The organism is Pseudomonas sp. HS6-2, assembly GCF_049325675.2.
Lineage (GTDB): Bacteria > Pseudomonadota > Gammaproteobacteria > Pseudomonadales > Pseudomonadaceae > Aquipseudomonas > Aquipseudomonas putida_N.
Genome location: NZ_CM143906.1, coordinates 3504881 through 3620223, shown reverse-complemented (window position 1 = coordinate 3620223; position 115343 = coordinate 3504881). Strand labels below are relative to the sequence as shown.

Sequence of the window (115343 nt, the reverse complement as noted above, 5' to 3'; positions counted from 1 at the left end):
TCCAGCCTCTACAACGACGCGCCAATGCCTTATATGGAGCGGCTGACCTGGGACGGTATCGCCCTGCACGCGGGCCACCTGCCGGGTTACCCGGCTTCCCATGGTTGCGTGCGCCTGCCGTTGGAGTTTGCCAAGAAGCTGTATGAGGCCACCGGCTTCAGTTCGACCACCGTCATCGTTTCCGATACCCACAGTGCACCGGTGGAGGTCTACCACCCTGGCGTGCTGGCGCCAACGGTCAACGCTGGCAAGGCTCAGGGCCCGCTGGTACTGAGTAACCAGCAGTTCTGGAACGACCCGGGCCCGACGGCTGGGCCGCTGTCGATCCTGGTCAGTCGCGCCGACCTGCGCGCCTACGTGTATCGCGCTGGCCAGCTGATCGGCTCGGCGCCTGCACTCTCGCTTGAAAACAGCAAGCACCACAGTGGCATGGCGGTGTATTCGCTGCTGCAAAAACCCTCCGCCCTGGAGCTCGACGGTGCGCTACCCTTACGCTGGTCGGTGGTGGCCCTGAGCAACCCGGAGTACGGGGATACACCCTATGAACAGCTGGGGCAACTGAACATCAACCCGGAGTTTCGCCAGCACCTGCGCGCGGCGATGGACGTCGGCACGATGCTGGTGATCACCGATTGGGCGTCGACCCGGGATACCCGCAGCGACGGAAAGTTCACGGTGATCAGCACCGACGACGGTAAAGAACACAAGCCATTGGTCAAGAAGTGATCGGCAATCCCGAAGAATTCAAGCAAAGTGGTGGCTTTTGGCCGCAAGCCAGCTGACTTTTTGCTGACAGGCCTTTACCGGGGTAACCATGTCGATGTTCCAACCCTTGCGGGGAGCCATTCGGCTCTCAGTGGCCAGTATCGGCCTGTTTTTCCTCTGCGCCTGGCAAACCGCCCACGCGCAGCCCCTGCCCAGCGCCGCCGAACTGCAGCAACTGGCGCCCAATGCCAGCCTTTCCACCCTGAACCTGGCCCTTACAGCCTATGCGTGTGCCAGCCACAGCGATGGGGACAAGTTGCTGACGGTGATCGATTACTCCAAGGCCTCGCGTGACAAGCGCCTGTGGGTGTTCGACTTGCGTGCGCGCAAACTGTTGTTCGAGGAGTGGGTCGCCCACGGCAAGAACAGCGGCGCCGATGTGCCGACGACGTTCTCCAACGCCCCCAACAGCTACCAATCCTCCCTCGGCCTGTATGAAACCGGCCAGACCTACAGCGGCAAGCACGGCCGCTCGCTGCGCCTGCAGGGGCTGGAGCCGGGGTTCAACGACAACAGCATGTCGCGGGCGATTGTCATGCACGCCGCCGCCTATGCCGACCCCAAGGTCGTTCCCGGTCTCGGTCGCCTGGGGCGCAGCCAGGGCTGCCCGGCCGTTCGGCCGGCAATCGCAGGCAAGCTGATCGACACGCTGCAACGGGGCAGCTATGTGTTTGCTTATTACCCGCAGCAGGACTGGCTGAAGAAGTCGCGTTTTCTCAATGCCCAGAGCTGCCCGCTGGCGAACCAGTCGGTCGCCAGCAAGTAACCCCGCTACAGGTGGCTTATGGATCCATAAATTTCCATAAGCCACTTTTTTATTGACTGATATCCGATTCTTGGTTGTTAATGGATCCACAAAAACAATCAATCGGAGAATCGGATGTTCCCGAAAAACGCCTGGTATGTAGCCTGCACCCCTGACGAGATCACCGAAAAGCCGCTGGGCCGGCAGATCTGCGGGGAAAAGATGGTGTTCTATCGCGGTCAGCAAAACCTGATCTGCGCCGTGGAGGATTTCTGCCCGCACCGCGGGGCACCGTTGTCCTTGGGTTATGTCGAGAACGGCAACCTTGTCTGTGGTTACCATGGCCTGGTCATGGGCGGCGATGGCAAGACCGTCGACATGCCTGGCCAGCGGGTACGGGGGTTCCCGTTCAACAAGGCCTATGCCACGGTCGAGCGCTATGGTTTCGTTTGGGTCTGGCCCGGCGAACAGGCACTGGCCGACCCCGCCAGCCTTTGCCATCTGCCGTGGGCAGAGAGTGACGAGTGGGCTTACGGCGGCGGGTTGTTCCACATCAATTGCGACTATCGCCTGATGATCGACAACCTTATGGACCTGACCCACGAAACCTACGTTCATGCCTCCAGCATCGGCCAGAAGGAAATCGACGAAGCGCCGCCAGTGACCACGGTCCACGGCGACGAGGTGGTCACTGCCCGGCACATGCAAAACATCATGGCGCCGCCGTTCTGGCGCATGGCGCTGCGTGGCAACCAGTTGCCCGACGACCAGCCGGTTGACCGCTGGCAGATCTGCCGTTTCACCCCGCCCAGCCATGTACTGATCGAAGTGGGCGTGGCACTTGCCGGCAAGGGCGGCTACCACGCGGCGGCCCAGGACAAAGCGTCGAGCATCGTCGTCGACTTCATCACCCCAGAGACCGAGACCTCCATCTGGTACTTCTGGGGCATGGCGCGCAACTTCAACCCTCAGGATCAGGCACTGACCGCCAGCATCCGCGAAGGGCAGGGGAAGATCTTCAGCGAAGACCTCGACATGCTTGAACAGCAACAGGCCAACCTGCTGGCGAACCCGCAGCGTCACTTGCTCAAGCTCAATATCGATGCCGGCGGAGTGCAGGCGCGGCGCGTGCTAGAGCGGCTGATCGCCCAAGAGCAGTCCAGCGTCGCTGTACCGCTGATCGCAACCGCGCAGTAACAGTCCCTGTCGATGCCCAGCACGGCTATCCCGGTGGCCGTCCATGCAAGGTGAGCCATGATTGAAGTTGTCGTCACAGCCCGAACCCGTGAAGCCGAAGGTATCTGCAGCTACGAATTGAGCTGCGCCCAAGGCAAGCCGTTACCCGCATTCAGCGCCGGAGCGCACATCGATGTGCACTTGCCCGGCGGCCTGGTGCGCCAGTACTCCTTGTGCAATCACCCGCAGGAGCGCCACCGTTACCTGATCGGCGTGCTTAATGATGCCGCGTCACGCGGCGGCTCCCGCTGCCTGCACGAGCAGGTTGAAGCGGGGCAGCGGCTGCTGATCAGCGAGCCGCGCAATCTCTTCGCCCTGGCACCCGGTGCCAGGCGCAGCCTGCTGTTTGCCGGCGGCATCGGTATCACCCCGATCCTGTGCATGGCGGAGCAACTGTGGCTGCAGGGCGATCACTTCGAGTTGCATTACTGCGCCCGCTCAAGCGAGCGTGCGGCGTTCCTTGAACGCCTGGCGGCGACACCGTTCGCCGGCCGGGTCCATCTGCATTTCGACGCGATCCCGCAGACCCGGCTCGACCTGGCCCAGGTACTGGCAGTGCCCGGCGTGGAGGATCACCTGTACGTCTGCGGACCGAGTGGGTTCATGCAGCATGTGCTGGACAGCGCCCGCAGTCATGGCTGGGAGGACGCCCAGTTGCACCGCGAATACTTCGCCGCCGCGCCGGTCGACACTGCGGATGACGGGGTGTTTTCGGTCAGGCTCGGCAGCACCGGCCAGGTCTTCGAGATCCCGGCGGACAAGACCGTGGTCCAGGTCCTGGAAAGCCATGGCGTGCCGATTGCAGTGTCTTGCGAGCAGGGCGTATGCGGAACCTGCCTGACCCGGGTGCTGGAAGGCGTGCCGGAGCATCGCGACCTGTACCTGACCGAGGATGAGCAGGCCGCCAACGACCAGTTCACCCCGTGCTGCTCACGGGCCAGGACGCCGATGCTGGTGTTGGACCTGTAAAGTGCGCGCCTAGTTGCCCTTGGAAATCACCTGGACGCCACTTGCCGTGCTGGCCGCGCCGAACACTTCGGCATAGCGCAGCGTGGCATTGGCATGTTCGCGCATGATGCTTTCGGCGCGCGCGCCCTGGCCGTTGCGCAGTGCATCGACCAGTGAGTGGTGCTGCATGTGGGCGAAATTGAAGCGCCGGTATTCGCTGGCCATGTCGTCGCGGTCGAAGGCCAGCGCCGATACCGAGGCGAACGGACGATGGTCATTGCGTGCCAGGGCCTCGGCAATTGCCGGGTTGCCACTGCCGGCCACGATCACATGGTGCAAGCGCACGTTGAGGTCGTGGTAGGCCGCCAGGTCCTGTTCGGTGATGTAGCCCTTGGCGAACAGGGCGTCGCCCTCATCCAGGCACTGCGCCAGTGTGGCCATGGCGTGCGCGTCCAGGCCACGTTCGGCGCACAGGCGTGCCGCCAGCCCTTCAAGGACGCCTCGCACCTCCACGGCGCCGGTGAGGTCGTCGACGCTCAGCGTACGCACCTGGAAGCCCTTGCCGCCATGGCGCACCAGCAGGCCTTCCTGTTCCAGGGTGCGGAAGGCCATGCGCACCGGCATGCGAGACACGCCGAAACGTTCCGCGGTAGGGACTTCCATCAGCCGTTCACCGCCGGCCAGCTCGCCGGAAGCGATCATCTTGCGCAGGGCGACCAGGATGGTCTGGCCGTGTTTGCTCATTGCACGCGACCTCAAAGAAGGGGCCGCCATGGTACCGCAAGCGGCACGGACGTTGCACCGCGCAGGTGGAGCTTGCGGTAATCTGTGCGCGGCATGGAACAGGCCCGCTAACAATAAGGTAAAGACGCTTGAAACTGCACCAACTCAAGGCGCTGGTCGCCATCCATAACGCCGGCAGCATCCTCGAAGCTTCCAAACTCATGCACATCACCCAGCCTGCACTGAGCCGTTCGATCAAGGAACTGGAACGCGAGGTCGGTTTCACCCTGTTGCAGCGCTCACCCAAAGGCATGGTCCTGACCGAGGAAGGCAAGCGCGTCATCCGCCATGCCAACCTGGTGGTGGAGAGCATCCGTCGCCTGCAGATCGAAGCCGCCAGCATCCAGGATGCCGCGTTGGGTGCGGTGTCCATCGGGGTTACTTCGCTGACGGCGATGCTGGACGGGGTCGACGACAGCATCCTGGCCTTCCGGCGCAAGTACCCGCGGGTGAAGATCACCATTACCGACCTGCGCCCGAGCCAGATTCTGCAACGGCTGCGCGATGGCAGCCTGGATTTTGCCCTGACCTCGCAGCAACCGCTGAGCCGGCTGAACCTCGACTGGGAGGCGCTTGGCAGCATCAAGGGCCGGGTAATCTGCCATGCGTCGAATCAGCAGAAGTTCGCCAAGTCGCTGCGCACCTTGCAGTACGCCCCGTGGATCAGCCTGGATGAGCTCTCGGACCAGGCGTCACAGTTTCACCAGCTGTTCGAGAGCAACGGCCTGCGCGTCCCGCAGAACACCGTTGAGTGCACATCCGTGATGATGGCGCTCAAGCTGTTGAAGAACACCGAATCGTTGATGACCATCAGTGAGCTGGCGGTGGACCAGGGGTTTACCTTTGGCGTTGATGCCGAATACCTGGCCGTGGCGGTGCAGGAGCTGATTCCGGATTACCCGGTCAACCTGGTCTGCATCGACCGCCACAGCCTTACCGCGCCGGCTCAGGAACTCTTTCACAGCTTGCGTGGGCAGGTGCTCAGGCAAACCCGCCCGGCGCCGTCAGAAGTGATAGTACATGCCTAGGGAGAGGTTGCTGGGGTCGTCGCCAACCTGGTCCAGCGGGGTGCCGGCGTAGGTGACCGAGGACGCAGGCTGGTTGAAGATCTTCCCAACCCGCCCATAGACAGCCCAGCGCGGGTTGATGAAGTGATCGTAGCCGAGCATCACCCCTTGCGCGTTCTTGTCGCTCGCCGTGACCTGGCGCTGCATCACGGCCAGGCGCAGCACGTCCAGTTGGCCAACCGGTGCCATCACGCCGAAGGTATACAGCGTGGTACTGGGTGTGCCGGGCTGGTCCACGTCCTGGTGTTGCCAGGTCAGGCTGGTGGCTAGCGGGCCGAAATCGTAGAACGTCGACAGGCTCTTGTAATGGTTGGCGGTCTGGCGCGAGCGGCTACCGTCGTCCCAAGGGTCGCTGTAATACAGGTTGTACGAGGCCAGCAGCATCAACTCACTGGTGCGGTATTGCAGGCGGGCGCCGCCACCGCGCACGGTACGCCCCTGGCTGGCGGCATCATCGAAGCCGAAGGTCACAGCGGTGCCGAGGGTGAAACCGTTCAGGGTCGGGCTGGTGTATGCCAGGGTGTGTTTCGGGCGCAGGTCGAGGTTGTAGGCACCCTTGCCAGCGGCAGGCAGGGCCAGGAAGGTGTAAGGCGAGCCATAAGTGGCCAGGAACGGGTCGGCGTAGGTCGGGGTGCCCATGCTGTAGGTCTTGCCGAACTCAAGCTTACCCAGGGTTCGCGAGCGCAGGGCCAGCGTTGCCAGGCGCAGGCTACCGATCGTGTCCCAGGTCCCCTCCAAGGCTTTGCCATTGACGTTGAAGCCTTCCTCGACATCGAGTTCCAGAACGGTATCGGTGCCAACCGCCTTCCTGGCATACAGCCCGAGCTTGTTGGTCCATGCGCCGCCACCGGCCAGACGAAAACCCGAATGGTGCTGCGAGTCGTGATAGCTGGTGAAGGCATCCAAGGTGCCGTAGAGCTTGAGCTTGTCATCGAAACCGTTATCGACCCCGTAAAAACCGAAACCTGGCGCAATCCGACCCAAGGTCGGGAAGCCCTCGGCGTGCGCCGGCACGGCAAGGCAAACACATTGAATCATCAACAGCATCGAGGTAGTGCGAGTGTTCATTCACGACTCCAGGCCAACTCACTGATGGGGTGGCCCGTAGCGTCGGTGAACAGATCGTTTCAGTGCGATTGCTTATTCGGCAACCCTATGCCGCGTGGTTAATCAGGCCCTGGCGCTGCGCGCGTCTGGGCGGGAACGCTTGCTGCAGAGCGGCCGTGAACACCCGACACGCCAGCGTTCGGTGTGCGGATCGGTGCGCGCTAGTGGGGCAGCGGGCACCGGCACGGCAAACAGTGCGCCAGCTCAGGGCATATTGGCCGGCACCTGCACGGGGCGCTTAACCCGCGGTTATTTACATGCCCAAACTGCAAGTGTGTTGATTGCCCGATTGGCCGATAGTCGTTGCACGCCGCGATTTGCCATCGGAGAAAACAATGACAACACCGCTACCCGTATCGACCGCCGTGCAGCCGGGCGCGCATTGCGCCGCGCAGGGGGTGCCTTCCTCGCGCAAGACCTTGATCGCCTGTTCGCTGGGCAATGCGCTGGAAATGTACGACTTCACCATCTACAGCTTCTTCGCCGTGCTGATCGGCAAGCATTTCTTCCCTTCCGAATCGGCGACGGCGTCGTTGTTGATGTCGCTGGCCACCTTTGGTGTGGGCTTCCTGATGCGCCCGATCGGGGCGATGGTCATCGGCCGCTACGCCGACCGGCATGGGCGCAAGGCCGCCTTGAGCCTTACCATTGGCCTGATGACCCTGGGTACAGCGTTGATCGCCTTTGCGCCCACCTATTCGCAGATTGGCATTTTCACCACGCTGCTGCTGGTGGTCGGCCGGCTCATTCAGGGCATGTCGGCAGGCGGGGAGGTCGGGACTGCATCGGTGTTCCTCATGGAATCGAGTGCGCTGCGCAACCGTTGCCGGAACGTCAGCTGGCAGGCCGCCAGCCAGGGGTATGCTGCCTTGGTGGGCGCCGGCTTCGGCTTTGCGCTGCACCAGTTGCTCGACCCCGTAGCCCTGGAAAGCTGGGGATGGCGGGTGCCCTTCATAGTCGGGCTGCTGATCGGCCCAGTCGGTTGGTACATTCGCACGCGCCTGCCAGAAACCCACGAGGCGACACCAGTGTCCCACGGTGGCCAAGGGCTCGATGCCGAACTACTCAAGCGCATCGCCCTGGGCATCGGCCTGATGGCCAGTTCGACCATCGGCATGTACCTGTTGGTGTTCTACATGCCCACCTACCTCACCACCACGTTGCAGTATCCGCCTGGCAGCGCCATGGCGATCGCTTGCATCAGCAGCGGCTGCATGGCGGTCATCTGTCCGCTGGCGGGCAAATTTGCCGACAAGTATCAACTGCGCAAGCGCCTGCTGGCGTGGACGGTGGCCACGCCGGTAGTGCTGATCCTGCCAGTGTTCTACCTGCTCGGGCAGGTACGTGACATGGGCCTGGCCATGATGTGCGTCGCCGTGCTGATCCTGCCGACGTGCATCGGCGCGGGCGCGTTCTTCGCACTGATCATGGAGGGCTTCCCGAAAGCCCGGCGGTCCTTTGGTACCTCGGTCAGTTACAGCCTGGGCGTGACGCTCTTCGGCGGCTTCGCGCCGCTGGTGGCTACCTGGCTGATCGCCGCGCTGCAAACCCCGATGGCGCCGGCCTATTTCCTCTTGGGCGGTGGCGTTGTCAGCCTGGTCTGCCTCAACTATTTCCCTGAAAACAAAGGATGCGAATGACATGGGTACGTTCCTGAGCAACCCGCCTCGGTGCGAGGCCGCGGCGCTGGACGAGTTCGTCATGCTGCGCCGACAGATCCACGCCGCGCCGGAACTTGGCGGCGACACCCCCGACACGGCCGCATTGGTGGCCGACAAACTTCAGGCGTGGGGCTACGAAGTGCATCGCAACGTCGGCGGGCATGGTGTGGTCGGCGTGTTGAAGGTGGGCAACAGCCCGCGCAGCATCGGTTTGCGCGCAGACATGGACGCCTTGCCCATGACCGAGAAAAACCCCTTTGCCCATGCCAGCAAGATCCCCGGTCGCATGCATGCCTGTGGCCATGACGGGCATACCGCAATCCTGCTGGCAGCCGCTTCGCAACTGGCGGCCACGCGCAATTTCAATGGCACTTTGAATGTCATCTTCCAGCCGGATGAAGAAGGCCTGGCCGGGGCCAGGGCGATGCTCGACGACGGCCTGTTCGAGCGTTTTCCATGTGATTCGGTATATGCCCTGCACAACATGCCCGGCTTGCCGGTGGGCACCTGCGTGGTGCAGGCCGGGCCAACCATGGCGTCTTCGCAGCGCGTCAGCATTCGGGTCACCGGCAAGGGTGGCCACGGCGCGATGCCGGAGCTTTCGGTCGACCCGGTGATGGCGCTGAACAGCCTGATCAGCGCCGTCCAGACCATCAAGTCGCGCAACCTGAGCGTCGAGGAATACGCGGTCATCAGCATTGGCATGATCCAGGCCGGCACGGTCTACAACATCATCCCCGATGAGGCTTGCATGCTGCTGAGCGTGCGCACCGACACGGCCGAAACCCAGCAGAAAATCAACAGCCGCATTGACGCCCTGGTCAAGGGGCACGCTGAAAGCTTCGGCGTGCAGATCGAAGTGCAGTTTACCCAGTTGGCGCCGGCGCTGTGCAACAGCGACCAGGAGAGCGCGTTGCTGCGTGAAAGCCTGAGGCCGTTGTTCGATGACGGTGCGCTGCTGGACAAGATGCCGAAAAAAGTCATGGGCACCGAAGACTTCGCCTACATGCTGCAGGCACGGCCTGGCTGCTATTTCATGCTGGGTAACGGTATTGGCGAGTTCCATGGCTGCTCGGTGCATAACCCGCACTACGATTTCAACGATGCGCTGGTGAAGATAGGCGCTGAGTGCTGGGTGAAATGGGTCCAGGACTACCTGAGTTGAGTTGCAAAAAAACGCCTATCCGTAGCATCAGGCTGGCGGCTGTTGGAACAACTCGCGGATCACGCCCCTGATCCAGCGATTGCCACCATCCTGATGATACCGCGCGTGCCAATGTTGCTTGACGGTAAACCGCTCCACTGCAAACGGGCAGTCATGCAGCCTCAGCCCGTGCATGTCGGCAAGCGTCTGGCCGATGTGCCGCGGTAGCGTGGCGACCAGGTCGGTGGTGCCGACAATCATCCCCAAGCCGAGAAACCCGGGTAGTTCCAGCATGCTCCTGCGCTCGATCCCGGCCCGTGCCAGGCCTGTTTCGAGCAGCTTCTGCCCGGTCCCGGCACTGATCTGCACGTGCCCCTCGGCACGGTAGCGAGCCACGCTCATGCCAGTGCCCAACCGCGGATGCTGTGCGCTGCTCAGGCAAACCCAGTCCTGTTCGAACAGCACCTGTTGATACATGCCCGCGCCAAGCCCGGGTACGAAGCCGATGGCCAGGTCTGCCTCACCCGATTCCAGCGCGCCCTCGGTATTGCCATCGATCCGCGCCGCTTCCAGGCGAATGCCCGGGGCGTGGCTGCGCAAATGGTTGAGGATGCTGGGCAGCAAGGTGATATGGCTGGCATCGCTGACACACAGGCGAAAGCGCCGCTGTGCCGTGGCCGGCATGAACTGCGGTTCCCAGTCGCTCAGGCGGCGCAGCGATTCCAGCACTTCCCGGCACGGCCCTATCAACTGGTCGGCCCGTGGGGTAGGGGCCATGCCACCCGGCGTGCGCACGAACAGCGGGTCGTGCAACTGCTCGCGCAGGCGCGCCAGCCAAATGCTGATGGTCGGTTGGCTTTGGCCTAGCTGCTCGGCGGCGCGGGTCACGCTACGGCACTGGTAGAGCACCTCGAACAACTGCAACAGCTTGGGTTCCGGCAAGGGCTCCAGCGAGGTCATTATTGCGAATCTCAATAGTACTATTGAGGCCATTATATAGCCCAAATAACCCTCACTGCATAAGGTAGTCGCAAACCACAGGAGGGCTGCGACGTGAAAATCTGCATTCTGGGTGCCGGTGCCCTGGGTTGCGCCATTGGCGCGGCCTTGAGCGAGGCGGGGCATGAAACCTGGTTGTTGAACCGTGGCCGTGCGCATGTCGAGGCCATGAACCTGCACGGGCTGCAGGTGCAGGACGAACGCGGCGAGCGCCACGTGCGGGTGAATGCGGCGATCGACGCCGAAGACGTCGGCGTGGCTGACCTGGTGGTGGTGCTCGTCAAGTCGTTCCACACCGCCGAGGCGATTGCCGGCGCCAGCGCGCTGATCGGGCCGCAGACGCTGGTGTTGTCGTTGCAGAACGGCCTGGGCCACGAGGACATCCTGGCCGAGGCAGTAGGGCGCGAGCGGGTGTTGGCCGGCAAGACCTACGTCGGTGGAGTGCTCCTGGCGCCGGGTTCGATCCGTGCCGGTGTGGCGGGCAAGCAGACCTTCATCGGCGAGTTGGACGGCCAGCTCACACCCCGTGTGCAGGCGATTGCCGCAGCCTTCAACGGCGCCGGGTTGGCCACCACGGTCAGCGACAACATCCTCGGCACCATGTGGGACAAGCTGCTGGTAAACGTCGCCACCGGCGCGCTGAGCGGCATCACCATGCTCAGCTACGGCCAGCTGTACAGCGAGCCGCTGCTGGAAAGCACCGCCAAGGCCGCCGTGGCCGAGGCCATCGCCGTGGCCGAGCGCGCCGGTATTCGCCTGAGCCTGACCAGCCCCGAGGCCGCCTGGACGTTGGCCGCCGAAGGCCTGCCGGCGAGCTTTCGCACCTCGATGCTGCAAAGCCTGGAAAAAGGCTCGATCACCGAAATCGACTTCATCAACGGCTCCGTCGTGCGCTGGGGCCAGCGCCATGGCGTGGCCACACCGGTCAACGCAACCCTGGTGGCCTGCATCAAGGGCATCGAACGCGCCATGGCCGATCACCAGAAGAGGGAAAACCCATGAGCCAGCCAAAAGCCTACCTCGAACATGTCGCGTTCTGGGTGCGGGACATCCAGTGGCATATTCGTTTCTTCAGCGAAGTGTGCGGCATGACCATGCGCGAAGTGCAGGGCGACGTCGAGCGCCCCGCGCAGTACTGGACCCTCGGTGGCCTGCAGTTCATCCACCAGCCGGACTTTGCTGGCCCGGAAGGGCGCATGGCGCACCTGGGCATCATGTGCGAGGACCTCGAAGCCGCATTGGCGGCGGCCCAGCGTTTCGGCGTCAGCGAGATGCCCCAAGGGCGTAACTGGCTGCGCCTGCCCGACGGCCTGGCCGTGGAATTCATCCAGGCGATGCCCGCGAAATGCGTGGTTCAGGCCTTGGCCATCGACCCCCGTGCGCAGGTGCAGGCATGAGCGTGGTGGAAAAATACTGGGACGATGCCCGCGAGGGCGATGAATGCATCAGCCCCACCTACACCGTGACCCGCGAACGCATCCTGGCCTACGCCGACCTGACCGGGGACCACACCCCGGTGCACGTCGACGAGGCGTACGCCAACGCCAGCCATTTCGGCTGCCTGGTCGCCCACGGCCTGTTCGGGTTGTCGATTGCCGACGGCCTGAAGACCCAGTGCGAGTACCGTTTCCTGCCGGGCATGTCGCTGGGCTGGACCTGGGACTTCGTGCTGCCGATCAAGGTCAACGATGTGTTGCACGTGCGCATGCGCGTGGGGGCGATGCGCCCGAGCAACAGTCGGCCGGGCTGGGGCATCGTGGTGCTGCCATCGGAATTGATCAACCAGCACGGCGAAGTCGTGCAGCGCGGCGAGCACCGGCTGATGGTGCCGCGGAGGGCAGCAGCATGAGCCAGGCATTGCCATTGGCGGGTATTCGCGTCATCGACTACAGCCACTTCCTCGCCGGCCCCTATGTCGGGCGCTGCCTGGCAGCATTGGGCGCCGAGGTGATCAAGGTCGAGCGGCCGGGCAGCGGCGATGCCGGCCGCCAGCACGCGTTCACCCTGGATGATCAGCAGAGCGGTTACTTCCTGCAACTGAACATGGGCAAGCAGGGCGTCAGCGTGAACATGAAGGATCCGCGTGGCAAAGCCTTCATGCAGCGCCTGACCGATTCGGCCGACGTGTTCATCGAAAACTACCGCCCCGGCGCTCTGGACAAGCTGGGCCTGGGCTATGCCGAGCTCGCGGCGCGCAACCCGCGCCTGGTGTACTGCTCGATTTCCGCCTACGGCCACACCGGGCCGGACGCCCATCGCGCTGGCTTCGGGCTGATCGCCGAGGCCAAGAGCGGAATCATGCAGATGGTCGGCGTGCCCGGCGAAGCACCGCCGCTGCTGCGCATTTCGCTGGGCGACATGTACACCGGCATCCATGCCGTGGCGGCAATCAATGCGGCGCTGCTGGGCCGGGTCAGCAGCGGCCGTGGGCAGCACATCGACATGGCCCTGTACGACACGCTGGTGTCGATGCATGAGTACGCGGTGCAATGCTACACGTTGTCCGATGGCACCGTGCTGCCCGAGCAGACCGGCCATGACATGCCCACCTCGACCTTGTACGGCGTGTTCCGCGCCGCCGATGGCGACCTGGTGATCGCCGCTCAGGTCGACGATGCCTGGCAACGCTTTGCCGCCATGCTCGAAGCCAATGGCGGCCCGAGCGGGTTTGGCAGCGACCAGCGCTACCACAACCTCAACGGTCGCAATGCCCATCGCCAGGCGATCCTGGCCGTGGTCCGCGACTGGGTCGGCGCCCGCCAGGTGGCCGATATCCTGCACTTGCTGGACGGCATCGACATCCCCAGTGCCAAAGTGCAGCGCATCGACGAGGTGCTCGCCGACCCGCAGATCCAGGCGCGCAACATGGTCATCGAACAGCAGCACCCGCGCTACGGTACCTTGCGCCTGCCCAACCTGCCGTTCCGTTTTTCCGACTGTGACACCACGATCCACCAGGTGGCCCCGGACCTTGGCCAGCACAACGCCGAGGTGGCTGCGGCCCTTGGTTTCAGCCCTGAAGAAATCACCACCATGCAGGCAGACGGTGTGCTGTTCACCCACGGAGATGCACGATGAGCGACCGCTATGCAGTGATCGGCCGGCCGATCAACCACACCAAGTCCCCGCTGATCCATGGCCTGTTCGCCGAGGCCACTGGCCAGGCCTTGGAGTACGGCGCCATCGAAGGCGAGCTTGAAGGCTTCGAGACCCAGGTATTGCAGTTGCGCAGCGAGGGCGGGCTGGGCATGAACATCACCGCGCCGTTCAAGCTGCGCGCCTTCGAGTTGGCCGACCGGCGCAGCGAGCGGGCGCAACTGGCACGGGCGGCCAATGCGCTGAAGTTCGAGGATGGCAGTATCTACGCCGAGAACTTCGATGGCATCGGCCTGCTGCGCGATATCGAGCAGAACCTCGGCGAACCGCTACGCAATCGCCGGGTGCTGTTGCTCGGTGCCGGCGGCGCGGTGCGCGGCGCCTTGCTGCCGTTCCTGCAGGCCGGGCCGCGTGAGCTGGTGATCGCCAACCGCGACATGGCCAAGGCGCTGACCTTGCGCAACGAACTGGATCATCCGCGGCTGCGCATCAGCCGTTATGAGGAACTGGAGGGGCAAGCCTTCGACATCGTGGTCAACGCCACCTCCGCGAGCCTGACCGGTGAGTTGCCGCCGCTGCCCGCGGATGTGCTGGGCGAGGCGCGCCTGGCCTATGAGCTGGCATACGGCAAAGGCCTGACACCGTTCCTGCGCATGGCGCAGGCGCACGGTGTAGCGCGCTTGGCCGATGGCGTCGGCATGCTGGTGGAGCAGGCGGCAGAGGCGTTTGCCTGGTGGCGCGGGGTGCGGCCTGAAACCCGTGCCGTGATCGATCGCCTGACCATCCCCCTGGAGTGAGCTATGGCCGCCAATGTCCTGATGCTGCACGGCATCAACCACAACATGTTCGGCAAGCGCGACCCGCGCCAGTACGGCACAGCCACCCTGGCCGACATCGATCAGGCCCTGCAGGCGCTGGGCGAGGAACTCGGTGCGCGGGTCGAGTGCTTCCAGACCAACTACGAAGGTGCAATGTGCGAGCGCATCCATCGTGCCTATGAGGACGGGGTGGATGCAGTGCTGATCAATGCCGGGGCCTGGACCCATTACAGCTACGGCATTCGTGACGCACTGGCCATTGTCGAGGCGCCGGTGGTTGAAGTGCATATGTCGAACATCCATGCCAGAGAGCCGTTCCGCCATCACTCGGTGTTTGCCGAGGTGGTGCGCGGGCAGATCTGCGGATTTGGCGTCGAGACCTACCTGCTGGCGCTGCGTGCGGCGTTGAAGATGATCTGACAGTCTCGCTGCCGGAGCGGGCAAGCCCGCTCCGGCAATGGAGGCTCGCCACATTCAGGAGGATTTGTCAGCTTGACCACCCCCGCAGTCGCGAACCCCTCTCGGCAAACCACCTTCATCGCCTTGCTGGTGGCCATTACCTTCTTCATGGAAAACCTCGACGCCACCGTCATTGCCACGGCGCTGCCACAGATGGCCAGTGACTTCGCCGAGAACCCGGTCAGCCTGAACATCGGTATCAGCGCCTACCTGCTGGCGGTGGCGGTGTTCATCCCGCTCAGCGGCTGGGTGGCCGACCGCTTTGGTGCCCGGCAGGTGTTCGCCGGGGCCATCGGCCTGTTCACCCTGGCGTCGTGGCTCTGCGGCCTGGCCGCCAACCTGGAGACCTTCATCGCCGCACGGGTGCTGCAAGGCATCGGCGGTGCGCTGATGGTGCCGGTCGGCCGGCTGGTGGTGTTGCGCACCACCGAGAAGCAGGACCTGGTGAAGATGCTCGCGGTGATCACCTGGCCCGGGCTGGTAGCGCCGGTACTGGGGCCGCCCATCGGTGGGCTGATCGTCACCCACCTGTCGTGGCCGTGGATCTTCTACCTGAACATACCGCTTGGCGTGCTGGCCATTGCGGCAGCGTGGTGGCTGATTCCCGCTGGCCGCCCCAGCGAAGCACGCCGCTTCGACCTGCTCGGCTTCGCATTCCTCGCGTCGGCCTGTGCCGCGTGGCTGATCGGCCTGGAAATGCTCGGTTCGCTGGGCGCTGGCAGCCTGCCTGGCGGGGCGGCACTGGTGGCATTGGGCGGGCTGCTGACCTTGCTGGCGATTCGTCATTGCCAGCGCCACCCGGCACCGCTGTTGCCATTGGCGGCCATGAGCATCGCCACGTTCAGGGCCAGCATCGTCGGCGGTACGCTGTTCCGCCTGTCGATCAGCGCCTTGCCGTTCCTGATTCCGCTGTTGCTGCAGGTCGGCGTTGGCCTGTCACCGCTGGATGCCGGCTTGCTGGTGCTGGCGATCTTTGCTGGCAACCTGGCGATGAAGCCGTTCACCACCGGCTTGAATCGCCCCTGGTTTTCTAGACACTCTCCAAGCTCAGGAAATAGCGTTTCTCATACTCTACTGGAGACAGCTGCATAGCACTGCTGTGTCGGCGTTTAGGGTTATAGAACATCTCGATGTAATCGAAAATATCACTTCGGGCTTCTTCACGGGTTGTGTAGATCTTTCGTCGGATTCGCTCTCGCTTCAAAAGCTGGAAAAAGCTCTCGGCTACGGCATTGTCGTGGCAGTTTCCCCGCCGGCTCATGCTGCTGATTACATTGTTGGCCTTCAAAAAGCTTTTCCAATCCGAGCTACTGAACTGACTGCCTTGATCTGAGTGAATCATAACTTGCTGCTGAGGCTTGCGTCGCCAAACAGCCATCAACATCGCGTCGATAGCCAGGTCGCTGCACATCCTTGGCTTCATTGACCAACCAATTACTTGGCGTGAGAACAGATCCAGCACTACCGCGAGGTAGAGCCACCCTTCATAGGTGCGGATGTAAGTGATATCTGTCACCCAGACCTTGTTCGGCTCACTTACCTTGAACTGCCGCGCGAGGTGGTTGGGCGAGGCCACTGTTGGTTTTCCACCATAGAACCCTGGACGCCGCCGATAGCCCGTTTGAGAACGCAGTCCCTCCGCCTGCATCAAGCGCCTGACTCGATTTCGGCCGCATTCCTCTCCCAGCTCACGCAGGTCATCGTGAATTTTGCGGTAGCCGTATACACCTCCGCTTTCCAGCCAAGCGTGTTTGATCAAGCCAAGCAGACGTTGATCTTCTTTTGCTCGGGCAGATTGAGGCTCGGCCAGCCAGGCGTAATAGCCGCTGGGGTGCACCTTGAGGGTTTGGCAAAGGCGCCGCACCGGGTAATCAGTCGAGTGCTTCTTGATGAAGGCGTACTTCAGCCGCACTCCTTGGCAAAGTACGCGGCGGCCTTTTTTAAGATGTCTCGCTCTTCCGTCACGCGCTTGAGTTCAGCGCGTAGCTTGCGCAGTTCGGCCTGCTGATCGTCGTCTTGCTGACGCTGCTCTTGGGGCTTGCTGTAGACCTTGATCCAGGCGTAAAGACTGTGCACGGACATGCCCAGGCGCTGGGCGACATCGGCGACAGGTTTGCCTTTCTCGGTCACTTGCTTGACCGCTTCGATCTTGAATTCTTCGGGGTAACGCTGACGACTCATGGCACCTCCTATTTGGGCCTCATTATGAGGCTTGGAGGTGTCTACGAAACCAGGGGCGATTCACTTGGGCAAGACGCACGATCACGCCGGTTTGAGCGACCGCTTCGACCAGAACGAACAAACCCGCCACCAGTGGCAGGACGGCCCAGGCGACATGGCGCAACACTGGCACCGGGCTGCGCCGCTGGCGCAGGTGAACCAGTGCCGTGGTCGCCACGCCAGCGCAGAAGGTGGGCGGGCCCAGCGCCTGGTCCAGTGCCGATGCGCCCAACAACAAGGCTGCGGTAAAACCGATGCCCACTGCGCTCAGGCGTGCGCCAGCGGTCAGTGGCTGGGTATCTACGGTCAAGGCCAGCGGCTGGCTGATCTGCCGGCGCTGGGCCAGGCGCAGTGCCAGGTAGGTGAGGGCGATTGCCGCCAACGCCGGCACGCTGAACTGCCTCAGCCAGTCCAGCAGCGGTGGCATCTGGCTGCCGAACACCACCAGGTTGGCCGGGTTGGAGATCGGCAACACGAAACTGGCGGCGTTGGCGATGAAGGCACAGATGAACAGGTACGGTAACGGTTCGGCCCGGGCGGCCTTGCACGCGGCATACACCGCCGGGGTCAACACCACTGCCGTGGCGTCGTTGGACAGGAACACGGTAACCAGCGTGCCCACCAGGAACACCAGGTCGAACAGTCGTTGCCCGGAGCCCCGCGCATGGTGCACCGCATAACGGGCCAGCCAGTCGAACAGGCCTTCCTGGCGAGCCAGCTCGGCCAGCACCATCATGCCGATCAGAAACAGGTAGACGTCACTGCCTTTGGCTACGGCGGCCAGCGCGTTGCCAGGGGTGATCAGCCCCATACCGGCCAACAGCAACGCGCCGCCCATGGCCCAGACGTATTCGGGGATGCGCAAGGGGCGCAGGATGACGCCGCAGGTGGCCAAGGCGGCCACCGTCCAGATGATCGATGCGTTGTCGCTCAAAGGCATGCTGGGTCAGTTTCCGGAAGGTGCAGAGGAGGGCGAAGGCGAGGTGCCCGGATTGGTTTCGGGCAGCGCCTGGGCCGAAAACTGCCGTCAACGCGCCAAGGCTGACATTGAAGCGGCCGCTGCCTTCGGTCAAGTCCTTGCCCAAAATCGGGAACAGCTCGCCGAAGAGGCCTGCGCCGATGCCGTCGAGCAGTTGCACCGCGACCAACCAGAACGGGTTGTCGGAGACCACGTAAAGCCGCGTTACGATCTGGCGGTTCTCTTTCAGCCAGCCAAACATGCGCTACCACCTCCGGGCATCACGCCAGCCAATAAAGTTATGGCCCACATCTGAATCTTGTATTTCATCTGCACGCGCACAGCTGATTAGCATCGTCGATGTCTTCCTGTCGACGAGAACAACAACGTGAACCTTGGAACGATCATTACCCGAAGTGCCCGCTACTGGCCGGACCACATCGCCGTGGCGGACAGCCAGACACGCCTCACATACACCCAGCTGGAACGCCGCAGCAACCGCCTGGCCTCTGCGCTGGGGACCCTGGGCGTGGGCGTCGGCGAGCATGTGGCGATTCTCGCCGCCAACCGCGTGGAGCTGGTCGAAGCGGAAGTGGCGCTGTACAAGGCGGCGATGGTCAAGGTGCCGATCAATGCGCGGCTGTCAGTGGATGAAGTGGTGCAGGTGCTGGAAGACTCCTGCAGCGTTGCACTGATCACCGACGCCAGTTTTGCCCAGGCGCTGGCAACGCGACGTACGGAGTTGCCGCTGCTGCGTCAGCTGATCGTGCTGGAAGACGAGGGCGGTGACCTGGGTTATGCCGCGCTGCTCCAGCGCGGCAGTGAGGCACCGCTGGCCCTGGACCCGGCCGACGATGCGCTGGCCGTGCTGCATTACACCTCCGGCAGCTCCGGCGTGCTCAAGGCTGCGATGCTGTCGTTCGGCAACCGCAAGGCGCTTGTGCGCAAGAGCATTGCCAGCCCCACACGGCGCTCCGGGCCGGGCGACGTCATGGCCCACGTGGGGCCCATCACCCATGCCAGCGGCATGCAGATCATGCCGCTGCTAGCGGTGGGCGCATGCAACCTGCTGCTCAACCGTTATGACGACCGTCTGTTGCTGGAGACCATCCAGCGCGAACGGGTGACGCGGCTGTTTCTGGTGCCGGCGATGATCAACCGTCTGGTCAATTACCCCGGCGTCGAACGCTTCGACCTGTCCAGCCTGAAGCTGGTCATGTACGGCGCCGCGCCCATGGCGCCGGCCCTGGTGAAAAAGGCCATCGAACTGTTTGGGCCGATTCTCGCGCAAGGCTATGGCGCCGGTGAAACCTGTTCGCTGGTTACCGTGCTGACTGAGCAGGACCACTTGGTGGAAGACGGCGATTATCAGCGCCTGGCCTCCTGCGGGCGCTGCTACTTCGAGACCGACCTGCGGGTGGTCAACGAGGCGTTCGAGGATGTGGCCCCGGGTGAAGTCGGCGAGATCGTGGTCAAGGGCCCGGACGTGATGCAGGGCTACTGGCGCGCCCCGGCGCTCACCGCCGAAGTGATGCGTGACGGCTACTACCTCACCGGCGACCTGGCGACGGTCGATGCCCAGGGTTACGTGTTCATCGTCGATCGCAAGAAAGAAATGATCATCTCCGGCGGGTTCAACGTGTACCCCAGCGAAGTGGAACAGGTGATCTACGGCTTCCCCGAAGTATTCGAGGCGGCGGTGGTCGGCGTGCCCGACGCGCAGTGGGGCGAAGCGGTGCACGCGGTGGTAGTGCTCAAGCCGGGGGCGCAACTGGAGGCCGCCGAGCTGATCGAGCGCTGCGGCCTTGCGCTGGCCGGTTTCAAGAAGCCGCGCGGCGTCGACTTTGTCAGCGAACTGCCGAAAAACCCCAATGGCAAGGTGGTGCGCCGCCTGGTCCGGGACACCTACTGGCAACACAGCGAACGTCGTATCTGACCAGGGAGCATCACCATGTATCAACCCAGTGCAAAGGCTGCGCAGATTATCGAAGCGATCGAGGGTTTCGTCCGCGATCAGGTACGCCCGCTGGAGCAGCAGGCACAGCTGGACTGGGCGCGCCCGCATCCCCAGTCGGTGTTGCGGCAGGTATGGAAACTTTCCAGTGAGCAGGGCCTGTACACCGTCATGCTGCCCGAAAGCATGGGCGGGGCCGGCCTGAACGTGGCCGACCTGTGCGCGGTCAAGGAGGCCACGGTGCTGACAGGCTCCATGCTCGCGTCGCACGTGTTGGGCGAGCTGTCGGGGCCGCCGCGGGTCGGCCACCTGTTCAAGGTGGCCAGCCCCTACCAGGTCGAGACCTTTCTCAAGCCAGTGTGCCGTGCTGAAAAGGCCGTGTGCTTTGCCCTGACCGAAGCCGAGGCCGGCTCCGATGCCACCGCCATTACCACCCAGGCGCGCCGCGACGGCGACCATTATGTGCTCAGTGGCAGCAAGCGTTACATCTCCGGTGCCACCTACGCCGACCTCGCGGTGCTGCTGGCGGTGACCGGGCCGGGGAAGGGCGCCCAGGGTATTTCGGCGTTCTTCGTCGACCTCAACGCCCCGGGTGTGCGAGTCGACAGCGATTACTCGGTGATGTCCGGTGGCGGTGCCCATGGCGACATCGTGCTCGACCAGGTGCGCGTGCCGGCGGCCAACTTGATCGGTGAAGAGGGGCAGGGGTTCAAACTGGCCATGGGGCGCATCACCCTGAACCGCTTGCTGCATTGCCCGACGCTGCTGGGGATGGCCGGCCTGGCGCTGAACCTGTCGATCGAGCATGCGCGCAGCCGCAAGCAGTTCGGCCAGCCGATTGCCATGTTCCAGGCGGTCAACCACATGATCGCCGACATGGCCACCGAGCTGCACGCTGCGCGCAGCATGGTCTACGCCACAGCCCAGGTGAACGACGCCGGGGGCGATATCCGCACCCAGGCGCCGATGTGCAAGCTGTTCGTCTCCGAGGCTGCCTTCCGCATCGCCGACAAGGCGGTGCAGGTGCACGGCGGCGCCGGGCTGATGCAGGGCAATCCGGTGGAGTGGATTTTCCGCGCCACGCGGATGATGCGTATCCTCACCGGCACCAGCGAGATCCAGCGCAACACCATCGCCAAAGGCGTGCTGATGCCTGCCTGAGTGACGGGCCGCCCTTGCAGCGGCCTTTTTGCTACACCCCACAACAATAACAAGAGTACTCGCCATGACTGCGGATTCTTCTCTGCCTGACTCCCGTACCGCCTGGCTGGTGGCGGCGCTGCTGGCCCTGCTGATGCTGGTCAACTTTCTCGACAAGGTGGTGATCGGGCTGGTAGCGGTACCGATGAGCGCCGAACTGGGCCTGACGGCCACCGAGTTCGGCCTGATCGGCGGCGCCCTGCACTGGTTCTTCGCCATCTCCGCCGTGGTCGGTGGCTTCATGGCCAACCGGCGCCCCACCCGCACCTTGCTGCTGGGCATGGGCTTGTTCTGGGCGCTGATCCAGCTGCCAATGCTGTTTGCCACCTCACTGTGGGCCATCGTCGCCTGCCGGGTGCTGCTGGGCATCGGTGAGGGGCCGGCATCGCCGGTGGCCACCCATGCACTTTACAAGTGGTTCCCCAACGACCGGCGCAACCTGCCGGTGGCCCTGCTGCATGCCGGCAGTGCCATGGGCCTGCTGGTGGCGGGGGCGATGATTCCCTGGGTAAGCCTGCATTACGGCTGGCGCACCAATTTCATCATCCTTGCCCTGATCGGCCTGGTCTGGTGCCTGTTGTGGTGGCGGCTGGGCCAGGAGGGCAGCCTCGAGCGCCTGCGCGCCAGCCAGCTCAAGGCCGATGAATCGGCTATCCCCTATCGCAGGCTGCTGGGCGACCCCAGCGTGCTGGGCAACTACCTGTGCCACTTTGCCGCCAACTGGTCGCTGGCCCTGACCCTGACCTGGGTACCCAGTTACCTGCAGGTGGGCCTGGGTATCGACCCGCTGCTGACCGGGCGCATCTTCATCATGTTCGTGGTCGTGACCACGCCGCTGAGCTTGCTGCTGGCATGGTTCTCCCAGCGCCTGATGCGTCGCGGCGTGCCGTCACGGGCGGCACGCGGCGTGTTCGTTTCGGTGTGCTTGATACTGGGCGGGCTGTTGTCGGCGTCGCTGATGCTGCCTGGCCTGAGCACGGCCGCAAGGGTCGCCGCACTGACTCTCAGTGGTGGCCTGGCGTTGGTCATGTATTCCGTGGGCCCGGCAATGCTTGCCGAGTTCACCCCAGCGGCCCAGCGCGGGGGCATCCTCGCCATGGGCAACGGCATCGCCTCGTTGGCCGGGCTGGCAGCGCCGGTGGTGACCGGCTTGCTGGTACAAGGTGCGGGTAGCGAACACCCGGCGGGGTATGCCCAGGGCTTCCTGGTATGCGGCGCGGTGCTGGTGGTGGCGGGGCTGGTGGGCCTGGCCACCATGAACCCGCAGCGCACCCAGCAGCGCCTGCGCGAGTCGGCTGCCGCTGGCGGGCAGGCGCGCGCTCAGACCGCCAGTTGAACGCCGAGCACGGACTCCAGCGGCTCGGCCTCTTTGCCGATCAGTTCGCCCCGCCAGCGGCCGCTGTTGACCAGGTCGATCAGCACGCTGCGCACCAGGTCGCGCAGACAACCGGCGGCGAACGACAGGGGTTTGTGCTGGGAGTGCGCCAAGGCGATGGTGCGGCTGATGCGCGGTTCGACGATGCGCCGCGCCGCCGTGGGCTCGAGCAATACGCTCAGCGGCGGCCAATTGCTGATGGTCGCCGCCAGGCCGGCGCGCACCAGGCTGGCGATGCCGGGCGCAGATTGTTGCTCGTAGGCGGCGGCCAGCGGTACGGCTGCTTCCATGGCGGCTTGCTCGATGCGTCGGCGCAGGTGCAGCGTTCTGGGCGGCAGCACCAGCCGGGTGGCGGCGGCTTCGGCGAGGGTGATGGTATCGGGGGTGCCAGGGGCTGATGCGCCGACCCAGTACAGCGCCTCGGTGAAGATCGGCTCGGCCTCGACATGCTCGAGTTCCTCGGCATTGGGCACCACACCGAAGTCCACCTTGCCCAGCTCGATGGCCTGGCCGCCTTCGCGGCTGAGGCCATCCCAGACGGTCAAAGTCACGCCGGGGAAGCGCTGTTCGGCGCGCCTGACGATTTCTGGCAGCAGCAGGTCGGCGGCGGTGGCCGGGATTGAAATGGCCACGTGGCCCTTGGGGTCGCCGCGGCTGGATTTCAGCTCATCCTTCACCGAGTCGAGTTTCTGCACCACCTGCCGGGCGACTTCATAGAGCTGGCGCCCGGCATCGGTCAGGGCAATGCCATCGTGCTGGCGGTCGAGCAGCTGCATCGCCAGCTCACTTTCCAGCAGGCTGATCTGCCGGCTCAACGCCGGCTGGGCAATGTAGGCGCGACGTGAAGCCGAAGAGAAGCTGCCGGCTTCGACGATGGCGATCAGGTAGCGGAGCTGTTTCAGGGTCATCGGAGCGGTTCCAAGGGTATGCCGAACTGATATGGCATGTATCCGAACACGTTATTTGTGGGGTTCGAAGCGCGGCTCCTAGTATCACCCCGAAAGGGCGTGCCAAGGCAAGCCCGGACGGGACAACACAACAACAAGAGGCCAAGCCCGATGAAACCATTCGCCCTGCTGCGCAGCTTCCTGTTCGTCAACGCCAGCCTGCTGAGCCTTTACGTGGGGGCCACACCACTGCCTGCAGACCTGACACCGATGGGGGCCGAACGCGGGCCCAGCAGCGACGGTCGCATTCCGGCCTGGACCGGCGGCCTGCAAGCAGGGCAAGTGTCGCTGGCGGTCAACGGCACGCCCCTGGACCCGTACGCCGATGAGCAGCCGCTGTATGTGATCACCGCCAACAACTACACCCAGTACCGGGAGCAACTGACGGCGGGGCAGGTGGCCTTGATGCAGCGTTACCCCAAGTCGTTCCGCCTGCCGGTGTATCCCTCGCACCGCAGTGTCGCGGTGCCGCCAGCCGTGAGCGAGTGGGCCCTGCACAATGCGGCCAATGCCCGGCTGGTCAATGACGGCAACGGCGTGGAGGGCTTTGCCGGCGTAGTGGCGTTCCCCAGGCCCGAGAATGGCCTGCAGGTGCTGTGGAACCACCTCACCCGGCCGCGCAACGGCAGTTACAGCCTGGCCTCGGACAGCGTCACCCCGCGTGGCGATGGCCGCTTCGCGACGATGAGCCTGCAACAGAACTTCGCCCGCCCCGATGTATTGGAAGGTGGCCAGGCGGGCAACGTGCTGTATTACCTGAGTTACCGCATGACCGCGCCGTCGCGCCTGGCGGGCGATGCCGTGGTGCTGCACGAAACCCTCGATCAGGTGGCCCAGCCGCGCCTCTCGTGGTTGTACAGCAGCAGCCAGCGGCGGGTGCGGCGCGCCCCGGCGCTGGCCTACGACAGCATCACCCCCGGTACGGCCGGCCTGCGCACCGCCGACAGCCGCGACATGTTCAACGGCGCACCGGACCTCTACCAGTGGACCCTGGTGGGCAAGAAGGTCCTGCACGTGCCGTATAACAGCTATCGCCTGGCTTCGCCCCTGCTCGGTTATGCCGCGCTGGTCGGGCCGGGCCATGTCAACCCTCAACCCACCCGCTACGAGCTGCACCGGGTGTGGGAAGTGGTGGGGACCCTCAAGCCTGGGGCGAAGCATCTGTATGCCAGCCGGCGCTATTACCTGGACGAGGACAGCTGGGCCATCCTCGAGGCGGACTTCTTCGACCATGAGGGTCAGGTGTGGCGCACCGCCCAAGCCCACAGCTACTACCACGTCACCGGGCAGGCGCTGGTCAACGCCATGGAGACGATCTACGACTTGCGCAGTGGCCGCTACCAGCTGTCTGGTCTGACCAACGAGCAGCCAAGGCCGTACGCCTTCGACGTGCGCACCAGCGCTTCCTTCTTCTCCCCCGGCGCACTGCGCAGCCAAGGGCTGCGTTGACACAGGGCTACCATGAATTCCGATCACCGCCATACCCCTTGGGAACGCTGGTTGATTGGGGCAGGGCAAGGCGCCCGACCCGCGTTTTACCCCGGCCAATGAGCGCACCTTTCTTGTCTGGATCCGCCGCTCTGTGCCTTCGGGGTGGCGGGCCTGGTGCTCAGCGTGTGGTTGCGCCGCTCGCTTCAGGGCGGCGCTGTTGGTGATTCAGGGTGTGACGATATTGAAGCGCCCGTCCGGCTCGTCCAGCCCTGCCATGAAACGCATGAACTTCATGCGCTCGCCACTGATGTCGATATCACCCACGGTCGCTTCCTTGAGAAAGCCGGTCTGCTTCAGGGCGATGCGGTCCAGGGTAGCCTTGCTCATTTTCACCTCGACATCCGCCTGCCCGTGGCGGGTGTGGTCGCGGTGGGTGAGCACACCGTTGCGCAGGGTCAGGGCGTAGTCTTCGTTCAGGTCGGTGAAGCGCCAGTTGATGGTCAGGTCCTGCTCGGCGGCCTTGGCGGCATCCACGCGTACGCCCAGGTAATCGAAGAACAGCGTCGGGGTCAGGGCGCGTACCAGGTCGTCCGCGCTGCCGCCTTTGCTGGCGGCAGGCGCCACACCACTGCGCAGCTCTTGCGCACCCGTCAGGTAGGCGTTGCGCCAGGTGGCGTTCTCGCTCTGATAGCCCAGTTGCTCCAGGGCGTCGGCCTGCAGCTCGCGCGCTGCCCTGTTGTCGGGCTGGGCGAACACCAGGTGCAGGGTGAGCTCGGCAACCCAGCGGTAATCACCGCTGGCGTAGGCCTCACGGGCCAGGGTCAGCACCCGCTCGGCGCCGCCCAGGGCCTTGACGTAATGCGCACCGGCCTCGCTCGGTGGCAAAGGGTTTAGGGTTGCGGGGTTGCCGTCGTAAAAGCCCATGTAGCGCTGATACACCGCCCGCACGTTGTGGCTGAGCGAGCCGTAGTAGTCGCGGCTGTACCATTTGCTGGCCAGCCGTGGCGGCAAGGTGGTCAGCTCGGCGGCGATCTCGGTGGGGCCAAGGCCGCGGTTGATCAGGCGCAGGGTCTGGCTGTCGATGAAGGCGTACATGTCGCGCTGATCGGCCAGGTAGTCGCGGATCGCCGCGCCTCCCCAGGTCGGCCAGTGGTGCTGGGCAAACACCACTTCGGCCTGCTCGCCATAGCGCAACAGCGACTGGTCGAGGTAGTGCGCCCACACTTTGGCATCGCGCACCTGGGCACCGCGCAGGGTCAGCACGTTGTGCTGCACGTGGGAGGCGTTCTCGGCCATGCACAGGGCCTTGAACTGGGGGAACCACAGGTTCATTTCAGCGGGCGCTTCGGTGCCAGGGGTGAGCTGGAACTCGATGTCGACACCGTCGATGCGCAGGGTCTCGAAGGGCTGTTCGATCAGCCGGGTCGGGGCGATCAGGCTGACCGTGGCATTGGCCGGCACACCCTTGCCCAGGCCGGCATCCACCTGGCCGCGTGGCCCGCGTGGCAGTGGCGCGCCGTACATGTACTGAGCCCGGCGCTTCATTGCCGGCCCGGCCAGCACGTTTTCGCTGACGGCATGTTCGAAGAAACCCTGCGGGGCGATGACCTGCACCTTGCCGGCCTTGACGTCGGCCTCGTCGATCACCCCACGCACTCCCCCGAAATGATCGACGTGCGGGTGGGTATAGATCACCGCCACCACCGGCCGCTGCGGGCGATGGCGCAAGTACATGGCCAACCCGGCCCTGGCGGTTTCTACCGACAGCAGCGGGTCCATCACGATCAGGCCGTGCTCGCCTTCGATCAGGGTCATGTTGGCCAGGTCCAGGCCGCGCACCTGGTAGATGCCTTCGCTGACCTTGAACAACCCGGCAAGGGTGTTGAGCTGGGCGACGCGCCACAGGCTCGGGTTGACCGTGGCCGGCGCCTCGCCTTTCAGGAAGGCATAGCGCTGCAGGTCCCAGACGGTTTTGCCGTCGGCATTGACCACGGGCTGGTCGACGGCTTCTAGCAGCCCGCGGCGGGCATTGTCGAAGTCGCTGCGGTCGTCGAAGGGCAGGCGCTGCAACCATTGCTGATTGCTCTGGCGGGTGAGGTCGCTAGCGTCCTTGGCCGGCCCGTCGGCCAGCGCCGCGTAGGGCAGGGCCAAGGCCAGCAGGCAGGGCAGTGTGCGTAGGCGCATGGGGTGGTCCTTGTTGTTCTGAGGGCGAACACTCTAAGGACAGATCTCGCTGGCGAACCAATACCACTCTTGCATGGCTACCCATGCCCAAATGCGATGGCTCAGCTGGCGCCAATCTCCATGATGCGCGCTACCAGCCAGGACAGTGCCGGGTCGTGCTGGCGATGGGCAAGGTACACCAGCTCCAGCTGAAAGGGCTCCAGGGCGAACGGCAGGTCGAGCACCTGCAGCGGCAGCAGTCGGGCGAAATGGCGGGCCAGGGCGGTGGGCAGCACCACGCACAGGTCGGAGCTTGCGGCCAGGTGCGCGGCCTGCAGGTAATTGGGCGTGGTGTAGACGATGCGCCGCGCCAGGCCCTGTTCCCCTAGCCATTGGTCGACCATGCCACGGGTCTGGCCGCCGTGCACCCACAAGTGGCGCAGGGCGAGGAACGCTTGAAGGTCGAGCGTTCCATTCACTTCGGGGTGGCCCTGGCGCACCGCCACGTGCAGGGTTTCGCTGCGCCAGTGGCGCCGCTCGTAGCGCGCGGGCACATCATCGAAGCGCCCCAGCACCAGGTCGATTTCGCCGCGATCGAGCGCTTCGGCGGGCAAATTGGGCGTCAGGTGCAGCACGTCCACGCGCAAGTGCGGCGCCTGGGTTTGCAAGGTAGGCAGCAACTTTGACATGCACAGCTGTTCGGCGAAGTCGGTGAGCGCGAGACGCAGCTGGCGGTGGCTGAGCTGCGGGTCGAAGCTGTCGCCGGCGTCAAGGGTCTGTTCGATCTGTAGCAATGCCGCACGAATCGGGCCTTCCAGGGCCAAGGCGCGTGGGGTGGGGCGCATGCGCCGGCCCACGCGCACCAGCAGCGGGTCGCCCAGCAGGTCGCGCAGGCGCGCCAGCGCATTGCTCACCGTCGGCTGGGTCAGCGCCAGGCGCTCGGCGGCGCGGGACACGTTCTGTTCTCGCAGCAGCATGTCCAGGACGCGCAGCAGGTTGAGGTCGAAGTTGGCTATATTCATGCGAAAAATACATGGGATGGAAAATGAGAATTTCAAAAATAGTAGGCGCCTGACTAGGGTGAGGGCAATGCCTTCACACCTCGAATCAGGAGCGTCACCCGTGAGTACTCCCTACAACGTTCAGCAGGCGGCGGTGATCGGCGCCGGCACCATGGGCCGCGGCATAGTCATCAGCCTGGCCCGTGCTGGCCTTGCGGTGCTGTGGCTGGACAACGACCCCAACGCCACCGAAGCCGGCCTGGCGATGATTGCGCAAACCTGGGCACAGCAGGTGGCCAAGGGCCGTATCGATCAGGCGGAGGCCGATGCTTGCCTGGCGCGGGTGCGCCAGGTGACGGCCTATGACGACCTCGCCGAAGCCGACCTGGTGATCGAAGCGGTGTATGAGAACCTGGTGCTCAAGCAGGCCATCTTCCGTACGCTGGACCGCACGCTGAAGGCCGACGCCATCCTGGCCAGCAACACCTCGGCACTGGACATCGATGCCATCGCTGCCGTGACCCGCCGGCCCGAACAGGTACTCGGGCTGCATTTCTTCAGCCCGGCCCATGTGATGAAGTTGCTGGAAGTGGTGCGCGGGGAGCGCACCTCGCCTGCGGTGCTCGATGTGGCCCAGGCCCTTGGGCAGCGCATGGGCAAGGAAGTGGTGGTGGCCGGCAACTGCCCGGGCTTCATCGGCAACCGCATGCTCGCAAGCTATGTGGCCGAGGCGCGCAAGCTGCTGCTCGAAGGCGCCACGCCGCGGCAGGTGGATGGGGCGCTGCAGTCGTTCGGCATGGCCATGGGCCCGTTTCGCATGTACGACGTGGTCGGCATCGACCTGGAGTGGCGTGCGCGTCAGCTGGCCGGTAAAGACATGGATGCGCCCTTGGTACAAGTTGACAATGCCCTGTGCGCGCTGGGGCGTTTCGGTCAGAAAAGCGGCCAGGGTTACTACCGTTATGCGCCCGGCAGCCGTGAAGCCGTGCACGACCCCGAGGTCGATGCGCTGGTGCTCAAGGTCGCCCAGGACCTTGGCGTGCACCGGCGCGCGATCGACGACGAGGAAATCCGCGAGCGCTGCCTGCTGGCGCTGGTCAATGAAGGCGCAAAAATTCTCGAGGAAACGGTGGCCAGCTGCAGCGCTGACATTGACCGGGTGTACCTGCATGGCTATGGCTTCCCGCACGAGGTCGGCGGGCCGATGCGCTGGGCCGACCAGCAGGGGCTTGGCTTGCTGTTGGCGCGGCTGGAACGCTTGCAGGGCCTGTTCGGCGAGCACTGGCGCCCGAGCGCGTTGTTGATGCGCCTGGTGGCTGAGGGCAAACAGCTGGCCGCCGTCCGCGAGGGTTGCGCATGAACTACCGAGCCCCCCAGCGTGACATGCACTTCGTGCTGCACGAACTGTTCGATGTGACGGCGCACTGTGCTCGTCTGGGCAATGAACTGGACCGCGAAACCATCGATGGCATTCTTGAGCAGGGTGCACGCTTTGCCGGCGAGGTGGTTGCGCCGCTCAACCGCCAGGGCGATGAGCAGGGCTGCCGCCTGGAGCAAGGCAGCGTGCGCACACCGGATGGCTTTCGCCAGGCCTACCGGCAGTATGTGGAGCAGGGCTGGGGTGGCATGACGGGCCCGCTGGAACACGACGGCCAGGGCCTGCCGCAAATGGTTTCTGCCTGCTTTCACGAAATGCTGATGGGCGCGTCGCTGTCGTTTCGGATCTATTCCGGCCTGACCGAGGGCGCCGTGCTGGCCTTGCACAGGCATGGCAGCGCAGCGCTAAAGCGCGATTATCTGGGCAAGCTGGTCAGCGGCGAATGGGCCGGCACCATGTGCCTGACCGAGCCGCAGGCCGGTACCGACCTGGCGCTGCTACGTACCCGTGCCGAGCCGCAGGGCGATGGCAGCTACCGCATCAGCGGCAGCAAGATTTTCATCAGCGGCGGCGACCAGGACCTCACCGACAACATCGTCCACCTGGTGCTGGCGCGCCTGCCGGATGCGCCGGCCGGTGTGCGTGGCATCAGCCTGTTCCTGGTGCCCAAGTTCGAATGCACCGAGGGCGGTGGGCTGGGCCCGCGCAATGCGGTCGAATGCGGCGCGCTCGAGCACAAGATGGGCATCAAGGGCGCGGCGACCTGCGTGATGAATTTCGATGGCGCCCGTGGCTGGCTGGTGGGCGAGGCCAACCAGGGCCTGGCCTGCATGTTCACCATGATGAACGATGCGCGCTTCCAGGTTGGCCTGCAGGGGCTGGGCATCGCCGAGGCGGCCTTCCAGGGTGGCCTGGCCTATGCCCGCGAGCGCTTGCAGTCGCGCAGCCTGGCAGGGCCGGTGGCGCCCGAGCGCAGTGCCGACCCGATCATCTGCCACCCTGACGTGCGGCGTATGCTGCTGACCCAGAAAACCCTCAGCGAAGGCTGCCGCATGCTGGCGGCCTTTGCCGCTCAAGCGCTGGACCTGGAGCACGGCGCCCTGCAGCCTGAAGTGCAGGCGCCCGCCGGGCGCCGGGCGGCGTTGCTGATCCCTATTGTCAAGGCCTTCCTTACCGATGTCGGCCAGGAGACTGCCAGCCTGGGCGTGCAACTGTACGGCGGGCACGGCTACATCCGCGAATGGGGCATGGAGCAACTGATGCGCGACAGCCGCATCACCCAGCTGTACGAGGGCACCAACGGCATTCAGGCGTTGGACCTGATTCGCCGCAAGCTGCTTGGCGACGGCGGCGAGCAGCTGCGCCTGCTGATCGATGAATTGCTTGACGCGACACGCAACTGCCGCGCTGACGCGCTGGCCGGGATGGCCCAGGCGGTCGCTCAGCGCCTGCAGGAATGGCGCAACCTGAGCGCCGAGGTGCTCGATGCCTGCCGCTGCGACCCGCAGGAAATCGGCGCGGTGTCGGTGGATTTTCTCGCCTATTCGGGCTACGTGCTGCTGGCCGCACTGTGGCTTCGAGCTGCCGAAACCGCCAGCGCGGCATTGGCTGCAGGCCCCCAGGACAGCGCCTTCTACCAGGCCAAGTTGCAGGCTGCTGCCTTTTACTGGCGGCGGGTGTTGCCCCGCGCGAGTGCCCACTGCGAGGCCTTGCGCGGCGGCGCACAGTGCCTGATGAGCCTGGATGAAGCGCACTTCGCCTTTTGACCTGGCCCCGCTGTTCACCCACAAGAACAAGAGGAACATGAGCATGCAGCCTTTCAGTTTTGCCACCACCCCCCATCTGCTGTGCGGACCCGGCGCCGCCGGGCGCCTGGCGCAGTTGTGCCAGCAACGCGGCGTGCGCCGCGTGCTGATCGTGACCGACCCGGGCATCGTCAACCTGGGCATGCTCGATGACTTGCTGCCAGGGTTCACCCAGGCCCACTTGAGCGTGGCGATCTTCAGCGAGGTCAGCGCTGACCCCAGCCATGCCTGCGTGCTGTCGGCCGTCGGCCGGGCGCGGCATATCGGTGCCGAGCTGATCGTTGGCTTCGGTGGCGGCAGCTCCATGGATGTCGCCAAGCTGGTGGCGCTGCTGGCTCACCCGGCCTGTGACCAGACCCTGGAAGCGGTCTACGGCATCGACCAGGCCAAAGGCCAGCGCCTGCCGCTGATCCAGGTGCCGACCACCGCCGGGACAGGGTCTGAGGTCACCCCCGTCGCCGTGATCACCACCGGCGAGGCGGCCAAGATGGCGGTGATTTCACCCCTGTTGCTGCCCGATCTGGCGTTGCTCGACGCCGAGCGTACCCTGGGCCTGCCCGCGGCGATCACCGCGGCCACGGGGATCGACGCCATGGTCCATGCCATCGAGGCCACCACCAGCCAGTTCAAGCGCAACCCGCTGTCCAGCCTGTTGGCCCGTGAGGCGCTGGCGCTGTTGGCCGGCAACCTCGACCAGGCGGTGCACAACGGTGGCAACCTGGCGGCGCGCCAGGCCATGCTGCTGGGCGCCTGCCTGGCCGGGCAGGCGTTTGCCAACGCGCCGGTGGCGGCGGTGCATGCGCTGGCCTACCCGTTGGGTGCGCGCTACCACGTGCCGCATGGGCTGGCCAATGCGCTGGTGCTGCCCCACGTGATGCGCTTCAACCGTCGCGAAGCGTTCGCCGATTATGCCGCGCTGGCCCCGGCACTGCTGGGCGATCGGCTGGTGCCGGGCGACCCCCATGAGCTGTGCAACCAGTTCATCGATGAGCTGGAGCAGCTGGCGCCACGCTGCGGCCTGCCCAGCCGGCTGCGAGATGTCGGGGTACCGCGGCACAGCTTGCAATTGCTGGCCGAGGATGCCCTGCAACAGCAACGGTTGCTGGTCAACAACCCGCGCAAGGTCACTCTCGACGACGCATTGGCCCTCTATCAGGCGGCGTTTTGAACATGGCCAGGCAACGCCCGCTGCGCGGCGCCTACCGCCACTTCCAGCCAATCACCACGCGCTGGCATGACAACGACCTGTATGGGCATGTGAACAACGTCGTCTATTACGGCTTTTTCGACAGTGCCGTGAATACCTGGTTGATCGAACACGCCGGCCTCGATATTCACCACGACCCGGTGGTGGCCTACGTGGCCGGGTCCGCCTGCGACTATTTCGCCGCCGTCGCCTTTCCGCAACGCATCGAGGTGGGCATCGCCGTCGAACGGTTGGGCAACAGTTCGGTGCACTACGCCCTGGCCGTGTTCGTCGAGGGCGAGCCCGAGGCCTGCGCGGCTGGCCGTTTCACCCATGTGTTCGTCGATCGCCGCAACAACCGCCCGGTCACTATTCCCACCCAATTGCGCAGCGCCTACGAAAGCCTGCTGCCGGTGTAATTGCCCAAGGAGAGCCGTTTCATGCAAGACGCCGTCATCGTATCCACCGCGCGCACGCCCATCGCCAAGGCCTGGCGCGGTGCGTTCAACGACCTCACCACCCCTAGCATGAGCGCCATTGCCATCCGCGCTCAGCAGATTCGCGGCGAGGGCATGCAGGTGGTAGTCGGGGCCGGGCATGAGCAGATCAGCCTGGTGCAGCAGGCGCACATGCAGGCCGCCAATGCTGCCCAGGACGCCACCGTGCGGCGCCTGTGCGAGCAGAGGCCAGGCTGTTCGCTGATGAAAGCGCGGCAGGCTTGTTCGAAGTGCTCTGAAGCACCGCCATCGAGCTATAACGAACCGGCATGGCATTGATCCGAAGACGCTATTTGTGAGCGTAATCAAACCTACCTGATACTGCTCGTCACCGACACCGCCGGCCTGGGCGGCCGGCGCGTCCGCGCTGAACCCATCATTTCCCTCTCTAATAAAAAAACAAGAGGTTAAGAGTGAGCGCAACCCTTCTATTCTGCCGGCGCCAGGCGCCGCTGGCGGCCCTGTGCTGCCTGCTCGCCACCCCGGTTGCGGGCGTTCAATTCGACGTTGGCTCGCTGCAAGGGCGTTTCGACTCGGCACTGTCATTGAGTACCGCCGTCAGCACTGCCAACCCCGACAAACAGCAGTTGCAGGCTGCCAATGGCAACGACGCGAGGCGCAACTACCGCTCGGGCGATGTGTTTTCGGCGATCTTCAAAGGCACCCACGATCTGGAGCTGCGGCGCGATAACGTGGGAGTGTTCCTGCGTGGCACCTACTGGTACGACACCGCGCAGCGCGACCACAGCCAGCGGGCCGTCGAGATCGACGACCGCAACCGCCAGGTTTCGGCGAAAACCGCTGGGGCGGAGCTGCTCGATGCGTTCGCCTACGGCCTTTACGACATTGGCGGTGAGCCCGGTTCGCTGCGGGTGGGCAAACAGGTGGTCAACTGGGGGGAAAGCCTGTTCATCCAGGGCGGGCTCAACGTGATCAACCCCTTCAACCAGGCTGCGCTGCGTAGGCCAGGCTCGGAAGTGAAAGACGCCCTGGCGCCGGTCAACCTGCTGTATGTCACGCAGAACCTCACCCAGGCGCTGTCTTTCGATGCCTTCTACCAGCTGGACTGGGAGCAGACCCGGCTGGAGAACTGTGCAACGTTCTTTTCCGGCAACGACTTCATGCCGGAAGGCTGCCAGGGGCTGGATGTTGGCGGGCAGATGGTGACCAACCCGGCCGTGTCCCAGGCTCTGGCCCCGTTCGGTGTGACGCTGACGGAGGAGGGCGTGCGCGTGCCTCGGGGCGCCGACCAAGATGCACGCAACGGTGGCCAATGGGGTTTTTCGTTGCACTGGTACGTTGAGCCATTGGATACCGAGTTCGGCCTGTTCGCCGCCAATTACCACAGCCGTTCGCCTTACCTGGGCACGGTCAGCAGCCGCTATTACGCCAATACGGGCTTTGCCCGTGAGCTGTGCGGCAATGTCGGTGTGGCGCTGGCCAACTGCGGCGCTTTTCTGGCGTCGAGCAACGGGCAGACCCTGGCCGGTGCGCTGCGCATGGGCACCTCGCAGTACCGGGCGCAATACCCCGAGGACATCCGCCTGTACGGCCTGACCTTCGCCACCACCCTGCGCAACGGTGCCGCCGTGCAGGGCGAACTGAGTTACCGGCCTAACATGCCGGTGCAGCTCAACGGCAACGATGTGCTGCAGTCATTGCTCAATGCCCCCGGCCGCAGCCCGCTCAACGCCGACGGCCTGCGCCCTGCGACAGACAATACACCCTTCGACGGCTACCGGCGCAAGGAGGTGAGCCAGGCCCAAGTATCGGCCGTACAGACGTTCAGCCAAGTCATGGGCGCCAACCAGCTACTGCTGATGGGCGAGGTGGGCGCCACCTATGTAGGCGGGCTGGAGGGGCGTTTCGGGCCGCGTTATGGCCGCTCCGGTGCCTATGGCAACGGTGAGCTGGCCGACAACAGCCTGTGCCTGGCCATCTCGAAAAGCCCGGGCGACTGTAACGGCGAGGGCTTTGTCACGCCTTTTTCCTGGGGGTACCGCCTGCGTGCGACCTGGAGCTACCCCAACCTGATCCAAGGCCTGGACATCCGCCCAGGCCTGGCCTGGGCCCATGACGTCAAGGGTTACTCTCCGGCGGACAGTTCGGCCTTCAACGAAGGCTCGCGCTCGATCAGCCTGGGCGTGGACGTCAGCCTGGCCAGCCAGTACTGGGCCAGCCTGGCCTATACCGATTACCTCGACGGCGATTACGGCACCCGCGGCGACCGCGATTATGTCGCCTTCAGCGTGGGTGCCAACTTCTAGTGCAACCAAGGAGCAGGACCATGTCCAAACGCAGCATGCAGCCTTCATCCGCCAACCTGACTGGTATCGCCTTGGTGCTGGCCGGTGCCCTGGCCCCAACCCTGGCGGTCGCTGAGCCGACCGGGCAGGGTGTGATGCAGGGGTTCCCTCCAGCGCCGGAGTTGCGGGTCAACCAGGCCAATGCCTTTCAGCCACCGTACTTGCGCTGGTCGATGCGCCACGCCCGCGAGGTGTCGCCCACCCGGAGCATCGGCCGCGCAGCCACACCGCTGAGCTTGACCGAAGGCCGCGCGGTGGCCCTCGACCAACTGGCCTTCAGCGCCGGTGAGCAGCCTTTGACCTTGGCCGGCTACCTGCAGCAAACCAGCACCGATGGGCTGATCGTGATGCACCGAGGCAAGGTGGTGTACGAGCGTTATCTGGACGGCTTCCAACCCGGTCAGCCCCATATCTGGGCGTCGATGACCAAGTCGGTCACCGGCCTGATCGCCGCCCAGCTGATCGCCGAAGGTGCGCTGGACCCACAGCGTACGCTGGCGCATTACGTGCCGGAACTGCGCGGCACGCCGTTTGGCGAGGCGACAGTGCAGGCCAACCTGGACATGCAGGTGGCGGTGCAGTACCCAGCGCAGATGCCGCCGGACCTCGGCCTGTTTGCCGCCACTGGCCTGATACCGCGGGGTGAAGGCATGCCGGGGGATATCTACAGCTTCCTGCGGCAGGTGCAACAGGCGCCGAACCCCGTTGGCCAGGCGCCGTTCTTCTACCAGAACGGCTCGCCGGAAGCGCTGGCCTGGGCGTTGCGGCGCATCACCGGGCTTAACTGGGCGCAGTTGGTCGAACAGCGGTTATGGTCGCGCTTCGCCGAGGAGGATGCCTATGTGCAAGTCGACCCGCTCGGCACCGAAATGGCCAGTGGCGGCATCAGTTGCAACTTGCGCGACACCGCCCGCTTCGCGGAGCTGGTGCGCCGCGAACTGGCCCGCGATGCCAAGGGCGACAGCTTCAATCAAGCGGTGCACAGCACGTTCCAGCCTGCGGACCCAGCAGTGTTCGCCCAAGGCGGTCTCGGCCCTGGCCGCCCTGGCTACGGCTACCGCAATTACTGGTACCAGAAAAACGACGGTGACGGTTCGTTCGAGGCCAGCGGGCGCTTCGGGCAGAAAATCTACATCAATCCCCGCCGTGAACTGGTAATCGTGAAGCTCTCAGCCACCGCCGATCAGGCCCGTCGCGCCACGCGTGCTAACGGCGAGGTGAACGCCCCCGCGCGCGTCGTGGACTCGCCGTCTACGTTCAGCAGCATGGTCGATGCGGTGTTGGCGGCCCTGCCCGGTTGAGGTGTAAAGGGTTGTGTTCAGTAGGCCATGTATGGCCTTGGCGGAAGTGCGACGGCAGTGCTGATAATTACGGGCGAGCGATTTAGGTCACAATCAAGCATCCAGCACCAACCGCAAGCTGCCGCATCCCGAAACGCAGGGGGCGACCCATGCCCCGCTGCTACGCTGGGCATCGCTCAGGCACTCGTCTCTGTGTTCTGGCTCGCCCTCGATCACCCGACTGATGCAGGCGCCGCAGATGCCCATGCCGCAGGACACGGGCAGCGCAACGCCCCCCCGTGCCGCCGCCTGCACCAGGCTTTCCCCAGGCTGTACCTGCACTTCTACACCGCTGCGCTGCAACACCAGCGAGCAGTTGCTGTTGCTTTGCGTCGTGGGCGCCGTGGCCTGGAAGTGCTCGCGGTGCAGGGCGCTGTGGGGCCAGCCGCAGGCCAGCGCGGTGCGCTCCACACAGTCCATGAAGCCCGCCGGGCCACAGCAGTACAGGCTGGCCTCGGCGGCCCAAGCCGGCAATTGCCTGGCCAGGTGAGCAGCGATCTGTCGCGCGCGCAGGCCTGCATGTAGCTCGATGTGTTCGTCGAGCCGCTGCAGGAAGGGCGCCTGTCGGGCATCGCGAGTGAAATACAGTAGCCGCACCGGTCGGCCCTGGGCCTGGCACTGGCGATACATCGGCAGCAACGGGGTGATGCCGATCCCGGCTGCCACCAGGATCACAGGCCCTGTGCCCGGTTGCAGGGCGAATAGGTTGCGGGGTTCTCCCACCTGCAGCTGGGCACCTAGGCGCAGGTGCTCGTGCAGCCAGCGCGAGCCGCCGCGCGAGGCGTTTTCACGCTTGATGCCCAGATACAGATGGCCTTCCTCGGGCCGGCTGATCACCGAGTACTGGCGTACCACGCCGTTGCCCAGGCGCAGGTCCACATGGGCGCCGGGGGCCCAATCGAAGGGCAGGGGCGCTGCGCTCGGAGGGGCCAGTTCGACGCCCAGCACGTCTTCGCTTTCAAGGCGTAAGGCGCGCACTTGCAGTGTTATCCAGGTCATGCGCGTACCCCCGCGGCGCGTTGCAGGCTCAGCACCGCTTCGCGGGCCTGGCTGCGCAGTTGGGCCAGGTCAACCCCGGGCAGTTGGTCGTTCTCTACGCTCAGTCGGCCGCCCACCAGCAGCGCGTGCAGGGTTGGCCGGCCGCCGCCCACTACCGGCGCGATGCCTAGGTCGTGCAGGCCGAAGTAGCGCGGTTGGTCCAGGCGGTAGATCGCCAGGTCTGCCGACATGCCCACCTGCAGTGTGCCGACGTCGCCCAGCCCCAGCACCTGCGCGCCGCCAGCGCTGCCCCAGCGCACCACGTCTTCCACGCAGGCCACATGGGCGCCGCCCTCGAAGTGGCCGCCGGCATGCCGGGGCAGGGCGCGCTCGCCAGCCTTGGCTCGCTGCATCAACCAGGCTGCGTGGGTTTCGCTGATCATGTCGCAGGCTTCGTTGGACGCTGCACCATCCACACCGATCGACACCGTCATTCCCGCAGCCTCCATGGCGACGATATCGGCAATGCCGCTGCCCAGTCGGGCATTGCTCTGAGGGCAATGGGCGACGCCGGTGCCGGTGGCGCCGAGCAGGCGGATCTCCTCGGCGCTGAGTTTCACCAAGTGGGCGAACCACACGTCTGGGCCCAGCCATTCGTGCTCGGCGCAGAACGCCACCGGCGACAGGCCATGGTGCGTGCGCACCTCGTCCTGGTACTCGACCGTTTCGCTCAGGTGGCTGTGCAGGCGGATCCCCAGGCTGCGCGCCACTCGCGCGGTCTCGCGCAGGTGTTCGGGTGGCATCGAATAAGGCGGGCTGGTGGGCGCCATGACCACTCGGCGCCAGGCATCGGCGGCCGGTTCGTGGTACTGGCGCACTAGGCGCTGTACATCGTCCAAGTACTGTTCGAGGGTTTCCGGCCCGGCGCCGCGCGTGCCTTCGGCCTGGCGGACCTGGGTGGCGCCGCCGCGGCACAGGACGAAACGCAGGCCCAGGCGTTCGGCCTCCTCGAACAGTATTTGCGCGCTGTCGAAGGCCATGCCCGGCAGATACAGGTAGTGGTGGTCGGCAACCGTGCTGCAGCCAGAGCGGGCCAGTTCCACGAGGCCAACGCGTGCCGCGATGCGAAAGCTGTGCTCATCGAACAGCCCGCGGTAGCGGTAGGGCACTGCGCCCAGCCAGGCACCGAGGCTCTGGTCGATACCGGCGGGGATGCCCTTGAGCAGAGACTGGAACAGATGATGGTGGGTGTTCACCCAGCTTGGGTATATCACGCAATCGGTGGCATCGAGCACTCGTTCGCCCGGCAGTGCCTGCAAGGCACCCAGCGCGGCGATGCGTCCGTCGGTGATGCGGATGTCCGGCCCGGCGTGGCGCGCGGCGCCTGCGCGAAGGCCGGTGAGAATAGCGCTGGCATTGCGGATCAGCCAATTGTCGGCATGCTTCATGTCTGGCTCCTTCAAAGGTCAGCCCAATTCGCTTTCGTGCCAGTGGCGCAGGCTCAGGTGAGCCAGCAAGGCCATCAGGCTGAACAGCGCGATGCCGGTCAGGGCAATCAGCACCAGGGCGGCGAATAGGCGCGGAATGTTGAGTTGAAAGCCGGCTTGCAGAATCTGGTAGGCAAGGCCTGCACCAGTGCCGCCGGTACCAGCGACGAACTCGGCCACCACCGCGCCGATCAGCGCCAGGCCGCTGGCGATGCGCAGCCCAGCGAAGAAGCACGGTAACGCGCTGGGGATGCGCAGGCGCAACAGCACCTGCCAGCGGCTGGCGCGGTTCAGGCGGAACAGGTTGAGCAGGCCCGGGTTGACGCTGCGCAGGCCCAGCACGGTGTTGGCGATGATCGGGAAGATCGCCACCAGGGTTGCGCAGATCACCAGCGCCAGGGTGGTGTCGCTGCACCAGATGATGATCAGCGGCGCGATGGCCACCACCGGGGTGACCTGCAGCAGGATCGCATAGGGAAACAGGCTGGCCTCGAGCACGCGGCTCTGCACGAACACAAAGGCCGCCAGGGTCCCGATGAACACCGCCAGGGAGAACGAGAGGAAGGTGATCTTCAGCGTCATCCACAGGGCGCCCAGTAACGTCGGGCCATCGGCGATCAGCGTGCGGCCGATGTCGGCCGGCGACGGCACCAGGTAGGCCGGGACTTTCCAGGCGACGCAGGCCAGTTGCCAGAGGCCCAGCAGCACCAGGCCGACCAGCAGCGGTGAGGCGATGCGCAGCAGTAGGGGGGGACGCGACGATTGGCTCATGGTAATGCCCTCAGCAATGATCACTGTTGGCCTGGGCCAACAGCTGGGACAGGTGTGCGCATTGTGCGATGAACGCCGGCGAGGTGCGGTAGGCCTCGTCACGCTCGGGTGGGCCGTCGATGGCTACATCGGCGATCACCCGGCCGGGGCGGGCCCCCATCACCACCACCCGCGACGACAGGTACACCGCCTCGAAGATGCTGTGGGTGACGAACACCACCGTCAGGTCGCGCTCGGCCCACAACTGGCGCAGGTCGCTGTCGAGCTTGTTACGGGTGAACTCGTCCAGCGCACCGAACGGTTCGTCCATCAGCAGCAGGTTGGGCTCGGTGGCCAGCGCCCTGGCGATGGAGGCACGCATCTGCATGCCTCCGGAAAGCTCGCGTGGGTACACACCGCCGAATGCCCCCAGGCCTACCAGTTCCAGGGCAGCCTGCACCCGTGGCTGGCTTTGCGCCTTGGGCACGCCGGCAAGGTCCAGGGGCAGGCGCACGTTGTCCTGCACTTTGGCCCAGGGCATCAAGGTGGCCTCCTGAAACACCATGGCAAGGCCTGCCCCCGGCGCTTCCTTGCCCCACCAGCGTACATGGCCAGCGCTGGGTCGTTCGAGGCCTGCGAACATTTTCAGCAGGGTACTTTTGCCGCACCCCGAAGGGCCCAGCAGCGAGACGAATTCGCCTCGGGCGATCGCCAGTTTCACGCGGCTCAAGGCATGGGTGCCGTTGCCGTAGGTTTTTTCCACCTGGTTGGCGAACAGCGGCGTGTCCACCCCGATGAGGGGCGAAAGGGCTTGCGGTTGGGCCGTCGCGGTAGGAAGGGTGTGCATCAACATAGCGCTCTCCCCGTAGGTCATGAGCAGTTGAAAATGCCCCGGCGCAGCGGGGCGCTGTGCAGGTCAGTGGCTGAGGAACACTTCGCTCTCGCCATGGGCTTCGAGCAAGCCCAGCAACTGGCGGCGAATCACCAGCCCGGGCTTGTCCGAAGGCATGTGCAGCTCGACTCGCCGACGGGTGTCGACGCAGGCGTCGGGGTCGGTGGCCTCGAGGATGTCGCGGTCCTCGGCGGTGATCGCCGCATCCCAGTCGATCAGCTCCTGGGTGGAGCACTGCGCTTCGCTGTCGTTGCGGTACAGCCACTGCACCAGCATCAACCGGCCGTCATCGATGGGCGTGGCGCAGTTGTAGATGATGTGGTGGATACCGCTGTTCGGGTACATGCAGCCGAAGCGCCGTGAAAATGGCAGGTAGTAGCGGTTGACCAAGTGGCGCTCGGTGATTGGCGCGGTGGTGCCGGTGATACGAAAGCTCGCCTCGGGGTTGCGGATAGGCACGCGGGTTTCGGCCTCGAAACCATAGTCGGTTTCGCGGAACTCATAGCTGGCCGGTTGCGGCTGGTCGAACAGGCCGAAGTTGGCCTTGTGCACGAATGAAAAATGGGAGTTGTCGAAGGAGTTCTCCATTACCCGCAACGGGCTGGTTTTCCATTCTTCGTAGAACTGGAAGATGCGCCGGTAACCGGGGGCGCCGTCTTCGGGGAACTCGGGGATCGGCTGCAGCGGGTCGTCCAGCGCGACCCAGGCATAGCCGTATTTCGCCTGGCAGTGATAGGCCTTGACCGCAGCACCCGGGGGGATGGCGCCGCAGGGGTTCTGCGGGATTTTCACGCAGGCACCGCCGGCGTCGTATTCCCAGCCGTGGTAGCCGCAGGCGATGTTGCCGTCTTCGCTGACGAAGCCTTTGGAAAGCTTGGCAGTGCGGTGGCAGCAGCGATCACGCATCGCCACCGGGGTGCCGTCGGGGCGCTTCCACAGCACCAGCGCTTCACCCAGCAGAGTGAACGGTTTAGGGCCATCGTCCAAGGCGCTCAGAGGTAGCAGGGCATACCAGAAGCGGCGCAGTACAGGTTGTTGGGTAACCAGCATGATCGGGTTTCCTCACGGCATTCGAGTTTTTATGGGGTTCAGCGGCTGGCTGCCTGGTCGGCAACGGGCATCACGTGCAGGCCTTGCACGAAACGGGTGGTATAGGCCTTTTGCCACGGCGCCTCGGCACCGAGCAGGCCAGCCTGCACCATGAAGTCGCGGGTGGCGTGCCAGCGCGCGTCGTTCATGGTGCCGATGCCTTGGCTTGCAGCGTCGCCACCGGTAACCAGGCGGTATTGCTTGAGGGTGCTCACGCCCCAGGCCAGCAGTTCGTCGCTCATGTTGGGGTTGTCACGCTTGATCAGCGCATTGCCGGCTGCAGGGTTGTCGAGGTAGCGCTTCCAGCCCTCCATTGAGGCGCGCACGAAACGCTCGACCCGCTCCGGGTGCTGTTCGATGACGTCCTGGCGGGTCGCCACGGTGGAGCCGTAGGGCGGGTACCCGGCATCGGCGAACAGGAAGAAGTTGGGCTGCTGGCCGGCCTTCCTGGCCTGGAACAGCTCGGAGCTGGCGTAGGCCTGCTGGGTGGTGTCGGGGTTGGCCAGGAACGGCTGCAGGTTGAAGGTGTACGGCCGCGCCTGGTTGTCCGCCAGCTGGTACTTGGCCTTGAGCCACGGCCACCAGGTTTGCTGGCCCGAAGTGGAGACCAGCACCTGTTTGCCCGCCAGGGCATCCAGGCCGGTGACATCGGCGTGGGTCATCAGGCCCTGGGGGTCACCCTGGAATGGCGCTGCCACTGCGACCACCGGCAAGCCTTGCTCGACGCTCTTGAGGATCTGCAGGTCATAGTTGACGATGAAATCGGCCTGCTTGCTGACCAGCAACTGCATGCCGTTGACCTGCGGGCCGCCCATGCGAATGGTCACATCCAGGCCTTCATTTGCATACAATCCATCGGCCAGGGCTTGATAGAAACCGCCCTGTTCGGCCTGGGCGTACCAAGAGGTGAGCAGCACCACGCGGTCATTGGCGCTGGCATGGGGCGCCAGTGCCACGGCGGCGGGCAGCAGCGCGGCCAGCAACCGCGAGCGAAGCGGGTGACCCAAGGCAAAGCGAGTGTTCATGTTGTGTTCTCCACCTCGATTGGGAAATCGCCGTGCGCCGTTGGGCACGCCAGCGAGTGCGCCGGGCGGTGGGAACTTGGGAAAGGGAGAGGGTACACGGGTGACGCTGCTCTCTTGCCCGTGGCCGTTCAGGCCGCGTTCAACCATCCGCTCGGATGTACGCCCGGTACAGGGCGCAAGAGCAATGTCCCATGCCGCTTTCGGCACTGACCGCTTCTACTCGCAAGAGTCTGAAGCCAGAAGCGTGCCAGCTTGCACATGCTGCCAAAATCCGGGGAGGTGCGGCGAAGGGCCGCGTCGCCAGTGAATCGAGAAGGTGCAGGGCTCGATGCCGAAGCGCCATTAAAGTGCGCAATGCAGCCTTGATAGGTACTCAATAAGGTTATTGATTGGCCACAATCCTTTGTATGGCTTGTATCCTATGAATTGGCACGCCCTCTGCTTGGGGTCACCCGAGTAGAAGCGGTCAGTGCCGAAAGCGGCATGGGACATTGCTCTGGCGGCCTTGCGCCGCCCACCCGGCATGGGTGGTGCCTCGGTGCGAACCGGGGCCAGGGGAGAGGTCGTCCACTGCTACGCCCTTGCCGGTCAATCACAATAATTCTGACCCAAGGGATGCACATGAAACCGAACCGTATTTCCTGGCTGCGCCATGGCCTGTTGCCACTTTGTGCCATGCTCGGCTCCACCGCCCAGGCTGGCCCACTGCTGTGGAACGACAACAGCCTGAGCTACCTGTATGGGCACAACTACAAGGTCGATGGCACCGGCAACGACATCCAGCAAACGGTCACCTTCGAGCATGCCAGCGGTTGGACCTGGGGCGATGTGTTTCTGTTTGTCGACAACAAGTGGTCCAACGGGCTATCGGGCAGTGATGGCTACACCTACTACGGTGAATTCTCTCCGCGCTTATCGCTAGGCAAGGTCAGCGGCCACAATCTGCGCTACGGCATCGTCAAGGATGTGCTGATCGCTGCCACCTACGAGCGCGGCGAAGGGCGCATTCGCAGGTACCTGCTGGGGCCTGCGGTCGACCTTGACCTGCCCGGCTTCGATCGCTTTTCGCTCAACACCTATTACCGCAAGCCTGATGGCATCACGGGCAAGGCATCCGGGCAGTGGCAGATCAACCCAACCTGGGCGTTAACCCTGCCGCTGGGGCGTTCGGACATCTTGTTCGACGGGTACCTGGAGTGGTACGTCAACGACGTGGGCACCAAGGGTACCGCCAACTATGTGGCCAAGAGCTTTCACTTCAACCCGCAGATCAAGTACGACGTGGGCAAGGCCCTTGGGCAGGCGCCGAAGCGTTTTTATGCGGGGATCGAGTGGGACTACTGGTCGGACAAGTATGGGATCGAGGACAGTCACGGCTTCCCGACAGACCAGAACGCGGTGAGTGCACTGGTGAAGGTGCACTTCTAAACGGGTCTTCATGGCGCTGGGAGTGGGCTTGCCCGCGAAGCCCTGATTCACCGCGCGGACCTGAGCCTTCGCCATAACGTGGTCCGGCTGATTCCCAACTGCCGCGCCGCTTCGTCGAGATTGCCCTGGCAATTTTCCAGCGTTTCCTGCACATGGCGCAGTTGAGCGGCTTTGCCGACGCTGTTCAGGTCCGATGCACGGAGTGTCCGGGGCCGGCCGGTCGGCGGCACACTGTCAGACAACTCGGGCAGTACCCGCGCCAGGTACTGTTCGTCCACGCCGTGCTCCCCCAGCAGTTCGCGCGCCGAGAGCATCGCTCGCTCGATCACGTTCTCCAGCTCACGCACATTGCCTGGCCACCCATAACGTGTCAGGTAAGGCAACAGGGCGCTTGGCACCTGTGCCGCGCCGGGCGGCTGGCCCTGGACCAGCAGGCGCTGGCTGATACCCCGGCAGATCAAGGCGATATCCTCGGGGCGCTCGCGCAAGGGGGTGGTTTGCAGGCGCAAAATGTTGAGCCGGTAAAATAGGTCGGTACGAAAATGGCCATCTTCCATCGCGGCGCGCAGGTCCTGGTGAGTGGCGGCGATGATGCGTACATCGATGGCAATCGGCTCGGTGCCGCCCAGGCGCAGCACTTCGCGTTCTTGCAGTACCCGCAACAGGCGCGTCTGCAGCGACACAGGCATGTCACCGATCTCGTCGAGGAACAGCGTGCCACGGTGTGCCACTTCGAACAGGCCGGGCTTGCCACCCTTGCGCGAGCCGCTGAAGGCGCCTTCCTCATAGCCGAACAGTTCGCTTTCCAACAGCGATTCCGGGAACGCTGCGCAGTTGATGGCGACGAAGGGGCCTTGCCGACGCGGGCTCTCGTTATGAATGCCCTGGGCCAGCAACTCCTTGCCGGTACCGCTTTCACCGGTGATCAGCACGGTTGACTGGCTGGCGGCGAAACGTCTGGCCAGCTGCAGCATTTCGCGGTTGGCCCGGCTGTTGCCGTCGAGCTGCTCAAGCCGATAGCGGGCGGTGAAGGCGCCGGGGCGGCGGGTGGAGCGGATGCGTTGGTCCGCGCGCTGCACGGCGATGGTGTCCTGGCAGGTCAGGACCAGGCCGGTGCGCTGGCCGTTCTCGAGGATCGGCAGCAGGTTGCTGACCACTGCATGTGAGCCGAGCCGGATCACCCGGTTTTCCTCGCCACCCTCTGCAAACGCCTGCTGCAGGTCCAGTTCCGGGCACAGCTGCTGCAGCGGACGGCCCAGCGCCGCGCTCAGTGGCAAATCCAGCAGGTGGGCCAGGGCCGGATTGAGCGACTGCACCACGCCCTGGTTGTCGACTGCCGCCACGCCGGTGGGGATGTGTTGCAGCACGGCGTTCAAGTGCCGCCGCTTGGCCATCTCGATACGTTGGCTGTCGAGAATGCCCAAGGCCTCTTCGAGGGCCTTGCGCACGGTGTCTTCGCTCAGCGAAAGCACGCCGTGCAGGCCTGCCTGTTCTGCCAGTTCCACCACCGTCGAAGAACCGATGATGCTGCGACATCCCAGTCGGGCTGCCTGTTCGACCTCTTGGCGAGCTTCTTCAAGGGAGGTATAGGCGGCCTGGTGGACCTGCACCGTGAACAACGCGGCCATGGCCCGCAGGCCTTGGTCGATACGGTGGTAACTGAGCAAGGCCACTTGCGAGGCATGTTCGCGCGCCTGCCCCAGCGCACGCAGCAGGTCATCGCCGCCCACGCGCATGGTCAGTACCGGGCGCGCCAGGTGTTTGCGCAGGTAGGCGGCAGTGGCCCCGGCACAGATGAACACGTCGGCCTCGCCCCGCAACTCCAGTTCGCGGGCGACTTGCAGCGCCTCGGTCACCGACGTGTCGAGTACTTCGATGTGGGTGTCGGGATAGTCCGACGCGAGCGCGGCCACCATATGGGCGAGGCGGCTGCGTTGCCGTGGGCGCTGCAGGTGGCTGATCAGCACGACGACCTGAGCGGTGGGGGAGTGCATGATTGTGGCCTTTCAGAAATGAAGTGTTTCCATATTGAATCAAGTTGTTTCATCTATGCAATACGGTGCGTGATCAGGATTTCCTGGGAATCGCTGCAAGCCATGTTTGGCAAGGCCTGCAGGTGATCCTGGCGAAGTTGGCCCGGGCGTTGCTCTAGCGGACCTGCCCATTTGAAACCGATGGCAGGGACCCTAGATTCATGAGCATTTCCTCTACGACGTGTCCGGCAAGCGATGCGCTCGCGGCCGTGACCGACGAGCAGCGCCTTGTCGACTTTATCCGTGAACAGGCAACGGCAACGCATGTTGACATTCAAACCCGCAAGCGCCTGAGCGGCGGTGCCATCCAGGAAAACTGGCTGCTCGAACTGCTGATCGAGGGCGGCCCCTGGGCCGGTGCACGGCGCTGGGTGTTGCGCAGCGACGCGCTGTCGGCGCTGCCGGCCAGCCTCGACCGTGCGCAGGAGTTCGCCGTGTTGCAGGTGGCCCACCAGGCCGGGGTGAAAGTACCGCGGCCGCTCTGGCTGTGCCGCGATACGCAGGTCTATGGGCGGGTGTTCTTCCTGATGGAGCATGTGTCGGGTGTCGCTGCCGGGCGTTTGCTCAGCGCAGGGGCCGGAGCCCAGGGCCAGGCGCGGCTGGCGGAACAGCTCGGCGCCAACCTGGCGCGCCTGCATCAGGTCCGCCCACCGAGCGTGGCCCTGGACTTCCTGCCGGTACCGCAGCGCTCGCCAGCCCTGGCCAGCGTCGATGCTTATCGCCGTTACCTCGACACCCTCGTCGATGCCTATCCGGCACTGGAGTGGGGCCTGCGCTGGTGCGAGCTGCATGCACCGCGCGACAGCCGTCTGTGCCTGCTGCATCGCGATTACCGTACGGGCAATTACCTGGCCAGCGAGCAGGGGTTGGAGGCGGTGCTGGATTGGGAGTTCACCGGTTGGGGCGACCCCTGCGAGGACCTTGGCTGGTTCACTGCCCCCTGCTGGCGCTTCACGCGCCCTGACCTGGAGGCCGGCGGCATCGGCCAGCTGGCGGATTTCCTGCGTGGCTACCACCAGGTATCGCCACTGTGGATCGAACCCGACCAGCTGCACTACTGGCAGGTGCTGGCGACTCTGCGCTGGGCGGTGATCGCACTGCAGCAGGGGCAGCGCCACCTGTCCGGCGAAGAGCCTTCCCTGGAGCTGGCGCTGACTGCGCGCCTGTTGCCGGAGCTTGAACTCGACATCCTGAACATGACCGGAGCCGATGCCCCATGACCCAGCCGTACGCCCATGAGTTGCTCGAAATCGCCCGCCAGACCCTGCTGGAGCAGGTATTACCGGCGCTGTCCGGCGAGCTTCGCTATCCGGCGTTGATGATCGCCAACGCCATGGCCATCGCCGCCCGGGAAATCCGTCTGGATGCCGCCGCCAGCCTTCAGGAGCAGGCGCATCTGACCGCGCTGATCGATGCGCCCGCCCCGTCGTTGCAGGAAGCCCGACGCCAGCTGGCGCAAGCGATTCGCCATGGTCGCCACGACACCCCGCACAGCGCTCGTAGCCTCGTCGAGACGCTGCGCCGGGTGACGCTCGACCGGCTGGCGATCAGTAACCCCAAGGCCGTGCGCTGAGCGCGGCAAGCCCCTGTTTCAAAACCGACAAGTACGAAGAGGGAAACCCATTGAATTTCGCGCTCTCAGACGAACTGCTTGAACTGCAAGCCAGAACCCGTGCATTCATTACCGAGCAAATCATCCCGTTGGAAAACGACCCACGCCAGGACGCTCATGGCCCCAGCGACGCGCTGCGTAGGGACCTGCAGGCCCGCGCCCAGGCAGCGGGCCTGATGACGCCACACGCCAGCCGTGAAATGGGTGGGCAGGGCCTGAGCCATGCGGCCAAGGCCATTGTCTTCGAAGAGGCCGGCTACTCGCCCCTGGGGCCGGTGGCGCTGAATATCCATGCCCCGGACGAAGGTAATATCCACCTGATGGACGTGGTGGCCACCGAAGCACAGAAGGACCGTTGGTTGCGGCCTCTGGTCCAGGGGCACGTGCGTTCGTGCTTTGCCATGACCGAACCGGCGCCGGGCTCGGGCTCCGATCCGTCGATGTTGCGCACGACCGCCACCCGCGATGGCGACGACTACCTGATCAACGGCCGCAAATGGTTGATCACCGGGGCCGATGGCGCTGGCTTCGCCATCATCATGGCGCGTATGGAGGATGGCTCGGCGACCATGTTCCTCACCGACATGCAGCGCGACGGGATCATCCACGAACGTCAGCTGGATACCTTGGACAGCTGCTTCACCGGCGGCCACGGGCAGCTGCGCTTCGACAACCTGCGGGTGCCGGCCAGCGATGTGCTGGGCGAGATCGGCAAGGGCTTCCGCTATGCCCAGGTGCGCTTGGCGCCTGCGCGCCTGACCCACTGCATGCGCTGGCTCGGGGCCGCACGACGGGCCCATGACATCGCCTGCGACTATGCGCGCACCCGCGATGCGTTCGGCAAGCCGCTGGGCGAGCACCAGGGCGTGGGCTTCATGCTGGCCGACAATATGATGGACCTGCATGTGGTGCGCCTGGCGGTCTGGCACTGCGCCTGGGTGCTCGACCAGGGCCAGCGCGCCAATGTCGATTCGAGCATGGCCAAGGTGATCAGCGCCGAGGCGCTGTGGCGGGTGGTCGATCGCTGCGTGCAGGTGCTGGGCGGGCGCGGGGTGACCGGGGAAACCGTGGTGGAGCGGATCTTCCGCGACATTCGCCCGTTCCGCATCTATGACGGCCCGAGCGAAGTGCATCGCATGAGCCTGGCGAAGAAACTCCTCGACCAGCATCCGGGAGGCCACTGATGCAGCCGACTCTTGCCCGACTGTTCGCCCTCGATGGGCGGCGCGCCCTGGTGACCGGTGCCTCCAGCGGCCTCGGCCGACACTTCGCCATGACCCTGGCGGCGGCAGGTGCCGAGGTGGTGGTGACCGCCAGGCGCCTGGCGCCGCTGCAGAGCCTGGTCGAGGCGATCGAACTGGCCGGTGGTCGCGCCCAGGCCTTGGCCCTCGATGTGACCTGCCGCGATGACGTATGCCGGGTGCTCGACGCCGCGGGCCCGCTGAATGTGCTGGTCAACAACGCTGGGGTGAGCGACAGCCAGCCATTGCTGGCCTGCGACGACCAGAGCTGGGACCGGGTGCTCGACACCAACCTCAAGGGCGCCTGGACCGTGGCCCAGGAGTGCGCCAGGCGGATGGTCGCCGCAGAGCAGGGCGGCAGCCTGATCAACGTGACCTCGATCCTCGCCAGCCGCGTGGCCGGTGCGGTCGGCCCTTATCTGGCGGCCAAGGCCGGGCTTGCTCACCTGACCCGCGCCATGGCCCTGGAGCTGGCGCGCCATGGCATCCGGGTAAACGCCCTGGCGCCGGGCTACGTGATGACCGAGCTCAACGATGCGTTCCTGGCAGGTGAGGCCGGGGAGAAGCTGCGCGCACGCATTCCCAGCCGCCGCTTCAGCCAGCCGCAGGACCTCGACGGCGCCTTGCTGCTGCTCGCCAGCGATGCCGGGCGGGCCATGAGTGGCGCCGAGATCGTGGTCGACGGCGGGCATCTGTGCAGCAGCCTGTGACCTGGGGCGGATCAGCGCCTGGCGCAAGAACAACAATAAGCAGGAGACCTGTATGTACCTTCAATGCCTGGATAACGTGTCAACGGGGTGCCCGTCATGATTCACCCAACCTTCGAGCATGAACTCGCCCCCAACGAAGCCAACCATGTGCCGCTTTCACCCTTGTCGTTCCTCAAGCGCGCCGCCCAGGTTTACCCGCAGCGCGACGCCGTGGTGTATGGCGAGCGGCGTTACAGCTACCAGCAGTTGCACCAGCGCAGCCGCGCCCTGGCCAGTGCGCTGGAGCGAGTCGGCGTACAGCCAGGCGAGCGGGTGGCGATACTGGCGCCGAACATCCCCGAGATGCTCGAGGCACACTACGGCGTACCTGGCGCGGGCGCCGTGCTGGTGTGCATCAACATTCGCCTGGAGGCGCGCAGCATCGCCTTCATCCTGCGCCACTGCGCGGCCAAGGTGCTGATCTGCGACCGCGAGTTCGCTGCGCTGGTGCAGCAGGCTCTGGCCATGCTCGACACACCGCCACTGCTGGTGGGCATCGAGGATGACGCGGCCGAGCAGGACGAGCTGGCCGACGACCTGGACTACGAGGCGTTCCTGGCCCAGGGTGATCCGGCAAGGCCACTGAGCGCGCCGCAGAACGAGTGGCAGTCGATTGCCATCAACTACACCTCTGGCACCACCGGCGATCCCAAGGGGGTGGTCCTGCATCACCGCGGCGCCTACCTCAACGCCTGCGCCGGGGCGCTGGTTTTTCAGCTGGGCCCGCGCAGCGTTTACCTGTGGACTTTGCCGATGTTCCATTGCAATGGCTGGAGCCACACCTGGGCAGTGACCTTGTCCGGTGGCACCCATGTGTGCCTGCGCAAGGTCCAGCCTGAAGCGATCCACGCGGCGATTGCCGTGCATGGTGTGACCCACTTGAGCGCCGCGCCAGTGGTGATGTCGATGCTGATCCACGCCGAACATGCCGGCGCGCCTGGCGGGCCGGTCTCGGTGATCACTGGCGGCGCCGCGCCGCCCAGTGCGGTGATCGCCGCCATGGAGGCCCGCGGGTTCAGCATCACCCATGCCTACGGCATGACCGAGAGTTACGGCCCCAGCACTCTGTGCCTGTGGCAGCCGGGCGTCGACGAACTGCCCCTGGAGGCCCGCGCCCGATTCATGAGCCGCCAGGGCGTTGCCCACCCGATGCTTGAAGAGGCCACGGTGCTGGATCTCGACAGCGGCCACCCGGTGCCGGCCGACGGCCAGACGCTGGGCGAGCTGGTGGTGCGTGGCAACACGGTGATGAAAGGCTACCTGGACAACCCCGAGGCCACCCGTGCCGCATTGGCCAATGGCTGGCTGCACACAGGCGACCTGGCCGTGCTGCACCCGGACGGCTACGTGGAAATCAAGGACCGGGCCAAGGACATCATCATTTCCGGCGGCGAGAACATCAGCTCGCTGGAAATCGAGGAGGTGCTCTACCAGCACCCCGAGGTGGTCGAGGCCGCGGTGGTGGCGCGCCCGGATTCGCGCTGGGGCGAGACACCCCATGCGTTCGTCACCCTGCGCGCCGATGCGCTGGCCACTGTCAGCGAAGGCGACCTGATCCGCTGGTGCCGTGAGCGCCTGGCACATTTCAAGGCGCCGCGACATGTGTCGCTCACGGAGCTGCCCAAGACCGCCACCGGCAAGATCCAGAAGTTCGTCCTGCGCGAGTGGGCCCGGCAACAGGAGGCGCAGACCGCCGACGCCGAGCACTGATCGAGCTGCAACACCTGCACACCCCATAACAACAAGTACATTGATCGAGGTGTCCCATGTCCAGCCTGTTATACGCGCATGTTCGCGCCAGCGCCCGGTTCCAGCAACTGGTGACGCGCAGAAACCGTTTTACCCTCAGCCTGTTCGTGCTGATCCTGGCCACATTCTATGGCTACATCGCGTTGGTATCGTTCTGGCCCGAGCTGATCGCCACGCGCCTTGCCGAGGGGTCGAACATGACCTTCGGCGTCGCGGCCGGCGCTTTCCTGTTCGTGTTCTTCTGTGCGCTGTCGGCGTTCTATGTGTACCGGGCCAATGGCGAGTTCGACCGCTTGACGCAGGCGCTGGTTGCCGGGCTGGAAGAGGAGCAGGGCGCATGAAGAAAATACTGCTTCTGGCTTTGTTGCTGCACTCCGGCCTGCTGTTGGCATCGCCTGCGCTCGAGGCGGGCCAGCGTCAGCCGCTCAACCTGCATGCGATAGGCATGTTCATGGTGTTCGTGCTCTTCACCTTGTGCATCACCTGGTGGGCAGCGCGGCGCACCCGCTCGACGGCGGATTTCTACAGCGCCGGTGGCGGCATCCTGGGCTGGCAGAACGGCCTGGCGCTGGCCGGTGACTACATGTCCGCCTCGACGCTGCTGGGGATTACGGCGCTCATCTACACCTCCGGCATGGATGGCTACATCTACCTCATCGCCTTCTTCGCGGGCTGGCCGGTGTTGCTGCTGTTGATGACCGAGCGGTTGCGCAACCTGGGCCGCTTCACCTTCGCCGACATCACCTCGTACCGCCTCGACCAGGGCAAGGTGCGCACCATGGCCGCCATCGGCTCGCTGACCGTGGTGTGTTTCTACCTGGTGGCGCAGATGGTCGGGGCCGGGCAGCTGATCAGGCTGCTGTTTGGCCTGGACTACCACATCGCCCTGGTGATCGTCGGCGTGCTGATGATGCTGTATGTCACCTTCGGCGGCATGGTGGCGACCACCTGGGTGCAGATCATCAAGGCGTTCCTGCTGCTGGTCGGCGGCTCGCTGGTGCTGTTCCTGGCGATGCGCCAGTTCGACTTCAGCTATGACACGCTGGTCACCCAGGCCATGGACACCCATGCCCTGGGCGAGCGCCTGCTGGCGCCCGGCAGCCTGCTGGCCGACCCATTGACCGCGCTGTCGCTGAGCCTGGGGCTGGTGTTCGGCACCGCCGGGCTGCCGCATATCCTGATGCGTTTTTTCACCGTCAGCGATGCCCGCGAGGCGCGCAAGTCGGTGCTCTATGCCACCGGGTTCATCGGCTATTTCTTCAATGTCATTTTCCTGCTGGGCCTGGCGTCGATCGTGATCGTCAGCCAGCAGCCGCGGTTCTTTGAAGGCGGGCAGGTGGGTGGCAAGCTGCTGGGCGGGGGCAACATGGTGGTCATGCACCTGGCTCAGGCGGTGGGCGGCAACTTGCTGCTGGGTTTTTTGTCTGCCGTGACCTTCGCTAGCATCCTGGCCGTGGTGTCAGGCCTGGCGCTTGCGGGAGCTTCCGCCATCGCCCATGACCTGTATGCGCGGGTGATCATGAAGGGCGCGGCCAGCGAGGCGCAGGAGCTGCGGGTGACCAAGCTGGCCACCCTGGGGCTTGGGTTGGTGGCGATAGCTCTGGGCATCGTGTTTGAAAACATCAACGTGGCCTTCATGGTCGCGCTGGCGTTCGGCATCGCCGCGTCGGCCAACTTTCCGGTGCTGTTCCTGTCGATGTTCTGGTCGGGGTTGACCACGCGCGGCGCGTTGGCTGGTGGCTACGCGGGGTTGGTCAGCGCCATGGGCTTCGTGGTGTTTTCCAGGCTGGTGTGGGTGGATGTGTTGCACTTTGCCGAGCCGCTGTTCCCCTATACTCAGCCTGCGCTGTTCTCCATGCCGCTGGCGTTTGCAGTGGCGTATGGCGTTTCCCGGCTGGACCGGTCTGCGCGAGCCAAGGCGGAAAGGGCGGCGTTCGCCGACCAGTTCGTAAGGGGGCAGACCGGCCTTGGCGCCAGCGGTGCGGTCGATCATTGATCACCTGCGGCCGCTGGCGGATGCGTGCCAGCGGCCAGGTGATACCTCGTTAATCGATAAAGGCCGCACGGCAGGCCCGTGCAGTTACTGGCTCAGCGCTGCCGCGACCGATTCGCCGAAGGCTTGCAGGCCTTCTTCGAGCTGGTCGGTCGGGGTGTTCACCGGTGGCATCAGCTTGATGATTTCGCCGTTCGGGCCGCAGCGGTCGACCAGCACGCCGGCCTGCAGCACGCGCTGCTGGGCATCCTTGGCGAACGCGACGTTGCCGCGGCCGAAGTCGATGCCAGCGATCATGCCGCGACAGCGGGCGGATGCGACGCCAGGCGTTTCAGCGAAACCGGCGACTGCGCGTTCCATGGCCGCGCAGTTGGTGGCCAGCAACTTCAGGAACGACTCATCGCGCCAATAGCCGAGCGCGACCTGGGCCGTCAGGAACGCCAGTTGGTTGCCGCGGAAGGTGCCGATGTGATCGCCAGGTTGCCACACATCCAGCCTGGCGCGAATCAATACGATCGCCATCGGCAGGCCGAAGCCGCCGATCGATTTGGCGCAGGTGATCAGGTCTGGCACCACCCCGGAACGCTCGAACCCGAAGAAGTCGCCGGTGCGGCCGCAACCGGCCTGGATCTCGTCGCAGATGAGCAGCACGCCGTGATCGGTGGTCCACTTGCGCAAGCGTTGCAGCCATTCGTTGGAAGCCGGGTAGACGCCGGCCTGGATCTGCACGGATTCGACGATCACCGCCGCCGGCAGCTCCGAGCCGCTGCCCTGGTCGTTGGCCAGGCGCTCGAGAAAGCCAATGCTGTCGAATTCGCCGTAGGGGCTGTCCTCGTACGGCACGAACACTACATCGGTGGAAAGCCCAGGGCCGCGGCGGGTGCGGTTACCAGTGACGGCTAGGGCGCCGGCGGTCATGCCATGGTAAGCCCCGTAGAACGAGACGACCTTGGTACGCCCGGTCGCCTTGCGCGCCAGCTTCAACGCCGCTTCGACGGCGTCGGCACCGGTCGGGCCGGTGAACTGCACCTTGTAGTCCCAGCCGCGTGGCTTGAACAGGTCGCGCTCGATCGCCTCGAGGAACTGGCGTTTGGTGGTGGTGTGCAGGTCGAGGGCGTGGGTCACGCCGTTGGACGACAGGTATGCGATCAAGGCATCGCGCATGCGGGGGTCGTTGTGGCCATAGTTCAGGGCACCCGCGCCAGCGAAGAAGTCCAGGTACTCGCGGCCGTCTTCACCTCGGATCTTGCTGCCTTGGGCGGTATCGAACACCAGTGGCAAGTCACGGCAGTACATCCGCACATTGGACTCGAGCCTTTCGAATGTCTCGATGTTGTTCATGCAAACCTCTTGAGAAAAATGATCTGGGCTATCGGGGGCGTGGGCGGTCAGTGCTTGAACATCACGTGGCGAACCACGGTGTAGTCTTCCAGCCCGTACATGGACAGGTCCTTGCCGTAGCCGGACAGCTTCACCCCGCCATGGGGCATTTCGCTCACCAGCATGAAGTGGGTGTTGACCCAGGTGCAGCCATACTGCAGGCGAGCGGCCAGGCGATGGGCGCGACCGACATCGGCGGTCCACACCGATGAAGCCAGGCCGTAGTCCGATTCGTTGGCCCATGCCAGTGCCTGGGCTTCGTCTTCGAATTGCGAAACCGTCACCACCGGGCCGAAGATTTCCCGGCACACCACCTCGTCCTCCTGCGTGGTGCCGGCCAGGACCGTCGGCTCGAAGAAGAAACCGCCACCCGCAGCGCGCTTGCCGCCGGTGACCACCTCGATATGAGGCAGCTCCTTGGCACGGTTCACGAAGCCCTCCACGCGTTCCAGGTGCTCCTGGGTGATCAGCGGGCCCATCTCGGTCGCCGGGTCATCCTGTAGCCCGCACTTGATGCTGGATACGGCTTCACCGAGCTTGCGCACGAATTCCGGGTACACCGCCTTCTGCACATAGAGGCGGCACGCGGCGGTGCAGTCCTGGCCGGCGTTGTAGAAGCCGAAGGCGCGGATGCCTTCGACGGCTGCATCGATGTCGGCATCGTCGAAGATCAACACCGGCGCCTTGCCACCGAGCTCCATGTGCATGCGTTTGACGCTGTCGGCGGTGCCTTCGATGATGCGGCTGCCGGTGCGCACGGAGCCGGTCAGCGACACCATGCGCACTTGGGCGTGGCTGGTCAGCGGTTCACCCACCGAGGCGCCGCGGCCGTGGACGATGTTGACCACGCCGGCGGGGAAGATGTCGGCGAGCAGCTCGCCCAGTTTCAAGGTGCTCATCGGCGTGTGTTCCGACGGCTTGAGCACGACGGTGTTGCCGCCGGCCAAGGCCGGGCCCAGTTTCCAGGCCGCCATCAGCAGGGGGTAGTTCCACGGGGCGATGGAGGCGACCACGCCCACCGGGTCGCGGCGGATCATCGAGGTGTGGCCCGGGATGTACTCGCCCGCCGCCGAGCCCTGAAGGCAGCGCACGGCGCCGGCAAAGAAGCGGAATACGTCGGATACGGCAGGCAGTTCGTCCTGCAGCGCGGCGGTGAACGGCTTGCCGCAGTTGTCCGCCTCCAGGCGGGCGAACACCGGCGCCTGGGCGTCGATGCTGTCAGCGAGCTTGAGCAGCAGTGCCGCGCGGTCCTTGGGCGGCGTTTGCGACCAGGCGTCGAAGGCCGCATCGGCGCTTTGCACCGCGGCGTGGACCTGGGCGCGGCTGGCTTCGGTGGTCTGTACCAGGACGCTGCCAAGGGACGGGTTGTACACGTCGAGGTTTTCGCCTTCGCCGGCCACCAGGGCACCGTTGATCAGGAGTTTGGTTTGCATGTCGATTCTCGCCATTGAACTGCAAGGCCGGGGCCTTGCCTTGTGGTTGTTGTCAGGACATTCGATTGGCAGGTGGCCGCTACGCCAGCGCGTCAGGCACCGGGTTGCGGAAGAAACTGGTCCGGCAGGCGAGGTAAACCGCGCCCAGGGCGAGCCAGATACAGCCCATGATCAGTGCGTCTTTATCCAGGCTGGCCAGCATCCAGCCGGCCGTGACCAGGCCGATGAGTGGGAAGAGCACGCCGCGCAGCAGGCCGGCCCCGTCCTTGACGCGTGCATCGAAGGTGAGCCGCAGCGCGCAGAGGTTGACGGCGGTAAAGGCTAGAAAAGCGCCGAAATTGACCAGGGACGTCGCGGTGGCGATCGTCAGGCCAAAACCCGCGGTGCCGAAAATGCCACAGAGCAGGATGTTGAAGGTCGGCGTCCTGTAGCGAGGGTGCAATGCACCGAACAGCTTGCGCGGCAGTTGGTTGTCCCGGCCGAGGGCGTACAGCAGCCGGCCCACGCTGGCCTGGAACGACATGCCCGCGGCGAAGTGGGCGATGATGATCCCCGCCAGGACCACGGCGAAGAACAGGTCGCCACCGATCATGCGGGCAATCTCGAAGGCAGCGCCGTCCACCAGCTCGAACGTGGGGGAGGGGTGCGCCAGGTACATGAAGTACGAGGAGCCGACATAGACCGAACCGCCGATCAGCGCGACCATCAGGATCGCGCGGGGCAGCGTGCGGCCTGGGTCACGGGTTTCCTCGCTGAGCGTGGACAGTGCGTCGAAGCCCAGGAACGAGTAAGCAGCAATGGCGGCGCCGGCCATGCTGGTGGCAAAGGGCACATCCTGGTTGAAGAACGGCTTGGCCGACAGCAGTCCTCCAGGGCCGTTGGCAGCCACGATGTAATGCACGCACAGGCCGATAAACACCACGATGATCGCCAGTTGCGCGCCCATCAACAGCAGGTTGAAGCGGTTGGCGACCTGGATGCCCAGCACATTCAGCAGCGAGGTAGAGACGATGAAACCGGTAATCCACACCCACTGCGGCACATCTGGAAAGGCCATGTTGAGATAGCTGGCGCCAAGCAGCCAGATCAGCATCGGAATGAAGAAGTAATCGAGCAGGGCGGCCCAGCCCACCATGAAGCCGAGGTTGGCGCTGAGCATCTTGCGGGTATAGGTGTAGGCCGAACCGGCCACCGGGAACACCCTGACCAGCCGGCCATAGCTCAACGCCGTGAACACCACGCCGGTCGCCGCGATCAGGTAGGCCATCGCCGTGGTGTTGCCACTGGCCTGCGAGATCACGCCATAGGTGCCGAAGACGATCAACGGGGCGAGGAACGCCAGGCCGAACAGCAGGACCGAAAACGGGCCCAAGGTGCGCTTCAGCGAAGCGCTGGGGGTTGATTCGCTCATGACTGACAGCCCTCACGCTACGAAGTGGTAAGCAGTGGCGACGATTTCACGGTAGGTTTCCACGGTCATCTCCTTCGCATTGCTGCCATCGGAGAAGTTCTTCTTCGATTTTTCAGCGATGCTCAGGAAGTCTTCCTCGCGCACGCCTTTCACCTCGGCGAAGCGGGGGATGCCCAGGTCCTTGCTCATCTGGAACAGGTAGCCGACGGCGGCCTCGGCGGCCTCGGCCGGCGAGAGGTTGGGGTCGATGCCCAGTGCGTAGGCGACCTGCGCGTGGCGAATGATGTCGGCGTCGCGGTTATGGCCGAACACGAAGGGCAAGAAGATCGCGTTGCCCACGCCGTGTGGCGTGTCGTACATGCCACCAATGGCTTCGGAAATGCAGTGCACGCTGCCGACGTCTGCATTACCGAAGGCCATGCCGGCGATCAGGCTGGCCACCAGCATCTGCTCGCGGGCGTGCAGGTTGCCGGGTTCCAGCACGGCGGGCTTGAGGTGTTGGCTGATCAGGCGGATGGCATGCAGCGCCAGGCCGTCGCTGATGGGGTTCGACACGCGGCCGGTGTAGGCTTCGATGGCGTGGGTCAGGGCATCCATGCCGGTTGCGGCGGCAATCGACGCGGGCAGCGTGTCGAGGATATGAGAGTCAAGCAATGCCAGCACTGGCCCGAGCCGGTAATCGTGCACGCTCATCTTGTAATGACGGGCGGTATCGGTGATCACCGAGAAGCAGGTTACTTCGCTGCCGGTGCCAGCCGTGGTCGGAATGGCAACGATAGGCGGGATGGCATGGGTGAGCGTGAACGAACCTTCGTAGTCCTCGATCCGACCCTCATGGCTGAGCAGCAGGCTGATGGCCTTGGCTGCATCCATGGCACTGCCCCCGCCTACGGCTAGCAAGCCATCGATACCTTTGCCGCGATATCGCTGCGCGATCTGATTGACGTCCTCGCTGCGCGGATTGGCCTTGATGTCCGACACTTCCTCGAAGGCGATGCCTGCCTTCTCCAGGCTGGCGTAGACGCTGTCCAGCAGGCCCGCCGCCTTGACCCCAGGATCGGTCACGACGAGCACGCGGGCCAGGCCAAGTGAGTGCAGGTGTTCGCCGGTGCGCTCGCGCAGACCAGGTTCCATCACGACTTTGCTGGGGAGTAAAAACTTGAAGTCCATACGTACCTCTTGCTCAATTGTTGTCATTGTTGAAAGGGCAGTAGAGGAGCACTTGCGCCAGGCCGTGGATAACAGCTCAAGCGGATGATGTGTGGCCTGGCGTTTCGCACAAGCCAGCATTTTGTTGTTCTGGGTTTTGCTTGAACCTGTCGTCAAAGGCCTCCTTGGGGGGTAAAAAGAGGGGCGGCCAAGCTGCACGCCCCTGAAAGGGTGATCGCGCTACAGCATGTGTCCTGCCAGCAAGGACAGCAGCGTGCCGGACAGGCAAGGCGGGAAGTCGTGCCCCATCCCGGGCAGCAGCACCAAACTGGAACCACGGATAGCTGCGGCCGTGGCGTACCCGCCGCTGGTCGCGACCATGAGATCTTCATCGCCATGGATGACCAGGGTGCGGCAACGAATCCGTTGCAGTTCCTGGGTGCGATCGCCGGAATTGATGATCGCGCCGATCTGCCTGGCCGTACCGACGTTGCCGGCCTCGCCACCGCCTCGCTCCCAGGCCGACAGGGCATAGTCACGGAAGGCGGGTTCATTCCACTCCAGGGTCGAGCCGATCAGGCGCATGATGTCCAGGTAGTCGCGAACGCTTTCCTGCTCGCTGCGCGGTGGGCGGCGCAGCAGCTGCCGAATGGATTTCAACGCCGGCTGGCCGACGCGCAGCGATCCGGTGGTCGAGAAGATCGAGGTGAGCGACCTGATACGCTCGGGGTAACGGGCAGCGAGGGTCTGGGCGATCATGCCGCCCATCGACATGCCCACCACGTGCGCCGTTGCCAGGTTCAGGCCGTTCATGAGCCCGATCACGTCGTTGGCCATGTCACCCAGGTCATAGCCGGGGGTGCGCTTGCGCAAGAACTGCTGCATGGCCGTGGGAGGGACTACGTCGGTGAAGAACGACCGGCCCGAGTCGCGGTTGTCCAGCGTGATGACGCGAAACCCCCGCTCGACCAGGCCGGCGATGATCGGTTGCGGCCAGTAGGTCAATTGCAGCCCCAGGCCGACGATGAGTATGACCGCTGGCGCCGTTTCGGACCCGTGGCTGCGATAGCAAAGAGGGCGCTCGCCGGGCAGTTCGCAGAAGCGATCGGGGCTCATCCGCGGCTACCCTGTTGCTGCAGCTCGACGTTCGCACGCAAGGGTGCGCTGGGTACGGAGGAGAACGCGAGGCACTTGTCAGCTACAGCACCTCGGCGCAGGAGTTTGGTATCGCGGAAGTAATCCATCGACATCACCCAGGGCTCGCTCGGCCCCTGGCGCGGTATGCTGTCCAAGGCGCGCTGCACATAGCCGGCACCAAAATCCAGCAGAGGGCGGGTCTCGATCCCATCTGGCGCCTGGGGTTCGCAGACGTTGTAGCCGTGGTTGTCCATGAAACCCAGCAAGCGACAGAAGTGATCGCACAGCAGGCACACTTTCAGGGTCCAGGAGGAGTTGGTGTAGCCCACCGCGAACGCGAAGTTGGGTACACCGGAGAGCATGGTTCCTTTGTAGGCGAGAGTGTCGCTCAGCACCACTGGCTTATCGTCCTTGTACAGACTGACCCCCCCGAACATCTGCACATTCAGCCCGGTGGCGGTAATTACGATGTCAGCTTCCAACGCCTTGCCGGATTTCAGCAACAGGCCGGATTCGGTGAACCGCTCGATATGGTCGGTGACGATGTCGGCCTTGCCCGCGCTGATCGCCTTGAACAGGTCGCCTTCAGGTACCGTGCACAAGCGCTGGTCCCAAGGGTTGTAGGGCGGATTGAAATGGACGTCGACCGGGTAGCCTTTCGGCAGCTCCTTGCGCGTCAGCCATAGCAGCAGTTTGCGGGAAAGCTTGGGGAAGCGCTGGCAGAAGGCCCAGAAGGCCAGGGTGATCCTGGCGTTCTTGTAGCGTGTCAGAGAGTAAGCGGTTTGCTCGGGCAGGACCTTGCGCAGAAACGCCGCAACCGCATCATTGGCTGGTTGGTTGATGATGTAGGAGGGCGTACGCTGCAGCATGGTGATGCTGGCGACTTTGTCCGCCATCGCTGGAATCAGGGTCACTGCCGTCGCGCCGCTGCCGATCACTACAACACGTTTGCCCGTGTAATCCAGGTTCTCTGGCCAGTGTTGCGGATGAACGATCTGCCCCTTGAACTGTTCGGCTCCCTCGAAGCGGGGGCTGAATCCTTGGTCGTACCTGTAGTAGCCGCCTGCGCTGAACAGCCAGCGACATTCGATTGTGCGGGCCTGCCCCAGGTAACCGTCCTCCACCCGCACCGCCCACAAGCCCTTGTCCGTTTGCCAGTTCGCCGAGATGACTTTCTGCTTGTACTGGATCAAGGACTCCAGCTCATGCTCGTCGATCGCTTCACGCAGGTACTCGAGAATGTCTGCGGCGTCCGCCAGGGATTTCGCCTTGGTCCAGGGCTTGAAGTCGAAGCCGAAGGTGTACAGGTCGGAGTCCGAGCGGATGCCGGGATAGCGGAACAGGTCCCAGGTGCCGCCCATTCGCTCACGAGACTCGAGAATCGTGAAGGTCTTGTGAGGCTGATGGCGCCGCAGATAGGCGGCCGCACCGATGCCAGACACACCGGCTCCCATGATCAATATATCGAGTGGCTCAACCGGAAGAGCAGTGTGCGAGGACATAGGGCTTCCTATTATTGTGTTATAGAGGCTGATCTTTTGACTTGATCATTTGACCATGATGGGGCGACAGATTCCCCGGGGCAAGGTGCAAAATGCATCGCGAAGGCATTTTTTTGGGACGATTTGAACCTGGTGGGATTGGATAAGGGGGGATTGCGCGTCGGGCGACTGCAGATTTTGGCGTCGTTATGACGGGGCGATATGTGGGTTTGTGTGGCAAGAGGCGACAGTCCGTTTGTCTGTCAGACCCTATGGATACCGGATTGCCGTGTCACACCGGACCACGGCAATCTGAATGACATCTTAGTAGCTGGCGACCAGCAGCTTAACTGCCTGGCAGGCCGTTTCTGTCTCAGCCTCCAGGCGTTCGAGGTTGCCGTGGGCGGTCCAGGAGAGAAGCAAACCATCGAAAAGGTTGATGAGCAGCCGACTGACTGTGGTGAGTGCGGCCTGATCCAGCGCATCGCCGGTCGCCTTCTGGATGGCCTGTTGGGTTGCTTCGATGGAAACGGTATAGATCTTCGCTGCCATTTCCGGGTCATTGCGCAGGTTCCAGAAGAACAGCTCGAACTGGGTTATGGCCCGTTCGGGGTGTGCGATGAACCACTTGACCAACTGGCGCAGCATTTCCCCTACCGATTCGGCGGGGAGAGTGTTTGCCGGAGCCTGCAGCGATTGCTGCGGCATGTTGATCAAGGACTCGTAGACCGCATAGAACAAGTCTTCCTTGGTGTGAAAAACGTAATGCAGCGAGGCCAGTGGCGAATCTGCCGCTGCCGCGATGCGCCGCGTCGTGGCGTTGGCTATGCCGTGTTCTGCGATCACCTTGATGGTCGCTTCAATGAAATCCTGTCTGCGTTCTTCCGCGCCTATCCGAGCCATTCAGCGTTCTCCCCTTTTGGCCTTGCGCCAACCGCCGGGTCCGGCGTCGGCGGTGACGAATGCTATCGCAAAGTCATGGCCCAATCCATGAGATGGTCGATGCACCCCTTTGCGTCTGCGGTCTTGCTATCGGTATGTGGCCATTACCCAGAGGCAGATGCTGAGTGCCTATCTCACCGAGACCGAGGCGAGGCGCTAAAAAACCAGATCAAATGACTTGATCAAATGACTATATTCGATAATCATGGCAACGCCGAACAGATAATTACGGGCTTCGGCAGCGGCATAAGAGGTTGCTGTGGTGGTTGCGCCGGTGGGACGAGGCGGTTGCCCGAGCTCGCTGGGTAGAACAATAAACAACCGGACAGGTAGAAGGCAGATGGATACACGAAAACTCTCGACGGTCAGCAGTGATGCGCCGGTCGAACAGGTGGTGGAAATCATTCGGCGTGACGGCGGGGTCATCATTGCCGACTTCGTCTCGCCAGAGACGCTCAAGTGCCTCACCGAAGAGCTGGACACCTACTTGAATGTCACGCCCTGCGGAGAAGACCCCTATTTCGCAGGCACGCAGACCCGTCGTATCGGTCGCATCATCGGGCGAAGCGATACGGCGGTGGAGGTGGCACTAAACCCGTTGTTCATCGGGGCGGCCAGGCAGATCCTGCAGACACCGACCCATGTCTGGGTGGGCAGCGACCGCATCGAGATGGCGCCTGACATTCAACTCAGCATTACCCAGGCCATTCAGATCGGCCCGGGCCAAGGCCTCCAACCCCTGCACCGCGACGATGCCACCTCGTTGTGGCGACATCCCCAGTTCGGGCGCGAGGCCCGCCTGCAGATCATGCTGGCCATCTCGGACTTCACCGAAGAGAACGGTGCCACGCGTGTTATTCCGGGCAGTCATCAATGGGATGACGAGCGCGGGCCGACTCAGGAAGAAACCATCGCCGCCGAGATGAAAGCAGGCTCTGCGCTGTTGTGGCTGGGGTCGCTCTATCACGGCGGTGGCGCCAATACCACCGCGTCTCCTCGTACTGGTCTGACCATGGCCTACGACTTGGCTATCCTGCGCCTCGAAGAAAATCACTTCCTTTCCATTCCCGTTGAACGGGTTCGCCAGCTCCCCGCAGAAATGCAACGCCTGCTGGGCTGGAGTGTGAGCTCCACGCTGCTGGGCTGGGTGGAAATTGATGGCCAGATGCGTGACCCACAAGAGCTCTTGGGCATGCCTGCTTTTTCCGAGCCTGGAAAAGGCTTCTGAGATTCTGAGTTCGCACAGCCTGCTGCGTATTGAATTTCTGCCCTTTGGGGCGCAACCAAGGAGATAACACCATGGCGTTCTCAATCGACTCGAAAGTTGGCGAGCTGCTGGATAACAGCACTACGAGCCAGATCCTTGAAAAGCACCTGCCCGGTATCGGTAAACACCCACAAATTGGCATGGCCCGTGGCTTTGCCTTAGTGACGGCGGCGAAATATTCTGGTGGGTTTATTTCTCAGGAAACGCTGAATAAAATCGACAGCGACCTGAGGGCCCTGGTCAACTAATCGCGGCCATGACCTGCTCGGATAACTTTAGTTACCGGTGCAGGTCAAATAATTCAGTCCGTATTTCCCCGCTGATCGGGTTTGCAATAGCCGTCTGATTGGCTGCCGATTTCGACGTGCAGTGTGATGTCGATCCTCAGATTGAGAGAGGCTGTTCTCGTGGAACTTATAGAAGTGAGTATCCTGGGCTCATGTATATTGCTGATCATCTGTGGTCTGTATTATGGAGCGGCATTCATCGGGCGAAGAAATTATCTGCTCGGCGGAGAATTTTTGATTGTCGGGATATCCGCGACGAATTTCGCGATCTTCATCGTTACGGGCTGGCTGGCAAATTATAACGTTGCCATATTCCTCGATGCTTTTTCCCGGGGCGTTGGAATTCCTGTTATTGCAACGCTTGGCTTGATGGCGGTAACGCACGACTACAAGCCGTCCCCGCTGAATGACATTGTGTTGTTCCTGGCTGGCTTTGCGCTTGCAGCCAATTACTTCATGTCGAGTTCATTCAAGCTATTCCTGCCTTATTTTTATATAGTGATGTGGCTGGCTTACACAGCGTACCTGGCCTATTTCATCTGGCGGCTGGTTCGTGCCAGAGAGCTTCTGCATGCGCTGGCTACCACCTTGGGCGGTGTGGCGGGGCTAACGATAGCATTCCGGTATGACTTCTTTCCGATTCCGGGTGACGATTCAAAGATGGTATTCATGACCTTTGCTTTCTTGACTTGGTCGTACTCGATTGTGCAATCGTTTTATGCCTATGGTGCACTTCAGCGTTCTAGAAGTGTTGAGGCGTTACTCAATGTTCGTTAAATTGAGCGGCGCAGGTGCGCTGTTGTGCCGCCAATCCCCTGATTCGAAGTAACTCCATGTCGGGCCATCGGCCCGCTTCTTTACCGCCTTCAGGGGCGGTTTTTTTATGGCTAAATTATTAATTTCCATGCTTGGGTTGTGAATGGAAAGATTAAGGCTGATGCAATAAAGATGGCGGCTTGTGACGGGTGAGTATAACTACGCAGTGCATCATGATTGGGCATGCACTGGTAACACATGTTTCTTTACTTCCCATTAAGGTGCAGGCATCTGATGAACATAGATCGCCACTTACGACTAAATACCTGATTTATTTAACTTAATCATACCAAGAGACTTCTGGCATGTGGATTGCTTTCTGATCATTTGACATGGTCAATTGATCATGTCAAATGATCAGCTTGCGATAGGTGCCCATTTCCATGTGGATGGTCGGGTAGCCGGTCCAGGCCCTTTGTTCGAGGAGCCTCCAATGAAAGAAGTATCTATAGGGCAGAAAGACGACATGTCCGCCCGCTGTATTTTCAGGCAGCTGCTAGTTACCCTCGCGGTATCGACCGCGATTTGCTCGGTACAGGCCGCACCCCAGGGGGCCGGGGAGCTGGGTTCGAAGCTCACGCCACTGGGCGGTGAGGTGGCAGCAAGTTCAAGCGGGGATATTCCGGCCTGGACTGCCCCGGGGCCGCAAGGGGGGGGCTGGAGCTATGGCCAGGTGCGGGGGGACCACTGGAAGTTCAAGGATGACAAACCCCTCTACAGCATCGACTCGAACAGCGTGGCGCAGTATGCGAGCAAGCTTTCCCCCGGCCAGCTCGAACTGTTCAAGCAGATTCCAGGCTACCGCATGGAGGTCTATCCGACCCGCCGCACCTGTGGAGTGCCGGACTTCGTGGCGGATAACACGCGGCAGAACATTGGATTCGCCAAGCTCGACTCCACCGGCGTTGCCCTCGAGGACGCCCATGTGCCGGGCATCCCGTTCCCTCTGCCCAGTACCGGCGCAGAGGTGATGTGGAACATGAAGATGCGCTATCGCGGCCTTGGTGTCGAAATTCCCAAAAGCATTTCAGGCATTTCGCCGCGCAAGGGCGGGGAGTGGTTACGTCAGTCATCGGACACCTTTTTCTATACGCCTTGGGGAAAGAAAGGCAGTGCGCTTTTTTCGTCCATTGGCCGCTTGGAAAACGCCACGTTCTCCAGTTACCGGGAGCCAGCGGCGCTGGCCGGCCAGGCTGGGGTGCAGACAACTATCGCCGGCGAGCAGGCCAGTACCTTTTACTATTTCCCCGGCCAGCGTCGGGTCAGGCGCATGCCGTCGTATTCCTATGACGCTCCGCAGATCGGGCTGGACAACCAGTACACCGTCGATGAGGCGAACGTGTTCTTCGGGGCCATGGACCGTTTCGATTGGAAACTGATCGGCAAGCAGGAACTCCTGGTGCCGTACAACGCCTTTGGCGCCTATGACACCGCAGCCAAGGTGGAAAGCTTCGCCGGCGACGATTCCATCGCGCCGCAGTCGCGCCGCTACGAACTGCATCGTGTCTGGGTCGTCGAGGCCAATGTTCGTCAGGGCATGCGCCACCAGGCGCCCAAGCGCCTGTTCTACATCGACGAGGACAGTTGGAACCCGTTGCTGGCCGTTGACTATGACAAGCAGGGACAGATCTGGAAGGTGCGTGAAGGGTTCTCGATCCCCGTCTACGAGACCGGCGCGTGCGACGTGCAGGCCCAGGTCCAGTACAACCTGGCCGATCATCGTTACCTGTTCGACATGACCTCGATCGGCGCGGGCAAGAACGATATTCGCTGGCTCACCGAAGACAGCGGCAACCCTCGCCTGAAACGCGACTTCTTCACCTCCGACAATCTGCGAGCCATCAGCGAGCGCTAAACCGACGCCAGATCGAGAGCCCACATGAAAAAAATAATTACGAAAGCGTCAGGCCTTGTGATCGTGTGCGCAACCCCACTGGCAGTGGGGTTCACATTTGAAACCGAAACCCTCAATGGCTCCTTCGACTCCACGATCACCGCAGGCATGGGCCTGCGTACCGAGTCGCGGGCCTGCAACCTGATCAACCAGGGGCCGACCGGGCACAACGTGCCCTCCGGCTGCCTGGCGCAGAGCTCCGGCGTGGCGGACCAGGGCGACCTGAACTACGACCGCGGCGACATGTTCACCAACTACCTCAAGGGCACCCATGAGCTGTTGCTGAAGATGCCCGAGGACTTCACCTTCATGGCGCGCGGGACCTGGATCCGCGACTTCGCTGCCACCGATACCACCGGCACGCTGTCGTTCAACACCCCAGAGAGCGTCGGCAGCAACGGGCTGAGTGACGACGCCCGCGACGATCTCGCCTTCAAGGCCCGCCTGCTGGACCTGTGGGTGAGCAAAGGCTTCGACATGGGCGGGCAGCGGGTCCGCGCGCGCCTGGGCAACCAGGTGATCAACTGGGGCGAAAGCCTGTTCGTGGCCGGTGGCATCAACAACACCAACGCCTACGACTACCAGGCCTTGGCGCGCCCCGGCGTGCAGCTCAAGGAGGCCGTGCTGCCGGCGCCGATGCTCAGTGTCGCCTCGGGCCTGGGGTCGGGCGTGAATGTCGAGGCCTACTATCAGTTCCGCTGGAACAAGAGCGAGTTGCCGCCGGTGGGCAGCTACTGGTCCACCAACAACGCGCTGGGTGAGGGCAGGGGGGACTACGGGTTCTCCGAGAAGGACGCCCGCGACAGCGGCCAGTGGGGCCTTTCGCTGCGCTGGCAACCGGAGGACAGCGACATCAACTACGGCTTCTACGTGATGCGTTATCACGACAAGTTGCCGTCGTTGCGTGTTGCCATTCTTGACCCCGACACCTTCGCCGCTGCCCCCACCTGGGAATACCAAGAAGACCGAATGATGTATGGCATCAGTGCCAACATGCCGATCGGTGACTGGGCCGTCGGTACGGAGCTGTCGTACCGGCCTAAGGATTCGGTCATGCTCAACCCGGTCATCGACCTGTGCTCCAGCAATGGCGGCAAATGCTGGAAGGACGAGAAGAAATTGCAGTGGCACCTCACCGGGCTTTACAGCTTCACGCCTTCCAACTCCCCGACGCTGCTCGACTTCACCGGGGCCAGCACGGGCACCTTGCTGTCCGAGCTGGTGGTCATCAAATACCCAGGGCTGCATGACGAGGTCAATGGCGAGCCACTCGCTGCGGGGCTCAATACCTGGCAGCTGGACCCTGCGACAGCGCCCAAGCCCCGTGGCGACAAGACGTCCTCTGGCATCAACCTGGACTTCAGCCTGACCTATGACGGCACCTTGCTGCCGGGCTGGCAGGTCACGCCAGGTGTCTTCTATTCGCGATCGCTGGGGGGCAGGACGCCGAACCTGAGTGCGACCTTCACCGAAGACGCGAGCAGCATGAACCTGTATCTGAACTTCGTGCGAAACCCGGCCAGTTGGCAGATCTCCCTCAACTACGCGAAGTTCATGGGCGGCGACACGCCCTACGACCAGCTTTATCGTGACCGCGACTATGTCGGCATCGCGATTTCCCGCACCTTGTGAGGCCCGCCGTGAACGGTTCTGTAAAGTTATCCGAAGCTCCGGCACCTGGCCTGCTGTCACGTGTCGAGGGTGTGTTGTTCAGGCATCGTCGCCTGGTGCTGGCGAGCCTGGCGGTGTTCACGCTGATCATGGGCTGGTTCGCCGTGCAACTGCGCATGGATGCAGGCTTTGAAAAGCAATTGCCGGTAGGCCACGAATACATCAAGACATTCGAGGCCTACCGCAACGACCTGCTGGGAGCGAACCGGCTGACCCTCGTGGTCAAGGCCCGACAGGGCGATATCTGGAGCGCCCCAGGCCTGAAACGGCTGTATGACGTCACCCAGGCGGTGACCTTCCTCCCGGGTGTTTCGCGCAGCAGCGTGCGTTCGTTGTGGACGCCCAATGCCTTCGTCAACGAAATCACCGAAGAAGGTTTTCGCGCTGACCCACTGGTACCAGGAACGGTTTCGCCCGAGCACCTGGATGACCAGGTCATCGCGACGATCGCCAGCTCCACCGCCCAGGGTGGTTTCATCGGCACGCTGGTTTCCCGGGATCAGAGCAGTGCGATGATCACGGTGGAACTCAACGAATACGACACCAATGGCGCGCACCTTGACTATGTGGCGTTCAACCACAGGCTGGAGAAAGAGATCCGCCAGCAATTCGAGGATGGCGATTTCGAAATCCAGATCATCGGTTTCGCCAAGCAGATCGGTGATATTGCTGACGGGGCTTCAGCCGTGCTGGAGTTCTGTCTGCTGGCGTTGCTGCTGACGGCGGGGGCGGTGTACTGGTATTGCCACTCGCTGCGCTTCACGCTGCTGGCGCTGGTCTGTTCGTTGGCCTCTCTGGTGTGGCAGTTCGGCAGCCTGCGCCTGTTGGGGTACGGGCTCGACCCGTTGGCGGTGCTGGTGCCCTTCCTGGTATTCGCCATCGGGGTGTCCCATGGCGTGCAGCAAATCAACTTCATCGTCCGCGAGATCGCCATCGGCAAGAGCGCCGAAGCGGCGGCGCGTTCGAGCTTCACGGGGTTGCTGATTCCCGGGACGCTGGCGCTGGTGACCGCGCTGGTTTCCTTCGTGACGCTGCTGTTGATCCCCATTCCGATGGTGCGGGAGCTGGCGATCACGGCCTCGCTTGGCGTGGCCTACAAGATCATCACCAACCTGGTGATGTTGCCGTTGATGGCGTCGTTATTGAGTGTCGATGACAAGTACGCGGCCGCCCAGGAAGCCTCCCGGCAGCGCCGGACCCGCTGGCTGCGTGGCATGGCCCGGCTCGCCGAGCCGCGCAGGGCACAATGGGTGCTCGGCGTTGCCTTGGTGGTATTCCTGGTGGCGATCTGGCAAAGCCATGACCGTGTCGTTGGCACGCTGCAGGCGGGCGCGCCGGAGTTGCGCGAGGACGCCCGCTTCAATCGCGATGCGGTCTCCATCGCCGGCAACTACGACATTGGCCTGGACTGGCTCAGCATAGTGTTCGAAGTCAACAAGGACCCCTCTGGCGAAGACAGTCAGGTGGCCTGCGAGGATGTTGCCCTGGGCCAGTATCAGGATCGCTTCGTGTGGGCCATGCAGGGGGTGCCTGGCGTCCTTTCGGTCGCGTCGTTCTCCAGCAACATGCGCCAGTTCAATGAGGGCTACAACGAAGGCAACCCGAAGATGGCGGCAGTGCCCATTGACCCGATGAACTACGCCGCCCTGGCTACCGAGGTTGCGCGCACGCCCGGGCTCATGCGCACCGACTGCAGCATGTCCGCAGTGCACCTGTACCTGGCCGATCACAAAGCCACCACGATCAACCGGGTAGTGGATGCCGCCAAGGCATTGCGCAGCGAATACCCCCTGCCAGGCATCTCGGTGCGCCTCGCTTCGGGCAACGCCGGGGTGCTGGCAGCCATCAACGAAGAAGTGGAAAAAAGCGAAACACCCATGCTGCTTTATGTCTATGCCGCCATCGCATTGCTGGTGTTCGTGGTGTATCGCGACTTGCGGGCAGTCCTGGTGTGTTGCCTTCCGCTGACCATCGGCACCTTCATTGGCTACTGGTTCATGAAGGAGCTGCAGATCGGACTGACCATCGCCACCTTGCCGGTGATGGTGCTGGCGGTGGGCATTGGCGTCGATTACGCCTTCTACATCTACAACCGTCTGCAACTGCACCTGGCCCATGGGCAGTCGATCACCAGAGCCGTGGAATACGCGCTGCTCGAAGTGGGTGTCGCGACTATTTTCACCGCCATCACCCTGGCCGTGGGCGTGGCCACCTGGGCCTTCTCGGAACTCAAGTTCCAGGCCGACATGGGCAAGCTGCTGGCCTTCATGTTCATCGTCAACATGGTCATGGCCATGACTGTGCTGCCGGCCTTCGCCGTGTGGCTGGAGCGGGTATTCCCACGTAAGCGCCCCGTGCGCATGATCGGCGCGCTGGTGCACTGAGGAGAGAAGCATGAAGTTCAGGGTTTCATTCACCGCAGCCTTGCTCGCAGCAGCAGTGCCGCTGATGTCTCTTCAGGCCGCGCCGTTGCACGCCGTGCCGGCCGTACAGGCGAGCAATGCCACGCAGGCCACCATGCTGGCCGCCGGTTGGGCGGGGGCGCGCATGGTGGCCGTGGGCGACCACGGTGTCGTGCTATTGTCCGACGATCAGGGCATGCAGTGGCGCCAGGCGAGGTTGGTACCGCTGTCCACGCCATTGACGGGCGTGTCTTTCGTGGATGCCAAACGCGGCTGGGCGGTTGGCCACTGGGGCGCGATCCTGGCCACTACCGATGGCGGGGAGTCCTGGCAGGTCCAGCGCCTGGCCACCGAAGAAGACCGGCCACTGTTCGCGGTGCACTTCTTCAATGCCCGGCAGGGTGTGGCAGTAGGGCTCTGGTCGTTGGTGCTGACTACCGAGGATGGGGGCCAGACGTGGACCGAGCAGGCGGTACAAGCGCCGCCTGGGGCCAAGCGGGCCGACCTCAACCTTATGGGGCTGTTTGCCGACAGCCGCGGCACGCTGTACGCCACGGCCGAGCATGGGCAGGTGCTGCATTCCGAAGACCAGGGGAAGAACTGGCGTTACCTGGATACCGGCTACGAAGGCACCCTGTGGTCTGGCGCGGTACTGGCCGATGGGCGTCTGCTGCTGGGTGGCCAGCGCGGCACCCTGTTGCAGGGTTCAGCGGACGGCAAGGGCTTTCGCAGAGTGCCAACGCAAAGCAAGGGCTCTGTCACTTGCGTAGCGGTAGCGGGCTCTCGTGTGTTGGCGGTCGGGCTGGATGGGCTGAGCGTGCAGAGCAGCGATGCCGGGCGCAGTTTTCAGGAAACGCAGACCGCTGATGGCCTTTCACTGACGGCGGCCTTGTTCAACGCCGAGGGCGTACCTGTCTTGTTTTCACGCAGAGGGGTAATGCCCTACCAGGAGTGAAGGGCCGGCCACTCGCTCAGAGGCCAGGCATCGCAAACCGACGCCTGGCCTGTTTCCTTGCCTGGGCGTTTGGGTGGTCGTGGCACCCTCAGGCCCAGCCAAGTCAAAGCTGGACGCTAGAGCTGAAGGTAATCCGCCAGGTCTGCGTAGTTATGCTGCCAAAGGCCAGGGCTGCCATTGGGGTATTGGGAGCGGAAACCGAGGATCTTCTGAACCCGTGGAGAAAGCGTGCGCACCAGCTCGAGCGGCACGATCAACGGGTAGGCTTCTTCAGGCGTGATGATCGAAGCCTGCATCGGGATGGTCAGCCCGCGACGGTAATAGTCGGTGGTCAGGTTGGCCCCGCCACCGTGAACGACTTTACCGCCGAACAGCATGGCATCCCCGGCTTTCAGCAGGGCGGGGATCGTCATTTCCGGAGTGCCGACATCGTAGAAGTCATCCCAGTCCTGGCTCCCGGGGATCAAGCGCGTGGCGCCGTTTTCCTCGGTGAAATCGGTCAGCGCCAGCATCAGGTTGGTGATGGCGCGTGGCGCATGTTTGTTCATGGCCACGAACGGTTGGTACTGCATCATGTCACGGTGCAGCATTTGCGCTTTGTTGCCTGGGCCGATCTCGATCAACTGGGCCGTGGTCAGCCACCAGTCACCGCACTCCGGAGCGTAAAGCACGTTCCCCAGTTCGTGAAAGAGGTCGTCATCGAGGATTTCATCACGAAAGGTCTTGCTGTGAGTGACGAGGTTGGTAAGCCGTTTGGTCTGATGGCCATGGAACTCGGCGATCAGCGCGTGCTCGTGCCTGGAGCCGGCATCGAGCGCGGCCAGGGGGGCGTCGAGTTCGCTGTTGATTCGTACGACTTGTTCAGGGGTCATGAAGTTGCGGATGATTACGGCACCTGCCTGGTCGCTCAGCAGCGCAATTTCTTGCGCGGATGTCGAGCGGGTTACAACTGGCAGGCTTGGCGCGGAGTCGCGAGAGGTTGACATTGAGAACACTCCAGACTGAAAGGAAAGGTTGCGCAGGCGGGTTGACGTTTGATCAACGGGCATCAGGAAACAGGCCTGCTTGCTACTGCGCTAAACCCAAAAAAAGGGACATGGAGCGCCACGGTGCCTCCTTGTTCTTTTTGTTCAGGCAGTGAGTTCATGCTAGGTTTGCACTGGCCCTTCGCCAAGGTACGAACTGCACCATTTTCCAGCCGATTTTTGAGTGATTTGCACCGCCCATGACCAGCACGCCATCGCCCTGGCCACGCCCCTCGGAAGCCGTTCGCGAGCTTATGCGCAAAGGCGCCGAACGCGCTCAGGCGCTGCCCCCTGAGTGGGTCGAGCGCCTGAACCAGTCACTGTTCTCTTCACCCGAAGATGCCAGGTTGCTGGAAGACCCGGTCATCCTCGCGGCGTGCCGGCGCGCCAACCGGGCAGAGTTGCTGCATTGGGCCAATGCCAACCTGCAGCGCCCTGGTGAGCCGGTGGAGCCCTACGTGTCCGCTGACATGGTGGACACGGCCAGGGAGCTCGCCCGCAGGGGGCTATCCGAGCTGCTGATGAATGTTGCAAGGTCGACACAGAACGCAGCCTGGGACCTGTGGATGAAGATGGCCTTCAGCCTGACGCAGGATCCCGCTGTACTCGAGGAATTCCTGGAGGTCTCGTCGCGCTCGATCTCGGAATTCATCGACAGCAACATGCGTGTGGTGACGCGGATCATCCTCGAAGAAAAAAACGCCCAGGCCCATGACGACCCTATCGATAAACGCAGCCTGGTCAGCCGGCTGCTCGATGGCAGGGATGTGGACGCGGAGCAGTTCCGCAGGCGACTGGGTTATAGCCTGGCTCAGAGGCACCATGCCTGCCTCGTCTGGAGCGAAACCCCGGACGCCGAGATTCGCCCCTTGGAGGATATGGCGCGTGCCCTGGCGCAGCTCACGGGCACGGTAGCGCCTTTGATCGTGTTCGCGGGCCCCGCGACCCTGTGGGCCTGGAGCAATGTGGCAAAGCCGCTGGACCTGAACCTGCTGCAGGGCGTCGCCCGGCAATTTCCGAAAATACGCGCGGCAATCGGTTCGGCGGGCGCGGGGATGAATGGCTTCCGGCGCTCGCACCTGGAAGCCTTGACCACCCAGCGGTTGATGGGCCGTTTGGCAGGTTCACCCGCCGTTGCCACGATCGATCAGGTGCGGATGGTGTCGCTGATGACCCAGGATGCCCGCGCGGCCAGGCAGTTCGTCTTGAGCACCCTGGGGCGCTTGGCGGCCGAGGCCACGGTGCTTCAGCATTCGTTGCACGCCTTCCTGGCCAATGGCTGCAATATCACCCAGACCGCCGAGGTGCTGGGTACCCATCGCAATACCTTGCTGCGCCGGTTGGAGCGCGCCCAGGACCTGCTGCCTATCCCGTTTGGCGACCATCGCATCCAGATCGCTGCCGCACTCGAACTGGTGATCTGGAATACCCCATTTGCAGACGACGAGAAATAGTTGTCAAAACATATGCAGAGTCAACGATACGTAATGAGCCCTGTCAAAATTAACTCAATCGAAAGTTTACAACACCACCCGCATTGATCTGGGGCCAAGGTTTCTCAGGACTGCGGGCCAGGAACCAGCATTCGATATACTTAGTGATTTGCCATGAGCTTGCGTCAACTGGCTCTGCTCGAATGCGCCCACGTTGCAGTTCTTACATGTTTTCGTCGCTGCCAAAGAACATCTGTATCCTCGACCTCAGCCACCGCTCCGCCGGGTCATTGTCCTGCGCCCCGCGCCAGGCCATGTGTAACTCGAACGTGCGCACTTCCAATGGCAAGTCTTCAGCGCGCAGCCCGCCGGCTGCAGTCAAGGCATCGGCCGTGTAGTCCGGTACCGTGGCGACGATATCGGTGCCCGCGAGCAAGCTCCCCAAACCGTTGAACTGCGGCACGGCTAACACCACATGGCGCTTGCGGCCGATCTCTTCCAACGCCTCGTCGATGAAACCCGACAGGTCACCGGCAAACGACACCAGCGCATGTGGCCGTGCGCAAAAGTCGTCAAGGGTGATGCTGCCTGGCACGCTGTCGGCGCGCAGCAGCTTGGGCTTGCTGCGCCGCAGCACCTTGCGCTTGGCGTTGGCCGGCAGTTCGCTGGTGTAGCTGACGCCAACGGAAATCTCACCCGAGGCCAGCAGGGTCGGCATCAGCAGGTAGTTGACCCGGCGCACCACCAGGACGATGCCGGGGGCTTCGGCGCGGATGCGCTTGAGCAGCTGTGGCAGCAGGGCGAACTCGGCGTCGTCCGACAGGCCGATGCGGAACACCGCGTTGCTGGTCGCCGGGTCGAACTCGGCGGCGCGGCTGACCGCGGTAGAGATCGAGTCCAGTGCCGGCGACAGCAGGGCAAAGATTTCATGGGCGCGTGCCGACGGTTCCATGCTGCGGCCGGTACGCACGAACAGCGGGTCGTCGAACAAGTTGCGCAGGCGCGACAGGGCCGCGCTGATCGCCGGCTGGCCGAGGAACAGCTTCTCGGCGGCGCGGGTCACGCTACGCTCATGCATGAGGGTTTCGAACACGATCAACAGGTTGAGGTCTACGCGACGCAGGTCGTTTCGATTCATCGGTGCGCTTCGCCTGAAGTGGAGCAGGGGTGAATCTTAAGGCCAAAGGCTGTTACCCTGCACGGATTTCCGGGGGCCAATGCACAGGAAAGTCAGGTGCCCAATCGATGACAGGCATGTCGACTATTAATAGCCACTGATGGTCTAACGGCAAAAGCCCGGATAAAGTCCGTGGTAATACGAGATTCACACAGGCGAGGTATGCGATGTCCCGCATGATCCGTTTCCACAAGTTCGGTGCTGCCGATGTGCTCCGTTGCGAGGAGCAGGCCGAACCGTCACCTGCCGTCGGCGAGGTGCAGATCCGCGTCGAGGCGATCGGCGTGAGCTGGTATGACGTGCTTTGGCGGCAAAACCTGGCGCCATCCCAGGCCCGTCTGCCCGCGGGGATCGGCCACGAGATGGCCGGTGTGGTGACGGCGGTCGGCGAAGGCGTCGATGACATTGCGGTGGGCGACCGGGTCGCCAGTTTCCCGGCCACCAGTGCCAACGATCACCCGGTGTATGGCGACGTTATCGTCCTGCCGCGCACCGCTATCACCCGCTACCCGGACCTTCTCACGCCGATCGAGGCCAGTGTGCATTACACGCCGCTGCTGATCGCCTATTTCGCCTACGTCGACCTGGCACGCGCCAAGGCCGGGCAGACCGCGCTGGTCACTGATGCCAGCCATTGTGCCGGGCCAGCCTTCGTGCAACTGGGCAAGGCGCTCGGCCTCAAGGTGTTCGCCGCCACCAAGGAGCCTGAGCAGCGTGAGTACCTGCTGGGCCTAGGCGCCGACAAGGTGATTGTCACCGAAGAGCAGGACCTGCTCATGCAGGTTGGCAAGTACACCGATGGCCGTGGCGTGGACATGGTCCTCGATGGCATGGGCGGGCCGCAGATGTCGTTGCTCGGCGATGTGCTGGCGCCACGTGGCAGCCTGGTGCTGTACGGCCTGCAGGGAGGCAACCAGACGCCATTCCCGGCCTGCGCGGCGTTCCAGAAGAACATCCAGTTCTACGTGCATTGCATCGGTAATTTCACCGGCAAGCCGGAACTGGGTATCAGCCAAGACCAGGTGGCGCTGCAACGGGCCTTGCGCGATATCAATCAGTTCACCGCCGATCAGTTGCTGACGCCGCAGATCATCAAGGTGTATCCGTTCTCTGATGTGGTCGAGGCCCATCGCTACATGGACGAATGCCCCTGTGGTGGGCGAGTGGTGCTCGACATGGCGTCGACCTGACAGCATGTCTGGAAACGAAAAACCGGGCTGATGCCCGGTTTTTTGCATGTTGGGCGGCTATCTTGAACAGGTTGAAGGTGCGGGCTTTGTAATTGAATGTTGCCATCAAGTAATGGTTCATCTCTTTAAGCGTCCTTTTCTATAAGGCACTTTCCTGTTGTCTGCATATTGTGTGTTTTCTGATTTCTGAATGGTTTTTTAGTCGGCATCTGTATCTTTTAATCCTTTTTCAAGGCTCGATAATTGCGCAATGATATTTGGCGCAAGGAGCGTGCGATGGAAAAGGGTCCCTATTTTTCAATGGCATGGCGACAGATTTTCGCAACTTCAAAGTTTCCCGTTTTGCTGTAGGAAATTTCTTAAAGTTTAATTCGCTGCACCCTTTCATAGGCTACCCGTTTGTGCGGCGGATGAAGTTGTGAGGTAACGCCGTGAGTATTGTTCACGACCAGGCTATGCACTTTATCTACCAACAGGTGCTCGAGCGCCTGTTGAGCCATATGTCCAAGGAACAACGTGTTTCGTTGCAACTGTTGATCCAGCGTTTGCTGGTGGCCGCCGGTGGGCCGGAATACATCGGTACGTTCAGGTTGCTGGTGGTGCAGGGGAGCGATCGCCGTGGCGCCCGGCTGTTGGCGGTCTTGCGTGCAGCCCAGCTGAGTATCGCCTTACGGGCCCCCGTGACGTTCAAGTTACGCGTGCTGGTGAGCTGTTTGCCGGCAACCAGCAGTGCGCAACTGGAGCAGCACGAGCGCCACTTCAGCGCCTTGTTCATGCATGACGACCCGCGCGTGCAACTGGAAATGGTCGATGGCGCTGCGGTGATGCCTTTCTGCCGTCAGGCCGACGCCACGGACCGAGATAGGCCGTTGGCACGTGAAGCCCTGCTCCTGTTCGGCCACCTCGTCGATGCGCGCCCGGACGCACTGCTGGGCAGTCGCACGCACCTGGAGCTGGCCGGTGCCCTTCGTCTGGCGCTGGTCACCTACCCGAGCGCCGATGCGCTGGTCACCGCCATGCCTGCCGGCCAACGGCGGCGGTTTGCCGCCTGGGCCCGGCGGAGCCTGCGCCAGGCAGGTGTAGACGCCCCGGACGCGCTACATCAATGTGTTGAAAACATGGCCAACTGCCTTGGCCAATTGCATGCCGCCGCCGGCTCCCCGGGTGGCACGCTCGCCACGCCGTACAGCGCACCGTCGAGAGCATTGCCGCTGCGGGTCATCGTGATTGACGATCTGCTTGCGCAGCTGCTCGGTGAGGGGGAACTGGATCAGGTGCTGGGAGGGTGTTTCGAGCCGGCGCAGCACGCCACGCCCCTGTCGGCGTTTGTCGATCCCCTGGCACTGTCGCAGTTGCATGAACTGGCCGCTCGCTGCAAGGCGCCTGTTGCACCCAGGCAAGCATTGCGCCTGCTTAGCCCGAATGCTGCGGCGCAGCCACAGCAGGCTCGCCTGGCCAAGGCATATGGCCTCGAACAGACTCAGCTCGCCTGCATGCTGTACCGGCCGTTTGCCGATCAGGGGGCAGGGCTGGAGCATTTTCTGCAATCCCTGCATGCCGACATGCTGGTCGCATTGCCTTATCTGCATCGCGCCCTGCAAGGCAAAAGCTGCCCTGATGCGGTCAAGGATTGGATAGTGAACACCAGCGGCCTGACGCTTGCGCAGCTGCGCGTGGTTTACAAAGGGCGACTGGGGCCTGGTATGCGGCACTTGCTGGCCAACCTGGCGCGACGGGATGTGCAACTGCGCTTGCTGGACCGTGAGGCAGCCCCGTGCACGTCGGCGCACAAGGCATCACTCTGATGGGGCGTGAGTTCGCCTATCACGTGGTGTATCGCTACCTTGTTGCGTTGATCGACGAAGCGGAGCGGGGCGGGCAGCCACGCTTGCCCTCGTTGAGGGCTTTGTCCAGGCGCCTGCGTGTTTCGTTGGCCACGGTACAGGCCGCCTACAACCTGCTCGAACACGAAGGGCGTGTGCGGTCGGTGCCAAAGTCCGGCTACTTCGCCCAAGCCGGTATCCAGGCAGGCCAAGTCGACGCTGCCCATGCGCTGCCGGTGCAGCCGCAGTTGGAGCGCGCACTGTGCGCCCATGAGCGGCGCCTGGGGCGGCTGCGTGGGCGGCCAACGCGTGTGCTGGGCGGGCCACGCCTACGTGATGCCCTGGCGGAGCGCTACACCCGGTCTTCCCGTCAGTTCTGGCGGCCGGAAGATGTGCACCTGGGCCCGGATGTACAGGCCGTGCTGGAAACCCTGCTGCTGGCGCTGGCGCTGCGAGGCGCTACCGTGCTGGTTGCTTCGCCGTGCTGCTGGCGGATCTTGCGCACGCTGCAACGCTGCGACATGCGGGTCATCGAAGTACCGCTGGATAGCTGCGGCAGCCTGGATATCGACAGTCTGGCAAGGTTGCTGGGATGTGAACCGGTGCGCATGGTGATCATGCCATCGTGCCTAGGGATGCCTGTTGGGCGCCTGATGCCCCACCGAGTTCAGCAGCAACTCGGTGATCTGCTGGCGCTGCATCCTGTCTGGTTGCTGGAGAACGATCTGGACAGCGAGTTGTGCTTTGCCATGCCAACGAGGCGCTTGCGCGATTGCGTTGACCCGCGCTGGTTGCTGGTGCTGGGCTCGCTGGAGTCGTCGGTGGGGGGCGAGGCACCTTATGCCTACGTGCTGGGGGGCGACCCGGCCTTGCCGGAAGCGTTTGCCCTGCGCGCCTTCCAGTTGGCGCCAATGCGGCAGCAGGCGCTGGCGCAGATGATCGCGACCGGCGAAATCGATGAGCAGCTAGGCCGGATACGCTTGGCGCTGCAGGGGCGCATGGAGCAACTTGGCCAGCACTTGCGTACGGTTTTGGGCAACCAGGTGGACTTTGACACGCCGGATGGCGGCTGCGCCCTGTGGGTGCGTCTGTCACTGCCGATGGCGGGCGCACACGCCATGGCGGCGACAGCAGGCTCGGAATTGCAGGTGCTGCCAGGTGAGCAATTCGGTTTGTACGGGCGTTACCGGCAACACCTGGCGCTGACGTGGCTGGGTGAACAGCCCGAGGCACTGGTTGAGGCGTTGGAAAACCTGGCAGGGGGCCTGGCGTTCGGCACCATTCGTCGGTAGGGCGGCGGAATGAACCCTGGTGCTTGCCTGGGTGCTGTATCTGTATGTATAAACAGTGTTCACTCTTTTTGCCCGACCCCGTCCTGTGATCGCCCACTCCGTCGATGACCCGCTATATTACCTGCACAACTTCCGCCAGGTGCTGGTGTGGGTCGAGTCACGTTACGCCGACCTGCTCGATGAGCAGGAGCTGGCCTTTCTCCATGCCTTTGCCGAGCTGGCGCAGCCGACCCAGGCGCTGATGGTGCGCATGGTGATGCGCAAAGGTGAGCTGTTCCGCTGTGACCGCCTGGACTATTCCGAAATCGGTGACAGCATGGCGGCCCTGCAACCGCTGTTGGCATTGGGTTGGGTGCGCGAACCTGAGGCGCTTAGCCTTGATCAGCTGTTCGCGTTGTTGCGCAAGGATGAACTCGCCCTCGGGTTTGCTGGGCAATTGAGCCGTCCGCGGGCGGCCAAGGGCGACCTGCTGGAACAACTGCGGCCCCTGGCGCTGGCTCCCAGGCCCTTGCGCGAGTGGTTCGCCCAGGCCCCGGTGGCTATCGTGCAATGGTGCTTGCAGCCGCTGTGCGATCGCATGCGCTTGTTGTTTTTCGGCAACCTGTACCAGGACTGGTCGGACTTCGTGCTGGCAGACCTGGGCCTGCTGCGTTTCGAGCAGGTACCGTTCAGCCCCGACTCACGTGCCCTGCAGCAGCGCAGCGAGGTCGACCAGGCCATGACGCTGCACCAGTGTGCCGAGCGCCTGGAACTGGGCGAGGACCCCGCGTCTATCCTGGCGACACTGGCCGGTCTGCGTATCGACAACCCATGGTTGGCCCGGCGCCATGGGCGGCTGCTGTTCGCCGTGGGCCAGCAGTGCGAGCGCCTGGGGGACTGGGACCAGGCCCTGGCGGTGTATGCCCGTAGCTGCCATGCGCAAGCGCGTATCCGCCAGGTGCGCGTATACGAGCGTAGCGAGCGTTGGCCGCAGGCACACGCATTGGCTCTGGAGCTGGCGGCCGCACCGGCCAACGCCCTGGAAGTGCAAGCCCTGGAGCGCATGTTGCCGCGGCTGGCACGCAAGCTCGGCGGGCCTGTACAGCGCCGCCGGCGCACTCCCGTCCTGGAGCTGATCGAACTGGAGTTGCCGCGCGAGCAGGCAGCGCTGGGTGTCGAGGAGGCCGTGCGCCAATACCTGGCGCAAGCGGGAGGGCCGGCGCATTACGTGGAAAACACCCTGTTCAACAGCCTGTTCGGCCTGCTGTGCTGGGAAGCGGTCTTCGCCCCGGTTCAAGGTGCCTTCTTCAACCCGTTCCAGGCGGCGCCCCAGGACTTGCATGACAGCGATTTCCAGCAACGGCGTGCGGCACCGTTCGCGGCCTGCCTGGGTCGCCTGGACGAGGGGACCCATCGTCAGGCCATCCTCGACTGCTACACGGCCAAGCAAGGCCTGCAATCGCCGTTCGTGTTCTGGCCCATGCTCAGCGAAGCGTTGCTCGATCAGGCGCTGGCGTGCCTGCCCGCCGAGCACTTGAAACAGTGCTTCCTGCGCCTGTTGCAGGATATCCGCAACAACCGCGCCGGCATGCCGGACCTGATCCAGTTCTGGCCGGAGCAGCAGCGCTACCGGATGGTCGAGGTCAAGGGCCCGGGTGACCGCCTGCAGGACAACCAGCTGCGCTGGCTGGAATTCTGCGCCGAGCATGGCTTGCCGGTGGCGGTCTGCCATGTGCGCTGGAGCGAGGCATCGTGAGCTATCGTGTGGCGGTGCGGGCGTTGTGCGAGTTCAGCGCCAAGGTCGGTGACCTGGACTTGCGCTTCACCCCGTCACCCACGGCGCAGGAAGGTATCGAAGGGCACCGTCGGGTGGTCGCCCGGCGCGCCGCAGGCTATGAAGCGGAAGTCGCCCTCGAAGGCGAGTATCAGGGCTTGCTGGTGCGCGGGCGCGCTGATGGCTATGACCCGGCCGCCAATCGCCTGGAAGAGATCAAGACCTACCGCGGCGATCTGGCACGCCAGCCGGCCAATCACCGCCAGCTGCATTGGGCCCAGGCCAGGGTCTATGCCTGGCTAATGTGCCAGGCGCGGCAGTTGCCGGCCATCGAGGTGGCGTTGGTTTATCTGGATGTCGACAACGACAGCCAGACGTTGATCAGCGAACCCTATCGCGCCGATGAATTGCAGGGCTTTTTTGAAACGCAGTGCCAGCGATTTCTCGCCTGGGCCCAGGCCCAGCAACAGCGTTTTGCCGAGCGCGACCAGGGGTTGCAGGCTCTAAGCTTTCCTTACCCGCAGTTTCGCCAGGGCCAGCGGCAACTGGCCGAAACCTTGTACAAGGCGGTCAGTACCGGGCGCTGCCTGATGGCCCAGGCCAGCACCGGCATCGGCAAGACCCTCGGCACCTTGTTCCCGCTGCTCAAGGCCATGGTCCCGCAGCGACTGGACAAAGTGTTTTTCCTCACGGCCAAGACGCCGGGCCGGGCGCTGGCACTGGATGCCTTGGGCCAGATCAGCGCGGGCACGCCGCAGCCGGCCTTGCGCACCCTTGAGCTGATAGCGCGCGACAAGGCCTGTGAATACCCGGACAAAGCCTGCCACGGCGAGTCCTGCCCGTTGGCCCGGGGTTTCTACGACCGCTTGCCCGCTGCACGGGAGGCAGCGGCCTCACGGCCCATGCTCGACCGCGCCAGCTTGCGCGAGGTGGCGCTGGCGCACCAGGTCTGCCCGTACTACCTCGGCCAGGAAATGGCCCGCTGGGTGGACGTGCTGGTGGCCGACTACAACTACTATTTCGACGCCCACGCCATGCTGTTCAGCCTGACCCAGCTCAACCAGTGGCGGGTCGCGGTGCTGGTGGACGAGGCGCACAACCTGGTCGAGCGCGGACGCGGCATGTACAGCGCCAGCCTCGACCAGGGCCAGTTGCTTGCCTTGCGCCAGAGCAAGCCGCATGGGCTCGGCAGTGCCCTGGACCGGCTGAATCGGCAGTGGAACGCGCTGTTCAAGGAGCAGCACGCGCCATATCAGGCGAGCGATCAGTTGCCGGAGGCCTTCTTGCGTGCCCTGCAGCAATGCATCGGATTGATCCAGGAGCGCATGAATGAAACGCCCGCCGAGGTCGATGCCCAGGTGCTGCAGTTCTTCTACCAGGCGCTGCAGTTCAGTCGGGTGGCCGAACTGTTCGACGAGCATTTTCTGTTCGACGTCAGCCTGCGCGAAGGCCCCCGCAAACGGCGCCTGGCCAGCCTGTGCCTGCGCAATGTCACCCCGGCCCGGCTGCTCGCCCCGCGCATGCAGGCCGCGCGCAGTGTGACGCTGTTTTCCGCCACCTTGAGCCCGAGGCCTTTTTACACCAACCTGCTTGGCATGCCGGCTGATACCGCTTGGCTGGAAGTGGCGGCACCGTTCCGTGCCGAGCAGCTCGAGGTGCGCATCGCCAGCCAGGTCTCGACCCGCTATCACCAACGCCAGGCTTCACTGGCGCCCATCACCGCGCTGATTGCCGAGCAATATCAGCGCCAGCCGGGCAACTACCTCGCGTTCTTCAGCAGCTTCGAATACCTGCAGCAGGTGGCCAGCCTGCTCGCCGAGCAGCATCCTGGCATCCCGCTGTGGGCCCAGGCACCGGGCATGGACGAAAGCGCGCGCCAGACCTTTCTCGATCGCTTCGTGGCAGACGGGCAGGGGGTGGGCTTTGCCGTGCTCGGCGGGGCGTTCGGCGAAGGGGTCGACTTGCCTGGCACGCGCCTGATCGGGGCTTTCGTCGCCACCCTCGGCCTGCCCCAGGTCAACCCGGTCAACGAACAGTTCAAGCAGCGCCTGGGCCGGCAGTTTGGCGCTGGCTTCGACTATGCCTACCTGTACCCCGGTGTGCGCAAGGTCATCCAGGCCGCCGGGCGGGTCATTCGTGGCGACCACGATCGCGGCGTGCTGGTGCTGATCGACGAACGTTTCGCCGAGCAGCGGGTTCAGCAGATGTTCCCCGCATGGTGGCAGGTGGCCGTTAAATAATCCTCGGTGGCCCCATCGCACGGCATTGCAACTCCCAGTACACTGCGTGTTCCAACACCAACATCCGTTGAACTCGAGGTTTTTGCATGACGCTCAGTCCTTTGGCAGGCAAGCCGGCTCCGGCCAGCGTGCTGGTCGATATCCCCCGCCTGCTCACTGCCTACTACACCGGCCGCCCCGACGCCGCCGTGGCGGCCCAGCGCGTGGCCTTCGGCACCTCGGGGCACCGGGGCAGCTCGTTCGACCTGAGCTTCAACGAGCACCATGTGCTGGCGATCACCCAGGCTATCTGCCTGTACCGCCAGGAAAAAGGCATCGACGGCCCGCTGTTCATCGGTGCCGATACCCACGCGCTGTCTGCGCCGGCTGCGGCCAGTGCGCTGGAAGTGCTGGCCGCCAATGGTGTGCAGGTGATGCTGTCCAAGGACGATGAATACACCCCGACGCCGGCGGTGTCACATGCCATCCTCTGCTACAACCGTGGCCGCAGCCAGGGCCTGGCGGATGGCATCGTCATTACCCCGTCGCACAACCCGCCACAGAGCGGTGGTTTCAAATACAACCCGCCCAACGGCGGCCCGGCCGACAGCGATGTGACCAAGTGGATCGAGGCCAAGGCCAACGAACTGCTGGCTGCGAACCTTGCCGGGGTCAAGCGCATGGAGCATGCCCAGGCGTTGCAAGCCGCCACCACTCAGCGCCATGACTACGTGGCCAACTATGTGGCTGACCTGGAAAACGTCATCGACTTCGACGTCATTCGTGGCGCCAACCTGCGCCTGGGCGTCGATCCGCTGGGCGGGGCAGGGGTACGCTACTGGTCGGCGATTGCCGAGCGCTACCAGCTGAACCTGGAAGTGGTGAACACCGAGGTCGACCCGACCTTCCGCTTCATGTGCGTGGACTGGGACGGCCAGATCCGCATGGACCCATCCTCGCCCTACGCCATGCAAGGCCTGATCGGCCTGCGCGAGCGCTTCGACGTAGCCTTCGCCTGTGACCCGGACCATGACCGCCACGGCATCGTCACCGCCGATGGCCTGCTGCAGCCGAACAACTACCTGGCCGTGGCCATCGACTACCTCTACCGCAACCGTCCGCAATGGCGCGACGACGCCGCAGTGGGCAAGACCGTGGTGTCCAGCGGCCTGATCGACCGCGTCACCAAGCGCCTGGGCCGTGAGCTGTACGAAGTGCCGGTGGGCTTCAAGTTCTTTGCCCAGGGCCTGTTCGATGGCTCTCTCGGCTTTGGTGGCGAGGAGAGTGCCGGTGCTTCGTTCCTGCGTAAAGACGGCACGGTCTGGGCGACTGACAAGGACGGCCTGATTCCAGCGCTGCTGGCGGCCGAGATGACTGCCCGTACCGGGCGCAACCCGAGCCAGGCCTATAACGACCTGACTGCGGCGCTGGGCAAACCGTTCGCCACCCGCGTCGAGGCCAAGGCCGACGCCCGGCAGAAGGCCGCCCTGAGCAAGCTGGCACCGGAGCAGGTGAAGTCTACCGAGCTGGCCGGTGAGCCAATCGTGCAAATCCTCAGCCAGGCGCCGGGCAATGGCCAGGCGATTGGTGGCTTGAAGGTGATGACGGCCAATGGCTGGTTTGCCGCGCGGCCTTCGGGGACGGAAGACATCTACAAGATCTACGCCGAGAGCTTCGTCGACGAGGCGCACCTCAAGCGCCTGGTGGAAGAGGCGCAGGTGCTGGTGGATGCGGCGATTGCCTGATTGAACTGAGTGGGGCCGCAGCGCGGCCCCCTTCGTTCAAGCAACATCGACCAGGACGATTTCGCTGTCCTCGATCGCGGTCACCCGCAGCACTTCCTCTTCCTCGATCGCCACGCCATCCCGGCCCTTGGCGCGCAGTCCATTGACCTCCACCAGCCCCTTGGCCGGCACCAGGTAACCCCGGCGTCCGGCATCGAAGCGGTATTCGGCGGTTTCGCCAGACCGCAGCGTCGCGGCCACCAGCCGTGCATTGGTACGGATCTGCAGGCTGTCCTCATCACCGGCACGGCCACTGGCCAGGGTCACGAAGCCTTCGCCGCGCTCACCTTTCGGGAACGGGCGGGTCCCCCACGACGGTGCATCGCCAACCTTCTCCGGCACGATCCAGATCTGGAAGATGCGGGTATCGACTTCTTCCAGGTTGTACTCGCTGTGCACGATGCCGCTACCGGCACTCATCACCTGCACGTCGCCAGCCTCGGTACGGCCTTTGTTGCCCAGGCTGTCCTGGTGGGTAATGGCGCCTTCACGCACATAGGTGATGATTTCCATGTCGCGGTGCGGGTGCGGCGGGAAACCGCTGCCGGCGGCGATCAGGTCGTCGTTCCAGACCCGCAGGTTGCCCCAGTGCATGCGTGCCGGGTCGTAGTACTCGGCAAACGAAAAGTGGTGGTGGGCATCGAGCCAGCCGTGGTTGGCGTGGCCGAGGCCTTCGAACGGTCGCAGTTGCAGCATGGTCGTGCTCCTTGAATCGGTGGAATGAAGCCATGATGCGTCAAAAAAAGATCGAAAATAAGCGTAAATATCGGCTGATTATTATCTGTTTTGTAGATTGATAGTAGCGATGTGGATTATGCGATTCATCGCCTAATCCACTGATCTGCAAGCATTCGCTGGCGATTTTTGGCAGATGCGGCGAACATGGCCCGCTGATCTGATTTTCAACGGAGTGACCGTGGCTCACGAGCAACCCCAGGCCCCCGCCGAACTGACCCCGCCCGCCCAGTTGCCCTGGTTGCGCCGCCTGGCTGCCCGCCTGCTGGGCCGTGGCCTGAGCCGCCTGCAGGCACAACACCGTGACTCCTGGTTCCTTGGCTATGTTACCGGGCAGCGCAGCGGCCATGCCGATGGCCTGCGTGAAGGGTTCGAGCGTGGCCGGGTGGAAGGCTATGAGGCCGGTCGCCAGGTGCTGGTGATTCGCGACACGCGCCCTGACACCGCCGCCGTGCCCGGGCACGACGACAACCTGTTCGACGATTGGCGCCTGCCGTTGAGCGCGGAACTGAAAAAGCGTTTCAAGGCCGACGTTGCCCAGCGCTTGCCCGCCGAGGCCCAGCCCAGCGCGGCGCAGTGGAAGCTGATCTTCAGCGACACACCGTCCACCTGCGTGGTGGCCGGCGCCGGGGCGGGCAAGTCGACCTCGCTGGTGCTGCGCATCCTGCTGCTGCGTCACTACCTGGGCTACGAGCTGGACGCGATGACCGTGGTCACGTTCACCCGCGAGTCGCGCAAGGACTTCATCAAGCGCCTGGTACAGGTGTTCGGCCTCTGGCAGCTCGACCTGCAACCGGCCAAGGCCCGCGAACTGGTGCGTACCTTCCATTCGCGGATCCTGCCGCTGGTGCGCAGCCTGCCGGGCTTCAGCCAGGTGCGCGCGTTCGAGACCCTGGGCAACGAGATGCCGGCTGGCCGTGAGGCAGAAGCCGAGAGCAACCCGTTCGACCTGCGCCTGAACGATGCCCAGCGCCAACAGCTCAACCAGTGTTACAGCCAGTTGCTCGGCGACAGCCCACGCTTCGCCGAGATCGTCGCCACCTTGCGCCGCGAGGCCTTGCAACTCAAGCCACTGGATCCGGACCACCCGGATGTACAAAAGCGGGTGCAGGTCACCCAGCTGGCCGCCCAGCGTGACGAAGAACTGTGCGACGTGATCGAGGACCTGTGGTTTGCCGCTGGCGCCTGGCCGATCAAGGGGATCGAGCCCTGCCGCGAAACGGTCGAGATCCATGGCAGCCGCTTCCATGTGCATGGCCGCCTGGAAGGCCTCGATGCTTGGGTGGTGCTGGGCTTCGACCCGGCGGAAAGCGGCCAGTACCAACGCCCCGGCGCCAAGCTGGCGGTGCGTGCCGAGTGGGCGGTCAAGCGCACCTTGTTGCAGGCGTTCTGCGACAAGCCGCTGATCTGGCTCGACAACTACGCCATGGCCCGGCGCCTGGCCGCATCGCTGGCCGGCGATGCCGTGGCCGGGCCCGGTTTCGAGTACAAGGTCAAGGGCGAACTGGCTCCGGCGCCGCTGCTCGACGCCTTCGTCGGCGCCGCCAACTTCATCGAGAACCTGGGCCTTGAGGTGAACCCGGCCGTGGCAGCCATGAGCTTCCCGTCCGGCGATCCCGACGCGCTGTTCTTTGAAGCGTTGGCCCTGTACTGGAAAGCCCTGGAAGCGCACCTGCTCGACCAGTCGCCACCAGTGATGAGCTACAACCGCATGTTCGCTCTGTTCGGCGAGAACAACCCGGAGAACCTGCAGCTGCTGCCCGACCCGCTGCTGCGGCCATTGGCGCACCTGATGATCGACGAGTTCCAGGACGTCTCGCCGCAGATCGTCAGCTGGCTGCGCGCCAGCCTCGCGGAAATCCGCCGCCGAGGCCCGGCCATGCATACCGGGCGCAATGCCCAGCATTCTTCGCTGATGTGCGTGGGCGACGACTGGCAGTCAATCTATGGCTGGCGCGGCAGTTCGCCGAAGTACTTCATGGAGTTCACCAAGGCCTTCCCGTCGCCGGCCAACACTCGGGTGATGCTGGTGGACAACTACCGTTGCCAGCAGCAGGTAATCGACGCCGCCGAACACCTGGTCAAAGGCACCCCGGCCATTGCCGGCAAGAAGGCTCGCGCCAGCGGGCCGGCCGCCGAGCTGCCGGGCGCCCCGGTGCGGGTATTCGACCGTGATGAGGCGGCGCTGGGCGAGACATTGATCGAGCATTACCAGCGCGGTGAGTCGGTGATGATGCTGTACCGCAAAGGCAGCGACAAAGCCCTGATGAACGAGCACCTGCAAAGCGTCCTGCACGCCGAAGCGCTGTTGCCCGCCGAGCAGCGGCGCCTGCGCCAGCTGACCTACCACAGTGCCAAAGGGTTGCAGGCCGATGCGGTGTTCATGCTCGGCGATTGCCAGTACCTGACCAGCTCGCCGTACAAGAACCAGGTTTACCGCCAGGCTGGCCTGGGCAAGGCCGGCGATGCCCAGCCGTTCGACACGGCACAGAAGGAAGAGGTGCAGCGCCTGGCCTATGTGGCGGTGACACGCGCCGTCAGGCACTGTTACTGGCATGTCGAGAGCGCCAACGGCGAGGTGGCGGGCGCACCTCGCGCATCGGCGCAGGTCGATGGGCGCCAGGCCTTTTTCGACGACCTGCGCGGGCAGTAGGCTGGGGTCAGTTCGGGTCGGCCTCGGCGGTCAGCTGTTCGTTCAAGGCCGCTTGCTCCTGCTGCAACCTGGCGGGGATCAGGTTGCTGGCCTCCAGGTACTGGCCCTCATTCAGGGTCACAGGGAGCAACTGCCCGTTGGCATCGACGGGGGTGGTGGCTAGCACCTGGCCAAGCAGGTCGATTACCCCGGCGAGCACTTCGCTGGGCAGTCCGTGGTCTGCTCTTGCCGCTGCGTGTTGCAGGCCTTCCAGATAGGTAATGACTCCCACCCAGCGCTCGTTCAGGGCCTCGAAGCGTTCGGCAAAGTGGGTGCGCAAATAGATTTGCCAGTCGGGGTGCTGGGCGATCCAGGTGCGCCGCGCAATGGCATCCGCTTCCAGGCTGAAGACCCGCTGCTCGACGTTGTAGATCGTGGCTCCTGACAGTGGGGCCACTGTGTAGAACCATTGTAAAGGGCCAGGCTCGGGGAAACCGAGAAGATCGGCCAGCTCTTCACGAAGCCTCAGGCGTATTTCTTCCAGGTCGGAATCGTCACCGAGAACCTGGTCGGATGGCAATTCGTCCAGTGGGTCAAGCCACGGCAACTGCAGTTGCGCAACGTTCAGGTTTGGATCCTGATCCAGGGCCTGCCGCAGTTGTGCCCGGGTGGTTACCCGCCCCTGATGGATGATGCGGGCACACCCGTTCACGCTTTCGCGGGCATACAAGCCGCGCATCGTATTGAACATTCTTCCCGGGTGAGGCGGTGTCGTTACCACCTCCGAGAGGATGCTCACCTCCACCTGCAGCGTGCTCAAGGCATCGGCCAGGGCGTTGCTTTCAGCGTTTGCGAATTCCAGGGCCACCCGCTCCAGGCGTTGGGTCAGGTGGGGAAGCAGATCCGGGTGGTGCAAAGCGATTGCTCTGCTGCGGACATCGCTTATCAATTCAAGCAGAGGCCAGACGTCAACGTCGATATCCATGGCGCGCACTTCGGCCAAGCGCTCGACGATGTCTTGCAACTCAGGATGGGCGTTTTCAACGAACAGTTGATCCCAGATGCTGCGGCGTGCGTCGCTGGCATCGAGCAGCCACAAATTGAACTCTACCTGCACCCGCCGATTGGCGAGTTGCAAGCTGGGCTCCGATGCCAGCGGGTTTCGCAGAATACTCCAGCGGGCCGGGTTGTCAGCGCGCTCGAGCGCCGCCACGAAGGGGCTTGCGAGTACACGGGCCAGCTCTGGTACTTCGGTGATAGCGTTGCCGCTCAAGTCCAGGTTGTGCAGTGCAGCGTGCGGGTTTTCCATCAGTGCTGTCAGCCCATCTGGCCAGGCGTACAGCTGGCAGTCACTCAGGTTGAGCCGCTCCAGTCGAGTGAAACGCTCCAGGCCGGACAGCTGCTGCAACGGGTTGTCATGCAGGTCAAGGGCTCGCAGTGCCGGGAGAGAGGCAAGTGTTTCGCGTTCGTTGAACGTCAGCTCCGTGATCCCGCAGTCGATGAGGCTCAGGCCGCCCAGCTCATGGGCGTCAGGCAGTGCCCTGAACAGCGAACTGGTCCGCAGCAACGAATTGTTGCGAATGCTGAGCTGTTGCAGCCTTGGGAAACTGCGCAGGAAATCTTCAGGTATTTCCTGCAGGCCAATCGCATCGATGTCCAGGCGAATGATGTGGTCCAGGCGCACGGGAAGAGAAGGCAGGGCCGGGATGTGCATGTGCTCCAGGGTAAAACGCTCGACATAGTCCCGGCGCCACACACGATTGAGGACTTCGCGCAGCTGGTTGCGCGACGGCTGCTCTTCAGGCGTTGCTTGCGCCACCCAGGCACGCAAGTGGTCATCCAGAATCTGCTGCTGCCTTTCCAGTGCAGTGATCTGCTCGCCGACATTGCCATGCCTGCGCAGGTCATCCAGCATGTTGCGTCGCTCAATGGGGTCAAGGGCTGGATACAGGCGTTGAAGCCGCCGCTCCTCGATGCCCATGCCCCTGCCACTCAGGTGGTAACCCAGACCACCACCTGCCAGATGCGACGGCGACACAAAGCGAGGCTTGATCGGTCGTTGGCCTAGCAGCATGGCGGCGCGGGCACGGTCACTGACAGCAATATCGAACAGTTGCGCAAGGCTTGCTGCAGGGTACTCGGCCCGTAACGCGGCCTCGAGTGTCAGACTGTCGGCAGTGCTCAGGCTTTTGCGATAGAGCCCCAGCAAGGCACGATCCAGGCGCGCCCGTGCCTGCTCTATTCGCGCCTGCTCGCCGATACGCAGGGGCACCCGTTTCATCGCCAGGTGTTGTTGCTCCTGCGGGTTGGTCGCTGCCAGAAGATCCTGCAGCACTGCGTCCGGCAAACCTGGGAATTGCCGACCCAGCGTTTGCGCATGAACGGACTGAGGTACGCGCCTGCTCGCGCGAAGGCTGTCGAAGATAGCGTGGTGCTTACCTTGCAACTGGTCGCCGAGCAGGTTGGCCAGTTTCGAAGACTGTTCGGATACGGGTATATCACCCATCAAGGCGTGCACGACGCCACTGTCCAGCTGATCGACGATGACTTGGCAAAGCTCACCGTTTTCCAGATCGCTCAGGGTGATCTCGATCTCCACCTGGCCGGGTCTCCAGTCGCCACCCAGGCGCGTGTGCGCGCCGAATGGCTCTGCGCCCTCGTACACCTTGAGCACGTGATCTTCCGGCCAACCCTTGAGCTGCAGGAGCTCAGGTAAGGCGTAGTTCTTGTAGGCCGCCAGAGGCTTATGTTGACGAACCCGATGGATGATATCGAGCGTTTCGTCGTCGACTGCCAGTCGCTGTATCAGCTCTACCAACTGAGCAGGAGGACGTTCGTTGCCCAGGTGCACCTGGCGCAGAATGCGCGCGTCGATGCCACTGCTGCGCCTGGCAGCATCCAGATCGGCATCGGCCAGATTGTCGTTGGGGGTGAGTCGCCGCATCAGTTGGCTATCGTCCCAGTGCAGGGGTTGTTCATGAGCCAGTCGCCAGCCACCCCGGCCGTTGTGATGCAATCTTGGCGAATAGGCGTTTACTGCGTTGGGGTGACGAACTCGCCATTGGCCTTGGCTGTCTTCGAACACTTCATGGAGCCGGCCCTCCAGGCGCAGGTAGGTGCCGGTCGGGGTACGGTAGAGCCCTTGAGGGTCGGGTTGCAGTTGCTCGGGCAGCGTCTTAGTGCTGGCGTAGCCGCGCATGTCGGCATGCCAGAGCACCTGCCTGTCACCATGCCAAACGCTCTCCAGGGCATCGACGAACCCGGAGGCCTTCAGCGCCTTGGCTCCGACAGCGAAGCCGGCAAGCACGGCGACATTGATCGCCAGTGATTGCAGTTGGCCCAAGGCTTCGTGGGTATCTCCGTCCTCCCAGGCGGCGAAACCGGTGAACACGGAATCCATGATGTCGTAGGCAAATACCGCCAGCATCACCGCATCCAGCCCCGGTATGAAGAATGCGGCTACATTGAGCGCATTCATGCCTGCATCGAGCCAGTGCTGTAGTTGCTCGGCGCGGGCCTTCGCATCGGCATCGGCAGTGGGGACGGCAATTGTTCGGGCATCCTGCTTGAGGCGCTTGGTGTGGCTTTGGTACAGCACTGGCCAGGGATCTGACGCCAGTGGCGTTTTGACCCAGTGGATGTTGCTGGCTTCGCGTGGTTTGCGGATACCCGTGTCGGTAACCGTGAACAGCGCGCTTTCCAGCCTGCGGCTGAGTTCGGGCTGCTGGCGCTTGTGAGCGAAGCCGATCAATTGTTGACGGAAACTGCTGTGCAGCACCCGTTGCCGAAGGTGTGCCCCCATTGCCTGCAAGGATGGATATTCCCTTACCGGGTGCTCGGTATCGTTGGGAATGAAGAGGATGCAGGGGTTGTTCTGGTCAGCCTGGTCGGGCCCGATCAGAAGCACGTCATGTATCGGGATGCCGAACAGGCTGAAGCGCCAGCAGTGCAGTGACGCTTCGCCGTAGTGCGGAAAACGTTCGTTGTTGCACAGCTGGACCAGGGCATCGCGACCACGGCGCGACAAGAGCCCTTTGAGTGATGCGATCAAGGCCTGGACCTTCAATGCCTGCCTGTTGGCCTGAATCCATAGCCTTTCGATCTCGGCCTGATTCGTGCCTTGGTAAACGGCGTGAAGGTGGTCCTGATACTGCTGGCCGAGATCCAGCTTGCGGCACAGGCGCACGAAGCCTTCAGGCTCAAGGGCCCGGAGGGCTTCGTCGGTATGCGTGCTCTGCGTCAAGGCATCATAGGGGCCGACTTCGTCGAGGCCTTCGAAGTTGTGCAGTGCCGCCTCCAGCAGTGAGCGCTTTTGCGCCGCGCCTACCGGGCGAGTCGTTGTGGGCTCTGGCTCCTGCACAGGTGGCGGCGAGAATTCGAACCCGGGTGGATTGATCCAGGGGCTGACGACCTCGAAAGGCTGATGAACGTATTGGGCTTTCTCCACGTCGGTAGCCAGGTCAAGCCTGGCCTCGAGCAGTGGCTTGCAGAATTCGCTGATTCCCTTGAGCTTGCTGAGCACCGCATGCAGTGCCTTCACCTGGGTATCGCGATAGCCTATGCATTGCTTCAGAAGCTGTTGCTCCTCGGGCGCTGCTGCGGCGTACCAGCTGTAGGGCGAGCCGTTTTCATCCATGTAGTCTTTACGCACGGTCTGCACGATGCGCCGGGTATGGTCGGGATGCAGGGTTCTTACCCAGGCGGGCATGCTGCGGGTGATCTGGACCTGATGATAGGGCGTTGGTGTCTGGTTCATGTTGCTGGCGCTCCGTTGTATGGAGGCAAGAGTCGAAGCTATTGACCCGCGTAAGAGGCAGTACATATGGCTGCGCAGGGTCGGTTCTGTGCATGCAAGGGTCGGTAGCAGGCCAACAGCGGCCGGGCGAGTGAGGGAAGGTGAGGCAAAGCATGACGTGAAGGTGGTGCTGGCTCAGGTGCTGGCACTCTGATAGGGAGAACTCGGATGCATTCGCTGTGCAGTCCCAAGGATCACCTGCTGGACCTCGATGGCATCGAAATAGCAGTACGCACCTGGGGGGCCGAAGATGGCATTCCGGTGTTGGCGTTACACGGCTGGCTGGACAATGCGGCCTCGTTCGAGCGCTTGGGGCCATTGCTGGAAGGCTGTTTTGTGGTGGCCCCCGATCTGGTGGGGCACGGCCGCTCGGACCATCGCCGTCACGACAGTGGCTATTACCTCTGGGAGCATGCCGAGGACATGCTGGCGGTCACCGACAGCCTCGGTCTGTCTCAGTTTCATGTGCTTGCCCATGGCATGGGCACCGGCATCGCCTCGCTGCTCGCGGCCATGAGCAGTGGTATCGCCAGCATGATCTTTCTCGATGGCATCGGGGCACCCTTTACCGTGGCCGAGGACGATCGCGTGCAGCATCTGGCGCGCGCCTACCGACTCAAGAAAATGGTCAAACGCAGCCAGTTGCAGGGATTTACCGACCCGGATGGCAGCCGTTTCGACAACCTGGAAACCGCACTAGAGCAACGGCGCAAGCGCCTGGATGGCGAGTTGACGGAAGACGCCGCGCGGCTGTTGGCCCTGCGCGATCTGTTGCAGCTGGCCGAGGGTTATTGCTGGCGCCACGACCCGCGGCTGGTGCTGCCCGAGCCCATGCCGCTGACCGAGCGCGAGGCGTGTGATCTGCTGCGGGAGATTCGCTGCCCGTTGTACCTGATGTTTGGTCGGCAGGGCGCGTTCAGCGGCAACGGTTTCGAACAGCGCCAGGCTGCATTGCCAGGCCATGCCAAGGTGTCCTGGCACCCCGGTGGGCATCATTTTCACCTGGAGGCGCCGGACCGGGCGCTGGTCGACCAGATTCTGCGTATCCTCTTCCGGCATGAAGGTGGCCAGTTGCAACGTCTGGTGAATGAGTAGAGGGTGATGGTCAGCGGGCCAGGTCCTGGGCTATGGTGGCGAACGTTCACGGGCAATCGCCAGAAGGAGACCCGGCATGCGACCGTTCACCCTCAAGCACATCGACCACCTGGTGTTGCGAGTCAGTGACCTGCAGCGCAGCGTGGCCTTTTACCGTGATCTACTGGGTTGCACGGTAAGCCGCGAGCGCCCGGACCTGGGCATGATCCACCTGGCGACCGGCACGGCAATGATCGACCTGGTGACGCTCGACGGCCCGCTGGGCCGGCCTGGCGGTGCGGCGCCGGGGGCGCAAGGGCGTAATCTGCACCACTTCTGCTTGCGCATCGAACCGTTCGACGAGCAGGCCCTGACGGCTTACCTGCAGGCGGCTGGGGTGGCGGTCGAAGCAGCCGAGAAGCGCTATGGCGCCGAAGGCGAAGGGCTGTCGCTGTACTGTTTCGACCCCGATGGCAATCAGGTCGAGCTCAAGGGCCCGGTCGAGGGGGCGGCATGACGCAGGTCGACGTGCTCGAACACTGGATCGATACGCCTGACGGCAAGCTGTTCGCCCAGGACTGGCGCCCCCTGAACGCCCAGGGCGTGCCGATCATACTGTTGCACGACTCGTTGGGCTGCGTTGCCTTATGGCGTGACTTCCCCGAACAGCTGGCTGCGGCGACCGGCCAGCGGGTGATTGCCTATGACCGACTGGGCTTTGGCCGCTCCGATGCGCATCCAGGCCGGTTGCGCCGTGGCTTTGTCGAGGCTGAGGCGGAGCAGGGCTTTGCGGCGTTGCGGCGGCAGCTGGACATCGGCGACTTCATCGTCTTTGGCCACAGCGTCGGCGGCGGCATGGCCGTCGGCTGCGCAGCAACCCATGGCAAGCATTGCCGAGGCCTTATCATCGAATCGGCCCAGGCGTTTGTCGAGGACCGTACCTTGCAGGGCATCCGCGACGCCGACCATCAGTTCGCCGAGCCGGGGCAGCTGGAGCGTCTGGCGCGTTATCACGGCGACAAGGCCGACTGGGTATTGCGCGCCTGGGTGGACACTTGGCTGGACGACGCCTTCGCCGACTGGAACCTGGATGCGCTGCTGGCGCAGGTACATTGCCCGCTGCTAAGTCTGCATGGCGACCAGGACGAATTCGGTTCGCCAGCGCATCCCCGGCGCTTCACCACACTGGCCGCCGGGCCGAGCGCGATGTGCCTGTTGCCAGGCTGCGGGCATGTTCCGCACCGGGAACAGGCCGAGGTAGTCTTGGCCGAGGTGCAGCGGTTTCTGGGGTGATGGCATCTGGCGATGCTGGCAAGTGGATATTGTGGCAAAGCCGATTTATGCTTCAGTTACCTTGCTGCGATCCGAGGCAGCGACCTCGTCGTGCTTCGCGCAACCAATGCTAGCCCTAGGGCCTGGGTGCGACGGTGAAATGGGTGTGAGGTACTCCGGCCTGCGATAACGACAAGACGGAGGCAACCCATGGCGGTTCTCGACAGCGCTTCCACGGGCAGTAGCGCGCCCCAACGGGGCATTACCAAGGAGGAGCGCAAGGTCATCTTCGCCTCCTCGCTGGGCACCGTGTTCGAATGGTACGACTTCTACCTGTACGGCTCGCTGGCAGCGATCATCGCCAAGCACTTCTTCGCCGGCGTCAATGAAACCACCTCGTTCATCTTCGCCTTGCTGGCCTTTGCCGCCGGCTTTGCCGTGCGGCCGTTCGGCGCCATTGTGTTCGGCCGCCTGGGCGACATGATCGGGCGCAAGCACACCTTTCTCATCACCATCGTCATCATGGGCCTGTCCACCGCAGTGGTGGGGCTGTTGCCCAGCTACGCGGCGATTGGCGTGGCGGCACCGATCATTCTGATTACCCTGCGCCTGCTCCAGGGCCTGGCGCTGGGTGGCGAGTATGGCGGTGCAGCTACCTATGTGGCCGAGCACGCGCCCAAAGGCAGGCGCGGCTTCTTCACGGCGTGGATCCAGACCACCGCCACGCTTGGCCTGTTCCTCTCGCTGCTGGTGATCCTGGCCTGCCGCACCGTCATGGGCACCGAGGTGTTCGAGGCCTGGGGCTGGCGGGTGCCGTTCCTGCTGTCGATCTTGTTGCTGGCGATTTCGGTGTATATCCGCATGCAGCTCAATGAGTCGCCGGTGTTCCTGAAGATGAAGGCCGAGGGCAAAGCGTGCAAGGCGCCATTGACCGAATCGTTCGCTCGCTGGGACAACCTCAAGGTGGTGATCATGTCGTTGCTCGGCGGCACGGCTGGGCAGGCTGTGGTGTGGTACACCGGTCAGTTCTACGCGCTGTTCTTCCTGTTGCAGATGCTCAAGATCGACCCGCAGACCGCCAACCTGCTGATCGCCGGTTCCTTGCTGATCGGCACGCCGTTCTTCATTTTCTTCGGCAGCCTGTCGGACCGCATTGGCCGCAAGAAAATCGTCATGGCCGGCTGCATCATCGCCGCGTTGACCTACTTCCCTATCTTCAAGGCGCTGACCGAGTACGGCAACCCGGACGTGTTCGTCGCCCAGGAGCAGAACCCGGTGGTGGTGGTTGCCGACCCTGGGCAGTGCGCGTTCCAGTTCGACCCGGTGGGCAAGGCCAAATTCACCAGCTCCTGCGACATCGCCAAGAGCCTGCTGGCCAAGCGTGCGATTCCCTACACCAACCAGGCGGCAGAGCCTGGCAGCGTGGCGCAGGTTCGCATCGGTGAGCGGGTGATTCCGAGCTTCGACGGCAGCAGCCTGGCAGCCGCCGACCTGAAGACCCAGAGCGATGCTTTTACCGCGACCATGGGCGGTGCCTTGAAAGAGGCGGGCTACCCGGAAAAGGCCGACCCGGCGAAGATCCACTACCCGATGGTGCTGTTGCTGCTGACCCTGCTGGTGATCTACGTGACCATGGTCTACGGGCCGATCGCCGCCTGGCTGGTTGAACTGTTCCCGGCGCGCATCCGCTACACCTCGATGTCGCTGCCGTACCACATTGGCAACGGCTGGTTCGGGGGGTTCCTGCCGACGGTGGCGTTCGCCATGGTGGCAGCGACCGGGGATATCTACTACGGGCTTTGGTACCCGATCGTGATTGCGGTGATGACGGCGGTGCTGGGAATCTTCTTCCTGCCCGAGACCAAGGACCGGGATATCGGTTAGGCAGGCCTGGCCCCTTCGCGGGCAAGCCCGCTCCCACAGGTACTTGCCGGTCCCAAGACCGGTGAAGTTCCTTGTAGGAGCGGGCTTGTCCCGCGAAGAGGCCGGCTCAGGCAAAAGTCAGTCGAAATACCCCCGCAAGCTGAAGGCATACCCGGTATCGACCCCTTTGGCCTCGCCCCGGCTCCAGCGCTTCTTCAGCACGAATTCAAAAGCAGGTTCGTACAACCCATCCCTGATCAGTGCCCCCGCCAGCACCTCGACGTCGTACCAGCCGTTGTCCAGCTCGATCATCGGCCTCCCCGGCACTTGATAACGGGCCAGCAGGTCACCCAACGTCTTGGGGGTGAAGTGCTGCAGGACGCGCCAGGTGTACAGCATCACCGCACGGTTCTCGACCTGCAGCACATAGCCGTTGCGCCGGTGCTTGAGCCGGCTGCCGGGTTCGAGCAGGGCCGGTGTGTAGCCATCGAGGGTGAACAGGATGTGGTAGGGCAGGTTGTCGACCCCCGCCAGCGGCACCACCACGCCTTCGGCCACGGCCTTGTCGCCGCTGTCGTTGCTGGTGAACTCGCGGGCCAGGTCATCGGACAGGTGGTTTTCGTGTTTGAAACGGTCGAGCAGCTGGATATCGCCCAGCAGGAAATAGTCGACCAGGTCGTTGAGCACTTCGCTGAATTCGTGGCGCATCTGTTTTCCTTGTTGTGGCGCACGGGATACAGCTGCAATGTAGCCAATGGCAGCTTTGGCTGCCATGGGCGCGGCTCAGTGTTTCTGGGCGATCTGGATCAGGTTGCCGCACGTATCGTCGAACACCGCGACCGTGACTGGCCCCAGGTCGGTGGGCTCTTGGATGAACTTCACGCCGGCCTTGCACAGCCGGGTGTACTCGGCCTGGATATCGCGCACGCCGAACGAGGTGGCTGGAATACCATCCTGCTTCAGCGCTTGCTTGTAGACCTTGGCCGCCGGGTGCGCATCGGGCTCCAACAGTAGCTCGACACCATTTGGGTCATTGGGTGAGGTCAGCGTCAGCCAGCGATGCTGGCCCATGGGGATGTCATGCTTGGGCTCGAAGCCCAGTACGTAATGGTAGAACGCCAGGGCCTTGGCCTGGTCGTCGACGAGGATGCTGGTGACAACGATCTTCATAGGCGCACACCGTACCTGCGGGTCGTTACCTACCAGTAAAGACGGCTCTGGCCCAATTCACCAGCGAGGCCTGGCCCGGCTCCTTTACGTTGCTGCATTTCCAGATGGGGGCATAGGTTACTCGGCGATAGCCTTGGCGAGCAATCCCATCTCAGCAAGGAGTAATGCATATGAAGTTCAGGGTTATGGTTGTACTTCTGATCGCTACGGGCCTCGCGCAAGCACAACAGCAGTTGAATACCAATGATGGCGGCAGCCAGATCGACGACTCGAAAACATTCCAGGCGGATGCCGTCGATGGCAGAGATGCTGATGCGATGGAAAAACTATCCCGAAAGAAACGCGGCGTTGCCCCGGTCGTGGGAATGCTGTGCGAGCACGGGTACAAGTTGATTGGCGATGATTGTGTAGTCGCCAACATCCCCTTCGAGTGACGACGATCGAAAATAGGGTTATGGGCCTCGGCACGTTGGTGTGCAATTCTGCGACTACAGCAGTGTGTTGACTGAAATGTCCCAGTCACCGGGAAGCCGGCGACTGGGACATTGCTGCTTACAGCCAGCCCTTGATCTGCCGCGCCACCGCCTCTATGGAGATGCCATAGCGGTCATGCAAGGTCGGCAACGCCCCTGCATCGAGGAACGCGTCCGGCAGGGCGATCTGGCGGAAGGTCGGGGTCACGCCATTGCGCAGCAGCACGCCGGCCACCGCTTCACCCAGCCCGCCGATGATCGAGTGGTTCTCCGCCGTCACCACCAGCCGCCCCGGCTTGCGGGCCTCGGCCAGGATCGTCGCTTCGTCCAGCGGCTTGATGGTCGGCACATGCAGCACCGACACATCCACGCCATCCTTGTGCAGCTGTTCGGCGGCCTCCAGTGCGCGCATGGTCATCAGCCCGCTGGCAATCACCAGCACGTCACGGCCACCGCGCACCACCTGGGCCTTGCCCAGCTGGAAGCGGTAGTCGTAGCGGTCCAGCACCAAGGGCACGTTGCCGCGCAGCAGGCGCATATACACCGGGCCCTGATGGGCGGCGATGGCCGGTACCGCCTGTTCGATCTCCAGGGCGTCGCACGGGTCGATCACCATCAGGTTGGGCATGGCGCGCATGATCGCCAGGTCGTCGGTGGCCTGGTGGCTGGGGCCATAGCCAGTGGTCAGGCCGGGCAGGGCACAGACGATCTTGACGTTGAGGTTTTCTTCGGCAATGGCCATGCAGATGAAGTCATAGGCGCGCCGCGAGGCAAACACCGCATAGGTGGTGGCGAACGGGGTGAAGCCTTCGCGGGCCATACCGGCCGCGGCGCTCATCAGCAGCTGTTCGGCCATGCCCATCTGGTAGAAGCGCTCCGGGTGGGCTTTGGCGAATATATGCAGGTCAGTGTATTTGGACAGGTCGGCGCTCAGCCCGACGATGTCCTGGCGCTGCTCGGCCAGCCTGGCGAGGGCGTGGCCGAACGGCGCAGGGCGAGTCGGTTGGCCTTCGGCGGCAATCGAGGCGATCATCGCCGAGGTGGTCAGGCGTTTTGCTGCTACGGTCGGGTTGTTCATGCGCGGCTTCCGGCGTCCAGTGCTTGCAGGGCGAGGTCCCATTCGTGTTCGTCGACACGGATGAAGTGAGTCTTGTCGCGGTTTTCGAGGAAGGGCACGCCTTTGCCCATGCGTGTGTCGCAGACGATCACCCGCGGTTGCGCGCCGGTATGGGCGCGGGCCAGGTCGAACGCCTTGACCAGGGCGTCGAGGTCATTGCCGTCGACCCGTTGCACGAACCAACCGAAGGCCTGCCAGCGGTCGACGATGGGTTCGAAGGCGAGGATTTCACTGGAATGGCCGTCGGCCTGCTGGTTGTTGACGTCGATGATGGCGATCAGGTTGTCCAGCTGCCAGTGGCTGGCGGACATCGCCGCTTCCCAGGTCGAGCCTTCGTTCAGCTCGCCATCGGACAGCAGGTTATAGACCCAGCTGGTCGAACCCTTGCGCTTGAGGCCCAGGCAGGCGCCGACGGCAATGCCCAGGCCGTGGCCGAGCGAGCCGCCGGTGATTTCCATGCCGGGGGTATAGGCGGCCATGCCAGACATCGGCAAGCGGCTGTCGTCGCATCCATAGCTTTCCAGTTCATCCTCGGCGATTACCCCGGCTTCGATCAGCGCGGCGTACAGGGCGATGGCGTAGTGGCCGATGGACAGGTAGAAACGGTCGCGCTGTTCCCACTCGGGGTTGGCCGGGTCCAGACGCAGGGCGTGGCAGTAGGCCACGGCCAGCAAGTCGGCGGCCCCAAGGGCTTGGCCGATATAGCCCTGGCCCTGGACCTGGCCCATGCGCAGGGCGTTACGGCGGATGTTGTAGGCGCGCGCAGCCAGAGGCCGCGCACCCGAGGTAGCGGGTACGGCATTCATGGGGTAGCTCCTTACTAGGGAAATTAACGGTTGACCAAGCCCGCCGGCACGCGGAACACCAATGCCGCACCGACGATCAGCACGGCGCTGATCAGGTACATGCCGATGGCGTTGTTACCCAGGGTGCTGGTGACCCAGCCGATCAGGAAGGGTGAGCAGAACCCGGCCAGGTTGGCGAAGCTGTTGACTGCGGCGATGCCGGCGGCGGCCGACACCCCCCCGAGCAGCGTGGTCGGCAGCATCCAGAACAGCGACGAGGCCGAGAGGATGCCGGACGCCGCCAGGCACAGGCTGAGGATCGACAGGCTCAGGTGGCTGGCGAACACTGCCGCCAGGGTCAGGCCCAGCGCCCCGGCCAGCATCGGGATCGCCAGGTGCCAACGCCGCTCGCGGTGGCGGTCACCGCTGCGTCCCGCCACCAGCATGGCGCCTATGGCGCAGAGGTAGGGCAGGCTGGTCAGCAAGCCGATATGCAGCGGGTCGGCGACGCCGGCATTGCGTACCAGGGTCGGCAACCAGAAGGTGATCGCGTACTGGCCCATGACCACGCAGAAGTAGATGCCGGCCAGCAGCCACAGGCGGCGGTCGCGGATGAAGTCGGCCACCGAGCCATGCTGCACCTTGTGCTGCTCGTCCTCGGCCAGCTCCTTGCGCAGCAGGGCCTTTTCCTCGTCGTTGAGCCAGTGCGCCTGGTGCACGCCATCCTTGAGGTAACTGAGCACCAAGATGCCGACCAGCACGGTCGGCACCGCCTCGAGCACGAACATCCACTGCCAGCCGGCCCAGCCGTGCACGCCGGCGAAACGCTCCATGATCCAGCCCGACAGCGGCCCGCCGACCATGCCCGAGAGCGGGATGGCGATGAACCACAGGGCGGTCATCTTCGCCCGCCGGTACGACGGGAACCAGTAGGTCAGGTACAGCAGCAGGCCTGGTGCCAGCCCGGCTTCGGCGACGCCGAGGAAGAAGCGCAGCACATAGAACTGCCAGGCTGTCTCGACGAAGGCGAACAGCGCCGAAATCAGGCCCCAGGTGATCATGATGCGGGCGATCCAGCGCCGTGCGCCGACCTTGTGCAGGATGATGTTGCTCGGCACTTCGCAGAGGAAGTAGCCGATGAAGAACATCCCGGCGCCCAGGCCGTAGACCGCTTCGGACAGGGCCAGGTCATCCATCATCTGCAGCTTGGCGAAGCCGACGTTGACCCGGTCGAGATAGGCGCACAGGTAGCACAGCATGAGAAAGGGCATCAGCCGCCAGGCCGTCTTGCGATAGGCATTGCTGCGCGCGGCCGTGGCCGCGTCGAGGGTTAGGGTGGTCATGTCGATCTGATCTCTTGTTGTTATCGATTGCCCTGCCGTGGCGGGGCTCAGATGCGATACATAGTGCGTGGGGGCGTCAGTGAATCAGCATGCCCCCGTTGACGTCCAGCGTGATGCCGGTGAGATAGCTGGAAAGGTCGCTGGCCAGGAACAGGGCGGCGTTGGCCACGTCGCGGGCCTCGCCCAAGCGGCCCAGGGGGATGCCGTCGATGATGGCGTGGCGGCGCTCGTCCTGCATCAGGCCGCCGGTGATGTCGGTATGGATCAGGCCCGGCGTGATGGCGTTGACCCGCACATTGTCCGGGCCCAGCTCACGGGCCATGGCCTTGCCCAGACCCAGCACGGCGGCCTTGGCGGCGCTGTAGTGCGGGCCGCCGAAGATGCCGCCGCCACGCTGCGCCGACACTGACGACATGCAGACGATACTGCCTGAGCGCTGGGCACGCATGGACGGGATCACGGCCTGGGACATCAGCAGCGTGCCGCGCAAGTTTACGTCGAGGATGCGGTCATAGTCCTTGCCGGTGATGTCCAGGGTTTTCACCGGTTGGGTGATACCCGCGTTGTTGACCAGCACATCGATGCGACCGAAATGCGCCAGGACCTCGGCCACCGCATCACGCACCTGGGCTTCGTCGGCGACGTTGGCGGCCAGGCCCAGGTGGCAATCGCCCAGCTGCGCGGCGGCGTCGCGGGCGGCTTGCAGGTCGAGGTCGAGGATGGCCACCTTGGCGCCGTGGGCGGCAAAGGCCTGGGCGGTGGCGCGGCCGATACCGCGGGCAGAGGCGGCGCCGGTGACGATTGCGATTTTACCTTCGAGCAGCATGGGTGTACTCCGGATGTTTGTTGTTGTGGGCACAGCTTGGTATCCGGACGAGGGCTGGGCAACGCAGTGCGCTTCAGCCTATGCTGAAAAAAATTCAGCACAGGGTAGGGGCGTGATCACGTTCGAGGCCCGTGACACCCAAGGAATACGATGAATCACGATCCGGGCAAGAAGCCCTTGCAACTGCCGCCGCTGAAAGCGATTCAGGCCTTCGAGCAGGCCGCACGTTTTGGTAACGTCGCGCGCGCCGCTGAGCAGCTCAACTTGACCCCTTCGGCGGTCAGCCACCAGATCGCCAACCTGGAGGCACTGATCGGCCGGCCGTTGTTCCTGCGCACGGCCAAGGGGGTGACCTTGACGGCGGCGGGGGATCAGTACCTGCGCGAGGTCTCCGGCATCTTGCAAAGCCTGGCCACCGCCACCGAGCGGGCCGGTAGCGCGGTCGGCTTCGACTGCCTGCGCCTGCATTCGGCGCCGAGCTTCGGCCTGCTCTGGCTGTTGCCGCGGCTGGAGCAGTTTCGCGCCAGCCACCCGGATATCCAGATCAACCTGTCGTGCTCCTATGAAGCGCTGCACTTTGGCCGCCACCAGATCGACGTCGATATCCGCCATGGCTACCCCAACTGGCCGAGCCTGGAGGTACGCACCATCCGCCATGAGCGCGCCACGGTGCTGGCGTCGCCGGCGCTGCTGGCACGCCAGCCGATCGACCAGCCAGCCGACTTGCTGGGGCAGAACCTGATCCTCTCCGAGTCGGCGCTGGTGCAATGGCCGTTGTGGTTCGCCCAGCAGGGCGTGTCGCTGCCACAGGCACCGTTTGCCTTGAGCTTTGACCGCTCGTACATGAGCCTGGAGGCAGCCAGCCATGGCTACGGGTTCATTCTGGAAAGTTCGCTGCTGGCGCAGGACTATGTGGCGCGTGGGCAACTGGTACCGGTGTTCGGCGCCGAGCAGGCAAGCCCGGTCAGTGCCCATCACCTGGTGTTTCCGCGGGGGCATGCCGAGCTGCCGCGGGTGAGGCGGTTTCTGGCATGGATGCAGGGGCAGTTGGGGCATGATTTCAGTTATTGATTGCCCGCACCGGCAACACAAGAAAACTATGTTCAAGCCTTAGGCAAATCCTTCATCACCCGGCGGCCCGCTGAATCAGGCCACAGGGTAAAGTGGCAGGAAAATTCCAAGGCGCCCCGAACGGCGCCAACGAGGTGCCTGTGGCTTCCTATACCCTGCGACAACTGAAGTATTTCGTCACCACCGTCGAGGCCGGCAGCGTCGCCGAGGCCTCGCGCCAGCTGTACATCGCCCAGCCATCGATCTCCACGGCCATCAAAAGCCTGGAAGAAAGCTTCGGTGTGCAGCTGTTCATCCGCCACCATGCCCAGGGCGTGTCGCTGACCCCCAGCGGCAAGCGCTTCTACGCCAAGACCAAGTCGTTGCTGCAGATGGCCCACGAGTTCGAGCAGAACGCCCTGGCCGACAACGACACCGTGGCCGGGCAGATCGACATCGGCTGCTTCGAAACCGTGGCACCGCTGTACCTGCCGCGGCTGATCGCCGGCTTTCGCGAACGCTATCCGGGCGTGGATATTCGCTTGCGCGATGGCGAGCAGCAGGACCTGATCCAGGGTTTGACTGCCGGCACTTTCGACCTGGCGTTTCTCTACGACCACGACCTGGATGGCACCATCGAGGCCGAACCGTTGATGCCGCCGCAGAAGCCTTACGTGCTGCTGCCCGAGAAGCACCGCTTCGCCGGCCAGGCGCAGGTGTCGCTGCGGGATCTGTGCCCGGAGCCGATGATCTTGCTGGACGTGGCGCCGAGCCGGACCTACTTCGTCAGCCTGTTCAATGAAATGGGCCTGACGCCGAACATCGTCTTCAGTTCGCCGTCGATCGAGATGGTGCGCGGGATGGTGGGGCAGGGCTTCGGGTTTTCATTGCTGGTGACCCGGCCGCATTCGGAATGCACGTATGACGGGCAGAAGCTGGTGATGATCGACATCGCCGAACCGGTGGCGTTGTCGGGGTTGGCGGCGGCGCACCTGAAGCGGGTGCAACTGACAAAGCCCGCGCAGCTGTTCGTCGAGTTCTGCCGCGAAGAATTGGCCAAGTTCTGAAAAAGCTTCGCGGGACAAGCCCGCTCCTACAGGAAATACGTGATTCCTGAACTGCGCCCCATTTGTTGGACAGTCTGTGATTAGGCTGCTGCAGCCTGACTCCTGTATGCCACGGGAGTCAGGCCGCCCAGCCCCATCTTGATTCGATCATGGTTGTAGTAGTTGATGTATTCATCGATTGCCGCCCTCAGCTCTGCGATGCTGGCGAAGCGCTGACCATGGTACATCTCTATCTTCAGTGTGCCGAAAAAACTCTCCATTCGTGCATTGTCCAGGCAGTTGCCTTTGCGCGACATGCTCTGCTCCAGCCCCTTTTCTTCGAGTCGATTCCGGTAGGCGTAGTATTGATACTGCCAGCCCTGGTCGGAATGCAGCATCGGCTTGGCTCCTTCCGGTAGCTTCGCAAGCGCCTGCTCCAGCATCTGGCCGACCAGAGGATAGTGCGGCGAAGTATCGATCTGATGCGCCACGATCTCCCCGCTAAACAGGTCCAATATCGGCGATAGGTACAGTTTCTCACCCGCCACCTTGAACTCGGTCACGTCTGTTACCCATTTCTCGTTGGGCTCTGCTGCCGTGAAATCGCGCTCCATTGTGTTGGGCGCAATGCGTCCGGGCTGACCGCGATAGGACTTGTACTTTTTCACGCGCACCGTGCATTTGAGGTCGAGTTCACCCATCAGCCGGCGCACAACTTTACTGTTTACTATTTGGCCAATGTTGCGCAGCGCTGCAGTCATGCGTCGATAGCCATAGCGCCCCTTATGCCGCCCCTGGGTCTCACAGATATGAGCCTTTAACGGGGCCAGCTTGTCACCTGCAGCCATCACCTTGAGTTGGTAGTAGTACGTACTGCGCGCCAGCCCAGCCAACTTGAGCAGGTTGTTGAGGGGGAATCGGTTACGCAAGGCCGAGATGATCAGGACTTTTTCTTCTCGGCCTTCTTCTGCCTCGCCTTCTCCTCGCGCAGCTCTTTTAACTTTTTTAGATAGGCGATCTCCATCTCGGCATGGCGCAGCTTGGCCAGCAACTCGGCGTGCGAGAGATCTTCATCGGCTACAGGTGGGGTGTTGGCGGGTGGAACAGGTGGTTTAGGCATGAGACTGCGCGGACCTTTGCTCTTTGCTGTCAGGGCTTTGATGCCGCCACTGTAGTACTGCGATTCCCATATGCCTATCTGGCTGGAGTGGCTCATATTGAAAACGGCTGCCGTCTGGCGCAGCGATAGCTTGTCGCGCCACATCCGCTCAAGCACCGAAAGCTTGAACTCAGGGCTGAAAGTCCGTGTTTGTCCGCAGAGGCTAGCCTCGCCATGGATGCGATAGCTCGCGACCCAGCGCCGAAGCAAGGAGGGATCCATCTGCAACTCAGATGCGATGGTGCGATAGCCAATGCCTCGCTGCAGAAAGGCATGGATGGCTGAAAGTTTGAACTGCTTGGTGTGCTTGCTCACGTAAAACGCCCCTGAGGTTGGATTTTTTGTCCAACATCAGGGGCGCAGTTCATTCCTGTAGGAGCAGGCTTGTCCCGCGAATGGGGCGCAAGGCGCCCCCGGCCATCTCAAGCCTTACTGCTGATCCGGCACCACCGCAATCACGTCGATTTCCATCAGCCACTCGGCCTGGGCCAAGCCGGCCACCACCAACCCGGTGGAAATCGGGAACACACCCTTGAGCCACTTGCCGACTTCCTTGTACACCGGCTCACGGAAGCGCGGGTCGGTGATGTAGGTGGTGGTCTTGACGATGTGCGACAGATCGGAGCCGGCCTCTTCAAGCAGCTGCTTGACGTTCTTCATCGCCTGCTCGGTCTGCGCCCGAGGGTCACCCAGGCCGACCAGCTTGCCTTCGAAGTCGGTGCCGACCTGGCCGCGCACGTAGATGGTGTTACCGGCCCGCACGGCCTGGCACAGGTCGTTGTCCAGGGTCTGGTTGGGGTAGGTTTCCTTGGTGTTGAACATGCGGATGCGAGTATGGGTAGGCATCAGTGGGCTCCGAGGGTGCTGACGTTGCTGATCGAGTGGTCTTGTTGCTCATCCGCGTCGCGCTGGTCGCGGTCGCGGTAGGCCAGGTAGGTGCGTTGCGTGGCAATGTGGCCGGCGACATGCTTGGCGTCGTGCCACACGCCCCAGATGAACGACGAGCCACGGCGTGACAGCCAGGGCAGGCCGAGGAAGTACACGCCCGGCTCGCGGGCGACGCCACGCTGGTGCTGGGGCTTGCCGTTGGTGTCGAAGGTGTCGACCTGCAGCCAGCTGAAGTCCACGCCGTAGCCGGTGGCCCAGATGATGCTGGTGACGCCGGCCTGGGCCAGGTCCAGTTGCTGCAGCGGGTTGACCATGCACTCCGGGTCAGCCAGGCGCTTGCGCGCCTCGGGCTCTTCCGGCAGGTCCAGGCCGTTGCGCTCGATGTAGGCATCGGCGGCATCCAGCAGGGCCAGGTAGTTTTCGTCGCCGCGGTTGATGTTGTCGACCAGGTTGTCCTGGAAACGCGCCACACCGTTTTCGAACGACTGGGTCAGGCCGACCAGGGTCATGCCCTGGTGGGCGAGGGCGCGGAAGTCCACGGTGTGGCCGCCACGGGCGCCACTGACGGCAATGGTCACGTGCTCGCGGCCCGGCTTGGCGATTTCTGCGTCCCACTCGCCCAGTACGCCCAGCCACCAGCAGAAGTCGCGGTTGCGGTAGGCCCGTGGCGGGCGGTCGTGGGCGCCGACCGACAGGTACACCTGGCGCCCGGCACGCATCAGCTCTTCGGCGATCTGCACACCGGAGGAGCCGGCGCCTACCACCAGCACGGCGCCTTCAGGCAGTTGCTCGGGGTTGTAGTAGGCGGCGGAGTGGATCTGGTGCAGGTTGGCATCTTTCGGCGCGATGGCCGGGATGACCGGTTTCTGAAACGGGCCGGTGGCAGCCACTACGCGGTTGGCGCGGATCACGCCTTCGTTGGTCTCGACGGTGAAGCCGGGGCGGTCGGCGTTGCGTACCACCTTCTTCACTTCGATGCCGGTGCGTACCGGCAGGTTGTACTTGCGTACGTACTGCTCGAAGTAGTCGGCGACCTGGTCCTTGCCGGCGAAGGCGTCGGCGTCGAGGTTGAATTCCAGCCCCGGGAAGCGGTCGTGCCAGACCGGGCCGTTGGCCACCAGCGAATCCCAGCGGCCGGTGCGCCAGGCCTCGGCGATACGCTTGCGCTCCAGCACCAGGTGCGGCACGCCAAGCTTGCTCAGGTGTTCGCTCATGGCCACGCCGGCCTGGCCGGCGCCAACCACGAGGGTGTCGATTTCGATGTTGTTCAGTGTCATGTCCGAGCCCTTGTTCAGGCGGTTTTTGTCAGGTCGGTTTGGAGGACCGCCGTTGCTTGGGGCCAGACTAGGGATGCCTGGAAAATCGCGAAAATAGTATTTAGCTGGGGCTTGCCGATAAAACGGCGAAGGCCCCGGTTTGCCTGGGCTTGGTCGGGGTTTTCAGGGCTTTTCGAGTGGTATTGGCCGGCCTTAGTTTTTTCCTGTTCAAGGCACAGGAAAATGTTGGTTTCGTGGCCCTGAAGCTTGCGCCCAGAATGCTGGGCATTGCACAGAACAACAGGAGTTCCACCATGACCTTCTCCATCATCGGTCGCTGCCAGGAAACCGGCCAGGTCGGTATTGCCATCAGCTCGTCGAGCATCGCCGTGGGCGCCCGCTGCCCGTGGGTTCGTGCTGGCGTCGGCGCCGTGTCGACCCAGAACATCACCTTGCCGGCGCTCGGCCCGCAAATCCTCGATGCCCTGGAGCAGGGCCAGTTGCCGCCTGCCGCCGCGCTGGACCGCGTGCTCAGCGCCAATGGCTGGAGCGAGTATCGCCAGGTCACGGTGATCGACAGCCAGGGCCAGGTGGCGCTGTTCACCGGCAAGGAGGCGCTGGGCGTGCATGACGCCGTCGCAGGCGAGCAGTGCGCGGCCGCTGGCAACCTGTTGTCCTCGCTCCAGGTGATCGAAGCCATGGTGCAGGCCTTCGAACAGGCCGGAGGGCATCTGGCTGACCGCCTGCTGGCGGCCATGCATGCCGCGATGGCGGCGGGTGGTGAGGCCGGCCCGGTGCATTCCGCGGCACTGAAGATCGCCGGTGAGCTGACCTGGCCGCTGGTGGACCTGCGTGTGGACTGGGCTGACGAGGACCCGATCGGTGTGCTCGATGGCCTGTGGCAGGCGTACCGCCCGCAGATGCAGGACTACGTTACCCGCGCCCTCGACCCGACTGCCGCTCCCAGCTACGGGGTGCCGGGCGATGAGTGAATTCAGCAGCCGCGCGTTGCTGGAGCGGCTGATCGGCTTTGCAACGGTCAGCCGCGACTCGAACCTTGAGTTGATCGCTTTCATCCGCGACTACCTGGCCGAGCTTGGCGTGGAGTGCGAGCTGTTCCACAACCCGGAAGGCAGCAAGGCCAACCTGTTCGCCACCATCGGCCCCAAGGATATCGGCGGTGTGGTGCTGTCCGGGCACACCGACGTGGTGCCGGTGGACGGCCAGGCCTGGACGCTGCCGGCCTTCGCCCTGACCGAGCGCGACGGGCGCCTGTATGGCCGTGGCACGGCCGACATGAAGGGCTTCATCGCCTCGGTGCTGGCTGCCGTGCCGGCATTCCTGGCGCAACCGCTGCGCATCCCGGTGCACCTGGCGTTCTCCTATGACGAGGAAGTTGGCTGCCTGGGCGTGCGCTCGATGCTGGCCGCGCTGGAACAACGTCCGCACAAGCCGCGGCTGTGCCTGATCGGTGAGCCTACCGAATTGAAGCCAGTGCTTGGCCACAAAGGCAAGCTGGCGATGCGCTGCGAAGTGCAGGGCGCGGCGTGTCACTCGGCGTATGCCCCTTACGGGGTGAATGCCATCGAGTACGCTGCCAAGCTGATCGGCAAGCTGGGCGAGATCGGTGATGCCCTGGCATTGCCGGCCCATCACGACGAGCGCTTCGACCCGCCGTTCTCCACGGTGCAGACCGGGGTCATCAGAGGGGGCAGGGCGTTGAACATCGTGCCGGAGGAATGTGCGTTCGATTTCGAGGTGCGCGCGCTGCCGGGGTTCGAAGCGCAGGCGGTGGCCGACCAGCTGCAGACCTACGCCGAGGCCGAGTTGCTGCCCCGCATGCGCAAGGTCAACGCTGGCAGTGCAATTCGCCTGCAACCGTTGAGTGCGTATCCGGGGCTGGCCACGCCAGCCGACAGCGAGGCCGCGCGCTTGGTGGCATTGCTCAGCGGTTCGGATGATTTCGGCACTGTGGCGTTCGGCACCGAAGGTGGCCTGTTCGACCAGGCCGGTATTCCCACCGTGGTTTGCGGGCCGGGCAGCATGGACCAAGGGCACAAGCCGGACGAGTTCGTCAGTGTCGAACAGATGCAGGGTTGTGATGCGATGTTGCTGAGGTTGGTGGATTACCTCAGGCAGGAATAATGGTGTTGGCTTCTTCGCAGGTTTACCCGCGAAGAAGCCCTAAGCTTGGCAATCAGATCTCAATCGCCCCACTGACCAACCCATACACCGCAATCACCGCCCCCCGGCGGCTTAGAAGGTTGCCTTGACCTGCAGGCCGAAGACCAGCGCGTTGTCGATGTCCTTCCCGGAGAACGCCCCTGGCTCGATGATGTATTGCACATCCGGGCGCAGGTTCAGCCACGGCGTGGCCTGGTAGCCATAGCTCAGTTCGACCAACTGCTCGGCATTGTCGATGTTGGGGAACTGCTGCCCGGCATTGAATGCGGCGTCTTCCAGCACATCGCGGCTACGTGGGTTCGGCACGGCGCGGCCATAGCCCAGGGCTACGGTATCGCGCGGGCGGCCTTCGAACGGCTTGTAAAGCACCACCCCGGCGCCATACCACTTGGTGAACGGCGAGGCGGCCTCGCTCGCTGCCGAGTACTGGCCGAAGGCGTGCAGGCTGCGGCCTGGCGAGCCGGCGTCGTTCCACACTGCCTGGTCGACCAGCAGGTAGTGGCCACCGCGACCAGACACTTCCTTGCTGCTGTCGACGCGCTTCACGTCGGAGCTGTCGTAGTAGTAACCCAGCTTGTACTCGCCCGGCAGTTCGCCCTGCAGCTTGTACACCAGTTCCACAGGCACCACGGTGCCGGTGGTGTGCTTGGGCCCCAGGTGCCAGGCGCGGCTGGAGTTGCCGTTGCTCTCCGGGTCGACGTTGAATGCCGCCACGCGCAATTGCCAGGACGGCGACAGGTCGTACTTCACGCGCACGCCGAGGTGGGCGTTGGGGTAGTTGGTCCAGCCGCTGCCGCCGGACATGTTCAGCGGGTGGCCGCAGAAGCCGGCGTTCATGAAGTTGCACAGGATGCCGCTGTCGAGGCCGCCGAGGTCGTTGCCCATGGCCATGTAGCCAAGCTTGACGTTGAGCGCCGGGGTGAACAGGGTGCGCTCGTAGCTCAGTTCGGTCAGGCGGGTGTACAGGCCACCGTAGTTTTCCTGGATCGGCAGGCGGTTGCCGACCAGGTCTTCCGAGGCGCTGTTGCCGCGGCGGTCGTTGATGGTCAGCTGGACCTTGCCGCCGTTTTCCAGGCCGTACAGTTTCGACAGGTCGAACTGTGCGCCGAGCTTGATGTTCTGCGAGTAGCGCGCCGAGCGGTGTAGGCCGCCGTGGGCGTTGTAGGCGGTTTCACCGCTGTAGTCGCCGGTGATCTTGACGCCGTCTTCTTCGAGCTGGTGACGCAGGCCACCCCAGTCACCGGTCATGGTGCTGCGGTTGAGCAGGTCGCCGTCGGCCAGGGCGGTGGTGCTGGCCAGGGCCAGAAGCAGGGTTGGGGTGATGCGGATAGCGGATGGCATTGCTGTGTCTCGTGTTGTTTTCGGGGGGCCATTCGCGAACAAGCCCGCTCTCACCAGGATCAGAGGAGAACCTGTGGGAGCGGGCTTGCCCGCGAATGCAGCGACGTGCTCTTACGGCAGGGCGTAAGAAATCACGTAGTCGCCACGATCAGTCGACTGGCGCGCACCGCCAGCAGTGATCACCACGTACTGTTTGCCGGTCTTCGGCGAAACGTAGGTCATCGGGCCACCCTGGCTGCCTACAGGCAGGCGGGCTTTCCAGATTTCGTTACCGTTGCTGCTGTCGTAGGCGCGCAGGTAGAAGTCCTGGGTACCGGCGATGAACACCAGGCCGCCTTGGGTCGACAGGGTGCCGCCGAGGGTTGGCAGGCCGATCTTGATCGGCAGGTGCATGCGAATGCCCAGGGGGCCGGTGTCTTCCACGGTGCCGACTGGTACCTGCCAGGCGATCTGGCGGGTTTTCATGTCAATGGCGGTCAGGGTACCGAATGGCGGGGCCTGGCACGGGATGCCGGCAACCGACAGGAAGCGGTTCTTGTTCACCGCGTACGGGGTGCCCTTGAGCGGTACGGCGCCCATGCCGGTATTCAGTGCTTCACCGCCGGAGGCTGCGCCACCCTTGTTCTGCGACGGGATCATCTGGATCCACAGGCCCAGGCGCATGTCGTTGACGAAGATGAAGCCATGCACCGGGTCGGTGGAGAGGCTGCCCCAGTTCATGCCACCCAGCGAACCCGGGAAGCTCAGCGACAGGTCGGTACCCGGCGCAGTGTACAGGCCGTCGTAGCGCATCTTCTTGAAGTCGATACGGCACAGCAGCTGGTCATACGGCGTGGCACCCCACATGTCCGATTCGCTCAGGGTCTGCGCGCCGATCTGCGGCATGCCTACCGATTTGGGCTGGGTCGGCGAGTACGGCTCGTTGGGAATGTTGCTTGGCTTGACCGGCACTTCGTCGACCTGCGTCAGCGGTTTGCCGGTGGCGCGGTCGAGCACGTAGATCTGCCCGGCCTTGGTACCGATCACTACCGCAGGCACGGACTTGCCGTCGTCCTTGGTGAAATCGATCAGGCTCGGCTGCATCGGCAGGTCGAAGTCCCAGAGGTCGTTGTGCACGGTCTGGAATACCCACTTCTGGTTACCGGTGGTGGCATCCAGGGCCAGCACGGAAGCACCGTAGGTGTGGTCCAGCTTGCTGCGTTCAACGCCATAGATGTCGGTGGACGACGAGCCCATTGGCAGGAACACGGTGTTCATCGCCGGGTCGTAGGACATAGGTGCCCAGCTGTTCGGGGTGCTGCGCACATAGGTGCTGCCATCGGCCGGCGCCTTGCGGTCTTCCGGATTGCCCGGGTCGAAGGCCCAGCGCATTTCACCGGTGATCACGTCGAAACCACGGATCACGCCGCCTGGCATGTCGGTCTGGACGTTGTCGGCGACGCGGCCGCCGACCACCACGGTGGTACCGGCCATCAACGGTGCGGAGGACAGCTGGTAGTAGGAGTCCGGCACATCACCTAGGCCGGCCATCAGGTTGACCTGGCCGTTGTTGCCGAAGCCCTGGCAGAACTCGCCGTTGTCGGCGTCCACGGCGATCAGGCGACCGTCGATGGTGTTGGTCAGCAGGCGACGTTGGCAGTTGGCACCGGGCGCGACGCTGCCGCCGGTGATCGGCGAGCTGTTGGGCTGGGTCGGCTGGGCGATCGCGGCGGTGGCGTCGAAGTAGGCCATGCCACGGCAACGCTGCCAGACCTTGGACTGGGCGTTGATCGCGTTCTTCCACAGCTCTTTGCCGGTGTCGGCATCGAGGGCGATCAGGTTGTTGTGCGGGGTGCAGATGAACACCTTGTTGCCGATCTGCAGCGGGGTCAGCTGATCTTCGGCACCGTTGCCGTCGCTGATGGCGACGTCACCGGTGTGGTAGGTCCAGGCCACCTTGAGCTTGTTGACGTTGTCGCGGTTGATCTGGTCCAGCGCGGCGAAGCGGCTGCCACCTTCGGTGTTGCCGTAGTGGGCCCAGTCCTTCTGCTCCTTGCCAGTTTCGACCGGGGTCATGCCTGGGCCCTTACCGGTGGGTGCAACGCTTGGGTGGGCAACGAACATGTTGCCCACAGCGATCACCAGCACCACGGCCAGCACGCCAGCGATGCCGTAGGCACCACGGCCGGCGCTGGCGCCATTGGCACGGGCGAGCATCGGGTAGACCAGCGCCACCACCATGCCGATCGCGCCGAACATGAACAGGCGCGAGAACAGCGGCCAGAACACCAGGCCAGCGTCGCTCAGCGCCCAGATCGCGGTACCGATCAGGAACGCCGCGTACAGCCAGGCGCCGGCCTGCTTGCGGCGAGCGATGAGAATACCGGCGATGGCCATGGCCAGGCCGCCGATCAGGAAGTACCAGGAACCGCCCAGGCCGGCGAGCTTGACGCCGCCAGCAGCCAGGAGCAGGCCGAGCAGGGCGACGATCACGCCCAAGCCGACCAGGATGATGTTTGTGGCGCCAGAGGCGCGCGGTGTTTCGTTCATGCCAGGGATCTCAGCAGGTGGAATGTGCGCAGTCTAAGCCCTTAGCTTGCTAATTAACAAGTTGGTACATAATTTTATGAGGCTGATTGTCGCAGGGCCGAACTTGCGAAGATGTGGAGAAAAGTTTAGATCTAGTGCTGAAAATTGCTGTAAAAATGATGTTTGGCAGGTATATGGGTGTGGCGCTTTAGATTTTTTAGCATGAACGAAGGGCGTATCAATGGCTCGGCCAGGGTGTTTCACTGCCATGAAACACGGCAAGCCAGATG

At 63.6% G+C, this 115343-nt stretch carries 94 protein-coding genes and 3 pseudogenes (2 of these 97 running past the window's edge); 58 read left to right on the top strand and 39 right to left on the bottom strand.

Annotated elements, in window-relative coordinates; genetic code table 11:
• From ACOKS3_RS16765 to ACOKS3_RS16750, 4 genes are all read left to right on the top strand, one after another.
• Window positions 1–726, top strand: partial view of a L,D-transpeptidase gene (locus ACOKS3_RS16765; protein WP_103447789.1) — the 3' portion only. 309 nt of this gene lie to the left of the window's left edge; 726 of the gene's 1035 nt are visible here — the last part of the coding sequence; its start codon lies beyond the left edge, outside the window; the stop codon is at window positions 724–726.
• Between the two features lie 94 nt (window positions 727–820).
• Window positions 821–1531: a murein L,D-transpeptidase catalytic domain family protein gene (locus ACOKS3_RS16760; RefSeq protein ID WP_422764116.1), complete on the top strand. Its 711-nt coding sequence runs from the start codon at window positions 821–823 to the stop codon at window positions 1529–1531.
• Window positions 1532–1645: 114 nt separating this feature from the next.
• Window positions 1646–2707 (top strand): aromatic ring-hydroxylating dioxygenase subunit alpha, encoded by a 1062-nt coding sequence (locus ACOKS3_RS16755; protein ID WP_422764070.1) that lies wholly within the window; start codon window positions 1646–1648, stop codon window positions 2705–2707.
• 57 nt (window positions 2708–2764) lie between these two features.
• Entirely contained in the window at window positions 2765–3715 is a 951-nt protein-coding gene (locus ACOKS3_RS16750; RefSeq protein ID WP_103447786.1) for a PDR/VanB family oxidoreductase, read from the top strand.
• Window positions 3716–3724: 9 nt separating this feature from the next.
• Here ACOKS3_RS16750 and ACOKS3_RS16745 read toward each other — a convergent pair whose 3' ends face one another.
• The gene (locus ACOKS3_RS16745; protein ID WP_422764069.1) at window positions 3725–4438 is read right to left on the bottom strand and encodes a GntR family transcriptional regulator; all 714 of its coding nucleotides are present in this window, start codon (window positions 4436–4438) and stop codon (window positions 3725–3727) included.
• Between the two features lie 128 nt (window positions 4439–4566).
• Here ACOKS3_RS16745 and ACOKS3_RS16740 point away from each other — a divergent pair, with 128 nt between their 5' ends.
• Window positions 4567–5505 carry a LysR family transcriptional regulator gene (locus tag ACOKS3_RS16740; protein WP_103447784.1) on the top strand — a complete coding sequence of 313 codons (939 nt, stop codon included), beginning with the start codon at window positions 4567–4569 and terminating at the stop codon, window positions 5503–5505.
• Here ACOKS3_RS16740 and ACOKS3_RS16735 read toward each other — a convergent pair.
• Window positions 5482–6612, bottom strand: coding sequence for a porin (locus ACOKS3_RS16735; RefSeq protein ID WP_103447783.1), 1131 nt, complete (start codon window positions 6610–6612; stop codon window positions 5482–5484). The two genes, ACOKS3_RS16740 and ACOKS3_RS16735, sit on opposite strands and share 24 nt — an antisense overlap.
• A 374-nt stretch (window positions 6613–6986) precedes the next feature.
• On the opposite strand from ACOKS3_RS16735, the gene ACOKS3_RS16730 reads away from it, so the two are divergent.
• Together ACOKS3_RS16730 and ACOKS3_RS16725 are read left to right on the top strand one after the other, a co-directional pair.
• Window positions 6987–8291, top strand: a complete 1305-nt coding sequence (locus ACOKS3_RS16730; RefSeq protein ID WP_422764067.1) for an MFS transporter — start codon at window positions 6987–6989, stop codon at window positions 8289–8291.
• A 1-nt stretch (window position 8292) separates the two neighbouring features.
• Window positions 8293–9477 (top strand): M20 aminoacylase family protein, encoded by a 1185-nt coding sequence (locus tag ACOKS3_RS16725; RefSeq protein WP_103447781.1) that lies wholly within the window; start codon window positions 8293–8295, stop codon window positions 9475–9477.
• Between the two features lie 27 nt (window positions 9478–9504).
• Here ACOKS3_RS16725 and ACOKS3_RS16720 read toward each other — a convergent pair whose 3' ends face one another.
• The gene (locus ACOKS3_RS16720) at window positions 9505–10416 is read right to left on the bottom strand and encodes a LysR family transcriptional regulator (protein WP_103447780.1); all 912 of its coding nucleotides are present in this window, start codon (window positions 10414–10416) and stop codon (window positions 9505–9507) included.
• A gap of 93 nt (window positions 10417–10509) precedes the next feature.
• Here ACOKS3_RS16720 and ACOKS3_RS16715 point away from each other — a divergent pair, with 93 nt between their 5' ends.
• The 7 genes and pseudogenes from ACOKS3_RS16715 to ACOKS3_RS16685 form a co-directional block, all read left to right on the top strand.
• Entirely contained in the window at window positions 10510–11457 is a 948-nt protein-coding gene (locus tag ACOKS3_RS16715) for a ketopantoate reductase family protein (RefSeq protein WP_103447779.1), read from the top strand.
• Window positions 11454–11852 carry a VOC family protein gene (locus tag ACOKS3_RS16710; protein WP_422764066.1) on the top strand — a complete coding sequence of 133 codons (399 nt, stop codon included), beginning with the start codon at window positions 11454–11456 and terminating at the stop codon, window positions 11850–11852. The genes ACOKS3_RS16715 and ACOKS3_RS16710 overlap by 4 nt, the downstream gene beginning before the upstream one ends.
• Window positions 11849–12304, top strand: a complete 456-nt coding sequence (locus ACOKS3_RS16705; RefSeq protein ID WP_422764065.1) for a MaoC family dehydratase — start codon at window positions 11849–11851, stop codon at window positions 12302–12304. Before ACOKS3_RS16710 ends, ACOKS3_RS16705 begins: the two co-directional genes overlap by 4 nt.
• Window positions 12301–13533: a CaiB/BaiF CoA transferase family protein gene (locus ACOKS3_RS16700; RefSeq protein ID WP_422764064.1), complete on the top strand. Its 1233-nt coding sequence runs from the start codon at window positions 12301–12303 to the stop codon at window positions 13531–13533. Before ACOKS3_RS16705 ends, ACOKS3_RS16700 begins: the two co-directional genes overlap by 4 nt.
• Window positions 13530–14348: a shikimate dehydrogenase gene (gene aroE / locus ACOKS3_RS16695; protein WP_103447775.1), complete on the top strand. Its 819-nt coding sequence runs from the start codon at window positions 13530–13532 to the stop codon at window positions 14346–14348. Before ACOKS3_RS16700 ends, aroE begins: the two co-directional genes overlap by 4 nt.
• 3 nt (window positions 14349–14351) lie before the next feature.
• Entirely contained in the window at window positions 14352–14789 is a 438-nt protein-coding gene (aroQ, locus tag ACOKS3_RS16690) for a type II 3-dehydroquinate dehydratase (RefSeq protein ID WP_103447774.1), read from the top strand.
• A 72-nt stretch (window positions 14790–14861) separates the two neighbouring features.
• Window positions 14862–15848, top strand: a pseudogene (locus ACOKS3_RS16685) (MFS transporter); the annotation flags it as partial.
• Window positions 15849–15858: 10 nt separating this feature from the next.
• Here the strand turns inward: ACOKS3_RS16685 and ACOKS3_RS16680 are convergent.
• From ACOKS3_RS16680 to ACOKS3_RS16670, 3 genes and pseudogenes are all read right to left on the bottom strand, one after another.
• Window positions 15859–17009 (bottom strand): IS3 family transposase gene (locus ACOKS3_RS16680; protein ID WP_087535084.1). Its coding sequence is split into 2 segments (ribosomal slippage): window positions 15859–16775 and window positions 16775–17009, totalling 1152 coding nucleotides; the frame shifts between segments, so codons are not numbered across the junction.
• 22 nt (window positions 17010–17031) lie between these two features.
• On the bottom strand, window positions 17032–17943 hold the full coding sequence (locus tag ACOKS3_RS16675) for an SLC13 family permease (protein WP_463581449.1): 912 nt from the start codon (window positions 17941–17943) through the stop codon (window positions 17032–17034).
• Window positions 17944–18037: 94 nt separating this feature from the next.
• A pseudogene (locus tag ACOKS3_RS16670) lies at window positions 18038–18226 on the bottom strand (MFS transporter); the annotation flags it as partial.
• A 168-nt stretch (window positions 18227–18394) separates the two neighbouring features.
• Here ACOKS3_RS16670 and ACOKS3_RS16665 point away from each other — a divergent pair.
• From ACOKS3_RS16665 to ACOKS3_RS16655, 3 genes are all read left to right on the top strand, one after another.
• Window positions 18395–19942 (top strand): AMP-binding protein, encoded by a 1548-nt coding sequence (locus tag ACOKS3_RS16665; RefSeq protein WP_422764397.1) that lies wholly within the window; start codon window positions 18395–18397, stop codon window positions 19940–19942.
• A gap of 15 nt (window positions 19943–19957) precedes the next feature.
• On the top strand, window positions 19958–21121 hold the full coding sequence (locus tag ACOKS3_RS16660) for an acyl-CoA dehydrogenase family protein (protein ID WP_422764398.1): 1164 nt from the start codon (window positions 19958–19960) through the stop codon (window positions 21119–21121).
• Between the two features lie 64 nt (window positions 21122–21185).
• Complete coding sequence (locus ACOKS3_RS16655; RefSeq protein ID WP_103447681.1) at window positions 21186–22496, top strand: MFS transporter; 1311 nt, start codon at window positions 21186–21188, stop codon at window positions 22494–22496.
• Here ACOKS3_RS16655 and ACOKS3_RS16650 read toward each other — a convergent pair.
• Window positions 22481–23443, bottom strand: coding sequence for a LysR family transcriptional regulator (locus tag ACOKS3_RS16650; RefSeq protein WP_422764399.1), 963 nt, complete (start codon window positions 23441–23443; stop codon window positions 22481–22483). The two genes, ACOKS3_RS16655 and ACOKS3_RS16650, sit on opposite strands and share 16 nt — an antisense overlap.
• Window positions 23444–23593: 150 nt before the next feature.
• On the opposite strand from ACOKS3_RS16650, the gene ACOKS3_RS16645 reads away from it, so the two are divergent.
• Complete coding sequence (locus ACOKS3_RS16645; RefSeq protein ID WP_422764400.1) at window positions 23594–24931, top strand: DUF1329 domain-containing protein; 1338 nt, start codon at window positions 23594–23596, stop codon at window positions 24929–24931.
• 12 nt (window positions 24932–24943) lie between these two features.
• Window positions 24944–25067, top strand: a pseudogene (locus ACOKS3_RS16640) (YidH family protein); the annotation flags it as partial.
• A gap of 71 nt (window positions 25068–25138) precedes the next feature.
• On the opposite strand, the gene ACOKS3_RS16635 reads toward ACOKS3_RS16640, so the two are convergent.
• Together ACOKS3_RS16635 and ACOKS3_RS16630 are read right to left on the bottom strand one after the other, a co-directional pair.
• The gene (locus tag ACOKS3_RS16635; protein ID WP_422764401.1) at window positions 25139–27097 is read right to left on the bottom strand and encodes an alkyl/aryl-sulfatase; all 1959 of its coding nucleotides are present in this window, start codon (window positions 27095–27097) and stop codon (window positions 25139–25141) included.
• Window positions 27098–27198: 101 nt separating this feature from the next.
• Window positions 27199–28098: a LysR family transcriptional regulator gene (locus ACOKS3_RS16630; RefSeq protein ID WP_422764402.1), complete on the bottom strand. Its 900-nt coding sequence runs from the start codon at window positions 28096–28098 to the stop codon at window positions 27199–27201.
• A 100-nt stretch (window positions 28099–28198) separates the two neighbouring features.
• Here ACOKS3_RS16630 and ACOKS3_RS16625 point away from each other — a divergent pair, with 100 nt between their 5' ends.
• From ACOKS3_RS16625 to ACOKS3_RS16595, 7 genes are all read left to right on the top strand, one after another.
• The gene (locus ACOKS3_RS16625) at window positions 28199–29437 is read left to right on the top strand and encodes a 3-hydroxyacyl-CoA dehydrogenase (RefSeq protein WP_463581448.1); all 1239 of its coding nucleotides are present in this window, start codon (window positions 28199–28201) and stop codon (window positions 29435–29437) included.
• On the top strand, window positions 29434–31221 hold the full coding sequence (locus tag ACOKS3_RS16620; RefSeq protein ID WP_463581447.1) for an acyl-CoA dehydrogenase C-terminal domain-containing protein: 1788 nt from the start codon (window positions 29434–29436) through the stop codon (window positions 31219–31221). The genes ACOKS3_RS16625 and ACOKS3_RS16620 overlap by 4 nt, the downstream gene beginning before the upstream one ends.
• 43 nt (window positions 31222–31264) lie before the next feature.
• Window positions 31265–32428, top strand: coding sequence for an iron-containing alcohol dehydrogenase (locus ACOKS3_RS16615; RefSeq protein WP_422764438.1), 1164 nt, complete (start codon window positions 31265–31267; stop codon window positions 32426–32428).
• Between the two features lie 2 nt (window positions 32429–32430).
• The gene (locus ACOKS3_RS16610; protein ID WP_422764405.1) at window positions 32431–32865 is read left to right on the top strand and encodes an acyl-CoA thioesterase; all 435 of its coding nucleotides are present in this window, start codon (window positions 32431–32433) and stop codon (window positions 32863–32865) included.
• Window positions 32866–32886: 21 nt separating this feature from the next.
• On the top strand, window positions 32887–33222 hold the full coding sequence (locus ACOKS3_RS16605) for a hypothetical protein (protein WP_422764406.1): 336 nt from the start codon (window positions 32887–32889) through the stop codon (window positions 33220–33222).
• 134 nt (window positions 33223–33356) lie between these two features.
• Window positions 33357–35210 carry a DUF1302 domain-containing protein gene (locus tag ACOKS3_RS16600; RefSeq protein WP_422764407.1) on the top strand — a complete coding sequence of 618 codons (1854 nt, stop codon included), beginning with the start codon at window positions 33357–33359 and terminating at the stop codon, window positions 35208–35210.
• 20 nt (window positions 35211–35230) lie between these two features.
• Window positions 35231–36550, top strand: coding sequence for a serine hydrolase domain-containing protein (locus tag ACOKS3_RS16595; RefSeq protein WP_422764408.1), 1320 nt, complete (start codon window positions 35231–35233; stop codon window positions 36548–36550).
• A gap of 93 nt (window positions 36551–36643) precedes the next feature.
• On the opposite strand, the gene ACOKS3_RS16590 is transcribed toward ACOKS3_RS16595, so the two are convergent.
• The 6 genes from ACOKS3_RS16590 to ACOKS3_RS16565 form a co-directional block, all read right to left on the bottom strand.
• Window positions 36644–37588, bottom strand: coding sequence for a PDR/VanB family oxidoreductase (locus tag ACOKS3_RS16590; protein ID WP_103447671.1), 945 nt, complete (start codon window positions 37586–37588; stop codon window positions 36644–36646).
• Window positions 37585–39015, bottom strand: a complete 1431-nt coding sequence (locus ACOKS3_RS16585; RefSeq protein WP_463581446.1) for an amidohydrolase family protein — start codon at window positions 39013–39015, stop codon at window positions 37585–37587. Before ACOKS3_RS16585 ends, ACOKS3_RS16590 begins: the two co-directional genes overlap by 4 nt.
• A gap of 18 nt (window positions 39016–39033) precedes the next feature.
• Window positions 39034–39762, bottom strand: coding sequence for an ABC transporter permease (locus ACOKS3_RS16580; RefSeq protein WP_181004518.1), 729 nt, complete (start codon window positions 39760–39762; stop codon window positions 39034–39036).
• A 73-nt stretch (window positions 39763–39835) separates the two neighbouring features.
• Window positions 39836–40657: an ABC transporter ATP-binding protein gene (locus tag ACOKS3_RS16575; protein WP_103447668.1), complete on the bottom strand. Its 822-nt coding sequence runs from the start codon at window positions 40655–40657 to the stop codon at window positions 39836–39838.
• Between the two features lie 63 nt (window positions 40658–40720).
• The gene (locus ACOKS3_RS16570) at window positions 40721–41746 is read right to left on the bottom strand and encodes an aromatic ring-hydroxylating dioxygenase subunit alpha (RefSeq protein WP_103447667.1); all 1026 of its coding nucleotides are present in this window, start codon (window positions 41744–41746) and stop codon (window positions 40721–40723) included.
• Window positions 41747–41784: 38 nt separating this feature from the next.
• The gene (locus ACOKS3_RS16565) at window positions 41785–42810 is read right to left on the bottom strand and encodes an ABC transporter substrate-binding protein (RefSeq protein ID WP_422764409.1); all 1026 of its coding nucleotides are present in this window, start codon (window positions 42808–42810) and stop codon (window positions 41785–41787) included.
• Window positions 42811–43431: 621 nt separating this feature from the next.
• Between ACOKS3_RS16565 and ACOKS3_RS16560 the strand changes: the two genes are divergently transcribed.
• A complete protein-coding gene (locus ACOKS3_RS16560) occupies window positions 43432–44238 on the top strand; it encodes a hypothetical protein (RefSeq protein ID WP_422764410.1) in 807 nt (268 codons plus the stop codon).
• 47 nt (window positions 44239–44285) lie between these two features.
• Here ACOKS3_RS16560 and prpR read toward each other — a convergent pair whose 3' ends face one another.
• Entirely contained in the window at window positions 44286–46232 is a 1947-nt protein-coding gene (gene prpR / locus ACOKS3_RS16555) for a propionate catabolism operon regulatory protein PrpR (RefSeq protein ID WP_422764411.1), read from the bottom strand.
• Window positions 46233–46432: 200 nt separating this feature from the next.
• On the opposite strand from prpR, the gene ACOKS3_RS16550 reads away from it, so the two are divergent.
• From ACOKS3_RS16550 to ACOKS3_RS16520, 7 genes are all read left to right on the top strand, one after another.
• Window positions 46433–47491 carry a phosphotransferase family protein gene (locus tag ACOKS3_RS16550; protein ID WP_103447663.1) on the top strand — a complete coding sequence of 353 codons (1059 nt, stop codon included), beginning with the start codon at window positions 46433–46435 and terminating at the stop codon, window positions 47489–47491.
• The gene (locus ACOKS3_RS16545; RefSeq protein ID WP_422764412.1) at window positions 47488–47844 is read left to right on the top strand and encodes a DUF6285 domain-containing protein; all 357 of its coding nucleotides are present in this window, start codon (window positions 47488–47490) and stop codon (window positions 47842–47844) included. The genes ACOKS3_RS16550 and ACOKS3_RS16545 overlap by 4 nt, the downstream gene beginning before the upstream one ends.
• A gap of 50 nt (window positions 47845–47894) precedes the next feature.
• A complete protein-coding gene (locus ACOKS3_RS16540; RefSeq protein WP_103447661.1) occupies window positions 47895–49067 on the top strand; it encodes an acyl-CoA dehydrogenase family protein in 1173 nt (390 codons plus the stop codon).
• Window positions 49067–49834, top strand: a complete 768-nt coding sequence (locus tag ACOKS3_RS16535; RefSeq protein ID WP_103447660.1) for an SDR family NAD(P)-dependent oxidoreductase — start codon at window positions 49067–49069, stop codon at window positions 49832–49834. The genes ACOKS3_RS16540 and ACOKS3_RS16535 overlap by 1 nt, the downstream gene beginning before the upstream one ends.
• A 96-nt stretch (window positions 49835–49930) precedes the next feature.
• The gene (locus ACOKS3_RS16530) at window positions 49931–51583 is read left to right on the top strand and encodes an acyl-CoA synthetase (protein ID WP_422764413.1); all 1653 of its coding nucleotides are present in this window, start codon (window positions 49931–49933) and stop codon (window positions 51581–51583) included.
• 56 nt (window positions 51584–51639) lie between these two features.
• Window positions 51640–51963, top strand: coding sequence for a DUF485 domain-containing protein (locus ACOKS3_RS16525; RefSeq protein ID WP_422764414.1), 324 nt, complete (start codon window positions 51640–51642; stop codon window positions 51961–51963).
• Complete coding sequence (locus ACOKS3_RS16520; RefSeq protein ID WP_422764415.1) at window positions 51960–53618, top strand: cation acetate symporter; 1659 nt, start codon at window positions 51960–51962, stop codon at window positions 53616–53618. Before ACOKS3_RS16525 ends, ACOKS3_RS16520 begins: the two co-directional genes overlap by 4 nt.
• A gap of 84 nt (window positions 53619–53702) precedes the next feature.
• On the opposite strand, the gene ACOKS3_RS16515 is transcribed toward ACOKS3_RS16520, so the two are convergent.
• The 7 genes from ACOKS3_RS16515 to ACOKS3_RS16485 form a co-directional block, all read right to left on the bottom strand.
• Complete coding sequence (locus ACOKS3_RS16515; RefSeq protein ID WP_422764416.1) at window positions 53703–54956, bottom strand: aspartate aminotransferase family protein; 1254 nt, start codon at window positions 54954–54956, stop codon at window positions 53703–53705.
• Window positions 54957–55003: 47 nt separating this feature from the next.
• Window positions 55004–56428, bottom strand: a complete 1425-nt coding sequence (locus tag ACOKS3_RS16510; RefSeq protein ID WP_422764417.1) for a gamma-aminobutyraldehyde dehydrogenase — start codon at window positions 56426–56428, stop codon at window positions 55004–55006.
• 79 nt (window positions 56429–56507) lie between these two features.
• Complete coding sequence (locus ACOKS3_RS16505; protein WP_422764418.1) at window positions 56508–57839, bottom strand: APC family permease; 1332 nt, start codon at window positions 57837–57839, stop codon at window positions 56508–56510.
• Window positions 57840–57851: 12 nt separating this feature from the next.
• Complete coding sequence (locus ACOKS3_RS16500; RefSeq protein WP_103447652.1) at window positions 57852–59009, bottom strand: iron-containing alcohol dehydrogenase; 1158 nt, start codon at window positions 59007–59009, stop codon at window positions 57852–57854.
• 219 nt (window positions 59010–59228) lie between these two features.
• Complete coding sequence (locus ACOKS3_RS16495; protein ID WP_103447651.1) at window positions 59229–60104, bottom strand: alpha/beta fold hydrolase; 876 nt, start codon at window positions 60102–60104, stop codon at window positions 59229–59231.
• The gene (locus ACOKS3_RS16490; RefSeq protein ID WP_103447650.1) at window positions 60101–61627 is read right to left on the bottom strand and encodes a flavin-containing monooxygenase; all 1527 of its coding nucleotides are present in this window, start codon (window positions 61625–61627) and stop codon (window positions 60101–60103) included. The genes ACOKS3_RS16495 and ACOKS3_RS16490 overlap by 4 nt, the downstream gene beginning before the upstream one ends.
• Before the next feature lie 303 nt (window positions 61628–61930).
• Window positions 61931–62509: a TetR/AcrR family transcriptional regulator gene (locus ACOKS3_RS16485; protein WP_422764419.1), complete on the bottom strand. Its 579-nt coding sequence runs from the start codon at window positions 62507–62509 to the stop codon at window positions 61931–61933.
• A gap of 379 nt (window positions 62510–62888) precedes the next feature.
• Here ACOKS3_RS16485 and ACOKS3_RS16480 point away from each other — a divergent pair, with 379 nt between their 5' ends.
• From ACOKS3_RS16480 to ACOKS3_RS16450, 7 genes are all read left to right on the top strand, one after another.
• The gene (locus tag ACOKS3_RS16480; protein WP_422764420.1) at window positions 62889–63776 is read left to right on the top strand and encodes a phytanoyl-CoA dioxygenase family protein; all 888 of its coding nucleotides are present in this window, start codon (window positions 62889–62891) and stop codon (window positions 63774–63776) included.
• 71 nt (window positions 63777–63847) lie between these two features.
• The gene (locus ACOKS3_RS16475) at window positions 63848–64063 is read left to right on the top strand and encodes a hypothetical protein (RefSeq protein WP_103447647.1); all 216 of its coding nucleotides are present in this window, start codon (window positions 63848–63850) and stop codon (window positions 64061–64063) included.
• Between the two features lie 126 nt (window positions 64064–64189).
• Complete coding sequence (locus tag ACOKS3_RS16470; RefSeq protein WP_422764421.1) at window positions 64190–64879, top strand: hypothetical protein; 690 nt, start codon at window positions 64190–64192, stop codon at window positions 64877–64879.
• 472 nt (window positions 64880–65351) lie between these two features.
• Entirely contained in the window at window positions 65352–66773 is a 1422-nt protein-coding gene (locus tag ACOKS3_RS16465; RefSeq protein WP_463581445.1) for a DUF1329 domain-containing protein, read from the top strand.
• A 24-nt stretch (window positions 66774–66797) separates the two neighbouring features.
• Window positions 66798–68444 carry a DUF1302 domain-containing protein gene (locus ACOKS3_RS16460; protein WP_422764422.1) on the top strand — a complete coding sequence of 549 codons (1647 nt, stop codon included), beginning with the start codon at window positions 66798–66800 and terminating at the stop codon, window positions 68442–68444.
• An 8-nt stretch (window positions 68445–68452) separates the two neighbouring features.
• Complete coding sequence (locus ACOKS3_RS16455) at window positions 68453–70867, top strand: efflux RND transporter permease subunit (protein WP_422764423.1); 2415 nt, start codon at window positions 68453–68455, stop codon at window positions 70865–70867.
• A 10-nt stretch (window positions 70868–70877) separates the two neighbouring features.
• A complete protein-coding gene (locus ACOKS3_RS16450) occupies window positions 70878–71840 on the top strand; it encodes a WD40/YVTN/BNR-like repeat-containing protein (protein WP_422764424.1) in 963 nt (320 codons plus the stop codon).
• Between the two features lie 116 nt (window positions 71841–71956).
• Here ACOKS3_RS16450 and ACOKS3_RS16445 read toward each other — a convergent pair whose 3' ends face one another.
• Window positions 71957–72826, bottom strand: coding sequence for a phytanoyl-CoA dioxygenase family protein (locus ACOKS3_RS16445; protein WP_422764425.1), 870 nt, complete (start codon window positions 72824–72826; stop codon window positions 71957–71959).
• 239 nt (window positions 72827–73065) lie between these two features.
• Here ACOKS3_RS16445 and ACOKS3_RS16440 point away from each other — a divergent pair, with 239 nt between their 5' ends.
• Window positions 73066–74319: a PucR family transcriptional regulator gene (locus tag ACOKS3_RS16440; protein WP_181004499.1), complete on the top strand. Its 1254-nt coding sequence runs from the start codon at window positions 73066–73068 to the stop codon at window positions 74317–74319.
• A gap of 202 nt (window positions 74320–74521) precedes the next feature.
• Here the strand turns inward: ACOKS3_RS16440 and ACOKS3_RS16435 are convergent, their stop codons facing one another.
• Entirely contained in the window at window positions 74522–75436 is a 915-nt protein-coding gene (locus ACOKS3_RS16435; protein ID WP_103447641.1) for a LysR family transcriptional regulator, read from the bottom strand.
• A 206-nt stretch (window positions 75437–75642) separates the two neighbouring features.
• On the opposite strand from ACOKS3_RS16435, the gene ACOKS3_RS16430 reads away from it, so the two are divergent.
• From ACOKS3_RS16430 to pgm, 6 genes are all read left to right on the top strand, one after another.
• Window positions 75643–76665 (top strand): zinc-dependent alcohol dehydrogenase family protein, encoded by a 1023-nt coding sequence (locus ACOKS3_RS16430; protein WP_103447640.1) that lies wholly within the window; start codon window positions 75643–75645, stop codon window positions 76663–76665.
• Between the two features lie 431 nt (window positions 76666–77096).
• Window positions 77097–78470: a hypothetical protein gene (locus tag ACOKS3_RS16425; protein ID WP_103447639.1), complete on the top strand. Its 1374-nt coding sequence runs from the start codon at window positions 77097–77099 to the stop codon at window positions 78468–78470.
• Complete coding sequence (locus tag ACOKS3_RS16420; protein ID WP_422764439.1) at window positions 78470–79780, top strand: GntR family transcriptional regulator; 1311 nt, start codon at window positions 78470–78472, stop codon at window positions 79778–79780. The genes ACOKS3_RS16425 and ACOKS3_RS16420 overlap by 1 nt, the downstream gene beginning before the upstream one ends.
• Before the next feature lie 85 nt (window positions 79781–79865).
• Entirely contained in the window at window positions 79866–81515 is a 1650-nt protein-coding gene (locus ACOKS3_RS16415; protein WP_422764426.1) for a VRR-NUC domain-containing protein, read from the top strand.
• Window positions 81512–83773, top strand: a complete 2262-nt coding sequence (locus ACOKS3_RS16410; RefSeq protein WP_422764427.1) for an ATP-dependent DNA helicase — start codon at window positions 81512–81514, stop codon at window positions 83771–83773. The genes ACOKS3_RS16415 and ACOKS3_RS16410 overlap by 4 nt, the downstream gene beginning before the upstream one ends.
• 86 nt (window positions 83774–83859) lie before the next feature.
• Window positions 83860–85497, top strand: coding sequence for a phosphoglucomutase (alpha-D-glucose-1,6-bisphosphate-dependent) (gene pgm, locus ACOKS3_RS16405; protein ID WP_422764428.1), 1638 nt, complete (start codon window positions 83860–83862; stop codon window positions 85495–85497).
• A 36-nt stretch (window positions 85498–85533) separates the two neighbouring features.
• Here the strand turns inward: pgm and ACOKS3_RS16400 are convergent, their stop codons facing one another.
• Window positions 85534–86232, bottom strand: a complete 699-nt coding sequence (locus tag ACOKS3_RS16400; protein ID WP_422764429.1) for a pirin family protein — start codon at window positions 86230–86232, stop codon at window positions 85534–85536.
• A 175-nt stretch (window positions 86233–86407) separates the two neighbouring features.
• Between ACOKS3_RS16400 and ACOKS3_RS16395 the strand changes: the two genes are divergently transcribed.
• Window positions 86408–88924 (top strand): UvrD-helicase domain-containing protein, encoded by a 2517-nt coding sequence (locus ACOKS3_RS16395; protein WP_422764430.1) that lies wholly within the window; start codon window positions 86408–86410, stop codon window positions 88922–88924.
• A 7-nt stretch (window positions 88925–88931) separates the two neighbouring features.
• On the opposite strand, the gene ACOKS3_RS16390 is transcribed toward ACOKS3_RS16395, so the two are convergent.
• The gene (locus ACOKS3_RS16390) at window positions 88932–93659 is read right to left on the bottom strand and encodes a dermonecrotic toxin domain-containing protein (protein ID WP_422764431.1); all 4728 of its coding nucleotides are present in this window, start codon (window positions 93657–93659) and stop codon (window positions 88932–88934) included.
• 207 nt (window positions 93660–93866) lie between these two features.
• On the opposite strand from ACOKS3_RS16390, the gene ACOKS3_RS16385 reads away from it, so the two are divergent.
• The 4 genes from ACOKS3_RS16385 (at window position 93867) to ACOKS3_RS16370 (ending at window position 97928) form a co-directional block, all read left to right on the top strand.
• Window positions 93867–94793, top strand: coding sequence for an alpha/beta fold hydrolase (locus ACOKS3_RS16385; protein WP_103447631.1), 927 nt, complete (start codon window positions 93867–93869; stop codon window positions 94791–94793).
• A gap of 76 nt (window positions 94794–94869) precedes the next feature.
• Window positions 94870–95289 (top strand): VOC family protein, encoded by a 420-nt coding sequence (locus ACOKS3_RS16380; protein WP_103447630.1) that lies wholly within the window; start codon window positions 94870–94872, stop codon window positions 95287–95289.
• Window positions 95286–96065 carry an alpha/beta fold hydrolase gene (locus ACOKS3_RS16375; RefSeq protein WP_422764432.1) on the top strand — a complete coding sequence of 260 codons (780 nt, stop codon included), beginning with the start codon at window positions 95286–95288 and terminating at the stop codon, window positions 96063–96065. The genes ACOKS3_RS16380 and ACOKS3_RS16375 overlap by 4 nt, the downstream gene beginning before the upstream one ends.
• A 189-nt stretch (window positions 96066–96254) precedes the next feature.
• Window positions 96255–97928: an MFS transporter gene (locus ACOKS3_RS16370; protein ID WP_422764433.1), complete on the top strand. Its 1674-nt coding sequence runs from the start codon at window positions 96255–96257 to the stop codon at window positions 97926–97928.
• Between the two features lie 117 nt (window positions 97929–98045).
• On the opposite strand, the gene ACOKS3_RS16365 is transcribed toward ACOKS3_RS16370, so the two are convergent.
• Together ACOKS3_RS16365 and ACOKS3_RS16360 are read right to left on the bottom strand one after the other, a co-directional pair.
• Window positions 98046–98615, bottom strand: a complete 570-nt coding sequence (locus ACOKS3_RS16365) for a hypothetical protein (RefSeq protein ID WP_103447627.1) — start codon at window positions 98613–98615, stop codon at window positions 98046–98048.
• Window positions 98616–98690: 75 nt separating this feature from the next.
• Entirely contained in the window at window positions 98691–99077 is a 387-nt protein-coding gene (locus ACOKS3_RS16360) for a VOC family protein (RefSeq protein ID WP_103447626.1), read from the bottom strand.
• 170 nt (window positions 99078–99247) lie between these two features.
• Here ACOKS3_RS16360 and ACOKS3_RS16355 point away from each other — a divergent pair, with 170 nt between their 5' ends.
• Window positions 99248–99511: a hypothetical protein gene (locus ACOKS3_RS16355; RefSeq protein ID WP_422764434.1), complete on the top strand. Its 264-nt coding sequence runs from the start codon at window positions 99248–99250 to the stop codon at window positions 99509–99511.
• Between the two features lie 118 nt (window positions 99512–99629).
• Here the strand turns inward: ACOKS3_RS16355 and ACOKS3_RS16350 are convergent, their stop codons facing one another.
• From ACOKS3_RS16350 to ACOKS3_RS16335, 4 genes are all read right to left on the bottom strand, one after another.
• Entirely contained in the window at window positions 99630–100628 is a 999-nt protein-coding gene (locus tag ACOKS3_RS16350; RefSeq protein ID WP_422764435.1) for a transketolase family protein, read from the bottom strand.
• Window positions 100625–101473, bottom strand: a complete 849-nt coding sequence (locus ACOKS3_RS16345; protein WP_103447623.1) for a transketolase — start codon at window positions 101471–101473, stop codon at window positions 100625–100627. Before ACOKS3_RS16345 ends, ACOKS3_RS16350 begins: the two co-directional genes overlap by 4 nt.
• A gap of 23 nt (window positions 101474–101496) precedes the next feature.
• Window positions 101497–102795: an MFS transporter gene (locus tag ACOKS3_RS16340; protein WP_422764436.1), complete on the bottom strand. Its 1299-nt coding sequence runs from the start codon at window positions 102793–102795 to the stop codon at window positions 101497–101499.
• A gap of 76 nt (window positions 102796–102871) precedes the next feature.
• Complete coding sequence (locus ACOKS3_RS16335) at window positions 102872–103621, bottom strand: SDR family NAD(P)-dependent oxidoreductase (RefSeq protein WP_422764437.1); 750 nt, start codon at window positions 103619–103621, stop codon at window positions 102872–102874.
• Window positions 103622–103771: 150 nt separating this feature from the next.
• Between ACOKS3_RS16335 and ACOKS3_RS16330 the strand changes: the two genes are divergently transcribed.
• Window positions 103772–104692 carry a LysR substrate-binding domain-containing protein gene (locus ACOKS3_RS16330; protein ID WP_103447620.1) on the top strand — a complete coding sequence of 307 codons (921 nt, stop codon included), beginning with the start codon at window positions 103772–103774 and terminating at the stop codon, window positions 104690–104692.
• Window positions 104693–104832: 140 nt separating this feature from the next.
• Window positions 104833–105738, top strand: coding sequence for a LysR family transcriptional regulator (locus ACOKS3_RS16325; RefSeq protein WP_103447619.1), 906 nt, complete (start codon window positions 104833–104835; stop codon window positions 105736–105738).
• Window positions 105739–105818: 80 nt separating this feature from the next.
• Here the strand turns inward: ACOKS3_RS16325 and ACOKS3_RS16320 are convergent.
• From ACOKS3_RS16320 to ACOKS3_RS16310, 3 genes are all read right to left on the bottom strand, one after another.
• A protein-coding gene (locus ACOKS3_RS16320) for an IS3 family transposase (protein WP_422764683.1) occupies window positions 105819–107191 on the bottom strand; the annotation gives its coding sequence in 2 pieces (ribosomal slippage) (window positions 105819–106715 and window positions 106718–107191; 1371 coding nt in all).
• Window positions 107192–107305: 114 nt separating this feature from the next.
• Entirely contained in the window at window positions 107306–107722 is a 417-nt protein-coding gene (locus tag ACOKS3_RS16315) for a RidA family protein (RefSeq protein ID WP_014590706.1), read from the bottom strand.
• Window positions 107722–109041, bottom strand: a complete 1320-nt coding sequence (locus ACOKS3_RS16310) for a flavin-containing monooxygenase (protein WP_422763639.1) — start codon at window positions 109039–109041, stop codon at window positions 107722–107724. The genes ACOKS3_RS16315 and ACOKS3_RS16310 overlap by 1 nt, the downstream gene beginning before the upstream one ends.
• 293 nt (window positions 109042–109334) lie before the next feature.
• Between ACOKS3_RS16310 and ACOKS3_RS16305 the strand changes: the two genes are divergently transcribed.
• Together ACOKS3_RS16305 and argE are read left to right on the top strand one after the other, a co-directional pair.
• Window positions 109335–110012 (top strand): DUF1028 domain-containing protein, encoded by a 678-nt coding sequence (locus ACOKS3_RS16305; protein WP_422763640.1) that lies wholly within the window; start codon window positions 109335–109337, stop codon window positions 110010–110012.
• Window positions 110005–111165 (top strand): acetylornithine deacetylase, encoded by a 1161-nt coding sequence (argE, locus tag ACOKS3_RS16300; RefSeq protein WP_422763641.1) that lies wholly within the window; start codon window positions 110005–110007, stop codon window positions 111163–111165. Before ACOKS3_RS16305 ends, argE begins: the two co-directional genes overlap by 8 nt.
• A gap of 111 nt (window positions 111166–111276) precedes the next feature.
• On the opposite strand, the gene ACOKS3_RS16295 is transcribed toward argE, so the two are convergent.
• The 3 genes from ACOKS3_RS16295 to ACOKS3_RS16285 form a co-directional block, all read right to left on the bottom strand.
• Window positions 111277–112545, bottom strand: a complete 1269-nt coding sequence (locus tag ACOKS3_RS16295) for a carbohydrate porin (protein WP_110634916.1) — start codon at window positions 112543–112545, stop codon at window positions 111277–111279.
• A 111-nt stretch (window positions 112546–112656) separates the two neighbouring features.
• Window positions 112657–115074, bottom strand: a complete 2418-nt coding sequence (locus tag ACOKS3_RS16290) for a glucose/quinate/shikimate family membrane-bound PQQ-dependent dehydrogenase (RefSeq protein WP_103447613.1) — start codon at window positions 115072–115074, stop codon at window positions 112657–112659.
• A 217-nt stretch (window positions 115075–115291) separates the two neighbouring features.
• Window positions 115292–115343: the 3' portion of a cupin domain-containing protein gene (locus ACOKS3_RS16285; RefSeq protein ID WP_422763642.1), read on the bottom strand. The gene runs 302 nt beyond the window's last position; only the last 52 of its 354 coding nucleotides appear in the window; its start codon lies off the right edge, out of view; it ends in the stop codon at window positions 115292–115294.

Excerpts from the sequence above, each read along its gene's own strand:
- ACOKS3_RS16760 (WP_422764116.1), top strand. The coding sequence starts at position 821 with ATGTTCCAACCCTTGCGGGGAGCCATTCGGCTCTCAGTGGCCAGTATC.
- ACOKS3_RS16755 (WP_422764070.1), top strand. The coding sequence starts at position 1,646 with ATGTTCCCGAAAAACGCCTGGTATGTAGCCTGCACCCCTGACGAGATC.
- ACOKS3_RS16750 (WP_103447786.1), top strand. The coding sequence starts at position 2,765 with ATGATTGAAGTTGTCGTCACAGCCCGAACCCGTGAAGCCGAAGGTATC.
- ACOKS3_RS16745 (WP_422764069.1), bottom strand. The coding sequence starts at position 4,438 with ATGAGCAAACACGGCCAGACCATCCTGGTCGCCCTGCGCAAGATGATC.
- ACOKS3_RS16735 (WP_103447783.1), bottom strand. The coding sequence starts at position 6,612 with ATGAACACTCGCACTACCTCGATGCTGTTGATGATTCAATGTGTTTGC.
- ACOKS3_RS16730 (WP_422764067.1), top strand. The coding sequence starts at position 6,987 with ATGACAACACCGCTACCCGTATCGACCGCCGTGCAGCCGGGCGCGCAT.
- ACOKS3_RS16725 (WP_103447781.1), top strand. The coding sequence starts at position 8,293 with ATGGGTACGTTCCTGAGCAACCCGCCTCGGTGCGAGGCCGCGGCGCTG.
- ACOKS3_RS16720 (WP_103447780.1), bottom strand. The coding sequence starts at position 10,416 with ATGACCTCGCTGGAGCCCTTGCCGGAACCCAAGCTGTTGCAGTTGTTC.
- ACOKS3_RS16710 (WP_422764066.1), top strand. The coding sequence starts at position 11,454 with ATGAGCCAGCCAAAAGCCTACCTCGAACATGTCGCGTTCTGGGTGCGG.
- ACOKS3_RS16705 (WP_422764065.1), top strand. The coding sequence starts at position 11,849 with ATGAGCGTGGTGGAAAAATACTGGGACGATGCCCGCGAGGGCGATGAA.
- ACOKS3_RS16700 (WP_422764064.1), top strand. The coding sequence starts at position 12,301 with ATGAGCCAGGCATTGCCATTGGCGGGTATTCGCGTCATCGACTACAGC.
- aroE (WP_103447775.1), top strand. The coding sequence starts at position 13,530 with ATGAGCGACCGCTATGCAGTGATCGGCCGGCCGATCAACCACACCAAG.
- aroQ (WP_103447774.1), top strand. The coding sequence starts at position 14,352 with ATGGCCGCCAATGTCCTGATGCTGCACGGCATCAACCACAACATGTTC.
- ACOKS3_RS16660 (WP_422764398.1), top strand. The coding sequence starts at position 19,958 with ATGTATCAACCCAGTGCAAAGGCTGCGCAGATTATCGAAGCGATCGAG.
- ACOKS3_RS16655 (WP_103447681.1), top strand. The coding sequence starts at position 21,186 with ATGACTGCGGATTCTTCTCTGCCTGACTCCCGTACCGCCTGGCTGGTG.
- ACOKS3_RS16650 (WP_422764399.1), bottom strand. The coding sequence starts at position 23,443 with ATGACCCTGAAACAGCTCCGCTACCTGATCGCCATCGTCGAAGCCGGC.
- ACOKS3_RS16645 (WP_422764400.1), top strand. The coding sequence starts at position 23,594 with ATGAAACCATTCGCCCTGCTGCGCAGCTTCCTGTTCGTCAACGCCAGC.
- ACOKS3_RS16635 (WP_422764401.1), bottom strand. The coding sequence starts at position 27,097 with ATGCGCCTACGCACACTGCCCTGCCTGCTGGCCTTGGCCCTGCCCTAC.
- ACOKS3_RS16630 (WP_422764402.1), bottom strand. The coding sequence starts at position 28,098 with ATGAATATAGCCAACTTCGACCTCAACCTGCTGCGCGTCCTGGACATG.
- ACOKS3_RS16620 (WP_463581447.1), top strand. The coding sequence starts at position 29,434 with ATGAACTACCGAGCCCCCCAGCGTGACATGCACTTCGTGCTGCACGAA.
- ACOKS3_RS16615 (WP_422764438.1), top strand. The coding sequence starts at position 31,265 with ATGCAGCCTTTCAGTTTTGCCACCACCCCCCATCTGCTGTGCGGACCC.
- ACOKS3_RS16610 (WP_422764405.1), top strand. The coding sequence starts at position 32,431 with ATGGCCAGGCAACGCCCGCTGCGCGGCGCCTACCGCCACTTCCAGCCA.
- ACOKS3_RS16605 (WP_422764406.1), top strand. The coding sequence starts at position 32,887 with ATGCAAGACGCCGTCATCGTATCCACCGCGCGCACGCCCATCGCCAAG.
- ACOKS3_RS16595 (WP_422764408.1), top strand. The coding sequence starts at position 35,231 with ATGTCCAAACGCAGCATGCAGCCTTCATCCGCCAACCTGACTGGTATC.
- ACOKS3_RS16590 (WP_103447671.1), bottom strand. The coding sequence starts at position 37,588 with ATGACCTGGATAACACTGCAAGTGCGCGCCTTACGCCTTGAAAGCGAA.
- ACOKS3_RS16585 (WP_463581446.1), bottom strand. The coding sequence starts at position 39,015 with ATGAAGCATGCCGACAATTGGCTGATCCGCAATGCCAGCGCTATTCTC.
- ACOKS3_RS16575 (WP_103447668.1), bottom strand. The coding sequence starts at position 40,657 with ATGTTGATGCACACCCTTCCTACCGCGACGGCCCAACCGCAAGCCCTT.
- ACOKS3_RS16570 (WP_103447667.1), bottom strand. The coding sequence starts at position 41,746 with ATGCTGGTTACCCAACAACCTGTACTGCGCCGCTTCTGGTATGCCCTG.
- ACOKS3_RS16565 (WP_422764409.1), bottom strand. The coding sequence starts at position 42,810 with ATGAACACTCGCTTTGCCTTGGGTCACCCGCTTCGCTCGCGGTTGCTG.
- ACOKS3_RS16560 (WP_422764410.1), top strand. The coding sequence starts at position 43,432 with ATGAAACCGAACCGTATTTCCTGGCTGCGCCATGGCCTGTTGCCACTT.
- prpR (WP_422764411.1), bottom strand. The coding sequence starts at position 46,232 with ATGCACTCCCCCACCGCTCAGGTCGTCGTGCTGATCAGCCACCTGCAG.
- ACOKS3_RS16550 (WP_103447663.1), top strand. The coding sequence starts at position 46,433 with ATGAGCATTTCCTCTACGACGTGTCCGGCAAGCGATGCGCTCGCGGCC.
- ACOKS3_RS16545 (WP_422764412.1), top strand. The coding sequence starts at position 47,488 with ATGACCCAGCCGTACGCCCATGAGTTGCTCGAAATCGCCCGCCAGACC.
- ACOKS3_RS16535 (WP_103447660.1), top strand. The coding sequence starts at position 49,067 with ATGCAGCCGACTCTTGCCCGACTGTTCGCCCTCGATGGGCGGCGCGCC.
- ACOKS3_RS16530 (WP_422764413.1), top strand. The coding sequence starts at position 49,931 with ATGATTCACCCAACCTTCGAGCATGAACTCGCCCCCAACGAAGCCAAC.
- ACOKS3_RS16525 (WP_422764414.1), top strand. The coding sequence starts at position 51,640 with ATGTCCAGCCTGTTATACGCGCATGTTCGCGCCAGCGCCCGGTTCCAG.
- ACOKS3_RS16520 (WP_422764415.1), top strand. The coding sequence starts at position 51,960 with ATGAAGAAAATACTGCTTCTGGCTTTGTTGCTGCACTCCGGCCTGCTG.
- ACOKS3_RS16515 (WP_422764416.1), bottom strand. The coding sequence starts at position 54,956 with ATGAACAACATCGAGACATTCGAAAGGCTCGAGTCCAATGTGCGGATG.
- ACOKS3_RS16510 (WP_422764417.1), bottom strand. The coding sequence starts at position 56,428 with ATGCAAACCAAACTCCTGATCAACGGTGCCCTGGTGGCCGGCGAAGGC.
- ACOKS3_RS16505 (WP_422764418.1), bottom strand. The coding sequence starts at position 57,839 with ATGAGCGAATCAACCCCCAGCGCTTCGCTGAAGCGCACCTTGGGCCCG.
- ACOKS3_RS16500 (WP_103447652.1), bottom strand. The coding sequence starts at position 59,009 with ATGGACTTCAAGTTTTTACTCCCCAGCAAAGTCGTGATGGAACCTGGT.
- ACOKS3_RS16495 (WP_103447651.1), bottom strand. The coding sequence starts at position 60,104 with ATGAGCCCCGATCGCTTCTGCGAACTGCCCGGCGAGCGCCCTCTTTGC.
- ACOKS3_RS16490 (WP_103447650.1), bottom strand. The coding sequence starts at position 61,627 with ATGTCCTCGCACACTGCTCTTCCGGTTGAGCCACTCGATATATTGATC.
- ACOKS3_RS16485 (WP_422764419.1), bottom strand. The coding sequence starts at position 62,509 with ATGGCTCGGATAGGCGCGGAAGAACGCAGACAGGATTTCATTGAAGCG.
- ACOKS3_RS16480 (WP_422764420.1), top strand. The coding sequence starts at position 62,889 with ATGGATACACGAAAACTCTCGACGGTCAGCAGTGATGCGCCGGTCGAA.
- ACOKS3_RS16475 (WP_103447647.1), top strand. The coding sequence starts at position 63,848 with ATGGCGTTCTCAATCGACTCGAAAGTTGGCGAGCTGCTGGATAACAGC.
- ACOKS3_RS16470 (WP_422764421.1), top strand. The coding sequence starts at position 64,190 with ATGTCGATCCTCAGATTGAGAGAGGCTGTTCTCGTGGAACTTATAGAA.
- ACOKS3_RS16465 (WP_463581445.1), top strand. The coding sequence starts at position 65,352 with ATGAAAGAAGTATCTATAGGGCAGAAAGACGACATGTCCGCCCGCTGT.
- ACOKS3_RS16460 (WP_422764422.1), top strand. The coding sequence starts at position 66,798 with ATGAAAAAAATAATTACGAAAGCGTCAGGCCTTGTGATCGTGTGCGCA.
- ACOKS3_RS16450 (WP_422764424.1), top strand. The coding sequence starts at position 70,878 with ATGAAGTTCAGGGTTTCATTCACCGCAGCCTTGCTCGCAGCAGCAGTG.
- ACOKS3_RS16445 (WP_422764425.1), bottom strand. The coding sequence starts at position 72,826 with ATGTCAACCTCTCGCGACTCCGCGCCAAGCCTGCCAGTTGTAACCCGC.
- ACOKS3_RS16440 (WP_181004499.1), top strand. The coding sequence starts at position 73,066 with ATGACCAGCACGCCATCGCCCTGGCCACGCCCCTCGGAAGCCGTTCGC.
- ACOKS3_RS16435 (WP_103447641.1), bottom strand. The coding sequence starts at position 75,436 with ATGAATCGAAACGACCTGCGTCGCGTAGACCTCAACCTGTTGATCGTG.
- ACOKS3_RS16430 (WP_103447640.1), top strand. The coding sequence starts at position 75,643 with ATGTCCCGCATGATCCGTTTCCACAAGTTCGGTGCTGCCGATGTGCTC.
- ACOKS3_RS16420 (WP_422764439.1), top strand. The coding sequence starts at position 78,470 with ATGGGGCGTGAGTTCGCCTATCACGTGGTGTATCGCTACCTTGTTGCG.
- pgm (WP_422764428.1), top strand. The coding sequence starts at position 83,860 with ATGACGCTCAGTCCTTTGGCAGGCAAGCCGGCTCCGGCCAGCGTGCTG.
- ACOKS3_RS16400 (WP_422764429.1), bottom strand. The coding sequence starts at position 86,232 with ATGCTGCAACTGCGACCGTTCGAAGGCCTCGGCCACGCCAACCACGGC.
- ACOKS3_RS16395 (WP_422764430.1), top strand. The coding sequence starts at position 86,408 with ATGCGGCGAACATGGCCCGCTGATCTGATTTTCAACGGAGTGACCGTG.
- ACOKS3_RS16390 (WP_422764431.1), bottom strand. The coding sequence starts at position 93,659 with ATGAACCAGACACCAACGCCCTATCATCAGGTCCAGATCACCCGCAGC.
- ACOKS3_RS16385 (WP_103447631.1), top strand. The coding sequence starts at position 93,867 with ATGCATTCGCTGTGCAGTCCCAAGGATCACCTGCTGGACCTCGATGGC.
- ACOKS3_RS16380 (WP_103447630.1), top strand. The coding sequence starts at position 94,870 with ATGCGACCGTTCACCCTCAAGCACATCGACCACCTGGTGTTGCGAGTC.
- ACOKS3_RS16375 (WP_422764432.1), top strand. The coding sequence starts at position 95,286 with ATGACGCAGGTCGACGTGCTCGAACACTGGATCGATACGCCTGACGGC.
- ACOKS3_RS16370 (WP_422764433.1), top strand. The coding sequence starts at position 96,255 with ATGGCGGTTCTCGACAGCGCTTCCACGGGCAGTAGCGCGCCCCAACGG.
- ACOKS3_RS16365 (WP_103447627.1), bottom strand. The coding sequence starts at position 98,615 with ATGCGCCACGAATTCAGCGAAGTGCTCAACGACCTGGTCGACTATTTC.
- ACOKS3_RS16360 (WP_103447626.1), bottom strand. The coding sequence starts at position 99,077 with ATGAAGATCGTTGTCACCAGCATCCTCGTCGACGACCAGGCCAAGGCC.
- ACOKS3_RS16355 (WP_422764434.1), top strand. The coding sequence starts at position 99,248 with ATGAAGTTCAGGGTTATGGTTGTACTTCTGATCGCTACGGGCCTCGCG.
- ACOKS3_RS16350 (WP_422764435.1), bottom strand. The coding sequence starts at position 100,628 with ATGAACAACCCGACCGTAGCAGCAAAACGCCTGACCACCTCGGCGATG.
- ACOKS3_RS16345 (WP_103447623.1), bottom strand. The coding sequence starts at position 101,473 with ATGAATGCCGTACCCGCTACCTCGGGTGCGCGGCCTCTGGCTGCGCGC.
- ACOKS3_RS16340 (WP_422764436.1), bottom strand. The coding sequence starts at position 102,795 with ATGACCACCCTAACCCTCGACGCGGCCACGGCCGCGCGCAGCAATGCC.
- ACOKS3_RS16335 (WP_422764437.1), bottom strand. The coding sequence starts at position 103,621 with ATGCTGCTCGAAGGTAAAATCGCAATCGTCACCGGCGCCGCCTCTGCC.
- ACOKS3_RS16330 (WP_103447620.1), top strand. The coding sequence starts at position 103,772 with ATGAATCACGATCCGGGCAAGAAGCCCTTGCAACTGCCGCCGCTGAAA.
- ACOKS3_RS16315 (WP_014590706.1), bottom strand. The coding sequence starts at position 107,722 with ATGCCTACCCATACTCGCATCCGCATGTTCAACACCAAGGAAACCTAC.
- ACOKS3_RS16310 (WP_422763639.1), bottom strand. The coding sequence starts at position 109,041 with ATGACACTGAACAACATCGAAATCGACACCCTCGTGGTTGGCGCCGGC.
- ACOKS3_RS16305 (WP_422763640.1), top strand. The coding sequence starts at position 109,335 with ATGACCTTCTCCATCATCGGTCGCTGCCAGGAAACCGGCCAGGTCGGT.
- argE (WP_422763641.1), top strand. The coding sequence starts at position 110,005 with ATGAGTGAATTCAGCAGCCGCGCGTTGCTGGAGCGGCTGATCGGCTTT.
- ACOKS3_RS16295 (WP_110634916.1), bottom strand. The coding sequence starts at position 112,545 with ATGCCATCCGCTATCCGCATCACCCCAACCCTGCTTCTGGCCCTGGCC.
- ACOKS3_RS16290 (WP_103447613.1), bottom strand. The coding sequence starts at position 115,074 with ATGAACGAAACACCGCGCGCCTCTGGCGCCACAAACATCATCCTGGTC.